General features: G+C 39.0%; 88 protein-coding genes, 2 tRNA genes and 1 other RNA gene (2 of these 91 running past the window's edge). 44 read left to right on the top strand and 47 right to left on the bottom strand.

Features of this window, described 5'->3' with window-relative positions:
- From ilvC to yedF, 3 genes are all read left to right on the top strand, one after another.
- Nucleotides 1–541 carry the 3' end of a ketol-acid reductoisomerase gene (gene ilvC / locus ACE1EF_RS12470; protein WP_375721000.1) on the top strand. 935 nt of this gene lie to the left of the window's left edge, so 541 of the gene's 1,476 nt are visible here — the last part of the coding sequence; its start codon lies beyond the left edge, outside the window; its stop codon occupies nt 539–541.
- 318 nt (nt 542–859) lie between these two features.
- Nucleotides 860–1,648, top strand: a complete 789-nt coding sequence (locus ACE1EF_RS12465) for a sugar-binding protein (protein WP_375720999.1) — start codon at nt 860–862, stop codon at nt 1,646–1,648.
- 164 nt (nt 1,649–1,812) lie between these two features.
- Nucleotides 1,813–2,160: a sulfurtransferase-like selenium metabolism protein YedF gene (gene yedF / locus ACE1EF_RS12460; RefSeq protein ID WP_375720998.1), complete on the top strand. Its 348-nt coding sequence runs from the start codon at nt 1,813–1,815 to the stop codon at nt 2,158–2,160.
- Between the two features lie 75 nt (nt 2,161–2,235).
- Here yedF and sucD read toward each other — a convergent pair whose 3' ends face one another.
- Nucleotides 2,236–3,111: a succinate--CoA ligase subunit alpha gene (gene sucD / locus ACE1EF_RS12455; protein WP_375720997.1), complete on the bottom strand. Its 876-nt coding sequence runs from the start codon at nt 3,109–3,111 to the stop codon at nt 2,236–2,238.
- 95 nt (nt 3,112–3,206) lie between these two features.
- Nucleotides 3,207–7,679, bottom strand: coding sequence for a translocation/assembly module TamB domain-containing protein (locus tag ACE1EF_RS12450; RefSeq protein WP_473774494.1), 4,473 nt, complete (start codon nt 7,677–7,679; stop codon nt 3,207–3,209).
- 42 nt (nt 7,680–7,721) lie between these two features.
- On the opposite strand from ACE1EF_RS12450, the gene tsaD reads away from it, so the two are divergent.
- Both tsaD and ACE1EF_RS12440 read left to right on the top strand, forming a co-directional pair.
- On the top strand, nt 7,722–8,744 hold the full coding sequence (gene tsaD, locus ACE1EF_RS12445) for a tRNA (adenosine(37)-N6)-threonylcarbamoyltransferase complex transferase subunit TsaD (RefSeq protein ID WP_375720995.1): 1,023 nt from the start codon (nt 7,722–7,724) through the stop codon (nt 8,742–8,744).
- Nucleotides 8,744–9,328: an exosortase/archaeosortase family protein gene (locus ACE1EF_RS12440; protein WP_375720994.1), complete on the top strand. Its 585-nt coding sequence runs from the start codon at nt 8,744–8,746 to the stop codon at nt 9,326–9,328. Before tsaD ends, ACE1EF_RS12440 begins: the two co-directional genes overlap by 1 nt.
- Nucleotides 9,329–9,411: 83 nt before the next feature.
- Here the strand turns inward: ACE1EF_RS12440 and upp are convergent, their stop codons facing one another.
- The 3 genes from upp to tdh form a co-directional block, all read right to left on the bottom strand.
- Complete coding sequence (upp, locus tag ACE1EF_RS12435) at nt 9,412–10,065, bottom strand: uracil phosphoribosyltransferase (RefSeq protein WP_375720993.1); 654 nt, start codon at nt 10,063–10,065, stop codon at nt 9,412–9,414.
- A 135-nt stretch (nt 10,066–10,200) separates the two neighbouring features.
- Entirely contained in the window at nt 10,201–11,391 is a 1,191-nt protein-coding gene (gene kbl, locus ACE1EF_RS12430; RefSeq protein WP_375720992.1) for a glycine C-acetyltransferase, read from the bottom strand.
- Nucleotides 11,392–11,402: 11 nt separating this feature from the next.
- Complete coding sequence (gene tdh, locus ACE1EF_RS12425) at nt 11,403–12,437, bottom strand: L-threonine 3-dehydrogenase (protein WP_473774493.1); 1,035 nt, start codon at nt 12,435–12,437, stop codon at nt 11,403–11,405.
- Nucleotides 12,438–12,665: 228 nt separating this feature from the next.
- Between tdh and ACE1EF_RS12420 the strand changes: the two genes are divergently transcribed.
- Nucleotides 12,666–13,127, top strand: a complete 462-nt coding sequence (locus ACE1EF_RS12420; RefSeq protein ID WP_375720991.1) for a tetratricopeptide repeat protein — start codon at nt 12,666–12,668, stop codon at nt 13,125–13,127.
- 97 nt (nt 13,128–13,224) lie between these two features.
- Here the strand turns inward: ACE1EF_RS12420 and ACE1EF_RS12415 are convergent, their stop codons facing one another.
- Nucleotides 13,225–13,452: a hypothetical protein gene (locus tag ACE1EF_RS12415; protein WP_375720990.1), complete on the bottom strand. Its 228-nt coding sequence runs from the start codon at nt 13,450–13,452 to the stop codon at nt 13,225–13,227.
- 278 nt (nt 13,453–13,730) lie between these two features.
- The gene (locus ACE1EF_RS12410) at nt 13,731–15,110 is read right to left on the bottom strand and encodes a lactate utilization protein B (RefSeq protein ID WP_375720989.1); all 1,380 of its coding nucleotides are present in this window, start codon (nt 15,108–15,110) and stop codon (nt 13,731–13,733) included.
- Nucleotides 15,111–15,240: 130 nt separating this feature from the next.
- Between ACE1EF_RS12410 and ACE1EF_RS12405 the strand changes: the two genes are divergently transcribed.
- The 3 genes from ACE1EF_RS12405 to ACE1EF_RS12395 all read left to right on the top strand — a co-directional run bounded on the left by ACE1EF_RS12405 (nt 15,241) and on the right by ACE1EF_RS12395 (nt 19,381).
- Nucleotides 15,241–16,767, top strand: coding sequence for an NAD(P)H-hydrate dehydratase (locus tag ACE1EF_RS12405; RefSeq protein WP_375720988.1), 1,527 nt, complete (start codon nt 15,241–15,243; stop codon nt 16,765–16,767).
- Between the two features lie 25 nt (nt 16,768–16,792).
- Nucleotides 16,793–17,869 carry a DUF4831 family protein gene (locus tag ACE1EF_RS12400; RefSeq protein ID WP_375720987.1) on the top strand — a complete coding sequence of 359 codons (1,077 nt, stop codon included), beginning with the start codon at nt 16,793–16,795 and terminating at the stop codon, nt 17,867–17,869.
- A gap of 63 nt (nt 17,870–17,932) precedes the next feature.
- On the top strand, nt 17,933–19,381 hold the full coding sequence (locus ACE1EF_RS12395) for an aminoacyl-histidine dipeptidase (RefSeq protein ID WP_375720986.1): 1,449 nt from the start codon (nt 17,933–17,935) through the stop codon (nt 19,379–19,381).
- On the opposite strand, the gene ACE1EF_RS12390 is transcribed toward ACE1EF_RS12395, so the two are convergent.
- From ACE1EF_RS12390 to ACE1EF_RS12325, 14 genes are all read right to left on the bottom strand, one after another.
- Entirely contained in the window at nt 19,378–19,965 is a 588-nt protein-coding gene (locus ACE1EF_RS12390) for a YqgE/AlgH family protein (RefSeq protein WP_375720985.1), read from the bottom strand. The genes ACE1EF_RS12395 and ACE1EF_RS12390 overlap by 4 nt on opposite strands.
- Nucleotides 19,966–20,143: 178 nt before the next feature.
- Nucleotides 20,144–23,194, bottom strand: coding sequence for a LamG-like jellyroll fold domain-containing protein (locus ACE1EF_RS12385; protein WP_375720984.1), 3,051 nt, complete (start codon nt 23,192–23,194; stop codon nt 20,144–20,146).
- 226 nt (nt 23,195–23,420) lie between these two features.
- Nucleotides 23,421–26,486, bottom strand: a complete 3,066-nt coding sequence (locus tag ACE1EF_RS12380; protein ID WP_375720983.1) for a LamG-like jellyroll fold domain-containing protein — start codon at nt 26,484–26,486, stop codon at nt 23,421–23,423.
- A gap of 159 nt (nt 26,487–26,645) precedes the next feature.
- Nucleotides 26,646–29,735: a LamG-like jellyroll fold domain-containing protein gene (locus ACE1EF_RS12375; protein ID WP_375720982.1), complete on the bottom strand. Its 3,090-nt coding sequence runs from the start codon at nt 29,733–29,735 to the stop codon at nt 26,646–26,648.
- Between the two features lie 343 nt (nt 29,736–30,078).
- Nucleotides 30,079–31,749: a RagB/SusD family nutrient uptake outer membrane protein gene (locus ACE1EF_RS12370; protein WP_375720981.1), complete on the bottom strand. Its 1,671-nt coding sequence runs from the start codon at nt 31,747–31,749 to the stop codon at nt 30,079–30,081.
- Nucleotides 31,750–31,786: 37 nt separating this feature from the next.
- Nucleotides 31,787–34,996 carry a SusC/RagA family TonB-linked outer membrane protein gene (locus ACE1EF_RS12365; protein WP_375720980.1) on the bottom strand — a complete coding sequence of 1,070 codons (3,210 nt, stop codon included), beginning with the start codon at nt 34,994–34,996 and terminating at the stop codon, nt 31,787–31,789.
- Between the two features lie 21 nt (nt 34,997–35,017).
- Nucleotides 35,018–36,577, bottom strand: a complete 1,560-nt coding sequence (locus ACE1EF_RS12360) for a fasciclin domain-containing protein (RefSeq protein ID WP_375720979.1) — start codon at nt 36,575–36,577, stop codon at nt 35,018–35,020.
- A 34-nt stretch (nt 36,578–36,611) separates the two neighbouring features.
- Nucleotides 36,612–38,498 carry a fasciclin domain-containing protein gene (locus ACE1EF_RS12355; RefSeq protein ID WP_375720978.1) on the bottom strand — a complete coding sequence of 629 codons (1,887 nt, stop codon included), beginning with the start codon at nt 38,496–38,498 and terminating at the stop codon, nt 36,612–36,614.
- Between the two features lie 37 nt (nt 38,499–38,535).
- Nucleotides 38,536–40,125: a RagB/SusD family nutrient uptake outer membrane protein gene (locus ACE1EF_RS12350; RefSeq protein ID WP_375720977.1), complete on the bottom strand. Its 1,590-nt coding sequence runs from the start codon at nt 40,123–40,125 to the stop codon at nt 38,536–38,538.
- A gap of 12 nt (nt 40,126–40,137) precedes the next feature.
- On the bottom strand, nt 40,138–43,404 hold the full coding sequence (locus tag ACE1EF_RS12345; RefSeq protein ID WP_375720976.1) for a SusC/RagA family TonB-linked outer membrane protein: 3,267 nt from the start codon (nt 43,402–43,404) through the stop codon (nt 40,138–40,140).
- A gap of 1 nt (nt 43,405) precedes the next feature.
- Nucleotides 43,406–46,030: a hypothetical protein gene (locus ACE1EF_RS12340; RefSeq protein ID WP_375720975.1), complete on the bottom strand. Its 2,625-nt coding sequence runs from the start codon at nt 46,028–46,030 to the stop codon at nt 43,406–43,408.
- Between the two features lie 560 nt (nt 46,031–46,590).
- The gene (locus ACE1EF_RS12335; RefSeq protein ID WP_375720974.1) at nt 46,591–47,346 is read right to left on the bottom strand and encodes a succinate dehydrogenase/fumarate reductase iron-sulfur subunit; all 756 of its coding nucleotides are present in this window, start codon (nt 47,344–47,346) and stop codon (nt 46,591–46,593) included.
- Nucleotides 47,347–47,362: 16 nt separating this feature from the next.
- On the bottom strand, nt 47,363–49,306 hold the full coding sequence (locus tag ACE1EF_RS12330; protein WP_375720973.1) for a fumarate reductase/succinate dehydrogenase flavoprotein subunit: 1,944 nt from the start codon (nt 49,304–49,306) through the stop codon (nt 47,363–47,365).
- A 21-nt stretch (nt 49,307–49,327) separates the two neighbouring features.
- Entirely contained in the window at nt 49,328–50,038 is a 711-nt protein-coding gene (locus ACE1EF_RS12325; RefSeq protein ID WP_375720972.1) for a succinate dehydrogenase cytochrome b subunit, read from the bottom strand.
- A 319-nt stretch (nt 50,039–50,357) separates the two neighbouring features.
- On the opposite strand from ACE1EF_RS12325, the gene ACE1EF_RS12320 reads away from it, so the two are divergent.
- On the top strand, nt 50,358–51,851 hold the full coding sequence (locus tag ACE1EF_RS12320; protein ID WP_375720971.1) for a sensor histidine kinase: 1,494 nt from the start codon (nt 50,358–50,360) through the stop codon (nt 51,849–51,851).
- Here the strand turns inward: ACE1EF_RS12320 and ACE1EF_RS12315 are convergent.
- Nucleotides 51,831–52,445 (bottom strand): acyl carrier protein phosphodiesterase, encoded by a 615-nt coding sequence (locus ACE1EF_RS12315; RefSeq protein ID WP_375720970.1) that lies wholly within the window; start codon nt 52,443–52,445, stop codon nt 51,831–51,833. The two genes, ACE1EF_RS12320 and ACE1EF_RS12315, sit on opposite strands and share 21 nt — an antisense overlap.
- 154 nt (nt 52,446–52,599) lie before the next feature.
- Nucleotides 52,600–52,920 (bottom strand): RNA recognition motif domain-containing protein, encoded by a 321-nt coding sequence (locus ACE1EF_RS12310; protein ID WP_375720969.1) that lies wholly within the window; start codon nt 52,918–52,920, stop codon nt 52,600–52,602.
- 475 nt (nt 52,921–53,395) lie between these two features.
- Between ACE1EF_RS12310 and ACE1EF_RS12305 the strand changes: the two genes are divergently transcribed.
- From ACE1EF_RS12305 to ACE1EF_RS12285, 5 genes are all read left to right on the top strand, one after another.
- Nucleotides 53,396–53,480: transfer RNA gene (locus tag ACE1EF_RS12305), tRNA-Ser, on the top strand.
- 226 nt (nt 53,481–53,706) lie between these two features.
- Nucleotides 53,707–54,396, top strand: coding sequence for a PKD domain-containing protein (locus ACE1EF_RS12300; RefSeq protein ID WP_375720968.1), 690 nt, complete (start codon nt 53,707–53,709; stop codon nt 54,394–54,396).
- 49 nt (nt 54,397–54,445) lie between these two features.
- Complete coding sequence (locus tag ACE1EF_RS12295) at nt 54,446–55,534, top strand: glycoside hydrolase family 53 protein (protein ID WP_375720967.1); 1,089 nt, start codon at nt 54,446–54,448, stop codon at nt 55,532–55,534.
- A gap of 108 nt (nt 55,535–55,642) precedes the next feature.
- Entirely contained in the window at nt 55,643–56,695 is a 1,053-nt protein-coding gene (locus ACE1EF_RS12290) for a hypothetical protein (RefSeq protein ID WP_375720966.1), read from the top strand.
- Nucleotides 56,692–59,346, top strand: coding sequence for a cytochrome ubiquinol oxidase subunit I (locus tag ACE1EF_RS12285; protein ID WP_375720965.1), 2,655 nt, complete (start codon nt 56,692–56,694; stop codon nt 59,344–59,346). Before ACE1EF_RS12290 ends, ACE1EF_RS12285 begins: the two co-directional genes overlap by 4 nt.
- Before the next feature lie 55 nt (nt 59,347–59,401).
- Here ACE1EF_RS12285 and mgrA read toward each other — a convergent pair whose 3' ends face one another.
- From mgrA to ACE1EF_RS12270, 3 genes are read right to left on the bottom strand one after another with little or no spacing between them, the layout of a single operon-like run.
- On the bottom strand, nt 59,402–60,418 hold the full coding sequence (gene mgrA, locus ACE1EF_RS12280; protein ID WP_375720964.1) for an L-glyceraldehyde 3-phosphate reductase: 1,017 nt from the start codon (nt 60,416–60,418) through the stop codon (nt 59,402–59,404).
- 4 nt (nt 60,419–60,422) lie between these two features.
- Nucleotides 60,423–61,232: a peptidoglycan editing factor PgeF gene (gene pgeF / locus ACE1EF_RS12275; RefSeq protein ID WP_375720963.1), complete on the bottom strand. Its 810-nt coding sequence runs from the start codon at nt 61,230–61,232 to the stop codon at nt 60,423–60,425.
- Complete coding sequence (locus ACE1EF_RS12270; protein WP_375720962.1) at nt 61,229–64,219, bottom strand: serine hydrolase domain-containing protein; 2,991 nt, start codon at nt 64,217–64,219, stop codon at nt 61,229–61,231. The genes pgeF and ACE1EF_RS12270 overlap by 4 nt, the downstream gene beginning before the upstream one ends.
- Nucleotides 64,220–64,278: 59 nt before the next feature.
- On the opposite strand from ACE1EF_RS12270, the gene prmA reads away from it, so the two are divergent.
- Genes prmA through ACE1EF_RS12235 form a run of 7 tightly spaced genes read left to right on the top strand, consistent with a single transcriptional unit; the run spans nt 64,279 to nt 69,496 of the window.
- On the top strand, nt 64,279–65,130 hold the full coding sequence (gene prmA / locus ACE1EF_RS12265; protein ID WP_375720961.1) for a 50S ribosomal protein L11 methyltransferase: 852 nt from the start codon (nt 64,279–64,281) through the stop codon (nt 65,128–65,130).
- Complete coding sequence (locus tag ACE1EF_RS12260) at nt 65,123–65,509, top strand: (deoxy)nucleoside triphosphate pyrophosphohydrolase (RefSeq protein ID WP_375720960.1); 387 nt, start codon at nt 65,123–65,125, stop codon at nt 65,507–65,509. The genes prmA and ACE1EF_RS12260 overlap by 8 nt, the downstream gene beginning before the upstream one ends.
- A gap of 53 nt (nt 65,510–65,562) precedes the next feature.
- Nucleotides 65,563–66,438 carry a YicC/YloC family endoribonuclease gene (locus ACE1EF_RS12255; RefSeq protein WP_375720959.1) on the top strand — a complete coding sequence of 292 codons (876 nt, stop codon included), beginning with the start codon at nt 65,563–65,565 and terminating at the stop codon, nt 66,436–66,438.
- Nucleotide 66,439: 1 nt separating this feature from the next.
- Nucleotides 66,440–67,006: a guanylate kinase gene (gmk, locus tag ACE1EF_RS12250; RefSeq protein WP_375720958.1), complete on the top strand. Its 567-nt coding sequence runs from the start codon at nt 66,440–66,442 to the stop codon at nt 67,004–67,006.
- Between the two features lie 11 nt (nt 67,007–67,017).
- Nucleotides 67,018–67,587, top strand: coding sequence for a nicotinate (nicotinamide) nucleotide adenylyltransferase (gene nadD / locus ACE1EF_RS12245; RefSeq protein ID WP_375720957.1), 570 nt, complete (start codon nt 67,018–67,020; stop codon nt 67,585–67,587).
- Nucleotides 67,584–68,450, top strand: coding sequence for a nucleoside phosphorylase (locus ACE1EF_RS12240; RefSeq protein WP_375720956.1), 867 nt, complete (start codon nt 67,584–67,586; stop codon nt 68,448–68,450). The genes nadD and ACE1EF_RS12240 overlap by 4 nt, the downstream gene beginning before the upstream one ends.
- Nucleotides 68,451–68,509: 59 nt before the next feature.
- Nucleotides 68,510–69,496 carry a hypothetical protein gene (locus ACE1EF_RS12235; RefSeq protein ID WP_375720955.1) on the top strand — a complete coding sequence of 329 codons (987 nt, stop codon included), beginning with the start codon at nt 68,510–68,512 and terminating at the stop codon, nt 69,494–69,496.
- Between the two features lie 6 nt (nt 69,497–69,502).
- On the opposite strand, the gene ACE1EF_RS12230 is transcribed toward ACE1EF_RS12235, so the two are convergent.
- Complete coding sequence (locus ACE1EF_RS12230; protein ID WP_375720954.1) at nt 69,503–70,009, bottom strand: DUF4494 domain-containing protein; 507 nt, start codon at nt 70,007–70,009, stop codon at nt 69,503–69,505.
- Between the two features lie 138 nt (nt 70,010–70,147).
- On the bottom strand, nt 70,148–70,597 hold the full coding sequence (locus ACE1EF_RS12225) for a hypothetical protein (protein WP_375720953.1): 450 nt from the start codon (nt 70,595–70,597) through the stop codon (nt 70,148–70,150).
- A 380-nt stretch (nt 70,598–70,977) separates the two neighbouring features.
- Between ACE1EF_RS12225 and pnp the strand changes: the two genes are divergently transcribed.
- Complete coding sequence (pnp, locus tag ACE1EF_RS12220) at nt 70,978–73,122, top strand: polyribonucleotide nucleotidyltransferase (RefSeq protein WP_375720952.1); 2,145 nt, start codon at nt 70,978–70,980, stop codon at nt 73,120–73,122.
- Nucleotides 73,123–73,197: 75 nt separating this feature from the next.
- Complete coding sequence (gene ung / locus ACE1EF_RS12215; RefSeq protein ID WP_375720951.1) at nt 73,198–73,866, top strand: uracil-DNA glycosylase; 669 nt, start codon at nt 73,198–73,200, stop codon at nt 73,864–73,866.
- Nucleotides 73,867–73,917: 51 nt separating this feature from the next.
- Here ung and ACE1EF_RS12210 read toward each other — a convergent pair whose 3' ends face one another.
- Together ACE1EF_RS12210 and surE are read right to left on the bottom strand one after the other, a co-directional pair.
- Nucleotides 73,918–74,211, bottom strand: a complete 294-nt coding sequence (locus tag ACE1EF_RS12210) for a hypothetical protein (RefSeq protein ID WP_375720950.1) — start codon at nt 74,209–74,211, stop codon at nt 73,918–73,920.
- Nucleotides 74,204–74,968, bottom strand: coding sequence for a 5'/3'-nucleotidase SurE (gene surE / locus ACE1EF_RS12205; protein WP_375720949.1), 765 nt, complete (start codon nt 74,966–74,968; stop codon nt 74,204–74,206). Before surE ends, ACE1EF_RS12210 begins: the two co-directional genes overlap by 8 nt.
- A gap of 98 nt (nt 74,969–75,066) precedes the next feature.
- Between surE and ACE1EF_RS12200 the strand changes: the two genes are divergently transcribed.
- A complete protein-coding gene (locus tag ACE1EF_RS12200) occupies nt 75,067–76,638 on the top strand; it encodes a hypothetical protein (protein WP_375720948.1) in 1,572 nt (523 codons plus the stop codon).
- 37 nt (nt 76,639–76,675) lie between these two features.
- Entirely contained in the window at nt 76,676–78,313 is a 1,638-nt protein-coding gene (locus tag ACE1EF_RS12195) for a hypothetical protein (RefSeq protein ID WP_375720947.1), read from the top strand.
- Here ACE1EF_RS12195 and dusB read toward each other — a convergent pair.
- Complete coding sequence (gene dusB, locus ACE1EF_RS12190) at nt 78,310–79,293, bottom strand: tRNA dihydrouridine synthase DusB (protein ID WP_375720946.1); 984 nt, start codon at nt 79,291–79,293, stop codon at nt 78,310–78,312. The genes ACE1EF_RS12195 and dusB overlap by 4 nt on opposite strands.
- An 84-nt stretch (nt 79,294–79,377) precedes the next feature.
- Here dusB and ACE1EF_RS12185 point away from each other — a divergent pair, with 84 nt between their 5' ends.
- The gene (locus ACE1EF_RS12185) at nt 79,378–83,922 is read left to right on the top strand and encodes a CheR family methyltransferase (RefSeq protein ID WP_375720945.1); all 4,545 of its coding nucleotides are present in this window, start codon (nt 79,378–79,380) and stop codon (nt 83,920–83,922) included.
- Nucleotides 83,923–83,943: 21 nt separating this feature from the next.
- On the opposite strand, the gene argF is transcribed toward ACE1EF_RS12185, so the two are convergent.
- Nucleotides 83,944–84,951, bottom strand: coding sequence for an ornithine carbamoyltransferase (gene argF / locus ACE1EF_RS12180; RefSeq protein ID WP_375720944.1), 1,008 nt, complete (start codon nt 84,949–84,951; stop codon nt 83,944–83,946).
- A gap of 81 nt (nt 84,952–85,032) precedes the next feature.
- Between argF and ACE1EF_RS12175 the strand changes: the two genes are divergently transcribed.
- Nucleotides 85,033–85,581 (top strand): nitroreductase family protein, encoded by a 549-nt coding sequence (locus ACE1EF_RS12175; RefSeq protein WP_375720943.1) that lies wholly within the window; start codon nt 85,033–85,035, stop codon nt 85,579–85,581.
- On the opposite strand, the gene ACE1EF_RS12170 is transcribed toward ACE1EF_RS12175, so the two are convergent.
- The 5 genes from ACE1EF_RS12170 to ACE1EF_RS12150 form a co-directional block, all read right to left on the bottom strand.
- Nucleotides 85,578–87,905, bottom strand: a complete 2,328-nt coding sequence (locus ACE1EF_RS12170; RefSeq protein ID WP_375720942.1) for a penicillin-binding protein 1A — start codon at nt 87,903–87,905, stop codon at nt 85,578–85,580. The genes ACE1EF_RS12175 and ACE1EF_RS12170 overlap by 4 nt on opposite strands.
- Nucleotides 87,906–87,987: 82 nt before the next feature.
- Nucleotides 87,988–88,518 carry a nitroreductase family protein gene (locus ACE1EF_RS12165; RefSeq protein ID WP_375720941.1) on the bottom strand — a complete coding sequence of 177 codons (531 nt, stop codon included), beginning with the start codon at nt 88,516–88,518 and terminating at the stop codon, nt 87,988–87,990.
- Nucleotides 88,519–88,520: 2 nt separating this feature from the next.
- Nucleotides 88,521–89,042, bottom strand: a complete 522-nt coding sequence (locus tag ACE1EF_RS12160) for a DUF7935 family protein (RefSeq protein WP_375720940.1) — start codon at nt 89,040–89,042, stop codon at nt 88,521–88,523.
- Between the two features lie 2 nt (nt 89,043–89,044).
- Entirely contained in the window at nt 89,045–90,001 is a 957-nt protein-coding gene (locus ACE1EF_RS12155) for a glycosyltransferase family 2 protein (protein WP_375720939.1), read from the bottom strand.
- A 10-nt stretch (nt 90,002–90,011) separates the two neighbouring features.
- Nucleotides 90,012–90,602 (bottom strand): DUF4199 domain-containing protein, encoded by a 591-nt coding sequence (locus tag ACE1EF_RS12150; RefSeq protein ID WP_375720938.1) that lies wholly within the window; start codon nt 90,600–90,602, stop codon nt 90,012–90,014.
- A gap of 170 nt (nt 90,603–90,772) precedes the next feature.
- Between ACE1EF_RS12150 and ffs the strand changes: the two genes are divergently transcribed.
- The 3 genes from ffs (at nt 90,773) to ACE1EF_RS12135 (ending at nt 91,932) form a co-directional block, all read left to right on the top strand.
- Nucleotides 90,773–90,872: signal recognition particle sRNA small type (gene ffs, locus ACE1EF_RS12145), an RNA gene on the top strand.
- 6 nt (nt 90,873–90,878) lie between these two features.
- A tRNA-Thr gene (locus tag ACE1EF_RS12140) sits at nt 90,879–90,952 on the top strand.
- A gap of 128 nt (nt 90,953–91,080) precedes the next feature.
- On the top strand, nt 91,081–91,932 hold the full coding sequence (locus ACE1EF_RS12135; RefSeq protein WP_375720937.1) for an SDR family oxidoreductase: 852 nt from the start codon (nt 91,081–91,083) through the stop codon (nt 91,930–91,932).
- Here the strand turns inward: ACE1EF_RS12135 and prmC are convergent.
- Entirely contained in the window at nt 91,922–92,770 is an 849-nt protein-coding gene (gene prmC / locus ACE1EF_RS12130) for a peptide chain release factor N(5)-glutamine methyltransferase (RefSeq protein WP_375720936.1), read from the bottom strand. The two genes, ACE1EF_RS12135 and prmC, sit on opposite strands and share 11 nt — an antisense overlap.
- A gap of 39 nt (nt 92,771–92,809) precedes the next feature.
- On the opposite strand from prmC, the gene ribD reads away from it, so the two are divergent.
- From ribD to ACE1EF_RS12100, 6 genes are all read left to right on the top strand, one after another.
- Complete coding sequence (gene ribD, locus ACE1EF_RS12125; RefSeq protein ID WP_375720935.1) at nt 92,810–93,865, top strand: bifunctional diaminohydroxyphosphoribosylaminopyrimidine deaminase/5-amino-6-(5-phosphoribosylamino)uracil reductase RibD; 1,056 nt, start codon at nt 92,810–92,812, stop codon at nt 93,863–93,865.
- Nucleotides 93,866–93,888: 23 nt separating this feature from the next.
- Nucleotides 93,889–95,358 carry a cardiolipin synthase gene (gene cls, locus ACE1EF_RS12120; protein ID WP_375720934.1) on the top strand — a complete coding sequence of 490 codons (1,470 nt, stop codon included), beginning with the start codon at nt 93,889–93,891 and terminating at the stop codon, nt 95,356–95,358.
- Nucleotides 95,359–96,440: 1,082 nt separating this feature from the next.
- A complete protein-coding gene (gene rpmH, locus ACE1EF_RS12115) occupies nt 96,441–96,599 on the top strand; it encodes a 50S ribosomal protein L34 (protein WP_375720933.1) in 159 nt (52 codons plus the stop codon).
- A gap of 126 nt (nt 96,600–96,725) precedes the next feature.
- Nucleotides 96,726–97,544: a PASTA domain-containing protein gene (locus tag ACE1EF_RS12110; RefSeq protein WP_375720932.1), complete on the top strand. Its 819-nt coding sequence runs from the start codon at nt 96,726–96,728 to the stop codon at nt 97,542–97,544.
- The gene (locus ACE1EF_RS12105) at nt 97,537–98,586 is read left to right on the top strand and encodes an RluA family pseudouridine synthase (protein ID WP_375720931.1); all 1,050 of its coding nucleotides are present in this window, start codon (nt 97,537–97,539) and stop codon (nt 98,584–98,586) included. Before ACE1EF_RS12110 ends, ACE1EF_RS12105 begins: the two co-directional genes overlap by 8 nt.
- A 5-nt stretch (nt 98,587–98,591) precedes the next feature.
- A complete protein-coding gene (locus tag ACE1EF_RS12100; RefSeq protein WP_375720930.1) occupies nt 98,592–99,584 on the top strand; it encodes a D-alanine--D-alanine ligase in 993 nt (330 codons plus the stop codon).
- Here ACE1EF_RS12100 and ACE1EF_RS12095 read toward each other — a convergent pair.
- Nucleotides 99,577–100,119 (bottom strand): hydrolase, encoded by a 543-nt coding sequence (locus tag ACE1EF_RS12095; RefSeq protein WP_375720929.1) that lies wholly within the window; start codon nt 100,117–100,119, stop codon nt 99,577–99,579. The genes ACE1EF_RS12100 and ACE1EF_RS12095 overlap by 8 nt on opposite strands.
- Nucleotides 100,120–100,253: 134 nt before the next feature.
- Here ACE1EF_RS12095 and ACE1EF_RS12090 point away from each other — a divergent pair, with 134 nt between their 5' ends.
- Entirely contained in the window at nt 100,254–100,886 is a 633-nt protein-coding gene (locus ACE1EF_RS12090; protein WP_375720928.1) for a redox-sensing transcriptional repressor Rex, read from the top strand.
- A 32-nt stretch (nt 100,887–100,918) separates the two neighbouring features.
- Here ACE1EF_RS12090 and ACE1EF_RS12085 read toward each other — a convergent pair whose 3' ends face one another.
- On the bottom strand, nt 100,919–102,055 hold the full coding sequence (locus ACE1EF_RS12085) for an alkaline phosphatase (RefSeq protein WP_375720927.1): 1,137 nt from the start codon (nt 102,053–102,055) through the stop codon (nt 100,919–100,921).
- 104 nt (nt 102,056–102,159) lie between these two features.
- Between ACE1EF_RS12085 and yaaA the strand changes: the two genes are divergently transcribed.
- Nucleotides 102,160–102,912 carry a peroxide stress protein YaaA gene (gene yaaA, locus ACE1EF_RS12080; protein ID WP_375720926.1) on the top strand — a complete coding sequence of 251 codons (753 nt, stop codon included), beginning with the start codon at nt 102,160–102,162 and terminating at the stop codon, nt 102,910–102,912.
- 1 nt (nt 102,913) lies between these two features.
- Here the strand turns inward: yaaA and folK are convergent, their stop codons facing one another.
- From folK to ACE1EF_RS12045, 7 genes are all read right to left on the bottom strand, one after another.
- The gene (gene folK, locus ACE1EF_RS12075) at nt 102,914–103,414 is read right to left on the bottom strand and encodes a 2-amino-4-hydroxy-6-hydroxymethyldihydropteridine diphosphokinase (RefSeq protein ID WP_375720925.1); all 501 of its coding nucleotides are present in this window, start codon (nt 103,412–103,414) and stop codon (nt 102,914–102,916) included.
- 3 nt (nt 103,415–103,417) lie between these two features.
- Nucleotides 103,418–104,026 (bottom strand): NUDIX hydrolase, encoded by a 609-nt coding sequence (locus tag ACE1EF_RS12070; RefSeq protein WP_375720924.1) that lies wholly within the window; start codon nt 104,024–104,026, stop codon nt 103,418–103,420.
- Between the two features lie 2 nt (nt 104,027–104,028).
- Nucleotides 104,029–104,622, bottom strand: a complete 594-nt coding sequence (gene purE / locus ACE1EF_RS12065) for a 5-(carboxyamino)imidazole ribonucleotide mutase (RefSeq protein ID WP_473774492.1) — start codon at nt 104,620–104,622, stop codon at nt 104,029–104,031.
- Nucleotides 104,582–105,214 (bottom strand): HAD family hydrolase, encoded by a 633-nt coding sequence (locus ACE1EF_RS12060; RefSeq protein ID WP_375720922.1) that lies wholly within the window; start codon nt 105,212–105,214, stop codon nt 104,582–104,584. Before ACE1EF_RS12060 ends, purE begins: the two co-directional genes overlap by 41 nt.
- Nucleotides 105,215–105,653: 439 nt before the next feature.
- Nucleotides 105,654–106,946 carry a hypothetical protein gene (locus ACE1EF_RS12055; RefSeq protein WP_375720921.1) on the bottom strand — a complete coding sequence of 431 codons (1,293 nt, stop codon included), beginning with the start codon at nt 106,944–106,946 and terminating at the stop codon, nt 105,654–105,656.
- Nucleotides 106,947–106,983: 37 nt separating this feature from the next.
- Nucleotides 106,984–107,973, bottom strand: a complete 990-nt coding sequence (locus ACE1EF_RS12050) for a FecR family protein (RefSeq protein ID WP_375720920.1) — start codon at nt 107,971–107,973, stop codon at nt 106,984–106,986.
- Nucleotides 107,974–108,009: 36 nt separating this feature from the next.
- Nucleotides 108,010–108,597 (bottom strand): RNA polymerase sigma factor, encoded by a 588-nt coding sequence (locus ACE1EF_RS12045; protein ID WP_375720919.1) that lies wholly within the window; start codon nt 108,595–108,597, stop codon nt 108,010–108,012.
- Nucleotides 108,598–108,750: 153 nt separating this feature from the next.
- On the opposite strand from ACE1EF_RS12045, the gene ACE1EF_RS12040 reads away from it, so the two are divergent.
- The 5 genes from ACE1EF_RS12040 to ACE1EF_RS12020 all read left to right on the top strand — a co-directional run.
- Entirely contained in the window at nt 108,751–111,252 is a 2,502-nt protein-coding gene (locus tag ACE1EF_RS12040; protein ID WP_375720918.1) for a PAS domain S-box protein, read from the top strand.
- A gap of 61 nt (nt 111,253–111,313) precedes the next feature.
- On the top strand, nt 111,314–112,123 hold the full coding sequence (locus ACE1EF_RS12035) for a hypothetical protein (protein WP_375720917.1): 810 nt from the start codon (nt 111,314–111,316) through the stop codon (nt 112,121–112,123).
- A gap of 164 nt (nt 112,124–112,287) precedes the next feature.
- Nucleotides 112,288–112,533: a TM1266 family iron-only hydrogenase system putative regulator gene (locus ACE1EF_RS12030; protein ID WP_375720916.1), complete on the top strand. Its 246-nt coding sequence runs from the start codon at nt 112,288–112,290 to the stop codon at nt 112,531–112,533.
- Nucleotides 112,534–112,543: 10 nt separating this feature from the next.
- On the top strand, nt 112,544–113,968 hold the full coding sequence (gene hydG, locus ACE1EF_RS12025; RefSeq protein WP_375720915.1) for a [FeFe] hydrogenase H-cluster radical SAM maturase HydG: 1,425 nt from the start codon (nt 112,544–112,546) through the stop codon (nt 113,966–113,968).
- A gap of 10 nt (nt 113,969–113,978) precedes the next feature.
- Nucleotides 113,979–115,343: the 5' portion of a lyase family protein gene (locus tag ACE1EF_RS12020; protein ID WP_375720914.1), read on the top strand. The gene runs 75 nt beyond the window's last position; only the first 1,365 of its 1,440 coding nucleotides appear in the window; the start codon lies at nt 113,979–113,981; its stop codon lies off the right edge, out of view.

Here is a 115,343-nt window from a genome sequence, read left to right as displayed (position 1 = left end):
CTCTGCCACCATGATGGAAGACTGGGCCAACAACGATAAAAACCTGTTGACCTGGAGAGCTGCCACAGCTGAAACAGCATTTGAAAAAACACCTGCTTCTGATGTAACCATACCGGAACAGGAGTATTTTGACAATGGAACCTTAATGGTTGCCTTTGTAAAAGCAGGTGTGGAACTGGCATTTGAATCCATGACAGAATCAGGCATCAAACCTGAATCCGCATATTACGAATCGCTGCACGAAACACCTCTTATTGCTAACACCATCGCCCGCAAAAAACTGTACGAGATGAACCGTATCATTTCTGATACTGCAGAGTACGGATGTTATTTGTTCGATCATGCCTGTCGTCCGCTTTTAGCTGATTTCATGTCATCAATTGACACTAAGGTTATCGGAAAGAATTTTAACGACGGTAAAGATGCACATGTGGATAACAGGGAACTGATCGAAATTAACGATGAGATCCGTTACCACGATGTTGAGATTGTTGGCGCTGAACTGCGTGATGCAATGGCCGCAATGAAGAAAATTGTATAAGAGATTATTCAGATTTATAAATACAAAACCCCGCTACTGGCGGGGTTTTGTATTTTACTCCCTTAATGTCATATAAGAATATCGCAGTAATCGATTCCAAAGATTAGTTCCGTTCAAATGAACGTAATGATATATCATCATTTAACCTATATTGGTATTTATACTTTTTTTTCTATTTTTATCTTGTAATAATGATGGATAACAAACCTTTAAGCACCAAGAATAATACCTGAATATAATTTATTTTATAATAATGATAAGTGGACTTTTAACACTCAACAATGTAAATTGTACCTGTTGAAATAAAAAGACAATACCATGAAAAAAATCTACCTGCTTCTCCCACTATTCCTAGCTTTACTCAGCTGTAACGAAGACAGTTGTAATTGTGAAAATGACGTAAATGAGACGAACAATACAGTTGGTTGGAATAAAACATATTTTCTAACCTCTGATGAATGGGAAAGTGTTCATGTAAATAAAAATTTCGAATTTATCTATAATACCAAACAGGTCAGCGCAAACCTAAAAATTGCCAATGACAATCAAAACATATATATTCTACTTTATATTTTTAATGACGATTATTACCTGGGTAAAAATGAAGAAGGTGAATGGGCCGATGACAGATTCGCTATAGTTTTTGATGAAAAAGGAGATCATATCTTTACAGAACTGGAAGAAGATATGCTAACGTTCCGCACCAGTGATTTCCATGTACAAAATACGAACTTTATATCTCCCTTTGCTGCAAATGGCGACTGGTATTATGAAAATTCTGAAAAAGACTGGGAATATTCTAAAGAGCTGGACTGGGAGATGAACAATATCTTAGATCAACGTTCCAAGGGTGGCCCGGATGCAAAGGAAATATACATGTCCCATTCTATGAATTTTATCAATGGGGAGGAACAGGACTTTCAGTTTGAAATAAAGATTCCTATCGCTTCATCTGACCCATACGATTTGCAATGTTCCATTAATGATTCTATTGGAATCTCCGTTACTATGTCGAATGGGGCAGATGGAATTGCATCTTTTCCACAGAACTCAAATTCCTATTCACCTGACAATTATCTCATTTACCACCTCAACAATTCACAGTAACCTGATGCATTATTTGTGATTAAAGGATAAACACATGTATTGATTTAACATAACTAAATTTAATATCGAATTGCAAATTGTATTTAGTCGTGTAATTTTTATTATTAACTTTTCAAGCAAATAAAAATTAAAGTTATTGTTCCCTTACTAATAAATTCACATCCATGAAAAACTTTAAAAACACATTGATTCAGATATCACACGATGGTATGGGATCAGGCGATGATGCCTTAGGCCTGCAGCTTATTACCAACTATTTTAAGTTGATGAATGAAGAAGATGAATTGCCCCGTTTTATTGTGTTTTATAATAGCGGCGTAAAATTAATTTGTAAAAGTTCTCCGGTTATAGACGTTGCCCAAGCATTGGAGCAAAAAGGCGTAAAATTAATGGCCTGCAAAACCTGCCTGAAGCATTATGACTTAATGGACAAAACTGAAGTTGGCATTGCCGGAACCATGATGGACATTATTGAGCTGCAAAAGATTGCAGATAAAGTCATTACACTTTAAAGAATATTCAGTATAATACAAAGCGAGGGTATCGTTTGAACGAAACCCTCGCTTTGTGTTATATCGGGAATAATTCTAATTCTTTCCTAATGCTTTCAGCATGGTACGACCAATATCCGATGGTGATTTTACGACATGAATGCCACATTCGGCCATAATTTTCATTTTGGCCTCTGCTGTATCGGCTTTACCACCCACAATAGCACCCGCATGTCCCATACGTTTTCCTTTCGGTGCAGTCTGACCGGCAATAAATCCAACCACCGGCTTGGTTCCGTTTTCCTTAATCCACTCTGCAGCTTCAACTTCCATGCTACCACCTATTTCACCAATAAGTATAATACCCTCAGTTTCCGGATCATTCATAAACATTTCCACTATATCTTTTGTGGAAGATCCTATAATTGGATCACCACCTATACCGATACACGATGACTGGCCTAAACCGACCTGCCCTGTCTGATAAACAGCTTCGTACGTTAATGTACCGGAACGTGACACGATACCAATCTTACCCGGTGTATGAATAAAACCCGGCATGATACCCACCTTTCCGGCTCCCGGCGTAATAATACCGGGACAGTTTGGCCCTACCAGTCTTGCATCCCTGTCTTTAAGATACTCCTGAACACTAACCATATCCTGTGTTGGTATACCTTCGGTAATGGCAACAATTGTTTTAATACCGGCCTCGGCAGCTTCCATAATGGCATCAGCTGCAAATGGAGGCGGCACAAATATGACTGATACATCAGCACCTGTCGATTTTACAGCTTCTGAAACAGTATTAAAAACCGGCAGGTCCATATGCAGGGTTCCTCCTTTACCCGGAGTAACACCACCTACCACATTCGTGCCGTATTCTATCATCTGGCCGGCATGAAAGGATCCCTCTTTTCCTGTGAATCCCTGAACAAGTACTTTTGATTCGTTAGTGAGAAGTATTGCCATCTTTTTATGAAATAAGGTTAAGTATTGTGTTTACGTTACAAACAAGTGCCCCAATAAAATGTTTATTCCGGCCATATAAATGTTGTAAAATGCACTTATTTACGACTGGTATCTTCATTTATATTCTGGTTATTCTCTTCTTTTTTCCTGAGAAGGTCCCTGTAATGCTGGACCAATTCACCAAAGCTATTGAATTCTTCCTTATAAACAAAACCAAATCCCTGCGTTGTAGGTGAGTTTTCGTAAATGATGTTATCATTGGTATGGGAATAAGCTTTTAACTTAAAGTTTCCCTTCTGGTTGAGGCGGTAATCCACATCAAAGTCACCTACAAAGTTAGATGCAGTGGTCTGTGTTTCACGGTATCCGAAGTTTCCGTTTATGGTCAGTTTATCATTAAACATTTTAGTACTGAACATCATTTCCACCTCCTGCCGTGTCAATGAGGAAGCATCGGCGGGTCTGTAGTTCACGCCAAGATCGAAGTCATCACTTAACTGTGACAACATGTTACTCAACTGGTTTGATGCAAATTCACTGGCTGTGACAACCGCCGCCTGATTGGAATTGGCATAATTCTGGGTATTGTTTCGCAGCCATTCCGGCGTGTAAAACCGGTTGAACATTAACAGGTATATTACCTGTCGTTGTACTTCATTTTCCGAGCTCAAAACATCACCGATTTGTTGTTGTGTTACCTGATCTGCAGTCGGCAGAACTACATCAAATTTAATGGTTGGATTCATCAGATTATCGGTCAGCATCATATGACAGTTTACAGGTACCCGTAATGTCTTATTCACATCGTCAACTGTTGCCGGTAAAAGATCATACAATGGTGCTTTTGTCCTGTAATAAGCGTCAAGGTTAAGCGTTGCATTATATGGATCGCCACTCCATTTAATTACACCTCCCGGTTCAATATCAAATCGCTTATTGATAACATTCTGAGCTGTAAACAGGTATTCTCCACTGCTTACGGTATAGTCGCCGTACATTTTAAAATCAGACTTGGTATCGTAATTAAACACAAGCGTACCGCTTCCCTGTCCTTTTATCACGTCTCCGATTCTTGAATCAAAAATAAGCTCCACCCTGGCATCAGGTGTGGCCTCCACCTCCATATTAAAAGAGAAACCGGATAACTCAATGTCCTCCTCTTCCTTCTCAACCTGTTTAGAACTTTCTTTTTGAGAGACGAACCTAACAAAGCCACTCTCAGATGCGACCTCTGTAGATGTCAGCGGCAGAAAAATCTCTGAGTTACTCTCGGTTCTTGCATTGATATCCATGTGAACCCTGGAACCCTCACCTTCAATGGCAAGCACGCCTGTACCATATACCGTTCCGTAATAGAGGTCGTTATCCTTGGCTGTTGTATTCAGAGCCAGCATATCATTAAAGTCAAGAAACATATTAAACTGCATGTCCTTGAATGTTTTATGACCAAGAACACCATTAAATGTCCCGCTATGGCCATTGATATCATACACCTTAATGTTGTTAAATTCAATGGCATCCTCTACCAGATGGATGGTATCTGATAAGAAATACCGTGTATTCAGATAACCAATATCAAAAGAACCATTATCCAGGTATATATCGCCAATTAACTTGAGGTGTTTAACATTTCCTTCAAGCACAATCTGACCGGAGCCAAGTCCCTGCATATTCTGCATGATGGTTTCGAGGTAGGGCTGAATATATTTCACTGGTAACCTTTCGAGTTTTCCCGCCAGGTAGAGTGAATCATCTGAAGGAAAATACGCACCCTGAATATCCAGTTGCTGGTCCTTACTGATAACATTCTCGCCATAAATATTCATTTTACGGTTATCCTTATCCCAGTCACTGTTCACATCCATATCACCGGCATAGATATTATTCAATACAAAATCTGTGATTCTGAAATCAGAATTAATGACAGGGTTTCCAAATCCTGCGCTAATAAATGACTGTCCCGTAATCCTTCCCTGGAGGGACAAATTCTGTACATTTAAGAATCTGGACAGGTAATCCAGTTCGAAACCTTCCACATCCAGATTGAATGTATCAGTAATTTGCTTCGAAAGTTTACCATCTGCCGCAAGAAACCGCTCATTGTTATTAACAAAAATGGATTCAAAATCCACACCTGTTGAATCGATCACAATTCTGGCCGGAGAAATATTCCACAATGAATCACTAATTGTCATTGAAGAGGGCCTGATGCTGAAAGTAGACTGCAAAAGATCATCAGCATTGCGCCTTACTGCGAATCCAGTATTCAGATTTCCTTCATATACTGTTTTGCTGTTATTTTTCCAGATTACAGCATTCTCTATGCTATCGCCTTTTGAAATCATGCTGTACCTGATATTCTCCAGAAACTTATTGTTCAGATCCAGTTTATTCATAGAAAGTGTTGCTTCAATATCCTGATCAGCCATCCGTTTCATATCGAACTTCAGGGTATCTATGGTCAGTTTTTTAAATCGTGCTTTATCAAAGGAAAGAGACAGCTTCATATCCTCATCGTTATCGTTAAGCGTTCCATTGATATTACCTGATGATGAAACAGAAAAGGGCAGTTCAAATACATGGGCAATATTATCGATTCCTGAGATCCTGAAGGAGAAATCGAACTGATTCTCTGATACCGTTTTTTTATCCCTGAAAGATGATGCCAGTGTGGGTAAGAAAGGCTGAATAATTTCTGCAAATGAATTTTTTAGCTCCCCGAACTTGTATTTTCCTGAAATCTGGCCGTTCAGCCAGTCTGTATTTACCTGAATGGATGAATGATCCGTCTCTTTATTGAAAAATATGGTAGCGTTTGGCGTGCTTACTTCACCGTTCTTATTGACGTACTTTAAATCGTATAAGCCAACATAACCTTCCAGGTTTTCCAGGGCATCTCCTTTTATTTTGGTTTTAAGCTGCGTATTCAATACGCCGTTTTTAAATTTCTGTGACAGCTTAAGCTGGTACGGGGCAATTTTCCTGATATCAGCCTCAAAATCGAAAATTGGTACTACATCTGAAAAATCAATCCTTCCGGTAAACAGCAAAGAAAGGTTTGGATCATTAATATTGACACCACCATTAAAATGCTTGTTACCAAATACGCCCCGCAGGAAAACATTGGTGTAATTGTAGCCATGAAATTCAAGCGAAGACACTTCACCATTCATAAATAACGACATATAATCGTCGTAGGGTTTATCGGCTTCAAGCTCAACATTTAAACTGGCATATCCCAGCTCATCTTCCCGGTCTAAAAGCTGGCCAACATTAAATCCCTCTGTATTAACATTTCCTGAGATCTCAATCTTTTCCTGCTTAACATTATCCTTCAGGGCCACATCTGCATGAATAGAGCCTAATTCGGAGTTCAGTTCTCCAAATGCGACAAAGTCGCCAGGAAAACCGGTAAGAGAACCGGTATACAACAAACGGCCGAATTTTTTCAGTTCGCTTTTAAAAGGCATCTGCCGTTTCATATGCTTTTCAAGTTCAGGAATCACATTTTTAGGCGAAATAAACATCCTGTTGAAATCTGCAAAAATGAATGAATTATGAAAATCCGGCAGACCTGTAATACTGATACTGAAGAGCAGATCAAACGCGCCGCCTGCGGATAACAACAGATCTTTCCCCCGAATATCGCCAACTTTACCGCTTATTTTACCGCTAAAATATACTTTCTCCGAAATGTCAGGGTAAACAGGAATAAAACGTCGCATGTCGGATGAAGCGATTCTGAGCTCATTGACATCAAACATTACTGCAGTTTGAGGTTCAATGATATGATGCAGTACACTATCACCACTGATTTCAGCCAGGTTTACATCAGCCTGAGACTGATCGGTCTGAAATTTTAAATTTGTAAGGCTTAACTTATCAGGAGTCAGTACAAAACCACTGGAAAAACGATTCAGAACGACTCCGGCCGTATCTACAAATTGTAAATTTTTTACCATCAGATTTAATGAATCTTTTGAAACATTCAACAGGCTAACCCGAAGCTTGGTATCCTTAACTCTGTAATCCTCTCTGCCATAAAAAGCCAGATCTCCATTATCGATATCCACACTCTTTAAACGAAAATCCCATTTCTCTTTCTTCACTGTATCCGCTGGAAAGAGAGAATCAATCAAAAAACTAAAGTTAAACGTATTGCGGTCGAACTGTTTGACCCGGCATTTTGTAGCATTCAGCTTTAATGCCGAAATATGAACTTTTTTTTCAAATACATCGAGTGAATCAAAGTTAGCCTGCAGAGAATGTGCAAAGAAGAGGGTATCTTTTTGCTGATCTGCAATGAACACATCCTCAAGTGACAGATCATGAAAGAAACTGAAGCGGACTTTTCCCACTTTAATTTCACTACCGGTTTGCTCGGAAATATCATTCAATACCCTGTGTACCAGCATCGTTTGCACACCATGCTGCTTAATCAAAAAATATGCTGCCAATGGGATCCCAATCAGCAGAACCATGACTATAACCGCTATTTTCCAGAGATTTTTAATACCTTTGAAGCCGTTTTTTGTTCGAATACAAAAATATAAAAAATTAATGCACATTAATGATAACAAAAAGCGTGCATTTCCTTAAATAACGTAAAAATGAGTACAATAATATTAGGCATTGAATCTTCATGCGATGACACATCAGCGGCGGTAATAAGGGACGGTGTTATCCTTTCTAATGAGATCGCCAATCAAAAAGTACACGAACAATATGGTGGTGTGGTTCCCGAACTGGCCAGCAGGGCACATCAGCAAAACATAATACCGGTGGTTGACGGAGCCATAAAAAAGGCAAACATCGACAAAAAGGACATTACCGCTATCGCATTCACCCGGGGTCCCGGACTTTTAGGCTCACTGCTGGTGGGAACCTCCTTTGCCAAGGGATTTGCACGCAGCCTGAATGTACCGATGATGGAAATAAACCACCTTCAGGCTCATGTTCTGGCTCACTTTATAAAAGAGGATGAGGAGGATAAAAACGCCCCTGAATTTCCGTTTATCTGTCTGCTGGTATCAGGTGGTAACTCACAGATCATTCTGGTTCACAGCCACTATAAAATGGAGATTATCGGACAGACCATTGATGATGCTGCCGGTGAAGCCTTTGATAAATGTGCAAAAGTTATGGGACTCCCCTATCCGGGTGGTCCGGTAATCGACAAGCTTGCCAAAGAAGGCAATCCTGATAAATTTGAGTTCAGCAAGCCAAAGCTTAAGGGTTACGATTACAGCTTTAGTGGACTTAAAACTTCTTTCCTTTACTTTTTACGGGATCAGATTAAAGAAGATCCGGAATTTATTGAGCATAACAAAGAAGATTTGTGTGCATCTCTACAGAAGACCATTATCGATATTCTGCTGGCAAAACTAAAAAAAGCAGCTAAAGACTATCAGGTCAGGGAAATAGCGGTTGCAGGTGGCGTTTCGGCAAATTCCGGTCTCAGATCAGCTCTGCAGGTGACCGCAAAGAAATCAGGATGGAACCTGTTTATTCCCAAATTCGCCTATACCACAGATAATGCAGCCATGGTTGCCATAACGGGGTACTACAAATATATGAATGGAGAATTCACTTCTTATGATGTTGCTCCATTTTCCAGGACCACCATTGATTAATGAAAATTAAACAACATACTGACCGCTTGAAACCGTTACTGAAACCCTACCGGGAAATCATACGTTTTATGTTGATTGTGCTGGTCATCCATGTCATCTGGAAACTGTCATTTACTGCTTCTGATGACGATAGTCTTATTACTTTTCTGACCCTGAATGTTTCCAAACCGTTTATTCTTATCTCCAATCACTTAACAGGAGTTACCTATTACATCATGAGCCATGTGTTTGGCATTGAGACTTTCAGATATAATCAGCAGTTGTATTTTGACAACTCACCCGGCATTTCCATAGTCTGGGCCTGTTCAGGTGTAAAACAATATCTGATGATGTTTTTTGTGATTCTTTTTGCACGCGGAAGCTGGGTAAAAAAAATATGGTACATTCCTCTTTCCGTTGCAGGAATGTACCTGATCAATATTTTAAGGCTGGTCATCCTTACCCTGGTCACACGATTTCACATGGAATGGTTTGACTTTACCCATAAAGTCATTTTCCGACTGGTGATCTATGGCGGATTATTCTTTTTCTGGTGGCTTTGGGTGGAAAGAATTACGAAAAATAAATTACGGATGAAGAATTAGAAAAAACCATCTCCTTCATATTATAAAACCTACAACCTCATTATATAGTCTTATGTCCTGATTCTTGTGTCTTGATTCTGATTTTACAATTTTGTACCGTATGCCAGATCACCCGCATCACCTAATCCCGGAACGATATACGATTTATCATTCAATTCAGGATCAATGGCAGCAATCCAAAGATGCACATTATCAAACGGCAGATGCTTCTGAATATAATCCACACCATCCTGACTTCCGATAATACATGCCAGATGCAATACTTTAGGTTCACCTTTTGTTTTTAAAGCATTATAAGCTAACTCGAGCGAAGAACCGGTTGCCAGCATCGGATCGGTAACAATTAATGTTTTACCGGTAATATCCGGTGACGATATATATTCTATAGCTATTTCAAAACTTAGTTTGTCTTTGTACTTACGGTATGCAGATACAAATGAATTTTCAGCATAATCAAAATAACTCAGAAAGCCCTGATGCAGAGGTAAACCGGCTCTTAAAATTGTTCCCAGTACAATCTGATCCTGAACCATTGGAATTTTAGCCACACCCAATGGAGTGTTCACATCTGTTTCTTCAAAATCCATGGTTTTACTAATTTCAAATGCCATGAGTTCACCGATCCGTTCAATATTTCTGCGAAATCTCAGTGGATCTTTCTGAACCTGAACATCCCTGATCTGAGCAATAAAATTATTTAAGATTGAATTCTGTTTTGATAAGTCGTGTAAGTGCATTTCTTTTTATTTAAAATCCCCCAAAGATGGCAAAAAAATCATTGAGTTGAAAATAGATTTTTTCTTATACTGTAACAAATAGCCACCGGGTGATTTTTCAAACAAGCTGATCCTCACCCGGCGAATAAAACTAATCTATGAAATTACTTTTAATGCTTTACCCGTTTTAATAAATGCCTTAATGGCTTTGTCCAGATGTTCTTTTTCATGCGCAGCAGACAACTGCACCCGAATCCGTGCCTGTCCCTTTGGGACAACCGGATAGGAGAAACCGATCACATATATTCCCTCATCAAGTAATTGATCGGCAAATTCAGATGATAACTTTGCATCGTATAACATAACGGCACAGATAGCTGATGCTGTCGGTTTGATATCAAAACCAGCCTGTGTCATTTGGCCCATAAAATAAGCCGTGTTGTCATGCAGTTTATCCTGAAGAATATTGGTCTCCTCCATCATATTGAACATTTCAATTCCAGCAGCAACAACCATTGGGGGCAATGAATTTGAAAAAAGATATGGTCTTGATTTTTGCCTCAGCATTTCAATGATCTCTTTTTTACCGGTTGTAAAGCCGCCGATTGCACCCCCAAAAGCTTTTCCAAGCGTACCGGTAATAATTTCAACTTTTCCCTTCAGATTATAAAGTTCTGTTACTCCCCGTCCTGTCTTTCCTACTACTCCAGCCGAATGTGATTCATCCACCATAACCATGGCATTATATTTTCCTGCCAGTTCAACTATTTTATCCAGTGGGCAAACATTTCCGTCCATACTGAATACACCATCTGTAACAATAATCCGGAACCTGTCCGACTGAGCCTCTTTCAACTGTTTTTCCAGATCAACCATATCCGCATTACTGTAGCGGTACCTGGCAGCCTTGCACAACCGTACACCATCAATGATTGAGGCATGATTCAGACTATCAGAAATTATGGCATCATCTTCGGTGAGTAAAGGTTCAAACACCCCTCCGTTGGCGTCAAAACATGCAGCATAAAGGATGGTATCTTCGGTACCAAAAAAACGTGCTATTCTCTGCTCCAGGTCCTTATGTAAATCTGTTGTTCCACAAATAAACCGAACGGATGACATACCATAGCCATGCGAATCAAATGTTGCCTTTGCCGCACTGATCAGCCTGTTATTATTTGACAGACCCAGGTAGTTATTGGCACAGAAATTTAACACCTCCTTTCCATCAGCAGTCTTTATCACTGCTCCCTGAGGGGACGTGATAATCCGTTCACTTTTATATAATCCGGCTTCCCTTATCTCATCAAGTTGTGTTAGTAAATGTGATTTGAAATTATCGTACATAAGCTTATTTTTTATTGTTCCCAATCCAGAATTATTTTCCCGCAATTTCCTTCATTCATGATCTCAAAGGCTTTTTCGAATTCATCGGCTCTCAACCGGTGTGTTATCATGGGTGACATATCAAGACCAGACATCAGCATCTGCTCCATGTGATACCAGGTTTCAAACATCTCCCTACCGTAAATGCCTTTAATTGTAATGCCCTTAAAAATAATTTTATCCCAGTCCACATAAGTATGTGATGGCGGAATGCCAAGCATGGAAATTTTACCACTGTTATACATATGTGCCACCATGTCGTTAAAGGCATCGGGTGATCCGGAGCATTCCAGGCCGATATCGAATCCCCTGATCTGAAATTCTTTAACCACATCATCCAGATTTTCGGTTAAAGGATTAATTACCTTATTGGCACCCATCTTTTTTGCCAGCTCAATCCGGTAGGGATTGGTTTCTGTAGCAACTACATAGCGGGCGCCGGCAAAGCGGGCAATGGCAATACACATGCTGCCGATTAAGCCGGCTCCGGTTACCAGTACATCTTCACCGATTATCGGAAAACTCAGGGTGGTATGCGTTGCATTGCCCAACGGGTCCATGATACTCACAATTTCATCGGGAATCACTTTATTGATCTTTAAAACATTGGAGGATGGTACAACCACATATTCAGCAAAAGCACCATTTGTATTCACTCCAATCCCGATTGTTTTCTCACAGATATGCTGACGTCCACGGCGGCAGTTTCTGCAAATTCCGCAGGCAATGTGTCCTTCACCAGTAACCCTGTCCCCGATTCTTAAACCGGTTACCTCTGATCCCATCGCTGCCACAGTTCCAACATACTCGTGACCAATAACCAAAGGTGGTTTAATCGTCTTTTGGGCCCATTCATCCCAACGGTATATATGCAGATCCGTACCACAGACCGCTGTTTTTTTAATTTTTATCAATACATCGTTATGCCCGACTTCAGGCAGCGGAACATCTTCCATCCACAGTCCTTTTTCGGGCTTTGCTTTAACGATAGTCTTCATTTTTGCCATAAAAATCTAATTTAAAACCGAACTTAAATTTCTACGAATTCACATAAAGAAACAATGGGTTTTGTCATAATTAAATTCAGAGGGTTGACCTTTTTAAGAAATTCTAACAAATTCATGTAAAAACCAGGGAGGACTATCACAAAAACATCAGTTATTGGCGAGGCAAATTCTTTTATCTACATTTGAACTAGAAAGTTTACATATCTAAATCAACACAAAGTCAATAATATGACCAAATCACTAATTTTTATAATCATTACTTTTGTCATTTTTTCGTGTAAACTGCAACCAGATAAAAATTCTGAGAAACGAGCTGATAAAGATAGAAGCTCACTTATAATAGAAGCTGATAATTATTATGAAGTTGATAACATTAAAAAAGCACTAACGCTATATAATGAATTAATAATGATCGATTCAACTCAAGCGATATATTATTATAGGAGGGGATATTGCTTTAATCAATTATCTGAATTTACAAAATCAACTCAAGATTTTCTTAAATCCGCGGAGATGGGTTACAGAGTTGATGATGCTTATTTTAATATCGGATGTAATTTTGCAGCTATTTACAATGATAGTATAGCAATCTACTATTTCAAGAAAACGTTACTAATTAATCCAGATTATAAAAAAGCGAAAAATGAAATTGAGTATCTAAAAAGTTCTAAAATTTATTCAGTTCATTAAGGTTTACTATGTCAATGGTTTATTACATTTTGTATGAATTTGTTTCATATTTATCAAAAAAAATATGGTTCAGTTTACGTAAAACCTAAAACTGATATTATTTTTTATTATCGGCTTTTGAATTACTAAATGTTTCCTCTTTTTGGCTTTTATTTTCGCTCCCAAAGTTATTTGGGAAATTAAGTATTGATGCGTTTATTGGATATTTAATTATACTATTACTCAATGGATTATATTTTGTTAGGAAAAAACGGTTTAATACCATTATAGAACGTTTTGATAATAATGGAAATGTGTATTTTAAAGCTTTAATTGTTACCATCATATATTGTACATTAAGTATTATCCTTTTTATGTATTTATATGCTTAACACGAGATTTTTGTGAAAAGGGTTACAATGAAGGACTAGCCCTAGTACTATTTGGTTCACCGAAGTGCTATTCTGTATCCGTCTATATTTTATGTATATTTTGCTTTCGCATGGTAATTAAAATGCTTAACAGGAAATTAAGAATTTGGCATTTTATGAGAGAATTAAACTGTGATACTTTTGTTCTAAAAGTAATACAAGTAAAATAATTTTAGAAGTTTTTTAATGCTAATCACTCCTTCTTCTTTTTCTTCCATTGTTTGGAGAACGATTGCTGTTTAAATTCAGGCATATCACGATGAGGTCCCCAAAGAGGTTTACCTACAAACTTACCTCCCAGGTTTTTCATTGATCCATTAAGCAAATCCATTTTTTTACGGTCGTTCAACACCATTTTCAAACCACTCATGGCAATTTTTTCACCGGTTTCAACAAACCCTCTTTCAACCCCATCCCGTCGGTTGGATAATAATAATTTGGGCAGTGGGATTTTTACCGGACAAACCTCGCCACACTTTTCACATAAAGAACAGGCATGGCTTAAATGTTTATCGCCTTCAAAACCATTCATAAATGGCGAGATAATGGCTCCGATGGGTCCGGTATATGTTGTATCATAGGTATAGCCGCCCACGAGTCGGTAAACCGGACAGGCATTAAGACAGGCACCACAGCGGATACAGGCCAGTGCTTCTTTCTGCTCATCAGATTCAAAAACAGCGGTTCTACCGTTATCCAGCAGAATAATGACCATCCGTTTTGGCCCAACACCTTCACCAGATCTGGCAGGCCCGGAAAATATGGAATTGTAAGCTGTCACCTTTTGTCCTGTCCCTTTATGAGCCAGTAAGGGCCACATGATATTTAAATGCTCCAGCTCAGGAATCACTTTTTCAATACCAGCCAGTACGATATGCGTATCCGGCATAGAGGCAGACAACAGTATATTTCCCTCATTTTCTGTCAGGCAAACGCTTCCGGTATCTGCCACCAGGAAATTAGCCCCTGTGATACCAATATCGGCCTGAACAAACTTCTTCCGCAGGACATCTCTTACGAATCCGGTCAGTTCCTCTGGTGTGGATTTCTCATCGGTATTAAATTTCTCATGAAACAGTTCTGCCACATCTTCTTTGGACTTATGCATGGCGGGAGTCAGAATATGATACGGCTTTTCCCCAGCAACCTGAACAATAAACTCTCCCAGATCTGTTTCAACAGCTTCAAATCCCCAGGTTTCAACAGTTTCATTAAAATGTAGCTCCTCGGTTATCATGGATTTTCCCTTTACAATGAGCTTTGCCTGCTCCTCTTCAAGCACCTGCTTTACAAGCCGCATTGCCTCCGTTTTATCCTTTGCCCATTTTACTTCAGCTCCGTTATCCTGCGCATTTTTTTCGAACTGAACCAGGTAATCTGCCCAGTTATTCAGCATATGCCGCTTTATCCAGGCCGCACGGGTTCTCGCCAGTTCCAGATCGGCATAATTATCCAGTCCACGCTTTACTGCACCATCATACCTGTTGATATTGAATGACAATGTTTTGCGGTGTTTTGCATCAAAACTTTTCGCATCCGCATCTTTCAGAAACTGTTTATATCGTTTACTCATATCATCAACCGTTGAAACAAAAGTAAGATTTTAAATACAATCGTCACACAATAGACGAGTACAGTCTTATTATTTATCCTTTGAAGGCTCACTTTTTTCGACTAATTTTGTTTATAGTAAAAAGTTCTGCATGAAATTATTCACAGCCGATCAAATACGTAGCTTAGACAAATACACGATAGATAACGAACCCATAAGCTCAATCGATCTTATGGAAAGGGCTTCGGGCAAATTATTCCGGGTCATAAAAAAACTTTACAGGCAGGATACTGAAATTGCCGTTTTTGCAGGGCCTGGAAATAATGGCGGTGACGGACTTGCCCTGGCCCGGCTGCTCACCAATGACGATTATACTGTATTGATTTATCTCTTTACAAAAGCTGATAAATTATCACCGGACTGTAAAATAAACTACGACAGACTGATCTCAATAGGATCACAACCGGAGATTATCAATACAACTAAACTCCCGGATCTCGAAAATAAGGTTGTTATTGATGCCATATTTGGCTCAGGATTGTCAAGAAAAGCTGAAGGAACGTTTGGAAAAGTTATTCAGCATATTAACCAACAAAACTGCACTGTAATTTCAGTTGATGTGCCTTCCGGGCTTTTCTGTGAAGCCAACTCCGATAATGATCCGGACTTGGTTATCAGGGCGCATTACACCATATCGTTCCAGGTTCCCAAAATGGCCTATCTATTTGCAGAAAATGAACAATATACCGGACATGTCATTATAGAAGATATTGGGTTGTTAAAAGAGGGAATGGACAAAACACCTTCGCCTTACAAGCTTATAGACAAAAAATTAGCCTCACAAATTCTAAAAAGAAGAAAGAAATTTTCACACAAGGGAACCTATGGTCATGCCTTGTTACTGGCCGGAAGTTACGGGAAAATGGGGGCTGCTGTTCTGGCCTCAAAGGCCTGCCTGAAAAGTGGCGTCGGTTTGCTGACCTCACATATTCCCAAATGCGGATACCATATTTTTCAGACAGCCGTTCCTGAAGCCATGGCCTGTGTTGATCTGTCAGAATACCTTATTACCGGTTTGCCTGACCTATCAGCATATAATGCCATTGGAATAGGTCCCGGAATCGGAACCAAACCAAATACGGTTTTGTTATTAAAGGAATTGCTGTCTAAGTTTGAGGGCTCACTGGTTATTGATGCTGATGGACTGAACATTCTGGCACAAAACAACGAATTGCTGGAAAAACTACCAGTCAATACCGTCCTGACACCCCATCCGGGAGAATTTGCAAGACTGTTTGGTTCCTTCAATGATGGATTTGAACGCATGCAGAAACAGATGGAACTGTCAAAAAAATATAATTGCATTATTGTGTTAAAGGGAGCTCATACTGCCATTACCAATCCGGATGGTGAGTGCTGTTTTAATACTACGGGTAATCCCGGCATGGCTACCGGAGGTAGTGGAGATGTACTGACAGGTATGATACTTTCATTTCTTGCCCAGGGTTACAATGCATACGAAGCAGCACAGATAGCTGTATGGCTGCACGGAAAATCGGCAGATACCTTTATTCAGAATCAGGGAATGGAAGCCTTAACAGCATCGGATATTATCAATGGAATCGGAACCGTTATTCATGAAAATGTAATCGGGTCCGCAAAAGAAAACTATTTTTAAAATGAGGAAATTTAAAATTTTAAGCTTGATTATAATCTTAATAAGCTTTATTACTGGTTGTGACACCAATAAAAACCTGCCGGTTGAACCAGAGAATACAGTTACGGTTTCACATCTGGGTCTTAGTGAGGTCAGCAGAGACAGTGCACTTATCTATGCTTTACCTCAAACGCTCCTCAGGTTTAAAATCACAGCTGAAAAAACCATCAGAAAAACGGGTCCGTTGTACAGGTACTCTGAACGTTTTATGGGAATAAAGGATGTGATTCTGAAAGATGAAATGACTTACAGAATAAAAGATATTGAACTGGTAACCGTCAGTGAACCTGATCCGGATCAGTATTTTCAGATTACCTATTCAGGCAAAGGATTTGTTCCTCCTTTGCGCCTGACTTCCAACGGTTGCATCGCAGGCTATAACACAGAACCTGTAACGATTGAAAGGGAAGAAGAAATTGTAATGAAAGAAAATGAACCCCTTGATACATCGTTTAAATACACGCCATATCTTGAGGATCAACTTGTGGTGAACTCTACGGCAAAAATGGCTGAAGAAGCGGCCAACTTCATTTACAGAATACGGGATAACAGAGCCTCACTGGTTTCAGGTGAACTTAACTACTTCCCTTCCGATGGTAACGCATTATCCATAAGCTTAAAAGAGATGGACCGGATGGAAAAGGAATTTCTGGCTCTGTTTTTAGGAAAGGAAGCAAAGGAAGAAGTAACATTTTCAGTTGACTATCTTCCTGAATCGGAAATCACAAAATCTTTGTTATTCAGGTTTTCACAGTTTAAAGGTCTGGTTGATAAAACTGATCTGAGTGGAAGTCCATATTACCTCACAGTACAGGTAAAGTCAGATCATATTTCAGTGAACGATACGATAGGCAAAAACACAAATCATGGTCTGTTCTACAGAGTTCCTGTTAATGCAACAGTAAAAATTTCAGATGGCACAAACGTTATATTCAGCACAGGGAAAGATATTGCACAATTAGGAACGGTACTTAGCTTGCCGGCATCCCTCTGTACAATACCCGGAGTTTCTGTAAGCTTTTACAATAACACAGGAGCCTTAAAGTCCATTGACAGAAAATAAAGCGACAGCTTCCTTGTTGTACCCTTTTAAAATGCAAAACACACGACTAAAAAACATACAAACATGAAAATTAACGAGTTGGACCCAAGGGTTCTATGGAAGCATTTTTATAACCTGACACAAATTCCACGACCTTCGCATCATGAAGAAAAAGCAAGGGAGTATGTTATTGAATTTGCGAAGTCTCTTCAACTGGATTATTCCGTGGATAAAACAGGAAATGTAATAATCAGAAAAGCAGCTTCTGAAGGATTTGAAAAGCATAAAACCCTTACCCTTCAAAGCCATCTGGATATTGTGCCCCAAAAGAACACACACATTAAACACGATTTCGTTACTGATCCCCTGGATGTGTTTATTGACGGCGACTGGGTCACCGCAAAGGATACAACCCTTGGTTCTGACAATGGCATCGGTGTCGCTGCCTCACTGGCAGTTCTTGAATCTGAAGATATTAAACATGGTCCCCTTGAAGCTTTATTTACCATAAATGAAGAAGCGGGCATGGAAGGCGCATTTGGTCTTGAGCCCGGAGTGTTACAGGGAGACATCTTACTTAATCTTGATTCAGAAGATGAAGGTGAGCTTTTTGTAGGCTGTGCGGGTGGTATAAATGTCACCGGTATTCTTCAACTGTTGACAGAAGAGGTTCCGGAAAACCATTCAACACATGATATTGCTGTAACCGGATTGAAAGGGGGACATTCAGGACTGGATATCAACCTTGAACGCGGGAATGCCAATAAAATTCTGTTCAGGCTATTAAAAAAACTGGTATCAGAATTTGGTGTCAGATTGGTTTCTGTCAATGGAGGAAGCCTTCGAAATGCCATTCCCAGAGAAGCTTTTGCGACCATCACAATTCCTGACGAACAGCTTGCAAAGATCAAAAAAGCCATAAGTACATTCGGATCAGTTATTCAGAAAGAATATTCAGCGACCGAACCGGATGTAAAGACAGAAATTAATGCATCTGCAGAATCAGCGGAATATGTGATGCACGCCATGGTTCAGGATGATTTAATTCATGCCATTACCGCTTGTCCAAACGGTGTGCATCATATGAGTGCTGATATGCCCGGCACGGTTGAAACATCGAATAACCTGGCCATTGTAAAATCGGATGCTGAAAAGATAGAAATATTGAATCTGGCACGGAGTTTCTCTGAATCCAGAAAGCAGGCTCTGGTATCAGAAATTGAAAGTGTTTTATTACTGGCTGGCTGCAAAATAATCAGGGACGGCAATTATCCGGGATGGAACCCGAATCCCACATCCGGTATTTTAGGTACGATGAAAAAGATATATGAAGACAACTGGGGCAAAACGCCAGCTGTTAAAGCTATTCATGCAGGTCTGGAATGCGGTATTATAGGATCAAAATATCCTGACATGGATATGATTTCCTTTGGTCCTACCATTCGTTTTCCTCACTCACCTGATGAGAAGGTAAACATTAAAACAGTAAATGAATTCTGGAAATGGTTAGTCCTGACGCTTGAAAAAGCCTAATTCATTTCAGGATTACTGGGGAAGTTTGTCCACCGGGCATAATCTTCCCCAAGTGATTCAACTGTACTTCTCCATAATCTATCAATCGGGGCATGTAATATGCGCTCCGCAGACAGTGCTGTAACAAGCCAGGATGATTCTTTTAATTCATCGGCCAACTGCCCGGGTGACCACCCTGCATAACCTATAAAGAAACGGATATCCTCAATAAGTAACGGGTTTATAGCAAGTAAATCCTTTATGTATTCAAAATTTCCTCCAAAGAAGAGTCCCTTAACCAATTCTGATGCTCCCGGAACATTTTTAAAACTATGGATATAAAACAGCTTATCAGGACTTACAGGACCGCCACAAATCAGTTTGGTATCAGAAAAAGAAACGTCTTTCAGTACCGATCCGATCTTTAAATCAAGGGGTTTATTCAAAACAAGCCCCATACTTCCCTCAGCGTCATGCTCAGTCAAAAGTACGATAGAACGTGAAAAATAATAGCCTTGCAAAAAGGGTTCCGAGATCAGTACTCTTCCCTTTTTAGGCTTTACATTATTCTGTTTAATTTTGAATATGTCTATGTCTAATTTCACAATCCTGAATCTTAATTACAAGATATAGAATTTATTGAATAAAACAAAACATATTTTTCCAGCCCGACTCCCGGCTTTTTTTACCGTCATTTTTACCAGTATCCAAACTTATAATACATAAAAAAGGCTGTTCCGCATGCGGAACAGCCTACTAACCTAATTCTATTATCTACGCATTTTATTTCACCAATACCTTCTTAACCGAGTCGTTCACTTTTACAATGTAAATTCCTCTGTCAACCGGTATATTCTGAACATTCTTAACAGTTACCTTACGACCAGTAAGGTTGTAAACCGATACACTTTCATCTCCTTTCAGATCATAAATCCGTATGCTTCCCGGAATGGATGTATCAACCCTGTAAGTTTCTTCCACTTTTACATCTTTTACGGGTAAAGAGATGAGATAAGCAGTATAAAGATCCTCTGTAACATTATTCATGGCATCAATATCTGCAGGAGTCAGCTTCTTATTGAACAACTGGAAGTCATACAACATGGCCTGAGCAAGGTATGAATCACCTTCAAAATTTGAACGGCCAAGGAAGTTAGCGGTAGTCCCGGTCATTCCGGCTTTTGGAATGGTTGTATTCGGGAACTGCTTTATTGTTGCTGTATCAATGGCAACACCATCCTGGTAAATATAGCCTAAGGTATCATCCTGTACATAGACATAATGATGCCATTCTGCGGATGTTACCAGGTCACCTCCTGCAGTGCCCACCTGTCCATTATCCCAGCGGTAAGGAGATATTGCATAGGTGTTATAACTTGCACGTCCGAACATATACCCATTCCTGTAAGCGGCTGATGAATCGCTGTTAGAAAATGTATACAGGAAATTGCCATTATCGCTTAAATTGGTTTTCGCTGTTTCTATAAGATAATACAGGCTGATTGAGAAACCATCTTTCAGTGCATAAATCACTTTACCAACCTCATCGCCCATATCAAAATAAGATGAATCACCCATAAGATTCAAAACACCATATCCGGTTGAACCATCGCTCAGAATGCGGTTATCAGCTCCATGCATCATGGTACCTTCAAAATGTTGTTCTGAAAGATCAGTAACGGTTGAACCATTTACATTTTCATCATCAAAATTAAAATGGATCAGAAGATCGGATGTGTATTTTGTTGCGGCATTTGCCGGAATTGTAGCGGTAAACTCTTTGGTAAGTTTATATCCCCGTTTCGATAATACAGCGGTTAGTTTAACATCTGTATCCAGATAATCAGGACGTGTCACAACACCTTCAGGACTAATTAATCCGGGGGCTGAAGACCAGGTGATGGAAATGGAATTATCCAGTTCTCCCTGAGAAGGAAGCGTGAGATCTGTTGTAAGATTACTCAGGTCACCCAGATCCAGGTTATCATACTCAGCATCAAGTTCCGCAGGATAGCTTGCATCTTTATTCTCAGCATAAGCTGCATTCAGTTCATCCAGAACACTGTAAACGTCCAGTCCTATTCCAAATGGTGATGACAACTGAATCTCACCTTCAGAAAGAGCTTTACCATACAATCTGAAATCATAAACCAGTGTATTTTTAAGATATACATCTGCAGTATAGCAGGAACGTCCGATCCAGTTAAATAAAGTACCTTCCATACCGGCTTTTTTAAGTGATGTTGATGGAAGATTTGTTACTGTACCGGTTGCAGCGACATCGCCATCGATATATACGGTACCAACTGAACCGTTCTGAACGTAAAGTACGTGATGCCAAACACCTTTCCAACCGTCTGTAGAGGCAGGATTAACACCGGGATTTACAGACTGCTGGTCACCACCGTAAATGGTTGGAGTAATAGAGAACCGGTGATCTGTTAAACGTTCAATCATCGCTCCGTTTCTATCAGCGTCAATATCATCAGTATTTGAAATACACCAGATAAAGTTACCGTTTGAACCAATATCGGTATTTTCTTCTTCAACCAGGTAGTATGCTGAAATTGTGTAGTCTCCAAGCTGGTAAATATCCTTTCCTATGTCTGTTCCCATATCAAAATAGCCGGTACCATTGCCAAGATCCAGCACATTATACTGATTTGTATTCCCAATGGTCCTGATCTTGGCATCATTGTATAGTGTTCCGGTAAAGCCGTTTTCAGAAACATCACTTACGGTTATGGCATCCGGGTTACTAAAGTCAATATCTTCTTCTGCAAAATCCCACTGAGCAACCAGATCTTCTGCCTGAGTAAGAGCCAGAACATAGGCATCAAATTTCCTGGTCATTGTATACGTTTTACCATTACTTTCCATAGTAAGGGTTGCAGTAAGGATTACAGTAATATCAAATTTTTCCGGACGGGTTACATTACCAACGCTATCAATGATTGTGGTATCAGAAGACGACCACTTAATTGAAACATTTCCATCGGTTTCCGGCAAAGTAAGGTTTGAAGTCACCTCATCCAGTCCTTCAGGACTCAGATTATCAAATGCAGTGGTCAACTCTTCAGGAAGTCCGGCAAGATTTAAGATCTCAGATTGAGATAAGGCCCTGTTGTAAATTCTGAAATCAGACAGTTCACCTTTTAAAAATGAATCGCCGTTTCCAACCCACTGCGATTTTCCGATCCATGCTGTAAAATTTGCTACATCGATTCCCATGGTTGAGGGGTTAACAGTCACACTCGTATTTTCTCCAACAGCAACACCGTTCATATAAATGGTACCTGTTGTACCCTGCAGGGTAAACACTACATGTGTCCATTCATTTACGGGAACTGCAGAATTCGCAGCGATCACGTCTGCATCAGGAATATCTTCATTTCTGATTTTCAACTGACAAACCTGGTTGCCATAAAACCATGGCGTAAATGCGGCATTGTTGTAACGACCTGTACCGATGTCAAGTAAGCGGGCGTTATAACCCTGCTCATCAAGATAAACCCAGGTAGCAACTGTAAAATCAGAATAGCTTGAAAAATCAGATCCGTAAGCCGGATCAATCTCTACATAACCTGAATCCTGGTTAAGGACCAGAACATTTCTTCCATCCTCTGACACTCCTACGGTGGCATCATTATTCAATATACCATCGTTGCTGTTACCAGAGGCATCGGGTACCACACCATCTGCGGCTGACTCGAAAGTATAGTGTACTTTCAGTCCATCCTCAAGCGTCTGAGCAAACATGTAATTACCCAACATGAATGCTACTGCTAAACTCAAACTTCGAAGAAATTTCAAAGTGTATACGTATTGTTTCATAAATAAAATGTTTTGATAAATAATTAATCGGAGAATTAAAACATCTCAAAAATAAAAGAATACAGAGCGCTTAAGTATTAATTTTTCAACAGATGCTAATCATAAATGAAAAATACAAATGACCGGATTTTTAAATATTACAGAATTGACCTGAAAGTGACAATTTTTCAAAAAAAAGAAAGGCTGCCCGAAACGGACAGCCTTTCATATAGCTAAATTACATCATCTATTTTACTAGAACTTTTTTGACCTGAGAATCTACTTTAACAATATATATACCAGGATCAACAGAAATACTTTCTGCATTTCTTACGGTCATCTGACGTCCAACCAGGTTATATACATGCACTGATTCATTACCCTTGAGATCAAGAATTCTGATCAAACCGGGAGTTGATGTATCAACTCTCAGGTCAGATTCCACACTTGTTTCTTTAACCGGCACTGATAACATATAGGCCAGGGCTATTCCATCAGGATTATCAATGTCTACCAGGGAAGCCATTGTTTCAATATCTGACGGGCTCAGTGTTTTATTATACAGCTGGAAGTCATACATCATTGCTTTTGCAAGATAGGCATCGCTCCAGAAGTTTGAACGTCCCAGGAAGTTATAGTTTGTTCCCAGTAATCCGGCCTTGGCCACATCGGTATTGGGCCACTTTTTAATTGTAGCTGTATCAATCGCCACACCGTCGAAATACACAATACCCAAAGTATCATCCTGTGTATAAGCATAATGATGCCATTCTCCCTGGGTTGACAATTCACCTCCTGCTGTTCCGATCTGATCACCTCCCCAGTAATCGGCAGCAATGTTATAGGTTTTATACGATGCACGACCGAAGATATATCCATTGCGTTTTTCCGATGAGGAGTCGCTGTTTGAAAATGCATAAAGGAAGTTTCCGTTATCTGCCAGGTTTGTTTTTGCCGCATCTACCATGAAATAGGTGCTTATTGAGAAGTGTCCTTTCAAAGCATAAATAACTTTACCCACTTCATCACCCATATCAAAATAGGATGAATCACCGGCCAGGTTTAATACACCAAAGCTTGTACCTGCTCCTTTAAGCGTTCTGTTACCGGCACCATTCATAAATGTTCCCTGGAAGTGCTGTTCTGAAAGATCTGTTACGGTTGAACCACTTATATTAGCATCATCAAAGTTATAATGGATTAACAGATCAGAAGTATATTTCGTTGCTTCCTTGGCCAACACAGTGGCTACAAAAGTTGTATCTGTCCTGAAACGTCCTTTAATCAGGGTAGCTGTTAAACGCACATCAGTATCCAGATAATCCGGCCTTGTTACAACACCTTCTTCTGAAATCAAAGCTGGTGCAGATGACCATCTTATTGTAATGGAGTTATCTAAACTTCCTTCAGTAGGCAAGGTAATATCAGATGTAACAGCACTTAAATCACCCAGTGACAATGCATCTTTTTCTGTGTTCAATTCTTCCGGGAAACCGGCATTCTTGTTCTCATCATATGCATTGTTCAGTTCATCCAGAACATTATACACATCAAGGCCGATGCCAAACGGTGAAGACAACTGTATTTCACCTTCGGATAATGCCTTACCGTACAACCTGAAATCATACACCAGTGTATTTTTCAGATATACGTCAGCCGTATAACAGGAACGGCCAATCCAGTTGAACCAGGTTCCTTCCCTACCTGCTTTTTTCAAAGATGTTGAAGGCAGGTTGGTTATTGAACCGGTCACTGCAACATTTCCGTCAATATATATGGTTCCAACTGAACCATTCTGAACATAAAGTACATGATGCCACTTTTCTTTCCATCCAGCGGTATTCGCCGGGCTTACACCAGGATTAATCTGCTGCTGATCACCACCGTAAATTGTAGGAGTGATAGAGAACCTGTGATCCAGAAGGCGTTCAATCATAGCCCCATTTCTGTCCACATCTATATCATCTGTATTCGAAATACACCAGATAAAGTTACCGTTTGAACTTATATCCGTATTTTCTTCCTGTACCAGATAATAAGCTGAGATGGTATAATCTCCCAGTAAATATATCTCTTTTCCGAAATCCAGTCCCATATCAAAGTAACCTGTTCCATTACCGAGATCCAGTACATTATACTGTGTTGTATTACCAATGGTTCTGATTTTTGCATCATTGTATAGGCGTCCCACAAAACCGTTATCAGAAACATCCGTCACTTTAATGGAATCAGGATTGCTAAAATCCAGATCTTCTTCTGCAAAATCCCACTGTGCTACTAAATCGGCAGCTTCTGTACTTGCAGGAACGAAGGCATCAAAGCGTTTTGTCATGGTATACACAATACCATCCTGCTCCATAGAAAGGGTGGCTGTTAGAATAACAGTTATATCATATTTTTCAGGAGGTGTTACATTCCCCAGGCTATCAATAATTGAAGTATCCGATGAAGCCCAGTCGATGGTTACATTTCCATCGGCAACAGGCAAAGTAAGATTACCGCTGACTTCTTCAATACCTTCCACTGTTAGATTCTGATAAGCAGTTGTAAGTTCTTCAGGCAGACGGCTCCAGGCAAGGCTCAATACCTCTTCATCAGTCAATGCCCTGTTATATACCCTGAAATCGGCCACACTTCCATCCAGGAATGGATCGGGCCACATGGATTTACCAATGTAGTTCTGTGTAAATGCTTCTGTGATTAAAGACGGATTCAATGTAAATGCATTACTCTGTCCATCCACGACACCGTTTACGTATATTTTTCCTACAGTGCCTTCAAGAGTTACAACCAGGTGAACCCATGTATCAAGAGGAAGCGGAGTGGCCGCATTAATCTGCTGTTCCTGCGTACCGGCACCATTTTTAAAAGAAAACCTTGGTGAACTTCCATTTGAAACAGTGAAGAACATGTAATAATCTGTACTTGAACCAAAATCAAAAATACGGGCCCATGTTGCTTTGGAGTTCAAATAAGCCCAACAGGAAATGGAAAAATCGGTATAAGAGTGAATTTTATCACCAACAGCCTGTTCAAAGCTGAAATAAGGTGAATTTGTATTGGCAGCCCCACCGGAAAGGGTCAGTACATTTAAACCGTCCTTTACGCCGATTACGGCACCATCTGTAAGCGTACCTCCCGCACCTGCAACTACATCTGTCACTACACCTGCGTCCTCTGACTCAAATGTAAAATGGTAATCCAGACCGGATGTCAGATCCTGGGCACTTAAGAAAGTACCCATTAATAATCCCACTGCAAGAAACAACATTCTAAACAGTGAATGATTCCTTTGTATTAAGTGTTTTTTCATAAATAAAATGTTTGAAAATAGTTAATCCGAATTCTAAAATAAAACCAAATTTAAATAATAATATCAATATAGTCTATTCCGAGTAAAAAATTACATGGTATCATATAAAATAAGGCTGTTGAGATTCAACAGCCTTATTAATTCATGTATTTGTACTATTTATTTTACAAGAACTTTCTTAACCTGAGAATTTACTTTAACAATGTAAATACCTGGATCAACAGAAATACTTTCTGCATTTCTAACAGTCATCTGACGACCTACAAGGTTGTACACATGAACGGATTCATTACCTTTCAGATCAAGAATTCTTATCAGACCCGGTGTTGATGTATCAACACGAAGATCAGCTTCAACACTAACTTCTTTAACCGGTACAGATAACATGTAGGCAATAGCAATACCATCAGGATTATCCACATCCACTAATTCAGCCATTGTAGCAACATCAGCTGCAGTCAGTGATTTATTGTATAACTGGAAGTCGTACATCATTGCTTTGGAAAGATAAACATCGCTCCAGAAATTCGAACGGCCCAGGAAGTTATAGCTTGTACCAAGTAACCCTGATTTAGGAACATTGGCGTTGGGATACTTATTAATTGTACTTGTATCCATTGCAACACCATCCAGATACATAATACCCAGTGTATCATCCTGAACATATGCATAATGATGCCATTCTCCCTGAGTTGACAAAGCACCTCCGGCAGTTCCAACCTGGTCACCTCCCCAGTAATCCGTGGCAATGTTATAAGTCATGTAAGATGCACGACCGAAGATATAGCCATTTCTTTTTTCAGACGAAGAATCGCTGTTGGAGAATGCATACAGGAAGTTTCCGTTATCGGCAAAATTAGTTTTTGTACCATCAACAAAGAAATAGGTACTGATTGAGAAGTGGTTTTTCAAAGCGTAAATAACTTTACCTACTTCATCACCCATATCAAAATATGATGAATCACCCCACAGATTTAATACGCCAAAGTTGTTATCTGTTCCTTTCAGTATTCTGTTTCCTGCTCCATTCATAAATGTACCCTGGAAATGTTGTTCTGAAAGATCAGTAACTGTTGAACCATCAACATTGGCATCGTCAAAGTTAAAATGTATCAATAAATCGGAAGTGTATTTAGTTGCATCATTTGCCAATACAGTAGCTGTGAATGTTGTGTCAGTCCGATACCCATCTTTAGACAGTGTTGCTGTAATACGTACATCGGTATCCAGGTAATCAGGTCTGGTAACCACACCGTCAGGACCCACTAAACCAGGAGCACTACTCCAGCTTATAGCGATAGTATTATCGATACTACCCTGAGCAGGTAAAGTAAGATCGGATGTTAATGCACTCAGGTCTCCTAAAGATAAGGCCTCTTTTTCTGTAGTTAACTCTTCAGGAAAACCAGCATTGTTATTTTCACTCCACGCTGCATTTAAGTCATCAACAGTTGTCAATACATCAAGACCAATACCGAACGGATTGCTCAGTCGTATTTCATCCTGAGAAAGAGGGATTGAATATAATCTGAAATCATACATGGATGTATTCCTTAGATAAACATCCGATGGATAAGGAGAACGACCCAGCCAGTTAAAAGGTGTACCCGTTAATGCAACACCATTTACACTGTCTTTCTTTATAGTACTGAAAGGATAGTAAGTTATAGGCTGCTGGGAAAGTATTTCACCATCCAGATATACAGTTCCTACAGTTCCTTCCTGTACATAGGCTAAATGATGCCATGCACCTTTAGGAGCATTACCTTTAGAACCAGTACTCTGCTGTGTGCTATAATCTGTTCTCATGATATCGGCTTCCATATCACGGCCAATAAAGTACATGGCACCTCCGCCGGCATAAATATCTTCTGTATTACAGAAAGACCAGAAGAAGTTACCATAATCACCAATACCGGTATATGCATCATCAATACGGAAGAACACACTGATGGTATACTCACCAAGGTGATAAATATAATCTCCAAGTTCCGCACTCATATCAAAATAGCCGGTTCCCTGTCCCATATCCAGAACATCGTACTGATCCGTTTCACCAATTGTACGAATCCATGCATCGTTTTGCAGTGTTCCTACTAGTCCATTTCCTGATATATCATCTATACTAACACCGTCATCCCCCATATTCTCTCTTGCAAAATCCCATTGTGCAATGAGTTCCGGACCAAGATCGCCGCTTGGTTGGATATACACGGCAAAACTTTTCGTTTTTGAACGGGTAATTGTACCTACTGTATGATAAAACGTAACAGTAAGTGAAACAGGTACAGGATACAATTCAGGTAAAACACCCTTTAAATGTCCTGTAGAATCGATATAGGTTGTATCGCCAATAGACCATTCAGCTGTTACATCGTTATCGAAAGTTTCAGGCAGTACAATATCCTGATCCAAAGCATTTACATCAATCCCTGCATTTTCAGGAATATCGGTTAATTCAAAGGTTTGAGCAAGACTAGCCAGTACAGGGTCACTACCGATTTGCTCAACTTCAGCAGCTGATAACGCACGATCATAAATTCTGAAATCAGAAACAGATGCATCAAGGTTACCATCCGCAGTATACTGAGAGCGACCAATATAACATTGTGTCAATGCAACTCCCATATTGGTAGGATTCAGTGTCATGCTTGTATTTTGATCACCAGACTGATATCCATCAATATAAATTGTTCCAACAGCACCGTCAACAGTTACTGCGATATGTGTCCATACGCCCTCGGTTAATGCTTGGTTCGCATTGATAACTTCTTCTGCTGCACCTCCACCGCCTACTGTTATTGCAAAACGGGCAGTCCCGGTCACTGAGTTACGGGGTGTAAGGAACATATTTACTGTTGTTCCGGTTCCAAAGTCAAACAATCTGGACCAGGTAACAAGGGTATTAATTTTCACCCACATAGAAACCGTAAAATTCGGATAGGTCTGGAAATTTTCAATAATTCCGGATTCAAATTCCATGTACGGACCAACATCATGTGCTCCACCTATCAATTCCAGTGCATTTAAACCATCCACAACACCTAGTGTCGCACTATTTTGTAAAATACCACCGGCATTTTTGATAGCATCAGAAGTAACGCCTCCTTCTTCATTATCGAATCTAAACTGATACTGGAGACCATCAGTTATATCCTGTGCAAACAGCACCGTCCCCATTAAAAAACTCACTGACAGAACCAACATTCTGTTCAGCCAACGTCTTGTTGCATAAAGATTTTTTTTCATAACAAAATTGTTTAAATCAATTAACATTAGGTACTAAATAAATTCACTTAAATGCTTGATAAGTTTCATATATACATTTGTAATGACAATCAGACTGAAGTTTTCAATTACTCATGTATTAAATAGTTTTTCACGTATATTATAATTTTTAAAGATAATTCAAATCACAGATTTCACCAAATTTTAATTGTCAATTTTACACTAATTCTTATTGTTATATAACATAAGCGGTATTGAGTTAGCTTTCTGATTACATGATAACCTAAGGCGACAGAATAAAATGTGGTCAGAACAGAAGGTGTAAGGAGCAAAAAAAAGGGAATCATGTGATTCCCTTTTTTATTTATTTTTTTGGCAGGTACCAGTTATCAGTATTCCGGAGTAAAGTTCGAATGGCTTCTTTATTTGTAGTATGTTTTTCAGCCACCCGGTCTGCAAGAAAATCAGGATCACTTCTTCGCAAGGCAAAACGCATCAGATCCTGAAAACGGTTACCTTCGAATGCAGTTTCCAGCGCCAGTTCTTTTATAAGAAGATCATCAACATAGCTTACTGAATCATCCAGTGTTGGCAGCGCCGGGATTACAAAGGTGGAATCTGTCAGCGGATCACGGGCATCAACCCACACACCATTTACTTCTTTTCTTACTCCCTGACCTCTCATTACGGTACCAATGTTACTATTAAACCGTATATCTCTAAAGTCCATATAAGCAGGCAAGGCTTCACCAATTTCACTGGCAGGAATAAGATCAGGATTGGTCAACGTTCTGTTGTTTAATCCATTCTTCAGCACGGCGAATGCCACATTGGGTTTGTAGAGCTGATTCACAGCTTCGGCATAACGCAGATAAACCAGTGCATTGCGATAAATCCTGGTTTCATATACATTTTCGTCAGTTTCACCTAATACCGGACTGTACTTGATTATTCGATCATAAGCATCTATATTGCCCTCATTATCAATGACCTGCATAGTACTGATTGATCCGAACTTACCTCGCAGGTCATGATCAATGTCGAAATCATCCTTGAAAAACAGGTCCTTGTTCCAGTTGTTTAAAGCTACCTGCGATGGAACTATCATCTGGTTGGATATATCAGAAGACATATTATCCAGTTCTGAAGCATGACCATAACGTGATGAAGTAGCGATATCGGTAATTCGCTCAGAGGTTGTACTGGATTGAAAAAGCATCCTCCAGTTAACATATATCCGATTTTCATTCAATACATCGTTTTCTACAATCCAGTAAGATTGATAATTTTCACTTACGGTATAACTGTTATTGTACAACAGATCATGATATTCGGTTGCAGCATTCAGATAGTCGCCGGTCCACAGATACAAATCCCCAAGTACCATCCGAACAGGGAAAAATGAATATCCAAGGTTGTAATCCATTACAGATCCCAGTCTGGGTTTTGTAACATTCTTCCAAGGTGAAAGGTCCTTAATTAAAACATCGGCCAGTTGATACAAATCATATTCAGGATAATCAGCCTTGGCTTCATCAATGGACAAAATCGGGTCCTCATAATATAATGCTGATCCGAAATTCAAAACAAGCTGCAGATAGGTCCATGCTCTGATTGTTTTAGCCTGAACAAACTGACTGACCAGAATTTTCTCGCCTTCACTTTCGTACGTTGTATCAATATACCTGATGATGTAGTTGCAATTATTGATAATACTGTAATAATCTGCCACGTTAACGTATGGATTATCGGAGGTAATATCGAAATTATTCAATTCTTTCAGACTAACATCTGCATTTTCTGTCACATCAAGCAAGTCACCGCGAAGTTCCCCCAATAAAACATAGCTGTCAGAAAGTTTTTGCAACTGTGTTAAAACACCAATCATAGAATACAGTGAATCTGAAGGTGAATTTACCCTGTAATTTTCATCTGTAACAAAACGATCAGAGTCTACATTTAACAGCGAGTCGCAACTCATCAATAACAGAGAAACTGCAAATAATGATACTATCAGTTGATTTATGCGCTTCATATTCTTTAATTTATTTCTTTAACGGATGATTATATTATTACAGGTTCAATCTTAAACCGACAAAATAACTCTTTGTTAACGGGATTAAACCGGCATCAATTCCCTGGGATAAAACTGAATTTTGCGGAGAAAATTCAGGATCCAGACCCAGATAATTTGTAAGTGTCCATAAGTTATCTGCAGATACCCAGATATTCAGCCCTTCAATAAAACCACCTTTAAGAGGTACATCATATGATAACTTAAGTGATTTTAATTTCAGGTACGATCCATCCTCAATCCATCTGTCAGAAAACCGTGCATTTCCCATAGGATCATTAAATACAGCTCTTGGCTGATCTGTAATCTGCCCCTCAGTTGTCCACCTGGTCAACATAATCGTGGTTTGATTGTAATAATCATTTCCGCTTTCCATCTTATGTCTCAGATAATTATAAACATCATTGCCATATGAATACGTAAATAATGCTTCCAACGTAACATTTTTAACTGCAAACCTGCTGGTAAATGAACCATAGAAATCCGGATTTGGATCACCGATAACCTGCATATCCTCACTACTGATGATACCATCGCCACTTTTATCAATGAACCTCATGTCACCTGCACCAAAATAGGTTAAAGTACCGTTCTCTTCCCGAATTTTCAGCCCGGAAGCATCCGCTTCGGCCTGCGTGGCAAATACACCGTTTGTTTTATATCCATAGAAGACACCGGCTGCCTGTCCCACTTTGGTTTGAATGTATGCGTCATATATCGGAGTAACGAATTCACCATCGGGTAATGCAGTGATTTCGTTTTTATAATGGCCCACACTTAAACCGAGCTCCCATCTGAAAGCCTTCAGATTTAACATTTTAATATTGGCATTCACTTCGTAACCCGTATTGGTTAATTCTCCGGCATTGGTAAGGAAACGAGCAAAACCTGCAACCTCAGGAGAAATCTGATATGTCAGCAAGTTACTGGTATGACTTGAAAATGCGTCGACAGACAAAGAAATTCTCTCATTAAAAAGACTCATATCCAGTCCACCATTCAGACGGGCTGTTGTTTCCCACTGTATCTGATTATTTGCCAGGTTAGCAAGATAGACCCCTGAAGTTCTCTGAATAAAACGCTCAGACATAAAATACGCCAGATTGACATAATCTTTTATATCATCATTCCCGGTATAACCATATCCGGCTCTTAATTTCAAGAAATTAATGGCATTTACATTCTTCATGAAATTCTCTGAAGAAATAAGCCAGGCACCGGAAAGTGACGGGAAAAAGCCCCAGCTATGACCGAATAACTGAATACCACCCTCTGTTTCTGAACCAAAACGTGAAGAACCGTCAAGAGCAGCAGACAAATTCAGGAAATATTTATTCTGGTTGTTATAAGCGACATTCAGATAATTAGATATGGATCGTAAATGATTATTAATACCTGTTACAGACTGAAAATCAAGATTCCCTGTAAAGTTTCTGGTATCATCAGTTCCTGTATTGTAACCAAGAACCTCATCAGATTCGAAGAAGTTATCCAGATATCTCCAGCCCAACACCGTGTTGATTGTATGGTTATCCTTAGTATAAATATACTTCAGCTGCGTATCATCATAAACCGCAATATTCCTCATCTGCTGGTTTGCCACACGGTTTTTAATAATACCGGTGTTGGTCAGGCTGGCATTATACACAAATGTACCCATCCCTAACATAGGAGTAAAATGCGACTCTTTTGTTTTATCAAGACTGTAGTCGAACTGAGAACTCAACGACAGATTTTTTGTAAAGTTAAATGTTGGAATTGCCCCGATATTGAACCTGTAATGTTTTGACGTATTCAAAGCCCTGTCAATAATCGCAGAAGGATTACCGACATTAAAGACATCTGCATCTTCATAATCCTTTGTTATCAGACCGCTGTTGGTATAGACAAAAGGACTTAAAAACGGAGATTTTATTTTTGCCAGATACGTTGGAGATGTTCTGAAATTAACACCATCATCCAGTAATCTTCTGTCAATGTTGGAGTAACCAACATTCAATCCCAGAGAGAACAGTTCCGACATTTTAAAATCGGCATTAAATCTGGTACTCAGACGTTCAAGATCCGTAGTTTTTATAATTCCCTTATTGTTGGTGTAACCCAGTGAAAAATAATACAATGCCCTGTCATCACCACCGTTTACATCAATACTGTAACTTTGAGTTCTTCCCAACTGATAAATCTGATCATTCCAGTTTGTAGAATTGTGGTACTTTTTATAATACGTTGTGGTAGGATCATCATCAAGAAATTCAAGGCTACCGACGTTTTTAGGACTAACACTAGGATCGGTACCCAACATTTCGCTGATGTAAATACGGTGATCATCTGCATTCATCGTCGGTATTGAACCGGGTTCAGAAGTTACACCGTAAGTTGCATTGGCATTAATTTTTGTTACAACGCCTTTTCCCCTCTTTGTATTAATGAGAATAACACCATTTGCCGCTTTACTGCCATATATCGAAGCACCATCTTTAAGCACAGTAATGCTTTCAATATCAATTACATTAATATTTGCCAACGGATTTGAAAAGAACCCCTGATGAATAGAGTTAACATCATTCATGTTGTTCCATATCACGCCATCAATAACATATAATGGTTGTGCATTAGCTGTTACTGAATTCAAACCTCTGATAAATATTGATGATCCCACAGCTGCTGTACCTGAACGGCTTATTGACCGGACATTACCACCCAGTTTTGTCTGAATAAGGTCATCAGCGGTCAGTGCAAAGTTATCCGAGACATTATCTATACTTTGAGCAGAATTTACCAGATAAGAGTTCTTAACCATACCGGTTTGGGTCTCTATCGTTTTATACTGATCAGTAAATGACTCCGGATACAAATTAATGATGACATCATTTTTCCCTCTTAACGGGAACTCTCTGACGTCGTAATCGAATGCAGTAACCCGCAGTACATCATTACCATCAGGCAGGTTTATGGTAAACTTACCTTCTGCATCAGAAGTTGCTGATGCAGGATAGTTCATTGACTGTATCTGTGCTGCTGCCAAAGGTTCTTTGGAATGTGCATCCCTGACAACCCCGGTTACTACAAAAGCTGCATCCTTATTATCTGACTTTTGGGCCGTAGCAATTTCAGTTGCAAAACATGCCGACACAAAAATGAGTGCAGAGAAATATTTAATTAGTCTGGATTTACTTCTCATTCTGAATATATGCTTTAAGTTTTTCATTCTCATTCAAATGTTTGTTACCTATTCTAGAACAGGCTCTAAGATTATACAGTCTATACACATTCTTCGTGTAAGTTTTGTCGTTTCCTTTGTATTCATATTTACGACCCATAAGGTAACGGTAGTATTATTTTCAACTGTTTCCTTGTCTTCCAGGTCAATGATATTCGAATATGGAAACTCGAAATCGGTAACATACATCTTAGTTACACCATGAGGATCGGTGACGAAATCAGGATCAGCAATATTAATGAATTTCTGTTCGCCCTTTGTTCCTGCTTTATTTATATCATTATAATACAATGCATAAGCCAGATTACTCACAGTTGTATCTGCACTACCTGTTACAGCCAAAGGTGCAAAAACCACATATATCTTATATTTTGCAGATAATGTATTGGGTATTTTAAATATTACACCGGTAATATTCCTTGCTGTAGAAGGATTAACAAGAATGTATTTATCTCCGGATAAATCAAAGCCTGTTCCAGCACTTGATCTTTGGGAAACAGTAGACTGGTATAAGGTACGGGTATCCGGATTTTCAGCTTCAACCCTTATTTCCTTAAGGAAAGTTTCAGTAGGCTTGTACTTTAATGAATCTGTAATATAGGCCCACCCATTGCTTAACTCTGTAAAGGAAGCACCTTCAAAAATTGCAGCTGGATCATGAAATACATTTCCTGTCGTTGTAATTAATGAATCATATTCAGAAGGAACGATAACTTTTTCCCTGAATACCATATTCTGAACAATATTGTTTCTGATATACTTTTTCTGCTGAGCTACTCCACCCTCATCAGGAAGAACCTTGTAAAAGCCCTCCATGTAATTATATGAAGAATTCCATGCCTGATTGTCCGGTAGTAATACAGTATATAAACTATCTTCATTGTCAAGCTCACCAATGACGTTAAGTACTTCATTGCTGTTAATAAATGCCGAGTCATAAATAGGTGATCCGTCATCGTTATAAGTAATCACAGTACTGGAAATCGGATCAAATACCAGCTTTGTTTTTGATTTCATATAGTTGCTTAACGAATCCAGCCCATCAGCAGAAGTGATATGTTCCCAGATGTTATTGATGTAAGGTACATATCCGTCTATAATGTGAATAATACCGTTATTCGCCAGAATATCAGCCCGTATAACAGTTTCATTGCCAAAAGTTAAACCTCCTGTAGATTTAGAAAAGTTTATGAACTTAGCATCGATCATAAAAACGCGTTTGCTCTCAATACCTGAAGAACTGATTGCGAAACGGGCAATATGATTTCGGACTATCTCTGTCACTTTATCCTTGTTACCCATATCAATACCTTCCAGAACAGAATTCAGGGGTGCCCAAACAGTAAAGGACTGGGATGCATTCAGTAAGGTATCATAACCGGATATCTGTAACATTTGATAGAACTTGCTCAGATCTTCCTGACTGTTAATAAAATCTGCTAATCTCAGATCTGTTCTTTCCTGTGCTGTTTGTTCATAATGATTAATCCATGTATCTGACTCGTTACATGAAAACAGCAGCGGTAGAAACATTAACAGATAAAACCATTTACAATTAAACTTTTTCATATTTAAAACTTTTATCTTCTTAACAATTTACCGGTTAATCAATCCCTTCGTATTCAAGCACTTCTACAGGAACAAATTCCAGAAAGTCCATCATAAACTGCCCCGCACGGGCTGCCTTAACATGGAATGTATGCTCAGAAGGTTCCGGAAATGTATAGATGCCTAATATCTTTCTTGCACTTTTTACACTAGCTCTTGCGTTTGCTGCCGGATACCATACATGATCAACAGCACTGTAACTGGCAGCTCCTTTCATGTATCCTCTGTTGCGCATTAATTTATCATTCTCATATCCGTAAGGATCACTGGGTACCGATCCGGGAACTTCATGACCGATTGCAGGGTCATTGGCATCCAGACTCAGATCCAATGGAATACCACAGGGAATACCGTCAAAATACAGTTGTGCTGCTCCCCTCCATGCAGTAGGCTGCCAGCTGAATCTCACTTCATATGTGCCGGCAGGAACAGAAGGTGTGGTTATTGTAAAATCGTATAAACACTCCCTTGAGAAGAGCTCATCACCCTGATAATCCTCGTAACGTCCGTCTGCATTAAGATAACTCAGGATTGTTCCTTCTGAGAATTCAAGACGGTCAAAATAATTATAAGGTATTATAAAGGGTATAATTTTACCCGGTGCACGCATATTGTTATTAGCAATTTCAGGGAAAAAGGAGGCCACATCCATTCTCAATCGTTTACTGGAAAGCATGGATGCCACATCGAAATTATACGTCAGAATTTTGTCAATTTCATGATATACACCATTCAGTGCATCATTATCATAGTTGGTTTCCACAATTCTGACAGCTGTTGCCGGGTCATCATTCAGAGTGTTAAGCAAAGTGTACTCATTGGTACTTACATTGGTCCTTGCTTCGAGTAATGTATGAGGAGCCATCATCTCGATGTATTCGTACATATCATAACTTTTAATCTGATGACCTGTATTGAAGTAATCTTCAACAAATTTCTTTTTTGACAGGTTTTTATTGATCAGGTGATATGCGATAAACCTGTTAAAGCTGTTTTTTGGATTGGTAATATCTGTTATACCTGCATCTTCAGGATAAACTTTATCGTAGACCTCTTTTGCATAAGCCTTTATGGCATCAAGACTGGTCAATCCATTCGCAATAAATGTTGAATCAGACTCCATTAAGGCTGTATAACCATACTTTCTGTGCGGTGGAAAAATTTCATCATTACCATTATTCTGCTGAAACTTGTATTCTCCAAGACTCGGATTATAAGTTTCATCTTCAACCAACATCAATTTCTCGAACAGTTTGGTATTAATCAACGCGTTATAGAACATTGTAAACTTCGGATCATCTGCAATGGCTTCTATAATTAATTTTTCTGATGGTCTTAACACCTCTCCTATCTTATGAATTACACCGTTATGTACTTCAATATTTGGTTCCAGAATTGGAGATGATGTATTAACCCTGATGGTTAAGTCGCCGGACGAAAAGCTGCCATAGGAGACAGAGAAATATCTGTCACTCATGGATTTCTGACTTAATCGTCCTTCAACAAAATCATCAGTTGTTACTACATATCCGTTTATAATATGATCATAAACAATTTTTACAATGGAGTCGTAAGGAAATTCCTCAATAGAATTCCTTCCCAGTGAATGGTAGAAATTGAACATGGCTTCATTTGAAGGGGCAAAGCATGTATATTCTCCGTAAGCATCCAATAAGCCCATAACCTTGGTTGTATCCAGAAGTTTTGAGAACTCTGAATATTCATCCGGGTTTTTAGCCAGGTATTCACCAAGCATATCCCCTGTGAATGTATAATAACTTTCCTGTGAAATTTTATCGCTGTTGCATGATGACAACCCAGCTGTAAAAAGAACAGCTAGCAGCATCATACAGGTGATAAAACTTATTCTTAATCTCTTCATGATCTAACTTTTTAGATTTGCTCCCTGGTATTATATCCTATTCAGTTGTTGAGCTACTCCCCGTTATTTCATAGAACGGATTCTGCTGTAAATTAGGATTCGCATTGATTTCGCTTTGCGAGATCGGAAAATAAAGTGCATCCATTACAGACATTTTACTGTACTGTAAAGCCTGGTCACCGGTAAATTTATAAACCACATAATTTAACAGGCGAACAGGGTCCCCATCGCGTCTTGCCAGACGCATTAAATCATACCATCTTTTGCCCTCGAACATCAGTTCACGCTGGCGCTCCCTGAGTACAAGCTTTTCCATTTCGTCCTGTGAATTATAATCAGCCAGTTGTAAAGAATCGCCACTCAACTCCGGGTTTGCTCTAAGGTATGTTTCATTAACCATATCCATTGCACCCTGCAGGTCAGCCTCACCTCTGTTTAGTTGAACAAGTGCTTCAGCTTTCATAAGGGTAATATCCGCTAAACGGTATACAATCCAGTTAGGCGATTTGGAAGCGTATGTATAGCTGCTGTTACCTTCATTTGTCTCACTACGCTGTAAACCGGCATATTTAAAGATGTAATTATAACCGTTAACAGCCTGATTCTGATTGATAAAGTCCTTATATCTTATATCTTCATCTTCATCACTTTCTATCAGTGAACTGGATACTTTATGATGGAAAATACTATGCTCTCCGTTTACATCTGTCAGAAACAAAGGCATGGAAAGCTGTCCGTAATTAACACCAAGGAAACCGTAATAAGACCTTACGATGTCATTTGATATTTCATCGTCATCAAAACTAAACTCAAATATGGATTCCTTCGATGTGCCCACATAAAATACGTTGTACAGAAAATCTTCGGCATCCACAAATTCCAGTGTAGGATCCTGAAGAATTTCATCACATTTCTGTACTACCTTGTCATACTGTTCATCCCATAAATAAACGTCAGCTAAAAGTGCCTTTACAGCATTTTTTGTAATTCTCACCTTAGACATTTCCTCTGTATCATAATTTTCCGGCGCAAATTTCTCTGCATATAAAAGATCTGATATAATACTGTCCAGAACTGCTCTTTCTGTGGTTTGATAAACGTTATAGTTTTGTGTATCATCAATACTGGGCTCGGTAATCCATGGAATATCTCTGAAAGCCCTGACCAGATAGAAATAAGCCAGTGATCTAAGCGTGAGTACCTCTGCTTCCATCGTTTTTAATTTACCTTCGGTAAAGGTCTGATCATAATCCAGAACCTGGGGCGCAAAATGCATAAATGTATTGCAGTAATTAATAACCGTGTACATGCTTCCCCACTGACAGAATTGATTAGATGATGTTATATCCACCTCAATGACCTTACTGAGAGGTCCGGATGTTCCGTTTCCCTGCGTTAAATTATCTGATCTCACCTCCCCCCAAACAATCATTTTTTCCATATTTGAAGGTTCAGTAAAATACCTGTAACATGACATCAGAACAGCCTCGGCCTGAGACTCGGTTTTCCAGTATTCTTCAAGAATTGTTTCACTTTCAGGTCTTACATCAAGCCAGTCTCTACAGCCTGAAAATGAGAATAATACCAGACCACTAAATACAATTGTTATAATTTTACTTTTCAACATCTTAATGAACTTTTAAAGTGAAATTGTAATACCCAGTGTCACATCCTTCGAACGCGGAGTTCTTGAATTATCCGTACTCACGTTAAATCCACCGTAACCAACTTCCGGATCCACTCCTGAATATTTTGTAAATACCAATACATTGTTAAAGGTCAGATAAAAGTTTAACTGTTTCAAATTATACTTCTTCAATGCTTTTGATGGTACCGCATAATTAAATGTCAAATACTTGAACCTGAGAAATGAACCATCTTCAACATAACGGTCACTTCCCAGCCAGTTAAATCCATACTGGTAAAGTGCGCGGGGCATGTTGGTAATATCACCGTCTTTTCTCCAGCGCCAGTTCACAGCAATGCTCTGATTGTCGTTTCCATACATGTTTTCAGCATTCATCCTGGCCGCATTTACAATTTTGTTTCCATATCTGAAGTTAAAGAACATATTGCAGGACAGATTCTTATACCTGATCAATGAACCAAAACCACCATTTACTTTAGGGTTTGAATTTCCAAGATAAACAATATCCAGTTCATCAATACTACCATCATGGTTTATGTCCTCATAAATGGCATCACCACCCTGAAATTCATATTCAGATGATTTTCCGTAAGCGAATACCATGGGTAAGGGATCCCCGTTTTCATCTACGATAACGTTTTTCTGCTCATCTCTTGCAACAGGAGCATTTTCCTGAGCTCCAGGCACATAATCACTGTACTGATATACACCTTTATATTTAAACCCGTAAATAGATCCAAAAGAGTTCCCTTCCTGTATACGGGTCAGATATGTTCCGTTCGTATAGTCATATTCACCATTAAAGGTGTTTAATACGGCAGGTATAAGGTGAACAATTTTATTCACATTATTAGCAAGGTTAAAATTAAAGTCAGCGCTGAAATCACCCTTTTTAATAACCCTGTTGGCATTAAAGTTAAACTCCCATCCGTTATTATCCATTGTACCAACATTCTGATACGAATAACTACCTGCTCCTGATGTAGAAGGGATCGACAGATTCTTAAATAACTGGTCATCGGTTCTTTTCTGATAGAAGTTGAAATCCATTATATACTTATCATTAAAGAATCCAAGATCGGCACCATAGTTAAACGAGGATGTTTTTTCCCACCTCAGATCCGAGAGCTGCAGGGATGTAGGACGGGTGGCCGGGATTCCGGCATAACTACCATAGTTTCCGTAACGGCTGAAATGCAGATATTCTTCATCCGGCGGGTTACCGGTAACACCCCAGCTGGGACGGATAGCCAGCATACTCAACCAGTTCTGGGTAGATCTCATGAAGGGTTCATCCGAAATAATCCACTTAAATGAAATACCCGGGAAATTACCGAATTTACGGTCATTACCGAATTTTGTGCTACCATCCCTTCTGATACTCGCACCCATGATGTATCTTCCCTTGTATGCATAATGCATCCTTGCAAGCATACCCATTGAACGCCAGGCAAAACGGCTTGTATTAATTCCATCCAGGTAAGCATCTACAGATGCATCACTGTAAAATGGTACACCAAAAATTGAATTCCCCTGGCTTTGTGAATTACCCGTTCTCAACTGAAACGAACCATATAATGTAAGTGTATGTTCAGGATTTGAAAATTTAGGCTGCCATGTAATGTTATTGTCAGTCTGAACAGTCATACTTTCAGAGTCCCCGCTTACAGAACGGTTTACATTGGAATTATCCCAATAAGCGTTGGTTGCTTCAGCTGGAAGGAAACTTGTTGTTTTGTTGTTGTTAATATCAAATGAAACATAAACGCTGTAGCGCAGATACTGAACATCGGGATCCAGTATATCATAATTTAAACGGAAGGTTGGTAAAATCCTGTAAGTCTTTAAATTATTCGTTGCAAGGTGCGCTAATGCAACAGGATTATAAAGATCCCGTTGTGCACCATTTAAGCGCGAATCTCTTCTGATATTATAGAACTCATCAGTGTTGTTTCCAAATATATCCTGCTTATAAACACTAACGTTAGGCATCTTTCTGTAGGCAATACCTAATAAATTATCATAATTTCTCTGGTTGTCGGAATAGGTAAAGGAAAATTCAGAAATGAACCTTAACCTGTCTGACACCATATAATCCAGGTAAGCACGGGATGAAACTCTGTTCAATACCTGTCCGATAATTGTACCACGTTGCTTATAAAAACCGCCTGATACCCTATAGAGTGCTCTTTCACCTCCACCTGATACAGTTAAATAGTGGTCCTGAGTAAAGCCTGTTTGTCTGACCTCGTCAATCCAGTCCGTGTTATTATTGAAATTTTCATATTCTGAAAATGTCGGATCATAATTAAATTCATCCACATCAGATGCAGCTTCATTCTGATAAGGATTAAAATAAGCCTGTTTCATTAACATGGTATAGTCGTCACCAGTTAACATTTTAATTCCTTTAGGCTGACGTGCTGCTGTTGTTCTGAGTGTATACTGAATACGTGTCGGACCAGATACGCCCTTTTTAGTTGTGATCAAAAGCACACCATTTGCACCTTTAGAACCCCATACTGCTGTAGAAGCGGCATCCTTAAGAACTGTAATCTCCTGAATATCATCAGGGTTAATACTCAACATATTAGCATACTGTTCTGTATTCGCATTTGCGAAGTCAAAGTTCGGGTCAATATTGACCTCGTATGGTATACCATTCAAAACGATTAAAGGCTCTGTGTTGGCATTAATGGACGATGTACCCCTGATACGCATGGATGATCCTGCCCCCGGGTCGCCTGAATTAGCCACGATATCCAAACCTGCGATACGTCCCTGTAATGCATCATCAATTGTTGTTACCTGGACACCTTCAAACTTCTTGGTGTCAATGGTTTGAACGGCTGTTGATATTTCCCTTTCGGGTATTTTAAAGTTCCCTTCACTGTGTGTACGTTCACCTTCTGCTACAAACTCACCAAGGACCTGAACATCCTCAACCATCTCAACATTGATCTCCCTGTTGCTGCCAATCTCAAACGACTGATCCTTGAAACCTATGAAACGAAAGTTCAGTTTATTGGAGGTATCTTTAACTTTAATAACATAATGACCATTGAAATCTGTAATAGCTGAATTGACGATCCTGTTGTTTTCGTCAACCTCTGTTACTGCAACGGCAATTAAGGTCTCTCCATCAGCTTTAGATGTTACAGTTCCCTGAATTATAACATCACCTGTTGATTGTCCAAATGAAAAAAACGGCAACAGAAGGAATAAAGCTAATACTAGTATTTCTAATTTAGATTTCATATTAATTTTCATTTGTTTCAAATCTCAATACGTTATCAATCTGATGAATTACAGCAGTTGCAGAAGTATAGATCTGCGATGTTGAAAAGGCGGCACCTGAAGCACCTGTACCATCAACTTCTTTTAATGTCTGCGGGTCTGCGTTAAAAATATAATCTCTTGCCAGTAGGTTATACAAACCAGGTTGTGTAATAACCGATGCACTTACTGTTCCCCTGGCAGCTTCACTTTCTGTTGTTAAATTCAAATAAGATCCGTCACCCACAACACCAATTTTATAGTACTTATTTTTATAGGTATTGTACAGTGAGTATCCTCCGTTCAGTTTAATGGTAGATGACTGATAAACCTGATCCACTGATTTTCCACCTATGAATACAGAGTTATCCTGGAAATGATACCTCAGGAAACGTTCCAGTTTTACAATTGCAGCATTTCTGTCTGTGGTTCCTTCGATAGAATTTATTCCCATAATGGTATCTCCGGGAGCTACAACGTAATCATCCCAGGGTTGAATAATGCTATCCTGAATTGCCTTGGCAATTGCATCATTTGTTGGAACGTAAATGGTATAATTAAATGTATTTAAGAATTTTACTGTGAAGTCGATACCGAAATAATTGGTTCTTCTTACAAAAAATACTGAGTTTGAAGACTCCGGAAAACCGGAAAGCAATTCAAAGAATGAACTGAACTCTGGTGTTTCACTTAACGTTTTATAGACCGAATTTGTAGGTGTTTGAATTGGTTTATCTATAAAATAGGTATAACCGTTTTCCACTTCAAAATTATCTACCATGTGTACTTCATCGTTCCGTTCAATATCACCACCTCCCTGAACAACCATGTTCAAACCGGAGCCGGCTCCTTCAACTTTAATTACATTGCCACCTTTTGTGAGGTAATATCCATCAGCATCCTCAACGCCGTTAACCACAATGTTGGTATTCAGCATGTCGAGTAACCGGTTCGAAATGAAATCAGGATCCTCTATTGATGCTATAGAATCACCTACCGTATTCGTTGCTGCATCATATGCATATACAGTAGCAAAAACCGTTTGTTCTTCTTCGTTATACCAGAACTGTAATGCGCCCTTTTTATCTTTTGCAAATGCTACCGGATCAATATAGTTTTTAAGATATTCATCAGTTGGTACAAAAAAGCTATACCGGCTAATCAAAGAGTTAAGGTATAATCTGAAGTCATTCTGGCGGATTGCCCAGTTGAAAACCTTTGTTTTTTCACTGAACAGAACCGGTGCATAAACAGAAATATAATCATCCGGCGGATAAACATTGTTCATGATATAAACTACGCCGTTAACTCCCACATAGGTATCTACAATATCATCTTTTCCAACATATATAACCGAGTTTTCAGTATCGGTCATCTTTTCGAAACGGCTTGGTGTTGAAGCAAGCAAAGAAGTTCTCAGATGCCTCTGAAGGAATAATACGGTTATATCATCCGGAACATTAGCCCAGCTTCCAAATCGATCTCTCAGAATTTTACCGGCCCCTACATTGAAGTAATGATCCATAGCATCATTGGTTGGCGCAAATATTGCCCCCATGTCAGCCTGCAATGATGTTCCGTTAATGTTATCACTATAACTGTTCCAACCCGGATTATAGGGTAAAAGCAAATCTGTATTAATCAACCGGCCATTAGGATAACGTTCTCTACCTCCTGTAATTGTTGAAGAAAAATATGCTTTGGTATAAATGGAATCGATATGAATGTTATTCTGTTCGTTATAGTCTATGTTATTAAAACGATCTGTATTTTCACTGTCGTAATATGGTGCAGAAAACCGCTCAAGCAGCGATGAGAACTCCGAAGTTCTTGTATCTTCCATCAGATACTCAGCCATATTAACCGGCGGAACAAGTACATCTTCCAGTACATTAATATATCCGTTCTTACAGGTAATATCACGCTCAATAACCTTTTTATCAAAAATAAAGGCATCATTGGTCTGGCGTTCCTTGCCTGTAATCAAAAAGAAGTCTTCATTCGTAATCGCTGCATAACTCAGCTGTTTCTCAAGGAAATGAACCAGAGGTGATGCTGTATTGTCTTTGAACAGGTGAATTCCACGTGTTTTATATGCTTCCCATTGTTTTGTATCCGGTAATTCATCACCCTTGTCAAAGTAAACAGTATCCACTGCTGTCAGTGCAGTCTCTCTTCTGATTGCCTGCCCCTTATTCAGTTCGCCATTATAATAATTAGATAAGGTCTCAATCAGATAAGCATTGTTTATCATACTGAAATTCAGCAAAAGCGTTTTCTGAGTATGACTCAAATCCTCATAACTTGAAACACCCCACTCGTTATTCTGATAAAAACGAGTAAAAGCATCATCATCAGCAACGAACAATGTTTTACTACCGGTTTTTCTTAAAACCTCTGTATACCCTACATCCTCGATAATTTTCACATAATTCGTGTAATTACCATTTTCCTTTAAATAATCATAAATACTTGCTCCAAGCCAATCCGGTTCCTTATTATCATATATGTATGGATCTTTGCACGACATGAAACCCAAAGACCCGGATACTAATACAGATATCAATATCAGGTACCGAAAAAGATGATTCTTAAAATTTCTTTTCATCGTATAATAAAATTTTAATTTAAGCCCTATTTAAAATCTGGAAACAATACCGCATAAGACATATGCGCCAGAAGAGTAAATTTGGGTTTTTTCATATTTTTCAATTAGTGTTGTGTTAAAAAGTTGCAATTTATTTTGTCAAATTCAATGAGTGTAAATAAAACACTAAAATTTGCAACGAACAAATATAGAACTAATATAGTTCATATGCAACAAACTTCCAAAGTATTGCCATTTGTTAAAAATGTTAATAAAAATACGGTAAAAAGCCTTTTTCAGGCGTGTGAATTGAATTTTTAAAATATTTTTTAACGTTTCTCCTCATAATTTCCCCTCCAAAATCCATCTCATTTTTTAAAAAATATATACTCTTTGCAGAAAAAGTACCATTATTTAACGAGATTATCTACGATAAAATTGTCTGAAAAAATGATGAATTATGTTAAAATTCCAATAATCGAGTTATACCCTTAGATATGCCAGAATAATACTTCCTGATAAGACAAAAAAGGTTGATCATGAAAATATGATCAACCTTTTTATTACCTTATGCTTACGGGTTAATCTCTGAATTTTGCTTTCAGGAATTCCCTGTTTAATCGTGCAATATTTGAGATAGAAATGTTTTTCGGACACTCTACTTCACAGGCGCCTGTATTGGTACAGTTTCCAAATCCCAGTTCATCCATTTTTGACACCATAGCTTTTGCCCTGCGTTTTGCCTCGACCCTTCCCTGTGGTAACAATGCAAACTGACTGACCTTGGCCGATACAAAAAGCATAGCTGAGCCATTCTTGCAGGCTGCAACACAAGCACCGCAACCGATGCATGAAGCTGAATCCATAGCTTCATCAGCGTCGATTTTTGAGATGGGTATCGCATTGGCATCCGGCACACCACCTGTACTGACAGACACATAACCCCCTGCTGCAATAATCTTATCAAAAGCGGTGCGATCGACAACCAGGTCTTTAATTACGGGAAAACCTGCTGATCGCCATGGTTCAACAGTTATTGTTTCTCCATCCCTGAATTTCCGCATATGCAACTGGCAGGTTGTGACATCATCATCCGGCCCATGCGGGCGACCGTTAATGTACAGAGAGCACATTCCGCAAATACCTTCGCGACAATCATGATCAAATGCTACCGGCTCACCACCTTCGTGTATAATTTGTTCGTTCAGAATATCCATCATTTCAAGGAATGAACTATCTGTTGAAATGCCGGATAACTGATATGTCTCAAACTTTCCTTTTGTTCCGGCGTTTTTCTGACGCCAAACTTTCAATGTTAAGTTAATTGTCTTTTCCATTACCTATCAACTTAAATTATTTATAGTTTCTTGTTTTTACTTCTACAGCCTCATAAACCAGGTCTTCTTTCAACAGCTCCGGTTCTTTGTCATCACCAGTGTAAAACCAACAAGAAACATATTTAAATTTATCATCCTGTCTTAAAGCTTCACCTTCTTCTGTCTGATACTCCTCTCTGAAATGTCCACCACAGGATTCTTCCCTGTTCAGAGCATCACGTGCCATTAGTTCACCAATTTCGATAAAGTCAGCAAGACGATTTGCTTTTTCAAGTTCTGTGTTAAAATCTTCAACTTCGCCGGGAATTCTGACATTGGTCCAGAATTCTTTCTTAATTTCCTGAATCTTACTGACAGCTTCCTGTAATCCCTCTTTATTCCTTGCCATACCAACAAAATCCCACATGACCAATCCAAGTTCCTTATGGATGGTATCTACAGATTTCTCACCTTTTATTTTCATCAGCTTTGCAATCCTGTCATTAATAGATTGCTCTGCTTTTTCAAATTCAGGCAGATCAGTTGACATGCGGGGCACATGAAGTTCATCAGCCAGATAATTCTGTATAGTATAAGGCAATACAAAATAACCGTCAGCCAATCCCTGCATTAAAGCAGAAGCACCCAGTCTGTTGGCGCCATGATCTGAAAAGTTTGCCTCACCTATAGAAAATAATCCGGGGATGGAAGTCATTAATTCATAATCGACCCAAATACCACCCATTGTGTAATGGATTGCCGGATAAATCATCATGGGAGTCTCATAGGGATTGTCGTCCACAATTTTTTCATACATCTGAAAGAGGTTTCCGTAGCGTGCTTTAATGGTATCCTCTCCCAGGCGTTCAATAGCTGATTTAAAATCAAGATAAACAGCCAAACCTGTAGATCCGACACCATACCCCGCATCGCAACGTTCCTTCGCAGCTCTGGAAGCCACATCGCGTGGCACAAGGTTTCCAAATGCAGGATATCTTCTTTCCAGATAATAATCCCTGTCTTCCTCTTTTATATCCACAGGTTTAAGTTTGCCTGCACGAATAGCCTCGGCATCCTCCTTTTTCTTTGGAACCCAAATCCGACCGTCATTACGTAACGATTCAGACATCAGGGTCAGCTTACTCTGAAATTTACCATGTACAGGAATACAGGTTGGATGGATCTGAGCAAAGCAAGGGTTGGCAAAATAAGCACCTTTTTTATAGCATATCCAGGCCGCTGATCCGTTGGATCCCATGGCATTTGTTGACAGAAAAAAGGTATTACCGTACCCACCAGTAGCAATAACCACTGCATGTGCAAAATGACGTTCTAATTTACCGGTTACAAGGTTACGTGTGATAATGCCACGTGCTTTTCCGTCTATAATTACAAGTTCAACCATCTCAGAACGCGTATGCATGGTTACTGATCCGGCATCAACCTGACGCATCAGGGCGGAATAGGCACCTAAGAGCAACTGTTGTCCGGTCTGCCCCTTGGCATAGAAGGTCCGGCTAACCTGTGCACCACCAAATGATCTGTTATCCAGATAACCTCCGTATTCCCTTGCAAACGGAACACCCTGAGCTACACACTGGTCGATAATGCTGTTACTAACTTCTGCAAGCCTGTAAACATTAGCCTCTCTTGCCCTGTAGTCACCACCTTTTACGGTATCATAAAACAATCGATAAACAGAATCGCCGTCGTTTGGATAGTTTTTAGCGGCATTGATACCTCCCTGGGCAGCAATTGAATGGGCGCGTCTCGGACTATCCTGAATACAGAAATTTTTCACCTGGAAACCCATTTCACCAAGCGATGCAGCAGCTGATGCACCTGCGAGCCCCGTACCAACGACTATTACATCAAGTTTGCGCTTATTGGCTGGATTTACCAGCTTTTGATGTGCTTTATAATTACTCCATTTCTGAGCCAACGGGCCCTGTGGAATTTTTGAATCTATCTTTTTTGCCATAGCAATAATTTTTTCTGATTACTAAAAGAATAAGTATTGTGCAACAGCAATTACACTAAACCCACCACCTATGATCCAGGCAATTACCAGACTGATTACGCGTAATCTTTTCAACCATAGTGTATTGTTCCAGCCGATTGTCTGAAATGCAGACCAAAAACCATGCGCCAGGTGAAACGCAAGTGCAACAGAACCAATCACGTACACAATAACTACCCAAAGATGACTAAATGTATCATTTACCAGAGTATAGGCATTTTCACCCGTTGCAGTAAGTCCGAAAAACGGAAACTCTACTTCCGCCGGATGCCAGGGTCTGTAACCCCGCATCTTTAAATAAAAATCATAGATGTGAATAGCCAGAAATGCAAAAATTGCAATCCCCAGAACGAGCATATTCTTTGATGCCCATTCAACGCCCTGCGTATTATTCCCTGACTGGTATTTCTGGTTTCCCCTTGCTCTCAGGTTTTGAAATGAGATTATGAGTGAATAAATAATATGAACCGCAAATCCAAGCGCCAAAACCGGCTCAACAACTTTAATCAATGGATTTGTTGCCATAAAATGTGAAGCCGCATTAAACATCTGACCTGTTTCTGTTCCAAATGCCCAGTCAAGAATCAGAAACGAGTTCGCTGTTAAATGCACAATCAGAAACAAAATAAGAAAAAGACCTGATATACTCATCAGAAATTTTCTTCCGATTGAAGAACTAAAAAGATTAGCCATACATATCAATTTTTAGAATTATTATCGTTTTTAAAGAACAGATCGCAAAATTACATGAAACATAATTACTGGCAATATATTAATGAAATTTTTCCTTATTTAAAACGGATATAAAAAGAAATACACGTTTTTTATCAAATGCCTACAAAAATAACAGATAGATTATTTTTTACCAGCTTTTTAACAAATAGTTTAAATAAATCTGTTACAGAACTAAAATCAGCCGGGAATTTATTGGATTAAATCCTATGCGGAGAACTGATTTACAAATTAATATCGATTAATTTTATTATATTTGATACAACTGTAACTTTAATTTATGCCTGGAATTACCGACCATAACAAAAACATTTTTTCAAAGTCTTTTTTTGAAAACAATGAGATGGAAATTCTGCTTGAGGATAATGGCTGCATTGTGTTCATCAGTGAGGTATTGTGCAGGCATCTGGGATATACATCTGCTGAATTAACCGGGCAACCTTTACTCTGTTTCATCCATCCGTCTCACAAAACGGAAATACAAAAATCCTACCGTTTAATACGATATATTAAAAAGGTTACATTTAACAGCTACCAAATCTGTCTGAGACATAAAAACAATTCCAAAATTTTCATGGAGGCATCCGGGACCATTTCGTACAAAAACAACAAAACTTCCGGTATTATATGCCTGGAAAAAATTAATGAGAACCGATGGAAACAGGCACAAAGAAATGAAAATGCAAAACGTCTGAGGCTGGCAGAACAGGCAGCAAATTTCGGAATATGGGAATGGAACATAAAAACAGGCGACATCTATATCTCAGATCATGTAACAGAGATTCTTCATATCGAAAAACAGAGTTTCAACGGAAGGTTCGATCAGTTTCTGAGCCTCTTTGACAAAGAAGGTATCCGTGAATTAAAAACAGAACTGGATAAGTGTTATAAAAGTGATAAAAAGTTGAACCAAACACTTCATATCAACTCTCAATCATCAAAAACAGGCTGGATAAAACTGGTTGCAGATCTTGAACGAGATGCTCATGGAAAACCGGATAAAATGTTTGGGATCATTGAAAACATCGATGAGATTGTACGGTATGAATCAAAACTACTGAAAAAAAACAAAGAACTTTCTGATATAAATGATGAAAAAAACCGTTTTTTCTCGATAATTGCACATGATATTCGCACGCCATTTACCGCCATTCTGGGATTTTCTGAATTGCTTTATGACGACTACTATGAGTTAAATGATGAAACCAGACGAAATTATATCAAAACCATAAAACGATCAGGAGAGCAAACCTATCAGTTTATTGAAAACCTGTTAATCTGGACCAGATCACAGATGAATAAAATTGTTTATAATCCGGTTAAAATAAGGGTATGCGACTTAATCTCTCTTATGGAAGAGATTTTCAGACCGGTTTATGAGAAAAAAGACATCAAATTTATCAGCAGATGCAAAGAGGATATTTTCATTCAGGCGGATGAAGACATGCTAAAAACATCGTTGCGGAACCTGATTTCCAATGCAATTAAATACACCTTCTCCGGTGGCAAGGTAGAAGTCTATTCTGTATTGAACGGCAATAAGGCAGAGATTGTTGTCAAAGACAACGGGGTAGGAATGACAGAGAAAAAAACATCAACACTCTTTTCGCTTAACAAGGGATTCAGTACTCCCGGTACAGAAAATGAATCCGGGACAGGATTAGGCATGATCATTTGCAAAGAATTTGTGTCTAAAAACAAAGGTACAATCAACGTTGTAAGTAAAAAAGGTAAAGGAACGACCTTTACCATCTCATTCCCGGTTTTTACCTGATTTATGCAACTGAAGTTCCTGCCGTTTTTGTTTGACCCGTAAAATCAGTTCCGGATAAAATTCTTCAAAGGTTTTTGTTATAAATGCACTTTGTTTTTCCATAAAAATCATCAGTTCACGTGTATGATCCGGAAGCGATGTCCTGTCTGACATGATCTGAACTGAATTTTTTATTCCCTCAAGCGAAGCATACATCTCTAATCTTCTTGATTCTCTTATCCGGTCAAGAATAAAAGATACCCTCTCAGGCAGGATATCCCGACGATCTGCCAGTGCTTTATAGCTGTATCGGGCAAAACTGTCAATATCAGTACCTGACCAGTTTTTAAAATCACGCGCCAGGATGTGATCAAAAACGATATCAGAAACCACGCCCGCATATCTTTTATATACGGGTCTCAGTGCCACCACCAGTCTTCTGGCAATCCGGTTCTGATCAGTAAAGTCATCAATAGCCCGATGAATGAGTATACCATTCCGTATTGGGACAGGATAGTTTAAATAGCTCTTCCCTTTAACAAAATCCCCCATAAAATTACCGGTCATTTCATCTTCATCAGGATAAGAAAGTAATAAGTGCGCCAGGAAGTTCATGTATAAATTTACTAATTCTGATTTAAAAACGGTTTGATGATATGATGTTAAAAAATACTGGGGTAAGGACATACTAAAAATCCACAAAAAACAAACAGGGTTGTTTTACAGAAACGTAACTGCATAAAAAAAGCGGGCAACACCCGCTAATTTTTTAACTTCTGCTATGAGGTCTGAAAGGTCTTTTCTGATCTCTTCTCTGACCTCCTCCTCTCCGATCATTTCTCTCTTCTCTTGGTTTAGCTTTCTTAACCACAATTTCGTTTCCGTTCAGAGTAGCTTCATTTAACTGATCAATGGCTGTTGTAGCTTCATCATCATTAGCCATTTCTACAAAACCATAACATTTGGAATTTCCGGTTTCGCGGTCCATAACAACTTTAGCAGAGATTACTTCACCATACTCGCTAAAAACTTCATTTAAATCCTCTCCTGTAGTTTGAGGATTTAATTTTGCAATAAAAATATTCATCATAAAAAATAAAAAATAAAATAATTGAAAAAACTAATAGACAGGATAGTACGGGTTTTCAATCTGTTAAATAGAGGAAATCGGACTAAGAACTTCTATTAAATAACTGACACGAAGATACGGTAATTTTTTAACAAAAAACAAAAAAGTATATCATAAAAATACCATTATTAATCTACTGATAATCAACATTAAAAAACTTTTACACTGGCATAACAAATCAATTACTTATTCATAATTATGACACAGAGGAAAAAATTTAGAATTTTAGTTTTGCGCATACTAAATTTTCTTCTATTTTTGCACCGCTATTTAAGAGAGATAGCTTTAAAATTCAATAAGTGAAGGTAAGCAGATATCCGTTGACTACCGGAATAAGCACTAAAAAAACCCGATCTTAGTATTTTGGAGATGGCAGAGTGGTTGTACCGATAGCTATCGGGTGCGGCGTTCTGAAAACCAGATCTGATTTTATCAGGGAGAGATGGCAGAGTGGTCGAATGCGGCGGTCTTGAAAACCGTTGTACCGCAAGGTACCGGGGGTTCGAATCCCTCTCTCTCCGCACCAAAAAAGCCCCGGCGAAAGTACCGGGGCTTTTTTATTCCCAGATATCACCGGATGTGTTTGATGAGAAGTTGTATCTTAAAAACATTTATTCTTTGACTTTACAGGCACTTCCGTCAGATGATTTAACGAAGGAGCACTAACCATAGGGAGCAGGAACGAATTGTTAATATTTAAATTTTCACTAATTTCACTTCCTGAATAATATTTCAAAAACCCTTTTTATGAAAAAGACTAACATCCTGCTCTACCTATCAGCATATTTTGTACTGCTAAGTTGCGAAAAAACACCTGAACCAACAGGCGACTTTACCTATACATTAGCCACAGTCTTTTCTCCTGTGGAAGTAACTTTTACAGCAGATTACTCTGACGCTGATACCTACACATGGGATTTCGGCAATGACGAGATACGGCAAGGGCAGATCGTTACATATAAATTTACAGAGGGACTCCATACCGTTACTCTTAAAGCAAGCGGCCCCGGAGGCGAAACAAAAACAACTAAAACCCTTAATATACCGGGGAAAGCTACAAAAATGAATATTACCGGTATAGATGTCAATCGCTTCCCATCAACAAAACCCGACGGTAGTTCCTGGGATATTGATCCCGGATCAAATCCGGACATTTATATTACGGCCGGGACGGAAAACAAGACAGATTATGCACAAAGCGTAAATATTCAGGAAGATGCAGTAAGCGGTAAATCATACCCATTTGAAATTACCTATAGCTTTACTGAATTCGACAAACGCTTTTATGTTAATATTTATGACCTGGATCCTGCTAGCAGTGAATTCGTTGGAGGTCTCATCGGCTATATGGAGTATTACCGGCTTAACGGTTATCCTGAATCGTTTGATATGGTTCTGGATGAATACAGTTTTACAGTTTACGTGAAGTGGGAATAAAATAAAGACTGTTTAAGTGGCAGAATAAGGAATGATTTAATTGAAGCTCATGAAAGAAGGACACATACATACAATTCTTTTAACGGTAAGTATACTTTTAACCCTATCGTGTAATAAAGCGCATCAAACCGAAAATGAAGCTTTTATATACGGAGGTGATTTTTCCATTATGAAAAAGATGGAAGATCTTGGTGGAGTATATAAATATAAAGGTATTCCAACAGATGCCCTTACGCTTTTTAAACAAAACGGATACAACTATGGTCGAGTCAGGTTATTTCATACCCCGGACATGGAAGGTCCCGTATGCAATTCTCTTGACTATACGATAGCGCTTTCCCGAAAGATTAAAGCAGCAGGCATGAAACTGCTGCTGGATTTTCATTATTCAGATACATGGGCTGACCCACAGAAACAATACAAACCAAAAGCATGGGAAGGATTATCTTTCGACGTTCTGGCCGACAGTGTTTATACGTACAGTAAAAATGTAATTCTTACCATGAAGAAGGCCGGTGTGTTACCCGATATGGTTCAACCCGGAAATGAAATTACAGCTGGAATGCTCTGGCCTGAAGGTAAAATCTATCAGGACTCTATGGAAAACTGGACAAGTTTCTGTGCACTTCTTGATGCAGCAATACGAGGCATAAATGATGCATCTGAAGATACTGAAATTCCAGTTATGATTCACATTGACCGCGGTGGAGATCAGGCCGGCACAAAGTACTTCTTCAATCACCTGGAAGCAGAAGAAATTAAATTTGACCTTATTGGATTGAGCTATTACCCATGGTGGCATGGCACTTTTGAAGATCTGGAAGATAATCTGTCCTGGTTATCAGGGAATGATACACATGATATTATCATTACCGAGACGGCGTATTATGCCAACGGATATTATCCGGAACCACAAAAATGGGTGCTTGACGTTCAACCCTTTAAACCAACAGAACAGGGGCAGTATAACTTCCTGGTGGCGCTGGATAGCATTGCACATCTCTATCCAAAGGTTAAGGGAATTTTTTACTGGAAACCGGACGGCTTGTACATTCCTGAATCTAAGGTCTGGTTCACAGGAAGAAGTTTATTCGATAATGAGGGCAACGCATTAAAAGGCCTTACAGCGTTCAAATAAGTACCTATTATAAAGAATTCACACCTATCAGTCTCAAAATGAGATAAATTTGTTTGGTTCAAAAGTTTTAATTCACTAATTTTAATCCAATCAATTAGATCTCTCACTATGTTAAATGATGTTATCCCAACCCCGGATACCCTACCTGTACATTGGGTATGGTTTCAGATTTTACTAACGTTTACTTTTGTACTTCATCTATTATTAATGAACCTGGTATTGGGCGGCAGCCTATTAGCCGTAGGTGATTTGGTAAGAGGGAAGAGTATTGACAAAGAATCCCGGCATATTCCAACGCTGATTGCCTTAACAATCAACCTGGGCGTACCTCCGCTTTTATTTGTACAGGTACTGTTCGGAAACTTCTTTTATTCAAGTTCGGTCATGATGTCAGTTTACTGGATCCTGATTATTCCGGTTTTGATCCTGGCTTACTACGGCGCATATATTTTCTCGAAGCGAATTGATATGAATTCAACCTTCGGAAAAGCGATGCTTATCCTGTCCACTTTACTCATTCTGTACATTGGATTTATGTTTGTCAACAACTCCACATTTTCCATTCAACCTGACAAATGGAGTGCGTACAATGACAATCCCGGAGGAACCCTGTTAAATCTTCGTGATCCATCATTCTGGCCCCGATATCTGCACTTTATAACTGCAGCAGTAGCCATAGCCGGATTGGGGAAAGCCATCTGGATCAGATTTTTTAAGAAGGCTGACCCGGCTGAAAAAGAAACAGGAATAAAAAAGAATCTTCGCATATTCGGTTTTGCCACCATGATACAGTTTATTTTCGGATTATGGTTCTGGCTTGCAATGCCAAAGCATGTTACCATGGCATTTATGGGTCAGAATATTCCGGCTACCATTCTCATGGTTCTGGTATTAATATCGGCACTGCTGATCATCATCTTCGCCATGCGTGGGAAACTGATTCCTGCTTTAATCCAGGGATTATTTCAGGTGATCCTGATGGCCGTTGTCCGCGAGATAGCCAGGTACACCTATCTGGAGGGAATATTCAAACCATCTGAACTTGAAAATGTGCATCAAAGCACCCCACTCCTTGCCTTTCTGCTGATTTTTATTTTAGGCTTGTTCCTTTTATTTTATATGTACAAGCTTGCCGTTGAACCTAAAACAGAAAAATCATGAATTATCCAATCTGGTATCTCCCGAATACAGGTGGTGGTTTACTTATTGCCATCATCGCAATTCTTCATGTTGTTGTCGCCCATCTTGCAGTTGGCGGTGGTTTATTTCTGGTTCTCACGGAGCGCAAGGCAGTAAAATCGGATGACACCGGTATGCTGCAATATGTAAAAAAGCATACAGCATTTTTCATGCTGTTAACCATGGTTTTCGGTGGTGTTTCCGGTGTAGGCATCTGGTTTATTATAGCCCTGGTTAATCCCGGAGCCACATCTGCTCTGATCCACAATTTTGTTTTTGGCTGGGCCATCGAATGGGTCTTTTTTATCGGAGAAATTGTGGCACTGCTCATCTACCATTACAGGTTTAACAAGATGAGCCCGAAGAACCATATGATTATCGGATGGCTATATTTTATTTTTGCATGGTTAAGTCTGTTCATCATTAACGGAATTCTGGGCTTTATGCTCACCCCCGGAAGATGGCTAGAGACTGGTAATTTCTGGCTTGGATTCTTCAATCCGAGTTTCTTGCCGGGCCTGCTTTTCCGGACGGCTATCGCCATTACCTTTGCCGGTGTATTTGCCCTTGTTACCGGTTCATTTCTAAAAGATAAGGCCTTAAGAACACGTGTTTTCAGATACAGCGCCAAATGGATGTACATCCCTTTGATTATTCTTGTTTTAACGGGATTTTATTACTCAACGGTCATCAGTGAAGATGCATTCCGAAATGTATTTCATGTTAATCCTGAGAGCCGAATCTTCATCAGCATCCTGATATATGCTTCCATTGCCTTATTCGGACTGGGATTGTTTACTATTATAAAAATGAATGGCTTTCTGCAGAAAATACTGGCATTTGCGCTGGTTTTAATTAGCCTGGGATGGATGTCCGGATTTGAATATATGCGCGAAATAGCCCGTAAACCATTTGTTTTATACGATTTTATGTATTCAAATGGTATTCTGCCCGAAGAAATTCCACATATTAATGAAACCGGATTTCTGGCTTCTGCAAAATGGTCAAATATTAAAGAAGTGACAGAGGCCAATAAGCTTGACGCAGGATCAGAAATATTCCGTATTCAATGTATGTCCTGTCATACCATTGATAACTATAACGGAATAAAATCCAGGACAGACCGCTTAACTGAGCGAGGACTAGAAGCACAACTCACAGGCATGGGGAAAGTAAATACGTATATGCCACCGTTTGTAGGGAACCAAAATGAAAAAGAAGCATTAGCAGCCTATATCTTTGAGGTCATACAAGGCAAAACAACAGAAGTCGCAAAACCATATTCACCAACACCACTAAGCACAGATGTACCACCCTTTGACCCCAAAAAGGATGAATATGTGTTGTTAGTCTGGAACGACCTTGGTATGCATTGCATTTCAGACGATGAGAAATACTTTTCGTTTCTTCCTCCTGCCAATACTTTAAATGCACAACTGTTTAAGCGTGGTGCAGTACCACAGGTAATTACCAAAGGTGTGGAACTTTTGTATGAAGCCGAACCCATGCATGCCCATCCTGAGACAGCCCATCCGTCGTTCTGGGAATATTCAAAAGAAATATTCGGTGTGGAACTTCCACCGGGGAAAGGCCTTGCCGGAAAATCCGTAAAAGATAAAATGGATGCACACGGCAACCATTTTGCCGCAGATTTTATTCCTGTTGTTCCTTATCGTGAAGACGATGTTTACAGTCCATATCCCATGTTTACGATTAAAGCCTACGATAAAGAAACAGGCAAACTCCTGGCAACAACCAAAGCTGTTACACCTACGTCAACCGAAATGGGATGTAAAAACTGTCATGGCGGTGAATTTGCATGGAATGGCATCTCTGGTGTGTCAGATGAAACATCGCGGAATATTCTGGCTGCTCACGACAGATATAACGGCACCACCCTGCTCGCCGGTGCTGAAAACGGACATCCCAAACTTTGTCAGTCCTGCCATGCCGATCCCGCTGTCGGAGCAAAAGGACAGGCCGGCATCTTAAACTTTTCTTCTGCGGTGCATGGTTTTCATGCCAATTATTTAAGCAACATGGATAATGCTTCATGCAATATGTGTCATCCTTCAGCTACAACAGGAAATACAAACTGCTACCGGGGAAGACATACCGAAACAGGCATAAATTGCACCAATTGTCATGGAAGAATTGAAGGTCACGCTTTAAGCCTTCTGGCAGCCCAGAAAAACATTAAACAGGCAAACGTGCTGGCTAAAAACCTGGAACCTGTTTTTATTGCAGACAAAGCAAATATTAATCCCAGAACACCATGGTTAAATGAACCGGACTGTAAAGGATGCCATACAAACTTTAATATTAACGGTGATGGTTATTCCGGCACAGCATTTAATCAATGGGTTGGCGGATTTAATGACCTGTACCGAAACCGGACAGATAATCATGGAGTGATGTGTATTGCCTGTCACGGCTCAACACATGCCGTTTATGGTGCGCGTAATATTTATGAAAAACAGCGTGATAACATGCAGCCTTTGCAATATCAGCAGATGGCCGGAACAATTGGCACACATAATAATTGCGCTGTATGTCATACGAAATCCATGGACACAAACGGCCATCACCGAAATATGGTAAACAGAAAAGACAATGTAGCTATTGTTGAATAATCGCTAATACAATCATAGCTGAACAGGGTGTGGCGTAAGTTGCACCCTGTTTATTTTAAAGATTCTTTAAATATTCAGTTTTATTATCCAGAACCGATTCAATCAGCTCAAGTTCATCTGCCGTAAAATTTCTGCGGTGCAATGCTGAAAGGTTGTCCTTCAGCTGACCAACTGAACTGGCTCCGATCAGAACGGATGTAACCCTGTGATCTTTCAGCAACCACGCCAGGGACATCTGAGCCAGGGTTTGCCCCCTGCTTTCGGCCAGTCCGTTAAGCTTTCTGACTTTTTTAATTCTATCTTCTGTAATCCATTCTTTCTGAAGGTGACCATAACTTTTTGATGCCCGTGATCCCTCAGGAATACCATTAATATACTTATTAGTCAGCAAACCTTCGGCTAACGGTGAAAACACAATACACCCCACACCGTTTGTTTCTACAGTATCCAGTAAATTTTCCTCCACCCAGCGAACAAACATGTTATATTTAGCCTGATGCAAAAGACAGGGTGTTTTCCTTTCCTTTAATAAGTCAAAAGCCTTTATTGCCAGTTCTGCCGGATAATTGGAAATAGCCGCATAAAGCGCCTTCCCTGATCGGACAATGTCTGTCAATGCCTGCATGGTTTCTTCCAACGGTGTTTCAGGATCAGGCCGGTGATGGTAAAATACATCCACATAATCCAGGCCCATTCTTTTCAGGCTCTGATCCAGACTTGCCACCAGGTATTTACGGGATCCCCAGTTACCATAAGGCCCCTCCCACATATCAAATCCGGCTTTAGATGATATAAACAGTTCATCCCGGTGGTGATGAAAATCTTCTTTCAGAATTCTACCAAATGTTTCTTCGGCTGATCCGTATGGCGGTCCGTAATTATTAGCCAGATCAAAATGTGTTATCCCGTTATCAAATGCCGACCTGATAATCTGCCGGGCATTACTGTAATCATTTACGCCGCCAAAGTTATGCCATAAACCAAGTGACACTGCAGGTAGCAAAACACCGCTTTTTCCACACCGGTTATAGGTCATTTGTTTGTATCGGGCGTCTTCCGGTTTATAATCCATGCTGTTATACTTTAGTTTTTATCATCATTCCGGTTAAAAACCGGCCTGTATTTCCCTTTTCTTTTCTGTACGAAAAAAATGCATCATTGTTCTTCCATGTACAAAAAGAACTGGTTTCAATATTTGCCGAAGGAATACCTGCACCTTCCAACTGATAAAATGCAGCCTTTTTCAAATCAAGAAAAAAAGCATTGTTCTTTCTGAAATATACAGGTTTCTTTCTCAAAACATTTTTAATCTTATCTACAACCTCTTTTCCCACTTCATAAACATCAGCCTCTATGCATGGTCCAATGCCACAAAACAACGCTGTCATATCCTGAATCTGCATATTACGGAGTGTCTTTTCAATGATACCATTTTCTATACCACGCCAGCCTGCGTGAATTACAGCTACAGATTTTGAATGCTTATCATATACAGTAACAGGGACACAATCCGCCGTTCTGATACCTATAAAAGTATTGGGTAGTTTGGTTATCATGGCATCACAGGAAGACAATAGTTCTGTTTGTCTTTGTTTATTCATAACAGAAAAAGCCTTGTCAATAATCAAAACACTGTCTCCATGAACCTGAACCGGTAGTATAAACTGATTAATATAAGACACAGCTGAAATCTCAGATCTAAGCAAATTAAGATTTTGTACTACAGCATGCGGATCATCTGCGGTATTTTCTCCCAGATTAAAACGATCATACGGCGGTAAGCTTACGCCCCCCTTTCGCGATGTTGTCAGTTGCAGAATCTCCGGAAAGTTTTCAAAAACCGAATGCTGATACACTGTAATATGGCTCAACTCTTTCAGGATCATGGCAACATGGCATTATATATTTTCTGCTGAATATTTGTGCGCACATTTTCCTCAATAAGTTTGATATTATACGCGTCAGGATTTACCCTGTTGGATAAAAACACATATACGATCTGGTACTTAGGATCAATCCATAGATAGGTTCCCGTAAAACCGGAATGCCCAAAACTTTCCAGTGAAGCAGAAAGGCATGCCGGACTTATTTTAGATGTATCCGGCTCAGGCTTATCAAACCCGAGTCCACGCCGGTTCACCTGGTTTCCTGTTTGCGTATAGTATTCTATGGTTGCATTTTTAAAATACCTTCGATTTCCATACCACCCGTCATTCAGCAACATCTGACCATATTTTGCCAGATCTGTTGCATTGGAAAAAAGTCCCGCATGGCCAGATACCCCGCCTACCATTGCCGCTGCCTGATCGTGTACATAACCCCGCAGCAAGCGTTTTCTAAAAAAATGATCATCTTCCGTTGGTACTATACGTTGCAATTCAACTTTAGAAACAGGTTTGTACATGGTATTATTCATGCCCAGCGAACGATAAAACAAAGAATCAGCCAGAGTATCCAGGGTAGTATGCGTGACAAAGTCCACAACTTTTTCCAGGTAATAGAAATTCAAATCGCTGTACCTGTAACTGCGTGTTGAATCGACATCACTGGTATCAATCCAGGTATATATAGAATCTTTTATGGCATTAAACATATACATTCCCGGAACGACCTCAACAGAATGATCCGCATCCTTCTTTTTGGACACAAAACCATCTTTAAATTTAGCATACCTGTTTACGTATACGCCTTCACCAACCTGTATATTAAATATTGAGGTTTTACGTCTGCTAAACAGGCCATCTTTAAGTTTGTCCGTATCAATAATCATGTAATGAAACGGAATATAAGGCTTCAATCCTGACTGATGGAGTAACAATTCACGAATGGAAATATCACTTTTAAAGGTATCGGTACAAAGATGATCAAACTCCCTTAACTTCATATCCAGGTTCAGTTTGCCGACTTCGTTCAGGTGCATCACCACCGGCAACGTTGCTGTTATTTTAGTGACCGATGCCAAATCATAAAGATCATCCCAAACTATAGTATCCCGTTCTTTATATGTCTGGTATCCGTAAGCCTTATCAAAAATAACCTCCCCGTTTTTTGCAATAAGAACCTGACAACCGGGCATGGCCTTATCTGCAATAGCGCTGTAAACCAGAGAATCGATCAGGTTTAAAGTATCGGTCTGTAATCTTTCATTTTCAGGATAGCCATAATTCAGCCGGATTTTCGATGTGTACAACCCTGTTCCGGCAGGAAACAGTGGTCCGGCAGATACGGGCAACATCCCCATTGCAGGCAGACCTCCCATAACAATCTGCGCAGCAACCTTCTCAATTTCAGGTTTGTCCTCATATGCTACAAGTACCGAACTGAACCGTTTAAGCAGGGTATTTTTAATTCCTTTAAGCAAATAAGGATTGGAGAACAGGACCAGAGAAATATTTTTCTGTGACGGTAATTTCAACAGGATATCCTGAACTTTTTCATAAAACCCATAGTTTGTAGACACTGAAAAAATATTGCCTGTAAAGGCGACAATAATATCATCGTAACCGGATGCTTTTAACAGCGTTCGGTTTATCTGATCCGTATTGTTAACATCCAGTATAACCTGATCAAACTTCCTGTAATGTTTTAGCATATCACCAAATGCATCAAATTTTCCTCCGACTGAAATAATCAGAGAAGATCTTTCACTATCTGTTGAAAGAGGCAGCATCTGATGCTCATTCCTGACCAGTGTCACAGCATGTCTTATAGCTTTATCCACAGTATTTCTAAACTGCTGATTATCTTTTTCAAAGGCATACCGGGCCGGTACGGTTTCAGGAATGTATTTACGTTTTGCCTGAAGAATTCTTCTTAACCTGTCATCAATTTCCTGTTCAGATATGACCTTTTCAGAAACCGCGTTTTTTATTTCATTTACAGCCTTCCCGAGATCTGCCGGAAACAACAATACATCATTTCCCGCCAGAAATGCTTTTACGTAATGCTGACGAAACCGCTTATCAACTGCCCGCATATTCAATGCATCAGAAAAAATTAAACCTCTAAACTGAAGGTCATTTCTCAAATAATCCAGTGCCTGCTTTGAAAGCGAAACTGGTAAATCAGTTGAATCCAGTGCAGAAACCAGAAGATGCCCTGCCATGATTCCCTCAATTCCCAGATTTATTGCCTTTCTGAAAGGGATAAGTTCATTTTCTGATAGATCGTTTAAAGACTTATGAATGATGGGTAAATCATGATGTGAATCAAGGTTGGTATCACCATGACCGGGAAAATGCTTTCCTACTGCAACTACTCCGGCACTCTGCATCCCGGAGAAATAAGCATAGCCTTTATCTGCGACACGATTAGGGTTTTCACCAAATGAACGCATATTGATCACGGGATTCTCTGCATTGCTGTTAACATCAAGTACCGGAGCAAAATTAATATTGATCCCAACATTCCTGCATTGCATTCCAACGGCATAACCAACTTCTTTTACAATCCGGTTATCACGTATGGCTCCCAGCATCATATGCTTTGGAAACCAGGTCACTGAATCCAGACGCATGGAAACGCCCCATTCACCATCGATCGAATAAAACAAGGGAATTTCAGAAATGCCGTTTAAACGATGAATAAGATTCAACTGACGTGATGGCGTTCCCTGCATAAATAAAATGCCACCGGGCTCATATGTTTCAATCTTAAGTTTAAGTTGTTGATAATCGTTTTCTGACATTGCACTCTGCACATCAATAAAAAACAACTGACCGATCTTCTGATCCAGTGTAAGTGATGCAATCACTGAATCTATAGGATCGGACTTCTCCACAGGATCAACCGGAAAATTTTGCTGTGCGTTATTTTTTTGAAATGAAAAAAGAAATAAAAATAGTATGGTTAACTCACGAATTTGTCTCAACATCTGCCAGAAAACAATTGTATTGTCTAATTTTGCAACGAAATTAAGATATACTTTGCAGCATGGGAAATTTTGATGTAAAAATTAACATACCTGTTACTAACAATGCATTAACAGAAGTTTTGATAGCCTTTTTATCTGACTACGGATTTGAAGGATTTATTGAAGAGGAAAAACAGCTCAGAGCATTTATTCCAGACTCAGCAATTACCGAAACTGAATTAAATGATTATTTAAACAGCCTCCCTGTACAGGAAAAACTGACATATGAAATTTCGAAGCTGGAAGAAAAAAACTGGAACGAGGAATGGGAAAAAAACTTTTTCCAGCCTATCAGAATTGGTGATAAATGTTTAATTAGAAGCAGTTTTCATCCGGTTCAGTCCAAAACAGAATATGAAATTCTGGTTGATCCAAAAATGTCGTTTGGAACCGGCCATCATGCCACAACCTATTTAATGATAGAGGAATTGCTGGAAACGGAATTGCAGAACAAAACCGTTCTGGATATGGGGTGCGGAACAGGAATTCTGGCGATACTGGCTGCCATGCGGGGCAGTAAAAACATTACTGCAATTGATATTGATGAATGGGCATATAACAATACCCTTGAAAACATTGCCATAAATAAAGTTCATGGAATAGAAGTTGAACTTGGCGGAGCGGAGAAACTTGGACAAAAACAGTTTGATGTGATCATAGCCAATATAAACCGTAACATCCTTGTGGAGGATATGAAATACTACGCACCTGTCCTTAAGGCAGGAGGCAATATACTATTCAGTGGTTTTTACTTTAGTGATCTTTCCATTATTAAGGTGGCTGCAGAAAATAACAATCTCACATATCATCACCATAAGACCCGGTCTGACTGGACAATGGCAGTATTTACAAAAGCCTTACCCGATGCTTAAAGTCACCTGTGCTATTATCATAAAAGATCAAAAGATACTGATCTGTAAAAGAAGTTCAAAAATGCACAATGGGAGCAAATGGGAATTTCCGGGAGGTAAGGTCAAGGATGGAGAAGATCTGGAGACCTGCATTGTCAGGGAGATCCGGGAGGAACTTAATATCAGAGTTACTCCCAAACAACAATTGCCTTCATTTACTTCCGGTTCAACCATAGAACTTGTCCCTTTTATTTGCCCGGGATACGACGGACAAATTGCTTTAAGGGAACATGCTGCTTTTACATTCTGCGCACTCGTGGATTTGAACAATTATGACTTAACAGCACCAGATAAGTTGCTTTACAATTATATGATGAAAAACCCTGAATTATTAGGTTAATCGACGGGCAAACATTATTTTAGTACCTTTGCACATCACGTAAACAGAGATATATGATTCAATCGATGACCGGTTACGGAAAGGCCGTTTGTGAATTAAAAGACAAAAACATTACCATAGAGATTAAATCGCTCAACAGCAAACAGATGGACATTAACACCCGGATCCCGGGCATCTATAAAGACAAGGACGTTGAAATAAGATCCATTATATCCAAAACGCTACAAAGAGGCAAAGTTGATATGTTCCTTTATGTTGAAAACCTGGGAAATGAAACGTCAACTGTGATAAATGCCAACATTTTTGAAAACTATAAAAACCAGATTCTCGATATTTCCAAAGAATGTGATATTCCGGTTCCTGAAGATCTCTTTTCAACCATATTAAGGCTTCCTGATGCATTAAAAACTGAGATTGAAGAAATTAATGATGAAGAATGGAAGACCATACAAAACACTCTTGAGGAAGCTTTGCAACAAATGGTCAATTTCAGAATACAGGAAGGCAAATCGCTGGAAGAACATCTTATTGAGAAAATTGAAAATATCCGGCAGCTTCATAAAGATGTTCCGCAGTATGAAAAAGAACGAATTGAAAGGGTTAGAACAAGGATTATGGACAACCTGAATGATCTCAAATCCTCCATGGATTTTGATCAGAACCGGTTTGAGCAGGAAATGATTTATTATATTGAAAAACTGGATATCAGTGAGGAAAAAGTTAGACTTGAAAACCATTTGAATTATTTCATTGAAACACTGCATCTCAAGGATTCTTCAGGCAAAAAACTTGGCTTTATCGCTCAGGAAATTGGAAGAGAAATCAATACGATGGGATCCAAGGCTAATCATCATGAGATTCAGAAACTTGTGGTGCAGATGAAAGATGAACTGGAACAGATTAAAGAACAGGTCCTAAATGCTCTCTGAAATGAAAAGTGGAAAACTGATCATTTTTTCTGCCCCTTCTGGATCAGGTAAAACAACCCTTGTAAAACATGTGTTAAGCAAAGGCTTTAACCTGGAATTTTCAATATCTGCAACCAGCAGAAATCCCCGTGGCACTGAAGAGAATGGGAAAGACTATTATTTTTTAAGTCCGGAGGAATTCCGAAAAAAAATTGATGAAGGTGCTTTTCTTGAATGGGAAGAGGTATACAGCAACACCTTCTACGGCACGCTAAAGTCTGAAGTTGATCGGATCACAGCCAATGGTAACAATGTGGTTTTTGATGTGGATGTTGTGGGAGGTCTGAATATTAAATCATTTTATGGAGAAAGAGCTTTAGCTGTTTTCGTTCAGCCGCCATCAGTTGAGGAACTCGAAAAAAGGCTTGAATCCAGAGGAACAGACGATGCTGAGACCATCAAAAAACGTATTGATAAAGCAGAACAGGAACTCTCTTATGCCGGAAAATTTGATGTCATAATAATAAATGACAACCTTGATGAAGCCACAAAAGAAACAGAAAAAATACTCAGAAATTTTTTGAACTAAACTGACTTGATTTGAAAACCGGTTTATTTTTCGGCTCTTTTAATCCCGTTCATAACGGGCACATTGAGATTGCGACCTTTATTTTAAAAAACAGCGATCTGGATGAAATCTGGTTTGTGGTTTCACCTGAAAATCCATGGAAATCAGGTCAAAAAAAACCCACTTCTGAAATAAGACTGAAAATGGTAGAACTCGCGATCCACAACCGACCCGGATTGAAAGCAACAAACTTTGAAGAAAAACTGCCAAAACCATCGTATACCTATAAGTCGTTGCTTTATTTGAAGAAGAAGCATCCTGCGAATAAATTTGTTTTATTGATAGGAGGTGATAATCTTGAAGATTTTACCAAATGGAAAAACTACGATAAAATATTAGCGGACTTCGAGGTTTGGGCATACCCAAGAAATAAAAAAAATGATGCCGATACCACACTGAATATAAAACAAATAGAAGCTCCATTACTTGATTTTTCAAGCACTGAGATCAGGAACGAAATAATACACAATAATTTAAAGGATAATAGAGTTGATAATAAAGTCCTTAATTTTATAATTCAAAATAAACTATACCAGTCATGAGAATACCGGAATCTGAATTAATCATAAATCCTGACGGATCTGTCTTTCATTTACACATCAAACCCGGGGAACTTGCAGATAAAATCATTTTAGTAGGAGACCCGGGAAGGGTAGCAACCATTGCAAATGAATTTGACAGGATTGAGTCTGAAGCTGAAAACCGTGAATTCGTATCAAAAACAGGTTATTTTAACGGTAAGCATATCACTGTTTTGTCTACAGGGATTGGCACAGATAACATTGACATTGTTTTGAATGAACTGGATGCACTTGTAAATATAGATTTTGAGACACGCGAAATAAATGAGAAACTAAAATCTCTGGATATTGTTCGTATCGGAACATCCGGAGGACTGCACAAAGATATACCTGTTGATAGTATTGTAATGTCGGAACGTTCAATTGGTTTCGATGGTCTACTCAATTTTTATGAAGGAAGAAATGATGTTTCTGATTTAGATTTTGAGAATTACTTAAAGGACCAGCTTAAATGGATTCCCGAGCTGGCCTCACCTTATGTAGTTCATGCTTCAGACAAACTGATAAAAAGATTAGATGGTTCAAACATAATCAAAGGCGCTACGATTTCTGCACCCGGTTTTTACGGTCCGCAGGGAAGGGAACTAAGGTTGAAAACTTCCAACAGAGAGATCAACAGCATTATTGAAACATTCAGTTATAAAGGGACTATAATTGCAAACTATGAAATGGAAAGTTCCGCCATTGCCGGATTATCCGGATTACTGGGTCATAATGCTGTAACCTTATGTGCGATAATTGCAAACAGGGTGACAAAAGATTACAGTAAAGATTACAAAATTATTATTAAAGAACTTATTCAACATGTTTTAGAATTGATTTAAGTTTTCAGAATTAAGATTTTAATATATTTTTGCTTACATAAATTCTTATCTCAGCACAAATGAAAGAGGACAAAACCAAAGAGATTGATTTGCTTGATTTACTTCAGTCAATTGGCAGATCCATTGCAAAGTTTTTTATTTTCCTGTATGATACCCTTTGGTGGTTCATCGTTTTCGGAATTAAAAACTATATTTTAATGCTTGTTTTTGTTGTGATTGGATTAGGTTGGGGTATTTATTCCTCAATGACTTCAAAAGATGTATATCAGTCGTTTATGAAGATCCGGTCAAATGCAATGACAACCAGAGACTTAAAGCCTTATATTTCAGAAATTAATAAATATTTCACCAATAAAAACCAGTATACTTATCCTATTCTTGAACGGGATTTTAATCTTGATTCATCAGACGTCAGTAAAATTAACGCTGTGAAACCACATTTTTATATTGATTACTGGGATGATGGAATCATTGATGAACTGGATATAAATGACAAACATTCAACAAAAGATACACTGAATGTGATCGATTCGGCATACATGTGTATAGAAGCCCGTGTTCAGGATCCGCTCCTTTTTAATAAACTGGGGGAAAAAATTGTAGATTACCTAAACAGTAATCCGAATATTCAGAAGATTAACATAAATAGGTTGAGTGAAGTACAAAACAAAGTAAGTTCACTGAGCAGTGAGATTGATCTTTTAGATAGCCTGCAGCATTTTAGTTACTTCAACGGATCCAGAGATTTACAACAACTTCAGTTTAATAACAGACAGGGTCTGATTCTTGGAGAAAGCAGACAGCAATTGTATCACTGGGAAAAAATAAGACTTGATAATATAAGAAAGCCTTTTGTGACAGAACTGAACCTTTACAATAATCCCGTAACAATTATTGATGATTTCCCGATTGAAACCAATAAAATGCAATCAAGCATTATGGATATTGTGAAATCCATAATAATCGTCGCTTTTATTGGTTACCTGGTTTTGCTTCTGATTTACTTCTTTAAAAAGAATTATTCGAAATATGCTGATAAAGTTTGATTCTGATTAAACTTCAGAATCAAACTCTTCATTGGCTTCAATTTCACTTACGGGAGTTAATCCGGCTATGTCTTCGTTTTCATTTTCATCTTTAAAGTAAGGGAATACATCCATGATTGGTGTTTCCTGAATGGACTGAACCGTATAATCAACCGTTAAATCTTTCATTGATTCAGTCAGATTAGCCAGGGCTTCATCAATTTCTGTAGCCTGAACCAGCATATAATTGGATGTTTTTTTCTCTACACCTTTTTCTTCATCAAGGGTAATAAAAACCACTTTACATTTAAACCACCGGTCTCCGGAATCAAAAAAGAACAAGTCTGAGTAATTTGCGCGTTTAATATTCAGAATATTAAACTCTTCTCCCAGATATGCCTTTAGTTCTTCATATGTTCTTGCCTCAGCTTCTGTAAATGAAACTGCATCGACCAGGTAAGGTTCTGAAACTTTCTTCTCCTTTCCCTGCTCATCTATTTTCTGATATTTTACTTTTACTTCAAACCAATTCATAATATTTTCTAATTAAGGATGCAAAAATAAAGGTTTTTCCCGGCGGGAAAAACCTTTATAAAAATATCTGAATTTTAATTGATTTAAATACTCTTTATCAAGAGGTTAGGTGATAGGTACTGATAAGGTTCAACTCTCTTACTGATTAATTACAAATGACTTTCTGATCAAATCCTTGTCCGTTCTCAGAACTGCAACGTACTCACCTGCAGGCAATTTATTCATCAATACGCGACTATGCACCATTGGCTCATCCCTGAAATATTTAGAATAAAGCATGTTGCCATCTTCGTCGTTAACTGAAAAGAAAACCTTTGCTCTGTCCTGGTTAACGTAACTCAACGTGAGAACATCCTCAGAATAGTACATTACCATTTTTCCCGGTTCCTCTATTAACCTCACGGCCGATTCTTCCTCATCAGCATCAATTGGCACGGATTTGGATTCACTTGCCAAAACGGGTTGATTTTCAATATTAGACGCCAGGTAAAAATCGTTGTCATTACCAGCAAACTGTGCTTCCATACTTCCAAACGGTAAACCTGCTAACAGCAGACTTAAACCTACAAATAAACTTCTCTTTTTCATAATGTTATCGTTTAAATTATAAACTTACTTAAAAACAACTTACTCGAATTTCTACTTCTTCCACCTATTGTGCTATTTCGAGATTCTCATAACATTATTTTTGACAGTTCAAAGATATGATAAATATGTTTTACAACATAATTATATAACATAATTTTACAACATGTTTTTACAAAATACTCTAAGGCTGTTATTTAGATCAAATTAAAATATGTTAAAATAATTGGTGCAATGAATAAAAGACCTGAAATCAGTGTTCTTTAACTGTGAGTTGACATCCATAAAATGGTATAAAAAAGTTAACTTGCCGCATTAAATTGTATATTTGCCACAATTTAAAGGAGATATATTAAAAACGTAACGCGTAATTAGAAAAAGAAATGTTACAAGTAAAAACGAAAACAATTGAATTAAGTGATGGAAGAACCATCACGATTGAAACAGGGAAGTTAGCCAAACAGGCTGATGGCTCTGTTGTTGTCAGAATGGGAAACACAATGCTTTTGGCCACTGCAGTTGCTGCACAGGAAGCTGGTGAAGATGTTGACTTTATGCCACTATCAGTGGACTATAAGGAAAAATATGCTTCATTCGGGAGATTTCCTGGTGGATTTCTGAAAAGAGAGGGCCGGGCATCAGATGCTGAAATTCTGACAAGTCGTCTGGTTGACCGAGCATTACGACCGCTCTTCCCGGATGATTTTCATGCTGAAACCTTTGTTACTGTAAACCTAATCTCTGCCGACGGCACCGACATGCCGGATGCACTTGCAGGTCTGGCAGCTTCAGCAGCTCTTGCAGTTTCAGACATCCCGTTTAACGGACCAATTTCAGAGGTTCGCGTAGCAAAAATTGACGGACAACTTAAAATTAACCCTACATTCGAAGAACTTGATAAAGCGGATCTTGACATTATGGTTGGTGCCACCATCGACAACATCATGATGGTTGAGGGAGAGATGAACGAAGTTTCTGAAAAAGAACTCCTCGAAGCGATGATGTTCGCGCACGAAGCAATCAAGGTACAATGTCAGGCACAGATTGAACTGGCTGAAATGGTTGGTAAAGGAAAGCGAGAATACGACCATGAGAAAAAGGATGAAGAACTTAAAAAAGATATCTGGGATAAAACTTACGATAAGGTATATGCCATAGCACTTGAAGGAAATGCGGACAAACATGCCCGCCAGGATGCTTTTAAGGCTGTTAAAGAAGAATACATTGCCGGTTTATCAGAAGAAGAAGCTGAGGAGAAAGCTTTCCTTATTGGTAAATTCTATCACGATGTTGAAAAGGAAGCAGTTAGAAGAGCTATATTGGACGAGGGCATTCGTCTTGATGGCAGAAAAACAAATGAGATACGCCCTATATGGTCAGAAATTGATTATTTACCAGGTGCCCATGGTTCTGCAGTTTTCACCCGTGGTGAAACGCAATCACTTACAACCGTTACCCTTGGGACCAAACTGGATGAAAAAATTATTGATGATGTACTGAACCAGGGGAGAGAAAAATTTCTTTTACATTATAACTTCCCTCCTTTTTCAACAGGAGAAGCTCGTCCGCAGAGAGGAGTTGGACGTAGAGAAGTAGGTCATGGAAATCTGGCATTCAGAGCATTAAAAAGAATGCTCCCCAGTAATACACCGTATGCCATTCGCGTGGTTTCAGATATTCTAGAATCCAACGGTTCATCATCTATGGCCACTGTATGTGCCGGAACACTGGCACTGATGGATTCAGGTTTAAAAATCAAAAAGCCGGTATCCGGCATCGCCATGGGATTAATTACCGATAAAGGAAATGAAAAGTTTGCCGTTCTGTCGGATATTCTGGGTGATGAAGACCATTTGGGTGACATGGACTTTAAGGTCACAGGAACCCGCGATGGTATTACTGCAACGCAGATGGACATCAAAGTTGATGGTTTATCGTATGAAATCCTCGAAAAAGCATTGGATCAGGCAAGAGACGGAAGAATGCATATCCTTGATAAAATTGCCGAGACCATCGAAGAACCACGTGCTGATCTGAAACCGAATGCACCGCGCATCGAAGCCTTCTCAATTCCAAAAGAGATGATTGGTGCAGTAATCGGCCCCGGTGGAAAAATTATTCAGGAAATTCAGGAAGTATCCGGCGCAGTTATTACCATTGAAGAAGCCGATGGTAAAGGCCAGGTTCAGGTTGCAGCAGCTAATCTTGACAGCATTAGCAAAGCACTTGCAAGAATAAAAGCTATAATTGCTGTACCTGAAATAGGTGAAGTATATGACTCAACAGTTAAAGCACTGGCACCATTTGGAGCTTTTGTTGAAATACTTCCGGGAAAAGAAGGTCTTCTGCACATTTCTGAGATTGACTGGAAACGTTTTAAAGATATGGAAGAAACAGGCCTTAAGGAAGGTGATAAAATTCAGGTTAAACTCATCTCAATTGATGAAAAAACCGGTAAATTCAAATTATCACACAAGGTTCTTATTCCAAGACCTCCCAGAGAAGATAAACAAAAAGAAAATAACTAATTTAAGAGAAGCCCCGTTTAAAACCGGGGCTTTTTTCTTCCCGTCCAAATTACTATTTTAGCAAAAACATTAGAAATGGATGTTAAAATAGATGCTTCCTGGAAAGAAGTACTCCATGCTGAATTTGAAAAAACATATTTTCAAAATCTTGCTGATTTTGTAAAACAGGAATACAGGAACAAAACAGTTTATCCACCTGGAAATCTCATATTCAACGCATTTAATCTTTGCCCTTTCCATAAGGTTAAAGTTGTGATTATCGGACAGGACCCTTACCACGGTCCGGGACAGGCACATGGACTGTGTTTTTCAGTCCAGCCGGGAATTCCATTCCCTCCTTCCCTGAAAAATATCTTCAAAGAGATTCATAATGACTTAGGTTTTCCGGTTCCTGAAAACGGGGACCTCACGAAATGGGCAGAACAGGGAGTTCTGTTACTCAATGCAACACTGACGGTTCAGGCCCATAATGCAGGATCACATCAAAAAAAAGGATGGGAAACATTTACAGACGAAGCCATTCGTCTATTGGCTGAAAAACGGAAAAATATCGTGTTTCTTCTTTGGGGCTCCTATGCACAGAAAAAATCGGAGATGATTAATCCTGAAAAACATCTCATCCTGCAATCCGTTCATCCTTCTCCTCTTTCAGCATCCAGGGGATTTTTTGGAAATCATCATTTCAGTAAAACCAATGCATTTTTAACATCGAAAGGAATAGAAATAATAGACTGGAAACTATAAGATTTGAAAAACAAACCCTGTGTGGCATTAAAGTTCAGGCGTTTTTTAGTATTAAAAGAACTTAAATGCCATCATGATAAGCGCATATAACATGGTTGCAAGAATTACGCCCCGACCGGCATTCCATTTTTCCTTCTGCATAAAATAATAGAAGATGATCAGGTTTACAATTGAACTTACCGCTACCAGAGCAGGAAATATCCTCATTTTAACCATTTCCTTAAAAAACGGGAGATATGCATCGGACGAAACATTTACGAAGAAATAAACAGCCATTATAACAGGTGGCAATACAATTCCGGGCAGAAAGCCCCACCAGAATTTACTATAATCCGGTTCAGCCATTTAACCTTTTATTTAAGCGATCCATAACATCGTATGCTGTAAGATCTATCGTGCAGGGAACTACTGACACATAACCGCTTTTAAGCGCCCATTCGTCCGTTTCATCCGAGTCCGGTTCATGATCTTTAAAATAGCCTGTCAGCCAGTAGTATGAACCTCCGTGTGGATCAACTCTTTTCTCAAACTCTTCAGACCAGACACCGCTTGCCTGACGGCAAATTTTCATACCCTTTACATCTTCATCATCCGGAACATTTACATTCAGACAAATGCCATTGGGTAACCCATTCTTTAAAACGTCACTGACGACTATCCGGGCATACTTTTCTGCCTGTGCGAAATCCGCATCCGGATCAAAAGACTTCAGTGATATTCCGACGGATGGAATGCCATTAAAACATCCTTCTATTGCTGCCCCCATAGTGCCTGAATAATGCACACTGATTGAGGTATTTGAACCATGATTAATACCTGATACCACAACATCAGGTCTGCGCGGCAACAACTGATTTATAGCAATTTTTACACTGTCAACTGGAGTGCCACTGCAGCGATAAATTTTAATACCGTTTTCTTCCCAAACCCTGGCAACACGTATCGGTTCCTTAACTGTTATAGCACCTGACATACCCGACCGGGAACTGTTTGGAGCTACTACATAAATTTCACCCAGTGGCTTCAGAGCTTCTATGAGACTATTTATCCCCTTAGAACGAAATCCATCATCGTTTGTTATGAGTATTAACGGTTTAGACATGAACTAAATTTTTACAAAATTAATCAATTGAAGATGAGAAAAAAACTTGCAGGAATGATGTTCCTAAAAATTATTACTTTTGTTTCTATATCACAAACTTGAAGTTTAAATCTACCATATTATTCCTGTTCATAAGCATTTCCGGTTTTGCACAGTACATTCCTGTATCTCCGGATCAGCACTTATACTCTTTTCTGAACGAACTGGAATCAGAACATATAATTGATAACTTCAATCAAAGTTCATTCGGCTGGTCGGAAAAATATGTTTATGATCTGTTTCGACAGGCAGAATATAATTCGAGAAGCCTCAACCAAAGACAAAAACAGGAACTTGGCTTTTATATGCGTTTTTTCAGGTTATTTAATGAAACCAACAGATGGTATGAACACGATGTTGACATTGCACGATACGGGACCTTTTCCATGGGCATTAATCCTCCGGGACTATTTATCCGTGACGGGAATTCAGGTATTTCTATTATCCCACTGGCCGGAACACAGATAGTATTAAACAGCGCTGATAAAAGCCTTAAATATCATTATGGTATTAAAGCATCAGGAAACTTTGGTCCCGCCGGATATTACTTTTCATACCTCAGAACATCAAACAACACTTTCACATATGAGCCTTACGTACAGGAACATATCCCGGCTCACGGCTTCAGCTATCCTTCTGAAAATGAGTTCAAAGCCGGACTATCGTTTTCAAATCAGTTTGTTACCGCCGCCTTCAGCTTTGATAATCCGGAGTTAATGCCGGTATCAAAACAAATCAGCGCTCTGGATATATATACACCTTCCTTTCCTAATGCCTTAATTATGGCTCAACCACTATCGTGGCTGAGATATCAGTTCAGAACCGGGTACATAAATGTAAGTTATGACAACAGTAACATATCAAATTACATCAATGGCACAAACCTCATCACATCCTTTGCAACGAATCAACTCATATTTAACCCATACAAATCGATTGAAATAACTCTGGGACAGTCAGCATTTGTAAGAGATAACTCGTTTAAATCAACCTTTCTGCTTCCGGTTAATTTCTATATTTCTGATAATCCTTTACATAATTCATTCCTGTACTATCGCATCAATATTGCATCTGTTCAGCACCTGAATATTTCATTCAGTCAGATCATAGATGCCTTTAGTATGGAACGCATGCAATCGGATTATGACAGAAATGTTCAGGCTCTTTATTTTGACTTTTCACTCTTTAACTGGCCGGTTCCTGACCTTAATATTCATGGATTTTATAATATACAGTCACCTTTATTTCTGGATCATAAAGCTTCTCCGGTTTATAATTTATGGTTGAGCACTAACCGTTTCCCAACAGATAACCGAAGGTATTACGGATTGGAGCTGACTATGAATCCAACATTTAACCTGATGATCAGGGCCGGATATCAAAGGGAAGCCTTCGGTGAAAGCTACAGCTATTTGCGTACATATCCCTATGATTTTACAACCCTTGATCCTGTGAAACGAAAATCGGACATTTTCAGTTTTGAATTTACCATCAAGCCTGCATATAATACATCAATTTTTGCCGGTATTCATTTTATAAATCATAAAGGAGAAGATCCGGCGTTCAGAGTAGTGGATTATAATGAAAATGTGGATTTCTTTTTTAGAACCGGATTCATCATTGGACTGTAACAATAATTACTATTTTTGATTTCATAATTAGAGGCAAATGAAATTCCGAATCACCATAATACTGTTCCTTATCTTTCAGGTTGGTAAAGCTCAATACCTTCCTGTTAGTCTTCATGAAAAAGACATTTATGCTTTTCTGGATGAAATGGCAAATGCAAAACTGATTGTGGTTAACGGTGCTGTAAAACCATGGTCCCGGAAAACAGTTGCAAAACTACTTCTACAGGTTGAAGCACAAAAACAGAACCTAAGTCCAAGACAAACCAAAGAATTGAACTGGTATTTGAGAGAATATCAAAATGACATCTCATCAAATACCAGACAAAAAGGCGATATTGATTTATACAGACCTCAGAAAAACACATCTTTTTCACTTCATCCTATTGGTTTTTATTATGGCGATTCTGTTTCTCAACTTGCTGTAAAGCCTGTTTGGGGTATAAACTATTTTTTCAACGATAACGGTTCCATCTACCACCGCTGGGGAGGTGCTGAAGCATATGGTTCCAGGGGCAGCTGGGGATTCTATGCCAGCCTGCGGGATAACCATGAATCACAGGCCATATCTAAACCCGTCTATCTTACCAGAAGAACAGGAGGAAACTACAAAGCTCTGGATTACAGCGAGATGCTGGGAGGCATTACCTATCAAAAAGACTGGCTTACGATAGGATTGGTAAAAGATTTCTATACTGTAGGAACCAATTACGCCGGATCGAACATTATTTCTGACAGAGCACCATCATTTGCTCATATCAAACTCCGTTTAACACCCTGGGACTGGTTTGAGTTTAACTACATGCATGGCTGGCTTATCTCAAATGTTATTGACAGCGCCCATTCATATATCCTGAATGATGGTATCAGACGTGATGTAATGCACAAAAAATACATAGCAACAAACATGTTTACTTTCAGACCGTGGAAAACATTAAACCTGTCTCTCGGTAATTCTGTCGTGTACAGCGATTACCAGGTTAATCCGGGTTATTTAATTCCGTTTTTGTTTTATAAATCGGTCGATCATTCCAACAACTCAACAGATGGAGTGGGTAAAAATGTAGGACAGAACTCCTCCATGTTTTTTGATATTGGTTACAGGGGTATTGAACATGTGCATCTCTATCATGTGCAGTTTATTGATGAACTTAAGATCGCCCGCTGGACATCGCAGGAAGAACATAATTTTTATAGCACTAAAACCGGAGTCATGGTCAGCAACTGGCCATTTGAAGATCTGTTTTTCACGGTTGAATATACAAAAACTGTTCCGGTAACTTACCAACATGATATTGCTACTACAACCTATGAAAGCAATGGTTATAATTTTGGCTCATACATGCGGGATAATGCGGATGTTTTATTTCTGGAATTGCGGTTACATCCGGCCAGAAACCTTAATATAACAGCTAATTATACCGTTGAACGCAAGGGTCCAGAATACGGCTATAATCGTTCTTCACCCGACCTCACGAGACACCCCTACATGGAAGACGTAAAATATAAACGCTCGTTATTAAATATGGGCATAAATTACGAACCAACATATGGCCTGCATCTTTTTATAAATGCGACCTTCAGTAACACTGAGGGAGAAATGGCAAATGTTTATGTTCCCGATTTTTTCAGAGGCAGTTTATTTACCCTTTCTACCGGATTTAATATTGGATTTTAGGTAAAATACAATTCATTGATCTGATCCATAATTGAGAAAATCTCAACCATCGATTCAGAACGCAGCATCTTAATCCGTAAAGTTCTGAAATTGTCAAGTCCTTTAAACAATGGAGATGTAGCAAGATGTCTTCTGGTATGGAGAATGCCGCGAACCTCACCTGACTGTTCACAATTTTGTCTGAGCATGCTTTTCAGTATGCCGATTTTATCAGAGTCTGTAAACCAGACTTTTGCTTCGCCCGATTTCAGATATTCTGTCATCTCTTTGAATATCCAGGGTGCGCCAATAGATGCCCTGCCAACCATGACAGCATCAACCTTATAATTTTCAAATGCATCGATCACGTTTCCGGGTGTACAGATATCGCCATTACCGATAACCGGAAAGGTTATCTCAGGCATCTGTTTCACCTCTTTAATCAGACTCCAGTCAGCAGTTCCTTTATACATCTGTTCTCTTGTACGTCCATGAATTGTCAGGCCTTTTATGCCTGTATCTGCCAGCTGCAGTGCAATATCTTTAATCTGTCTGGAATTATCATCCCAACCTAACCTTGTTTTTACAGTCACCGGAGTTTTTACAGCACCGACGACCCTTCTGGTAATTTCGAGCATTAAAGGGATATTTTTAAGCAGTCCCGCTCCGGCACCTTTGACAGCTATTTTTCGTGCTGGACATCCGAAGTTAATATCAATTATTTCAGGTGAAGCCTCTTCTGCTATACGGGCTGCTTCGGCCATTGCAACAGGATCTTTACCATATATCTGAATAGCAACAGGACGTTCTTCAGGATCAATCTGAATCTTATTCATTGTACGGTTTACCTTACGGATCAATGCGTCAGCTGATACAAACTCTGTAAAAACGAGATCTGCACCGAAACTGCGGCACATTTTTCTAAAAACACCATCCGTCACGTCCTCCATGGGAGCCAGAATAACAGCTCTGTCTCTTATTTCAACTTCACCAATTTTCATATCTTGTTACAAGCCATCACTAATTCTGCAAATATCACATATATCTGTAAAAAAAATGTATATTTATAGTTACAATTTACCTGTGTGAAGAAACATAAAGATATACCGGATCAAATTCTGACCCATTTGAAACAACAGACGGGACTTGATTTTAATACGTATAAACCAAATACACTCATTCGCCGGATAAACAAACGATTTTCTATCTCCGGAACGGCAAACCTGGAGGAATATTTTGAGGTCCTAAAACAGTCTCCTCAGGAAACAGAAGCATTAAAGAATGATATTCTGATCGGGGTAACATCATTTTATAGAGATACGGACATCTTTGATTTCCTGTACAACCGTGTGATACCTAAATTAACTGAAGCAGAGCATAAACTACGGATTTGGGTTGCAGGATGCAGTACCGGTGAGGAAGCTTATACGTTTGCCATGATTCTGGAGAATTATATTCAGCGCAATAATCTAAACACTGATTTCAAGATTTTTGCAACAGATGTATCTGCCATTTCAATCAGCTATGCCGGCAAGGGTTGTTATTCTGAAATAGCAATGGATAACGTGAGTGAGCAGGACCGAAAAAACTTCTTTGAACTGACTGCTGAAGGGTACTGTATAAAAAAATTCCTGCGTGAAAAAATAGTGTTTGCCCAACATAACCTTCTGGCCGATCCACCGTTTATAAAAATGGATCTGATTTCATGCAGAAACCTTCTGATTTATCTTCAGGGTACAACGCAGGAAAAGGTTCTGGAGAATTTTATTTTCTCGTTGAAACCCAACAGTTATTTACTGCTTGGCAACAGTGAAAATCTGGGCTCATTAAAGCCCTATTTCAAAGTCATCGATTCCAAATGGAAACTTTTTCAGCTGATTAAAAAGAAAAAACGAGTAAATACCTATAAAAATATAAATGTAAAAGCACCGCTTACATTCAATAAAAACACTCAATCTAACTTAAATCAAATCATTAAATCGACCTCTATGAATGAATTTTCTGTTCATAAGATTCTTGAAAATCTTTTACCGCCATTGATATTACTGGATCATTCCGATAATATCAAATTTATAAAAGGAGACCTTTCAAAATACCTTAAAGTCGATCAGGGGGTTTTTCAACCCAACCTGATTAAGATGATTGAAAAAGAAACGGCAATTATACTTAAAAAAGCGATAAGCCAGGTCAAAACATCAGGCGAACCTGTCACCATTAAAAAGCTTAAGATGAACAGCTCGCAAGGTGCCAGAGAAGTAAAGTTGAAAATATTTCTAATAGAAAATGAAGAGCAGAGCAACAGTGTAGCAATCCTCTTTATGAATGAAAATCCGCTAAAAAAGGATTCAAAGGTACTCGAACTGCCAAAACTGGATAAAATATCAGAACAACGGATTAAAGACCTGGAAAAAGAGCAGGCTGAGTTAGAAAATGATAATCTTAAGCTACAGCAGGAACTTGATTACATTAAAGAAAAGATGCAGACTTCCAATGAAGAGTTACTGGCATCGAATGAAGAACTTCAGGCTACAAATGAGGAATTGCAATCTGTAAATGAAGAATTAAATTCGCTTAATACCGAATATTCAGAAAAAAACACCATGCTCATCAAGCTGAATGATGACATGAATAATCTTCTGGACAGTACAGAAATAGCTACTATTTTTCTGGACAGAGATCTGAAAATTAAAAATTTTACCCCGGTAACCCAGCAGCTGTTCAATATTCAGCAGAATGATATTGGAAGACCTTTTAACAGCTTTTCATCAAGGTTTAACAATAACGAAATTGATGAAATCATTAAACATGCCTACCTGGTACTGAAAAATTCCGAAACCATTGAGAAGGAAGTATCAGATTTAACCGGCTATACTTACATAAGACGAATAGGGCCATATAAAACAAACAATAATCTCATTGAAGGTGTTGTTATCACCTTTATCGACATCACCGGTGTTAAAGAATCGCAGCGCAAAATACGTGAGAGTGAGGCGAAATATAAAAAGCTAATCAGTACAATGCCAAGTAGTTTTGCTTTGTACAAGGTCATTACAGACTCTGATGGCAACCCGGCTGACGCTATTATTATTGAAGTCAATCATGAATATGAAAATATATCAGGCATTAAGGCGGATAAACTTATTGGAAAACCCATCACCAGGATATGGCCGGACCGATATGCCTCATGGCTGGATTTATTTGCCAAAATTTTAAAGGATCAGAAACCACTGAAGACCATTGTCTTCTCCGAAAAAAAGGACAGGTACTTTGAAGTTACAGGCTACATTGCACATGAAGGATATATTGTAATGATCACAAACGATGTTACAGAAAAGTACTTAAGTGATCAGGCTTTAAAGGAAAGTGAAGAAAAATACAGAAACCTTGTAGATAATTCTCTGGTTGGGGTTTACCTTATTTCGCAGGATGGAAATATACTCTATGCCAATGAAGCACTTATTGGTATGCTGGAGTTCAAGAATCAGGAGGAGCTGGCCCAATCTGATGTTTTTAGTTTATCCTCCGATCCTGATGAAAGCAGGAAAGTACTTCATGAATTAATCAATAAAGGCTCCATCAGTAACTATGAGACGAAACTCAAGAGCCGGACAAACCGCGAAATAACCGTACTTTTATCTGCCAAATTATCCGGCAATCTAATCCGGGGTATGGTCATTGATATTACTGAAAGAATAAAGTATCAGCACGATTTAAATATTTTCAGGGAGCGATTCAGTCTCGCAACCAAGGCATCAAACATAGGAATCTGGGACTGGAATCTGGCAGATGAAAGTGTGTATTATTCTCCTATATGGAAATCTCAGCTGGGCTATAGTCCTGACGAACTACCAGATAAATTTGAGACGTGGAATAACCTGTTACATCCTGAAGACAGGGAAAGAGCAAATCAACGCCTTCTGGATTACATAAAAAATCCTATCGAATATTTCGAAATCGAATTCAGGTTAAAACATAAAAACGGGGATTATATCTGGATTTTTAACAAAGCGGCATCAATCCTTGATGAAAAAGGCAAGGTCATCAGAATGTTTGGTGCGCACACTGATATTACAGACCGGAAAGCAGCCGAAGAAGAATTAAAGATTACATCACAGAGATTGCAGCTTGCTACCCGCTCTGCATTTATCGGAATATGGGAACTTGATTTTAAGACTAATTCACTGATGTGGGATGATCAGATGTTTAAAATCTATGGTCTTGAAAGAAAAAAATTCAGCAATTATTTCGAAGGATGGAAAAAATCGTTACACCCCAATGACAGGGATAAAGCCATGCAGGAATTTGACCTTGCCGTTCAGGGAATAAAAGACTACAAAACGGAATTCCATATCATCCATCCTGACAATTCGGTTCGTTGTATACATGCACAAGCAGTAATTACTAAAAACACGGATGGCTCACCGGCAAAAATGATCGGTGTAAACTGGGATATTACAGATGAGGAAGAAATCAAGTCTGAACTTATAAAAGCGAAAGAAAAAGCTGAAATTGCCAATGTGCACAAAAACAATTTCCTTGCTAACATGAGTCATGAGATCAGAACACCGATGAATGGCATCATTGGATTTGCCGAACTTCTGAAAGAAGACCATACCACGGCAAAGCAAAAAGATTTATACCTTGAAATTATTAATAATAACTCACAATCGCTCTTATCACTGATTGACGACATCATTGATATTTCAAAAATTGAAGCCAATGAAATAAAAATTTTTAAAGAACCGGTAGAAATCAGTGAACTTATCCATCAGCTTAAAACGGAATACGATCAGTTAAAGGCAACAAGGAACAAGAAGCATATTGAGATTGTTACCGACACTGATCCGGAACTGGATAACCGGTTTATCAGAACCGATAAACTGCGGTTAAGACAAATATTGGTTAACTTAATCAACAATGCACTTAAATTCACCGAGGAAGGAAAAATTACGATTGGCTACAAAACCAAAAATAAAAAAATTGAATTCTTTGTTTACGATGAAGGAGTAGGAATTCCGGAAGCCAAGGCCACTGAGATTTTTGAACGTTTTTATCGTCTGGATACCAAAACACACCGTAAATACAGGGGAACAGGCCTTGGCTTAGCCATATCGAAAGGGTTAACAGACCTTCTTGGCGGCACAATATGGGTTGATACTTCATATACAAACGGAGCCTCCATTCATTTCACCATCCCATACAAAGAAAGTGTTGTAAAAAATGAAAAACCTGAAATTTCTGCTACAGACGATTCATCAGGAAACCTGAATGGTGTTAATATTCTTCTTGTAGAAGATGAAGAAAATATTGTAACCTTTTTTAAAGAAGCTTTAAAAGATACAGGTGTTGAAGTCATGTGGGTCGATAGTGGTGAAAAAGCCGTTAAAGAGTATAAGAAACATGCAAAGTATATCAATGCTGTTTTAATGGACATAAACCTTCCGGGGATGGACGGTACTGAAGCTACCGAAAAAATACTTAAAATTGATCCTTCAGCAACGGTGATAGCCCAGACCGCTTATGCCATGCCTGAAGAAATAGAAAAATGCTTGAAGGCGGGATGTGTTGACTACCTTACAAAACCAATTAAACCACAAATGCTTATAGGAAAACTCAAAAAGTACTGCTGAAAGGTTTTATAAAGAGTCTTATCAGAAATGTTCACAAAGTGATGCTACCATTACGGCTTTTATGGTATGCATTCTGTTTTCAGCTTCATCAAAAACCAGTGACGCGTCCGATTCAAAAACGTCTTCTGTAACCTCAAGGGCAGTGAGGCCGAATTTTTGAAATACCTCCTCTCCTGTCTTTGTCTCCCTGTTGTGAAATGCCGGCAGGCAATGCAGAAACTTCACATCAGGGTTTCCGGTTTTCTCCAGCATCTGCCTGTTGACCTGGTATGGCTTCAGCTGTTCAATTCTTTCCGACCATACTTCCGCAGATTCACCCATACTCACCCAGACATCAGTATAGATATAATCACACCCCTTAACTCCCTCTTCAACATCTTCTGACAAGGTAATTACGGCACCGGATTCTTCAGCTATTTTCTTACAAATTGCTACCAGCTTTTCATCAGGCCAGTATGCTTTTGGTGCTACAGCTCTGAAATCCATTCCCAGTTTTGCTGCCCCTACCATCAATGAATTTCCCATATTATACCGCGCATCGCCACAATAAGCAAAACGGATTTCATTCAGTGGCTTATCAGAATGCTCACTGATTGTGAGAAAGTCAGCCAGAATCTGGGTTGGATGATATTCATTGGTCAAGCCATTCCAGACCGGAACACCGGCATACGCTGCCAGTTCCTCAACAACTGTCTGGCCGAAACCACGATATTCTATCCCATCGTACATACGCCCCAGTACACGTGCAGTATCTTTAATCGACTCCTTGTGACCTATCTGACTCCCTGATGGTCCCAAATATGTTGTATGAGCTCCCATATCTTTTGCTGCCACTTCGAAAGCACAACGTGTCCGGGTAGATGATTTTTCAAAAATCAGTGCAATCTGCTTATTTTCAAGCCGCGGTACTAACACACCCTTTTTCTTCTCTGCTTTCAGTTTTGCAGAAAGATTAAGGAGCATATGAATCTCTTCGCTGCTGAGATCCAGCAATTTAAGAAAATGACGATTAAATAATGGGTTCACCATAACAATTGCTTTTTTTGCGTTGTATATTTGCACTAAAATAATAAATCTGACGTATAGTAAATCTGACAACCCTCATACTTTATGGAATCATTTTTCGAACTTATAAGATCAAGGCGAAGCTGCAGAAAATTTAAGAATCTAATGCCGGAAAAAAGCAAGATTGACACCATTCTTCAGGCAGCTCTGATGTCTCCTTCTTCAAAAAGCAGGAATCCATGGCATTTTGTTTTGGTTGATGATAAAATGGTGCTTGAGCGTTTATCGGAATGTAAACCACACGGATCAAAACTTATTGGCGAAGCTCCGCTTGCTATAGTAGTATTGGCCGATCCTGCAACCAGTGATGTATGGATTGAGGATACGTCCATCGCTTCAATAAACCTACAGATGGCAGCCGAAGATGAGGGCCTTGGCAGTTGTTGGGTGCAAATCAGAAACAGGGAATTTAATGAAAATATTTCCGCCGAAGTGTTTATTCGTAATTTACTGGAAATCCCGTCAGGCTGGAGGGTTGAATCCGTTATTGCTGTAGGGTATAAAGAAGAATTTAAGGAACCGCATAGCCTGCAAAAACTTAAAAAAGACAGAATATCACATAACCGGTTTACTACGAAATACCATATTGATTAGCGATTCTTCTTTTTTCTGAAAAGATTTCCCAGTTTTTCCAGAAATGTCTCCTCTTCTACTTCGGTGGAATCTTTTTTAACGCCATTCTTTTTATTACCGGCAAATATATCGCCGACAATATCAATAATTTGTTCGATTCGGTCTATCGGTTCTGCATGATCCCGGTATAAGGCAACATCGAAACGCCGTGCCATCCTGTTATTCATCATTTTAAATGAACCATCAAAATAGCGGGTATATTCACCATCCTTCTTTGTATTTTCGAGCATATTGGCAAAAATGGGTAAGGCCATATATGCACCCTGGCCATAGGTGATGGTACGAAAGTGTATAGCCGGATTTTCTGCTCCAACCCAAACGCCTGTCACCAGATCCGGGGTTACTCCAATGAACCATCCATCAGCATTTTGCTGTGTCGTTCCTGTTTTTCCTCCCATATCCGTTTTTATACCATAGGTTGTACGCAAGGATTTTGCCGTACCGCTGTCCACCACCATCTTTAACATATAGGCCATCGTAAGTGCCACTTCACTATCCAGTACCTTCACCGGTTTTTCTGGCTTAAATTCCTCCAGCACCTTTCCATTCCGGTCTTCGATACGGGTTAAGAAGTAGGGTTCAACCCGATAACCTCCATTAACGAATGCCGCGTAAGCAGGAACCATCTCTATCAGTGGAATCTCGGCTGTTCCTAGAGCTATAGAAGGTACATCTGGTAATTTGGTTTTGATCCCGAGATCATAAGCCGTCTGTTTAACATTATCCAGTCCGCATTGCATTGCAACCTGCACCGTAACAGTATTCACAGAGTTCACAAGAGCACCAAGCACCGAATACTCTCCGCCATAAGCATTATCAGAATTAGAGGGGGTCCAGTTTTCATAATCGGTATAAACAATGCTATCGTTCTTAAAAAAATCATCCGGTTCAATACCATATTCCAGTCCGGTTGTATATACAAAAGGTTTGAAGGTTGATCCGACCTGCCTCCTGGCAAGAACATGATCATACTGATAATATTTATGGTTGATACCGCCTACCCAGGCTTTTACAGCGCCGCTGTCCGGATTAATAGCCAATACTCCGGTATGAAGAAACTGAAGACTGTATTTAATCGAATCCATAGGCGTAAGTGTCATATCCTTTTCGCCATCCCATGAGAACATTTTACGTTTAACAGGTGTATTAAAAGCGGAATCAATCGCTTTTTCCGATTTATTCTGCTTTACCATTTTTTTGTAACGATCCGAATTCCTAAACGCATTTTCAAGAATTGCCGGATGACTGCTCCATGGTTTTGAGTTTTTCCAGTGCTTGTCAAAATCTTTCTGTAGCCGGCTCATATGGTATTGCATGGCTTCTTCAGCATCCTGCTGTAATTCTGCATCAATGGTTGTGTATATCTTCAGACCATCCCTGTAAAGATCGTATGGTTCACCATCTTCCTTTACATGTTCCGCACACCACTTTTGTAAATCCTGCCTCAAATACTCCCTGAAATAAGGTGCAAGACCACTATGATGTGACAAAAGTTTATAATTGATTTTAAGTGGTATATCTTCCAGTGAATCGGCGACACTTTGTTCCAGGTAATCATACTTAGCCATCTGGTTCAACACCACATTTCTCCTGGGAAGTGCATTTTCGGGATGGTAATAGGGATTATACAGATTTGTTCCCTTCAGCATTCCGATTAAAACAGCAGCCTCTTCTACTGTAAGTTCTCTGAGGTCCTTACTGAAATAATGATCGGCAGCACTCTTAATACCAAAGGTATTATCACCAAAAGGAACGGTATTCAGATACAGGGTAAGTATTTCATCTTTCGTGTAAATATCCTCCAGCCTTCGTGCCGCAATCATTTCCTTAACCTTACTGAACGAAAGGCTTAAAAACGAATCTCCTATTCTGGGGTAAAGATTTTTAATCAGCTGCTGACTGATCGTACTCCCGCCACCAGCACTACGGTCTCCCAGGAGAATTGATTTGACCATCACCCTTAAAACACTGCGCCGGTCAATACCGCCATGCTCAAAAAAACGGGCATCTTCAGTGGCTACAAGGGCCTGAATGATAAAAGGCGGAATCTCTTCAAACGAAGCATTAGAACGATTCTCAAAAAAATACTTCCCAAGCAACTCATTATTATCACTGTAAACTTCTGAAGCCAGGTAGTTTCTTACATCTTTCAGCTCATCCTTCGTTGGAATATTTCCCCACCTGCCGGAAAAAAAGATTGCCAGCCCTGTACCTAAGATCAATACAGCAGACAGAAAAAAATAGAACAGAATTCTGAAAAGACGTTTTTTAAATCTCAATGCCATAACACAGATTTCGTTTTACCAATAAACGACAAATTACAGATAAATTGCACGTAGAAATAAAACGAATCTGTAAAATATCACATCAACCTTTATAACAATCCCAATGGACGATCTGATTAAGCGGTTTACGTTTTTTTACTTTTGTTGATAAATCATCATCTTCCCGGGGAATACCAAGGGGCAACATTGCAACCGGTTCCAGATTTTGAGGCAGTTCAAGAATTTCACGGGCCAACAGAGGATTAAAATTACAGACCCAACATGTTCCAAGTCCCATTTCGGTAGCCATAAGTGTCATATGATCTACTGCAATAGCCACATCAATATCGGTATGATCCTTACCATCAGCTGCACGGTGCCAGCCTTCAGCATGATCGCCACAAACAACAATAACAACAGGAGCTGATTTAAACCATTCACGTGAATAACAGGAATGGATCTTTTCCAGCATCTCAGGTTCCCGGATAACGATGAATTCCCAGGGTTGATAATTCACGGCAGATGGAGCCATACGGCCGGCTTCCAACACTTTTTCAATCTTCTCTCTGTCAATGGATGTACTTTTATACTGTCTTACGGAATAACGTTTCTGGATCAGATCTTTAAAATCCATAATTAAAAATATTGACTTACCTCTTTTTGTAACTGTTGTTTTGCAAGATCAACAGGGGTTTTTCCTGCATTATGATATTCCTCTATAAACTCTTTGGATAATTCTATTGACGGAGCCTGCGGATTAATACCTGAAACTGTTGAATTTAAGAGTTTTACTACACTTTCCTTCGCTGTAATTATTAAAACCCAGGCTTCGGGAGACACATACAGCTGTTGTGATAAATTGTGCTCATATTCCATTCGAATCGTCTTAAGAAGTTCGCTGTGCAACTGCATGGAATTCATGTCATACCGTTGTACCCTGAGGACAAGATTTTCGGGTGTGATTCTTTCAAGAAAGAGAATCATGCGTTCGTACGCACGAAACTTCAGGGGCGTCGTGACCTTCTGATTATTATTTTTCAACTCAAAATACCGATTTTTTTCAGACTGTTTAAAAAACCGGTTCTGCGTTACATACACGGCCCACCAAACCAATAAAGCCGGAATAATAAATTTAATCACCTCCCATAGTTCATTCATAATCAGATTTTTTCTGCGATAATATACTTATTGCGTTCTGCTCCGTTACGGGAAACCAGTTCTGCGATAAAACCGGAAAGAAACAGCTGGGCACCAATAATCATCGATGTTAAAGCAATATAAAAGAAGGCGTTATCTGTTACCAGTGGTGCTTTAAGATGATGCGCCATTGCAAGCAGTTTTTGCGTGCCTACCCAAACCGCAGCTACAGCACCAATCAAAAACATGATTACACCCCAAACCCCGAAGAAATGCATGGGCCGTTTTCCAAATCTTGAAATAAAAATGACGGAAAGGAGATCGAGAGGGCCACGAATGAAACGTTCCAATCCAAATTTCGTTTCTCCGAATTTACGTTCCTGATGCTGCACTACTTTTTCTCCAATTCTCTTGAATCCGGCCCATTTAGCCAGAACCGGTATGTAACGGTGCATATCACCATACACCTCAATACTCTTTACCACTTTATTCTTGTAGGCCTTCAAACCACAATTAAAGTCATGTAGCTTTATACCACTCATCCTACGGGCAGTCCAGTTAAAGAATTTACTGGGCAGATTTTTTGAAAAAACCGGATCATAGCGTTTCTTCTTCCAACCTGAGACCATATCATAGCCTTCCTTCATAATCATATCATACATAGGCGGTATCTCTTCAGGATTATCCTGAAGGTCGGCATCCATGGTAAAAACAACATCTCCTGCTGCTGCATCAAATCCGCAGTATAATGCCGCCGATTTTCCGTAATTGCGTCTGAAACTGATCCCGTTTATTTTTAATGTGGAATAACTCTTCTTAAGTTCTGTTATTACCTCCCAGGAATTATCACTACTACCGTCGTCAACAAAAATAATCTCTGTTTTAAAATTGTGTTTTGTGACTACAGTATTTATCCACTTCGTTAGCTCCGGTAACGATTCTTCCTCATTATATAAAGGGATTACAATAGATATATCCATTAAAGTTTTTCTATAATTCTGTTGTATCTTCTACTCCTGCAAAAGGATCTTTATTCTCTTTTTTAACGAAAATTGAAGTAATAAGGCTAATAACTGTTCCTATGATTATTCCATTGGTGACAGCACCAAATGCAAAATCCTGCGGTGATGAAATCCCGCTTTCTTCAAGTTTTGCCATAGCCTGATCGACAGCATCTGCCGGAGCATTGAACCGATCAAGCATATCCATAGTAAGTTGTTTTGACATTTCATACAGTTCTTTACCATAATCAGGGTTTATCCACTGTGCATAAACAAAACTGTAGACTGCTACCAGTAAAGATGCAAAAACCGTTACAAGAAGGCCAAATGTAAATGCCTTACCATAAGTAATATAACCACCTAACTTTTTATTCCGGTAGTGTTGCTGAGATATAGTCACACCACCAAAATATAAAATAAGTGACAGCACCATTGACATAATGGACATTGTAATACCACCGGACATCATCGCCTTGCTCATTCCGGTTGCAGTAAGAATAATGTTGTAAATTACCAGTACGATTCCAAATAACAAACCGTAAAACATTGAATTACTAATAATTGATTGATCCTTTTCCATAGTATTTTAAATTAATAGGGCAAATATATTAGTTTTTAATCAAAGAGTGCTTAAAGAAATTCCTTAATCTTAAATATTCAGAAAGCGCCATATATCCATAAACCGAAATATACCCTCAAAAAAAGTTTAAAAAGTTTGTGATGAATGGTAAAATTTCTACTTTTGCGCCCGGGCAAGTCCCGTACGACCAGCTCCTGCTGAATTCCCCCAGGGCTTGACGGCAGCAAGGGTAGGCGGTTGTAGCGGTGCGATACGGGCAGCTTGCCCTCTTTTTATGCCGGATTAGCTCAGTTGGCCAGAGCACGTGATTTGTAATCTCGGGGTCCTCAGTTCGAATCTGAGATCCGGCTCAAAAGGGGTAAATCAACATGGTTTACCCTTTTTTTATGCTTATAAATGGCATGCGTTAAAATAGGTTATAGAATTCCGTTGATTAAAAGAAAATGACGTAATTGTAACATTGTTAAAACTCACTTACATGTCAAAAGCAGTACTGATAACCGGTTGCTCGTCCGGAATAGGCAGAGCCACGGCTGAATTATTACTTCGAAAAGGCTATATAGTTTATGCCACTGCGCGTAAACCAGAGACTATAAATGACCTGAAAAACAAGGGTGCAGTTACCATGCATCTGGATGTTACCGATCTTTCTTCCGTCATCAAAGCAATAAACCGTATTGAAGCAGATGGTGTACAACTTTTTGGATTGGTAAATAATGCCGGTTACGGACAGATGGGACCAATAGAGGAAACAACAGAAGAAATGGCCTTTAATCAAATAAATACCAATGTACTGGGCCTGGCCTCCGTGACCCGACATGCTTTACCACTGATCAGAAAACACGCAGAAGGATTTGTCGTTAACGTGAGTTCCATTGCCGGAAAAGTATCCATGCCATTAAGTGGTTGGTACTGCGCATCAAAATTTGCAGTGGAAGCCTTATCTGACGCATTAAGACTTGAGGTTGGTCAGTTCGGTATTAAGGTTATCACAATAGAGCCGGGTCCTATTCGCACAATGTTCGGGGAAACAGCCTATTCCTCAGCAGATCATGTACCGGATTCCAGCGTGTATAAATCCATGATTATTCGTTTAACAGGTTGGTCGAAAAACACATTGAGCGATCGCGTTGCCGGAAAACCACATGATGTGGCTAATATAATATACAAGGCTATTCAAAAAAGAAATCCACGGGCAAGATACAGAGTAACCTTAATTGCCAGGTTCTTACATATTCTGAGAAAATATGCATCTGACCGTTTAATGGATTTTATGTTCAGAAAACAAATGGGAATAAAAAAATATAGTAAAAACGGTTCTACTTTCTGAAAACACCGTTAACAAAGCGGTATTTACCAAAAATATCCTTCAGAACAACAACATTATGAAATGAATTCTTAACCAGAAGCTCCTTTACCTCTTCGCCCCTGGATTCATTAATCTCAAACCAGATTTCTCCGCCGTCGGTAAGATTAATCCGGGCAAAATCTGTTATGCGCTGATAGTAAACAAGGGCATTATCATCCGGCACAAAAAGAGCGCTGTGCGGCTCATACTTCAACACATTATCTTCCATCAGCGCCTTTTCACTTTCCAGTACATAAGGCGGATTGCTGACAATCATATTAAACTCTTCAACGGGTAAAGCTCCAGTCTGGGAAAGAATATCATAGTAAAAAAAAGTGGCTTCCAGCTTGTTAAGTTTTGCATTTTCCCGGGCAAGGTCCAATGCTGCCTGTACAATATCACAGCCATATACCTCCACACCCGGCATATACTTTTTTAAACCTAAGGCTATGCAACCCGACCCTGTCCCTATATCAAGAATCCGGGTTGTTTTTCCCGAAATCTTATTCGAAATACGCGAAACCAGTTCTTCTGTTTCCGGTCTTGGAACCAATACGCCCGGCTTAACATTAAGACTTAAACCCGCAAATTCTGTATCCCCGGTTATATACTGTATCGGCTCATACTTTGTCAATCTGTCAACGATAGACATAATACGTGCAGACACATCCTTGGGCAGTATTTTATCATTATTCAACAGGATACGTGTTCTGTCGTACCCTAAAACATGCCCGAGTATCCAGACAACAAAACTGTCCACCTCACGATCAGGATACAGACCGCTAAGTTTTTGTTTTATGTAGTTGATATTTTTTTGCATAGCTTTGCAAAGGTAAGAAAAGGATAGAGCATTAAAAACATGAAAATAATTAACTCACCGGAGTTATATATGCAACGTTGTTTAACATTGGCTAAATGTGGATCCGGTCATGTATCACCAAATCCATTGGTTGGATGTGTTATTGTACATAAAGAAAAAATTATCGGAGAAGGCTATCATAAAGAATTTGGCGGTCCGCATGCCGAGGTAAATGCTATAAACAGTGTAAAAGACAAATCCCATCTATCGGATTCAACGTTATATGTCAATCTTGAACCTTGTGCACATTTCGGAAAAACACCTCCCTGCAGTGACCTGATTGTTTCGAGCAAAATCCCTCATGTGGTTATTGGCACAACAGACCCTTTTTCAAAAGTTTCAGGGAAAGGCATTGAAAAAATGGAAGAAGCAGGCGTAAAGGTTGATGTTGGACTAATGGAAGAAGAAAGCCGTGAAATCAATAAAAGGTTTTTCACATTTCATAACAGGAAAAGACCCTACATCATACTTAAATGGGCTGAGACTGTTGATGGCTTTATTGACAGAGACCGCTCAAAAGTAATCAGTAAACCCACATGGATAACCTCTGACGCCTGTAAAATTGCAGTTCATAAGCAAAGAGCTGACGAAGATGCTGTTATGGTAGGTACAAATACTGCAGAAAGGGATAATCCATCCTTAAGTGTTCGCTACTGGACCGGACATAATCCGTTAAGGCTGGTCCTTGATCGTCAACACAGGTTACCTTCAGAACTCCATTTGTTTGATTATGTGCATCCGACACTTGTGTTTACCAAAGATGCCAAAAAGAATGTAAAGAATCTGGAATACTTTGAAGTTGACTTTGAAGACTATCTGCATGAAGATATTTTAGATGAATTGTACGAGCGGAATATCATGTCCGTGATCATAGAAGGTGGCACCCGGCTTTTAAAGGGATTTATATCAAAAGGACTCTGGGATGAAGCCTGGCGTTTTATCGGCAACAAATCTTTCACTTCAGGTATTGATGCACCAAGGTTAACCGGTGAACTTGTGGGCAGAGAAAAAATGTCTGACTCTATACTACTTGTATTTAAAAACAAAAAACAGTAATTTTAAAACTATAATTACTGTGTATGTTTAACAGCTTCGCATTTCCTGAAGTGGTTCTTCAGCTTTTAAATCATATCTATATCGTAACGGTATGGAGTATTGCTGTACTAATTGTTCTGGAAAACCGCAATCCTGTTAAAACAATGTCGTGGGTACTGGTACTTATCCTGCTTCCTTATGCCGGGCTTATTCTTTATATCTTTTTCGGTCAAAACTACCGAAGACAGAAGATTATTACGCGAAAAAGTATAAAACAAATTGAGCTGATAAACGGGTATTATGATATTCTGAAAAATAAATTCAGCATAAAAAAAATTTTATTGCCACCGGACCTTGAAAAACACAGGAAACTTATATCGCTGTTATTCAGCAATAATCACACCTTGTTTACGGACAACAATACCATCAGAATCCTCAATAACGGCACCGAAAAATTCCCGGAATTACTGAATGACATCCAGAAAGCTAAATCTTTTATTCACCTCGAGTACTATATTTTTGATGATGATAATATTGGCAATACCATCATCCAGGCACTTTTTGAAAAGATAAAAGAAGGCGTGGAAGTCCGGATGATTGTGGACGATGTTGGCAGCTGGCACCTTAAACGCAGATTCTTTAAAAAACTCCGGGCAGGCGGTATCGAGGTCTACCCTTTTCTTAAAGTCCGTTTTCCGTTTTTTACCAGTAAAATAAATTACAGAAATCACCGGAAAATAGTGGTTATCGACGGACATACCGGATATACAGGCGGTCTGAATGTAGCCGATCGCTATGTTCATGGCGTAAAAAAACTCGGCTCATGGCGTGATATTCATGTAAAGATTGAGGGAGATGCGGTTTCCAGCCTGCAAAGTATATTTATCCTTGACTGGTATTTTGTGAGCAGACAGCGCATAAGAGACAGCAAGTACTTTCCTGAAAATACACATGAAAAACAGGACAACCTCCGGATGCAAATCGCCTGGAGTAGTCCTGACAGTGACTGGAAGACAATTGAACAGGCCTTCTTTACCGCAATTACAGGTGCAGAAAAATACCTCTACATTGAATCACCCTATTTTTTGCCGACCGAAAGTATATTGATGGGACTTAAAACTGCAGCCCTGAGTGGAACTGATGTCCGCTTAATCGTTCCTGGTAAATCAGATGCCTTTATTACCGAAGCATCATCTCATTCCTATCTGAGGGAAATTATGGAAGCCGGTGTCAGGGTCTTCTTTTACCAAAATGGATTTCTGCACAGCAAACTTTTAATCACTGATGACACATTGACTTCAGTTGGTTCAGCCAATATGGATTTCAGAAGCTTTGAAGATAATTTTGAGGTTACCGCTTTTATTTATGACCCTGAAACAACAGCTGTAGCAAAGCAGAATTTCATGAATGACCTTGCCTCATCGCATGAGATTACCCTTGAAGAATGGAAGAAAAGAAATCGTTTTCGTAAGTTCATAGAATCACTGGCAAGACTCTTCAGCCCTCTGTTGTAAAAGCACAAAACACCATAAAGGAAAGGGGAGCAAAGATAGGCATCTTTGCTCCCCTAAAATTACCCTAAACCTAAACCTATGAAAAAATACGTAGAAGTAATACAAATGTATAGTATATAATTAATATCGGCAAATTTTTAGTTAAAATTTGTTGTGAAAACGTTTACACCTATCACTCACCCAACATATATTAAGCTGATTATTAATTTCTTAAGCAATACAAACAAATTAACATTTTTTCATATATACATGTTTATATTTCTAAGAGGTATATAAAAAAATTAAGGATGAGCGGGCGCCCATCCTTAACCTAAATTACCCTAAACCTAAACCTATGAAAAAAATTACCTGTTTGTTGTTGAATAGTACAAAGTAAAGGCATTTTTATCTTTTTGCCAAATAATAGTATTGTTTTTAAGCTTTTTTATTTTAACGGGAGGCATAAAAAAATTAAGGATGAGCGGGCGCTCATCCTTAACCTAAATTACCCTAAACCTAAACCTATGAAAAAAATTACCTGTTTGTTGAATGGTTCAAAGAAAAGACAATTTTCATTAACTACCAAATATTTTTTGAACTGTTTTGCTATTTTTTTTGTAGGATAAATCCAACTAAAAATCTTTCATGCTCTATTTCAGAAAATTAATTGTTTTGAGTAAACATATTATACTGGACAAGCAACGAAAGCCGGACCGTTCCTGATCAAAAGCTTAAAATAAAAAAGGGAGTTGAATATTCAACTCCCCCCGGTTTTTCAGCAGATATAATCTGCAAAAAACTGTTTGTTGGCGAGCCAAATATATCATTAATTTATTAGATGATATCCTTTTTTTGTAATAATTAGTAACAAATTATCATCACAACATTAATTTCATAGACACATTCGTACTTTTAACATTTTAATAATCTCAGTTCATGACAAATAGGATATTATTGTAACTCAAAAATCCGGTAAAACCAATGATCCGCATTATTTTACGCCGAAAGGGTATAAAAAGGCATAAAATATTTTTGGGACTTAATAAAAAAGTCTATTTTTGCATCCCGATTTATGGAGTAGAAACAGAGTAAATTAAAATAAAATGAAACGTACATTTCAACCTTCAAACAGAAAGAGAAAAAACAAACACGGTTTTCGTGAAAGAATGTCAACCAAAAACGGCCGTCGTGTTTTAAGTGCTCGCAGGGCTAAAGGAAGAAAAAAACTCACCGTTTCTGATGAGCCTGCGCTAAGAAAATAATATACAAGAGAAGTAAAGAGAAATCTTTACTTTTTTTGTTTTAAGACACATCAATTACTTTATTCCTTCATTTTTTTCCATTCGTTTTATTCATTACTTTTACGCGTAAATTTTTTCATACGCAAGATGAGTATTATTCGTTTTTTAACCTCAAAGGTCTTTTTTAAAAACCTGCTGATCAGCATTATCTTATTGGTATTCATATTAGCCGGCGTTTTTATAGGACTATACTTTTATACCAATCATGGCAAATCTGAAATTGTTCCTGATCTGAGAGGTCTGAATGAGCCTCAGATTAAACGCATCCTGGACAAACAGGAACTTCGCTATGAGATTATTGACTCCGTTTTCACGGATTCAGTTCCAAACGGAACCCTTTGGGAGCAGGTGCCTGGTGCAGGATCAAAGGTTAAAAAACACCGCAAATTATTCTTAATTTTCAATGCGCAAACAAAAAAGAGTATTGCGATGCCAGATATTCGAGACTTATCGCTCCGACAGGCTAAAACAGTTCTTGAAAGCGCAGGACTAAAAATTGGCGATACAATATATGTCCCGTCTGAGTTTAAAAATCTGGTCATCGGACAACATTACGAAGGCATGGAAATCGATCCGGGCAAACCGGTAACAGAGGGTAGCAGAATCGATGTATTGGTTGCCAATGGACTGAGCAGTGAAACAACCTTACTTCCCGATTTGAAAAATATGTATCTGGTTGATGCGGAAAAAATATTAACAGCAAAGGGATTAAACATCGGGGCTTCTATTATAACTGACGATGAACAGGATGAAAACATAACCAGGGATTCTCTTTATGTATTAAATCAGAAACCCCTTTCCCGATCAAAGGTCAATATCGGATCATCTGTCACACTATGGCTCACTGCAGATAGCTTAAAACTCAAAACTGATTCACTGAATACAGATTCTTTGCTATATGAATGATCCGATTATTAATACTGATGACAGCCAGGATCAGGAACTGTTTGAACATTACAGGTTTGAATGTGATCCTGGACAGACCTTGTTAAGGGTTGATAAATTCCTGGTGGACAGAATAAAAAATGCGTCAAGATCTAAAATACAATCCGCGGCAAATGCCGGAAATATATTAGTCAATAATAAAAGTGTAAAACCCAATTATAAGGTAAAGCCATACGATATTGTTTCGATCGTACTTGAATATCCTCCATATGAATTTAAAATAATACCTGAGGATATACCACTGGATATTGTATACGAAGATGAGCACCTTCTTGTAGTTAACAAACCTGCAGGACTGGTCGTTCATCCGGGTATAGCCAACTATACCGGTACATTGGTAAATGCGCTGGCCTTTCATTTGAGCGACCTGCCAATGTTTAATGGTGATGATCCGCGGCCCGGATTGGTTCACCGGATTGATAAAGACACAACCGGATTAATGGTTGTAGCTAAAAATGAGCTGGCTAAAAACAAACTTGCCAAACAATTTTTTGATAAAACAACCGAACGCACTTACAATGCCATTGTGTGGGGAGATTTTGAAGAAGCAAACGGTACTATCACAGGAAAAATCGGCAGGAATCTGAAAGACAGAATCGGAATGGATGTTTTCGACAATGAAGGGGATTATGGCAAAGAAGCAGTCACACATTACGAGGTTCTGGAACGGTTTGGTTATGTATCGCTTGTAAAATGCAACCTCGAAACCGGACGGACTCATCAGATCAGGGTACATATGAAACATATAGGGCACCCTCTTTTCAATGACAAAACATATGGGGGTGACAAAATACTTAAAGGCACCACATTTACAAAATATAAGCAGTTTATAGACAACTGTTTCAGTATTTGCGACAGGCAGGCACTACATGCCAGATCCCTTGGATTTGTACATCCGGCAACGAATAAATTTATGCAGTTTAACTCTGAATTACCGGAAGATATGAGCCGGCTGATTGAAAAGTGGCGGAATTATGTTGCCAACCGAAATCTTGAAGAATAAAATTTATGAAGAAGAATATTGCAATCGTTGCAGGTGGCGATCAGTCTGAAGTAGTGGTTTCACTTAAAAGTGCCGAAGGCCTGAAAACATTTATTGACAGCTCAGAATACAATCTGTTCATTGTAATTCTGGAGAAGAACAATTGGAGGATAAGGCTTGAAAATGGCGAGGAATATCCGCTTGACAGGAACGACTTCAGCACAGAAATAAACGGAAAGAAATTAACGTTCGATTGTGTATATAACACCATTCACGGTATACCGGGTGAAGATGGCAGATTACAGGGGTATCTTGATATGATCCGACTGCCATATACATCTTCCGGGGTCCTGGCATCTTCGGTTACATTCAATAAATTCTTTTGTAATACCTACCTTAAGGCATTCGGTATAAAATCGGCAGAATCCATGATGCTGCGTAAGGGAATGTCGGTCAGACCAGAGGAAGTAATTGAGCGCGTAGGACTTCCCTGTTTTATAAAACCCAATGCAGGGGGTTCAAGTTTTGGCGTCACCAAAGCAGTTCAGTCTTCGGATATTGCACCTGCCATTGAGAAAGCTTTTCAGGAAAGCGATGAAATAATTATTGAAGCATTCATAAAAGGTACCGAGGTTACAAACGGCATATATAAAACACTGGAACGGGAAGTGATCATGCCTGTAACTGAGGTTGTTCCTAAAAACGAGTATTTTGATTTCGAGGCTAAATATACGCCCGGAATGGCTGAAGAAATAACGCCTGCCCGTATTTCAGATGAACTGACCCGGAAAATTCAAAAACTTACATCAGCAATTTACAGCATACTGGGCTGCAAAGGCATCGTACGTGTGGATTATATAATTTCAGATAAAACCATTTACTTACTGGAAGTTAATACCACACCCGGCATGACGCTTACTAGCTTTATTCCTCAACAGATAAGGGCGATGGAAGTACCAATAGCCGATGTATTTACTGAAATTATTGAAGATAGTATTGCCAGAAATCAGGCTATTTAACCAGTTTTGAAATTGCTTTAAACGCATCAGCTTTAGCATCCTGAGTAAGTTCAAAAAGTACCGATTCATAGGTTGATATTATGGCCCCCTCCTGCCTCATTCGATGTATTGCAGAATCCTTATCTTCATCAAAACGGCTAGAGACACAATTCTCAATGACAACCGGCTGATAACCAAAATTAATCAGATCTATGACGGTCTGAAGAACACAAACATGCGTTTCAATTCCTGCAATAATCACAAAATGTTTACCTGTTGATTTTAAACGGACATTAAATTCCGGTTCATCACAGCAACTGAACGATGTTTTTTCAATATAGTCAAAGGGCTCAAACACCTCCCTGATGTGCTCAACAGTCTCCCCCAGCCCCCTGGTATACTGTTGTGTTGCAAGGACCGGCACTTCCAGTAAATTTAGTCCGGTAATTAGCTTCACACAGTTCTCCAGCACTGTAGGCTGTTTTTTCATATGAGGAAGCAGTTTTTCCTGCATATCTATAATCACTCCCGCTGTATCTGTCTTTACAATTCTCATCTTTGAGTTTTTTTACAAAAATAAGCATGATTACGGGCAATAAAAAGGTTTTTAGCGTTATAAATAATGATTTATTTCTTTATTGAAAATTTTTCTATTTTTGTATTTAGATTTATACATATCAAAATATTGACATGATTGGTAAAGTACCGGAGCCAACAATTCGAAGACTACCGTTTTACTTGGCACATATTAAATTATTAAGTAACAGTGGACAGCAGTTTATCTCATCCACGCAGTTAGCCAAAGATATTGGTGTGGACTCTTCACAGGTGGCCAAGGATCTTTCATTCATTGATATTACCGGAAAAACACGTGTTGGCTATGAGATAAAGCCTTTAATTGAAGTGCTCGAAAATTTCCTTGGGTTCAGCTTAAAACACAAAGCTTATCTTTTTGGTGCCGGAAGTCTGGGTTCAGCATTGTTACAGGATACGGGGTTAAGGCAATTTGGACTTTATCTCACTGCTGCCTTCGACGTAAATCCTGACATTGTCGGGACAACTGTAAACGGTGTTCCCATCAGGCATGTTGATGAGTACTTTGAAGTGCGTAAAAAAACCGGTGTTGAAATTGGAATCCTTACCGTACCGGCTGAAAAAGCCCAGGAAGTTGCTGATTTTATGATTGAAGGTGGTATACGTGGAATATGGAATTTCACACCTGTAAAAATCAAGGTTCCTAAAAAGGCTGTCGTGCAGAATACATCACTTTATGCGCACCTTGCACTGATATTTAACAAGCTGATACATGGAGATAACTACTAATCGCAATACCGCCTGAGCCTAAAACAGAGCCGTCATTTGTTGGTTAATAGTTTTTGCATCTTTTTAAATACATCGGTATTATCCATTATCCCTCTGAATTCCTCTGAACCGGGTCCCCATGCAAACACCGGAACCATAATTCCTGTATGAGATTTAGTTGTGTATGATGCTTTAACTTCACCCGAATCATAGTCTCCACCAGAGAGAGCCATTCCGCCGGTTTCATGATCGGCAGTAACAATCACAAGTGTGTTTTTATTTTTAGCTGCAAATTTCAGGGCTTCACCAATAGTGTAATCAAAATCGAGCATTTCGCCAACAATATAATCTGTATTATTGGCATGACCACCCCAGTCAATTTGCGACCCTTCAATCATAAGAAAAAAACCCTTACGATTAGTATTCAGAATATGTATTGCAGTTTCTGCTGCCTTAGGTAACATATCTCCCCGTTCATCAAATGGAGGATTATGTTCCCCGGCCGTCAATCCTACCAGCTTACCTGCTTTCACATCTTCTATCTGCTTCATGTCGGTTAAAACCTGATACCCCTTATCCTTAAATGTATCCAGTAGATTCCTGTTGTCTTTGCGTTTTGCGAAGTTATCATAACCTCCACCAATAATAACTTCAAAATCTGTTTTGAGAAAATCAGCCGCAATATCTTCGTACATGTTTCGAGACGGCTGATGTGCAATAAAGCTGGCTGGCGTTGCATGGGTAATAGAAGAAGTGGATACAAGCCCCGTACTCTTGCCTAGTTTTTCTGCAATCTCAAGAATGGTTTCTACAGGCAATGAATCCGGCGACATCGCAATCATTCCGTTTCTGGTTTTTTCTCCGCTTGACAATGCCGTTCCACCTGCTGCAGAATCCGTAATGTAATTATCTGCTGAATACGTCTTGGAAAAACCTGTATTTTTAAAATAACCAAGGTACAACATTCCCCTGTTCACTGTCATTCCTGCCTGAATCTGCGCAATTCCCATACCGTCACCGATCAGTAAAATAATGTTTTCCGGCTTCTTACCCTCCTTAATCTTTGGAAGATCCAGGTTATCAACTTTATATACAGGAAATTTATGGGTTTTTATTTCCTCATTATAATGAAACTGTGCGCTTACATTAATTGCGATCAGGACCAGTAAAACAGAAAGTGTATATTTCATTTTCTTAAATTTTAACATTCGAAGGAAGTTATTATCTGTTATATTCACAAATTATACCATAAACAATTTTATAGATATGTTAGTTTTATTAAAAAACGATTACAATGATCATCATAATCTCTCCGGCCAAAACCATTGTTAACGATCTGCCATGCAGTACAGATCATTCAACCGACCCCGTTTTTGAACATGAGGCCAACAAGCTGGCTTCATATATGAAACAATATACAACCAGTGATCTTATCGAACTCATGGGTATAAGTCAGAAACTGGCCATCCTCAATTATGAGCGGTTTCAGTCATGGGACAGATCAGATACCGAAAAACTCAAAGCCATTTGCGCATTTAAGGGCGAGGTTTTCAATGGATTAAAGGGGTGGGAATTTACTGAAAAAGAGCTGGAATATGCACAGAATCATCTTCGGATTTTATCCGGATTATTTGGCATCCTTAAACCACTGGATACTATTAAGCCCTACCGGCTGGAAATGGGTACAGAAATGGATTTTGGCTCTCTGTATGAGTTCTGGGGGGATAAGATTACGAATGAAATCAACGCACAGATTGCAGCAACAGGAGGACCTGTGATCAACCTTGCCAGCAAAGAATATTACAGAGCCTTAAATCCACAGAAATTAAATGCACCTGTTATTACACCGGACTTTAAAGATCTGAAAAACGGATCGTATAAAATTATTGCCATTTATGCCAAGAAAGCAAGAGGATTAATGAGCAGATTTATTTTAAAAAACAAACTGACTGATCCTGAAGACCTGAAAGCATTTAATGAAGAAGGCTACTATTTTAACGGCCATTTAAGCACAGCTGAAAATCCCGTCTTTACAAGGGAAAACTAGATCAGATACTCCGTGCTGAATAAACTTTATTCGTATCAATGCAGGCATGTAGTAATGCCTCCACTGAAATCCGCTTAGTTGGATGAACCAGTTTGGAAGCAATTTCATTCAAAGGTTCAAGAACAAACCGTCGCTTATGCATATGTGGATGAGGGATAATCAGTTCAGGATCATCGAACATTACAAGATTGTCGTAAAAGATGATATCAATATCCACGATGCGGTCCGTATAAACACCATTGGACGACTTACTTGTTCTTCCCACGGCTATTTCTATACGTTTAATTTCTTCAAGAACCTCATACGGCGATAGTTTGGTTGAAACAATCAGTGCCTGGTTTATAAACGGCAAATCTGAATCAAATCCCCAGGGTTCCGACTCATAATATGAACTGGAAACCAAAACATCACCTATCCTCTCCTCTACAGCTCTTTGCGCTTCCGACAGGGAATCATACCTGTTTCCTATATTTCCGCCGGTAACCAATGTAACAATTGCCATTCTTTAAATCCTCTCAATAACATCCTTCACTGACTGATAAGTATTGTGCCATACCTTATCCAAATCAGACCTGTTTAACCATTCCGTTTTTGTTATACCTTCTTCAGTTTGTGGTTTTATTCGTAAATCTCCGGTCTTCATTTTATACCAGTAGGTTTTTTTTAAAACCGTTTTTTGCTTTATATGATAGGTATGATAAGTTGCTGTTATGAAATCAGTGATCACACAGTCGTTCAGCCCGCACTCTTCCTTAACTTCCCTCACCGCCGTATCTTCTATCTGTTCACCTTTGTTTTTCTTCCCTTTTGGTAAATCCCACTTACCTCTTCTGAATATAAACAGAATTTCGCCTTTTTTATTGTAAACGATTCCCCCGGCAGCATCAATATACCTGAAACAGGGCTTAATAAGTTCCAGTAATTTTTCTGTTGATCCGGAACTGTAAAGAATGCCATTGGCCAGATGCTGGTTTGAATCAAACTTATCAATAAATAACTTTAAATCGTTAAATGAGGAGTATTCATGTATTGCATCAAATCCAGAAGCCATGGTCTCCTCAAGATTATCGGTAAGTTTTAAAATGCGATCATCAAAATAAACGGGAATAATCAAAATCAGTTGGTTTTGAACTTAAACTTAACCTCTTTTAGTTCTTTATTGGCTTTAACTATTTTTTCCTTTAATTCTTCTTTAAACTGCAGCAGCCTGTTCTGAATTTTTTCATCACCTACAGCAATCATCTGTGCAGCTAAAATACCTGCATTCATCGCTCCGTTAATACCAACTGTTGCTACCGGAATACCGGGAGGCATCTGTACGATTGCCAGCAGCGAATCCATACCATCCAAACTGGCCTTTACAGGCACTCCAATAACCGGCAAAGTTGTCATAGCTGCGATAACACCTGGCAGGTGTGCTGCCATACCAGCTGCTGCAATTATAACTTTTATGCCTCGATCTTTAGCCCCTTTGGCAAATTTTTCCACCTCTTCCGGTGTTCTGTGCGCCGAAAGCGCATTTATCTCGAATGGAATTTCAAAATCGTCCAGTACTTTTGCAGCTTTCTCCATTACCGGCAAATCGCTGGTACTTCCCATTATTATGCTAACCTGTGGTTTCATTTTACGAAATTTACAATACTTAAAATAAAGCGCAAAATTATGAAAACTATACCAGCTTGTCAATATAAATAACCTCAAGCTTTTCACCCTCAGGAATCAAAACAGTCTTAAAGCCCATTTCTGAAGCTGCCTTTACATTGGCTTCACTGTCATCAAAAAACAGCGTTTCTTCCGGAACGATGCCTGTTCGGGTAATAACGTTTTCAAATGCCTTTCGGTCTGGTTTTGCAACCTGCGACATATACGAACAATAAATACCATCAAAAAAATAATTAGCTCCCTGTCGTTGACTGTCATAACTAAACATGGGATGCCAGTAATCATGATGAATTTTACTCGTGTTACTCAACAGGAACATATTATAGTTTTGCTTAAGAATTTTAAGAAATTCAAGCCTTCCTGCCGGAATCCCAATCAAAAAGCTGTTCCATGCCCGTTTTATTGATGCATTATCTGCATTTGTACCATATTCTTCTCTGAACCGCTCATAAAAATCCGCTTCATCTATCAATCCCAGCTCCAGTTCTCCAAGCAGCCCTTTCTGTCCGTAAAAACCCAGTCCATGACCGTTCAGGTCAACCCCAAGTTCGGTAAAAGAATCAAAACATTTCTGTTTATCCAGATCCAGAATTACTCCCCCAAGGTCAAATAATAGATTCTTTATTCCACCATTTTTCATGAGTGCAAATATAGAAATGAAAACGAATTAATTTAAGTCTTTCAGGATTGTATGTTGAGCTGTGCTGTTAATACCATTGCATTTTCTTATCTTTACATCAACAAAAAAAGGCATCTCCCGCCGGAGCATGCCTTTCTTGACCAAGAAGAGATGGTGGTTTTCTGTAGTGTATATGGATACCACCATTTCGACTTTAAGACTGACGAAGATAAAAATTGAAGTTAACCCACTTAATTTGACCAAAATCTCTCAAAGCATGAATCTCTTCGTCATCTCATGAGTGTTTCGTATTAATCAGTATATCTTTTTTATTCCGTAATAACTTTTATAACGTATGCTCCTGGCAGGTCATGAAACAGAAATAAGTCATAATACACCTTAATGACAATATTAAAAATAAAAACACGTACAATTAACTTAAATTTCACAGAAATTTGTGTCAGAATTTGACACCAAGAGAAAATCCGAGCCCCTGCCGCCTTTGATGCACCGGATATATTTTAGCAAAATCAGAGTTCATTTGCCAATCGTAATTTAACTTCACAAACCAATTCATCTTTTCAGATAAAGGACTTTCAAAGCCAACACCCAACGAGAAAAAAGCACTGATCGGGCTTAGAGGCAGATCCGCCAATGGGACTAATTCGCCATAAGGTGACTCAGACAAAGCCATTCCCTTAGCCGATAATAAAAAATCCATGATTAATCCGGCTTCTCCAAAAAACTTACTCTTTTTAAAAACGGGAACTTCCCATCCCAGGTAGATCGGTACAGACAGGAACACAAATTCGTTTTTTCCGGAATAGGAATAATCTGAGGTATCTCTTTTATACTCAGGATTTGTGCTGTAATGATAAGTTGTATCATAATCATAGAACCATAAGGTGTCAGATCCGGGGAAATATATAAAGATAGAATCTGTCTTAAAAATTTCTGTTTCCATGCTTACATGGTAATCCACCACGTGTGATGAATCCGTTGTTATTGTCCTGAAACTATAATCGCTGTTCCAGCTGCTTTTTCCAAAACCAACACCGGTTTTAAAATAGAATTTTTCGTTCAGATTAACCTGCGCGAGTACCCCAAGCCTGTATGTTCCGGGATTACCTTCAGAATTCTGATACAACGAATCTGTATATTCCATATTCCGTGGAACACCGGTTCGCTTAACCTGGTAAAAATTATAGTTATAAAAACCCAGCAACTGTATTCGGGGCTTATCCATGTATAGTGTATCGTAAACCGGATATGGATCTTTAACAAAGATTGTATCAAACAGCGTATCTGTTTTGAAAACGATGACCGTATCACGTTTAAGAACTTTCACATGTACGGTATCCTTACGCAGGACATTCTGGACCAGGGTATCCCGCACTACAATATTGCGGGGTCGCAAGGTCGATGGTTTATAGATTACAACATTTCTTCCGAGTGGATAATACGAGAGTGAATCAGACTGTAAAAGCGAATCCAGCGCATTATAAAGCGGTAAATCCTTAACAATAAAAGTTCTTCTGGTCTGATCATCAAATAAACCATCTTTGTATGAGAAGACGATGTTATTATTTCGTTCAATCAGGCTCAATATTTCCCTTATTTGGGTATTCTGTGCATTTACAGTTATCTTGGTGGTATATAACAACAGGTTATCCTGTCCTGATAAACTGATAGAATTCAGAACAAAAAAGAAGAAAAACAAGAATGGTAAGAGATATAATTTTCTACTCTTCACCCGCATATTAAAGGTTTTGTCAAATATAGTGATTTAATTACTGAACGCAACCGTCACCAATAATTATATACATTTCGCCGTTATCAATCACTTCAACATTCAGTGATTTTTCCAGCATGGTTAAAACCTCTTTTTGCGGGGTATTATCAATTTTCGTGGTAAGCATACAGTTTCTCAGATTCTGATCAGCAATAACAATCTTTTTATCATAAACCTGATTGAGATCTTTAATGACTTTAGACAAGGGTGAAGATTCAAATACCAGAACCTTAGTAAGCCAAGCTTTATAATTTGCATCATTAACTTTACTTTCCCGGGTGGATTTATTTCCCCAGTTTACAGAACACTGATCACCGGGTTCCAGGTAAGCAATAAAATTGTTATCGGGGTAGCTGACTTTAACTTTACCGGTTTCAACGGTTACTGTCGTAACCTGAAGCAATGTATCGTTGTGCACATCAAAAGAAGTCCCTAGCACTTCTACTTCAACCGGTCCGGCTTTAACTACAAACGGATGCTTTTCATTGTGATGCACATTAAAAAATGCCTGACCGTTCAGTTTAACCTTACGCTTTTCTTCCGTAAAACGGGACGGGTAAGTCAATTCACTTTCTTTATTTAAGGTGACTTCAGTCTTATCCGGCAAATCCTGATCAAGAATCTCAACATTGGTTGCAACAACAACCTGATTCACACTTCTTGTGCTTAAGAACAGTGCCGTTAAACCGATACTTAATACTATAAGAACTGAAGCAGCTATTCTCAAAAAGGGAGTAAGTTTAAAAATATTTCCGGCAACAGCGGTTTCTTTCAGGAAATTCTCATACGCCTTTTCACTGTCAAAGTTTACGTGCGCATTATTTAGTCTATCGCAGAGTGCAACGGTTTCCTGATAGTATTTCCTGTTTGATCCGGATTCCTTAATCCAATTCAGGAGGGCCAACTGTTCATCTTTTGAAGCATCGTTATTCTTATAACGTACAATCAGTCGGTCAATTTCATCAATATGTTTAGATTCAATCATCATCTTTCGAGAAATAGACAATTACCTGTTAACTACTACTTACTCATCCGCAAAAAATTTTTTATCACCCAAAGTTTCGCGGAGCTTCTGTAAGCCTTTTACAATATGCGTCTCAACCGTTCTATATGATATTCCCAACTGCTCAGCAATTTCTTTATGCTTCATCCCTTTAAAATATTTAAGCTTAAAAATCTCGCTCTTTTTAGGAGGAAGATCATTAATTGCATCCATTAATGTTTTATTCAACCGGTCCTCATATTCCTCATCCGGACTTTCGTAGGCAGCAGCATCAAGTTCCGATTTGATGTTGTCAGCATGTTTATCGATGACCTGTCTGTGCTTTAATTCATTAATGCTGTTGTTATGAACGGTTCTGTACAAAAAAGACGAGATAGAGTTTATCTCGGTAATTTTTCGTCTCTGCTCCCAAAGTTTAACCATTGTTTTCTGGACAATATCTTCAGCGGTAATGTCATCCTGAAAGAATTTATAGGCATAATAGCACAATGGCTTATAATATTCATTATAAACAATCGCAAACGCCTGTTTATCACCTTTTGCTATCCTTTCCAGTATTTCCTTATCCTGCAAAATAAAAACCAGATTTAATACTGCAAGTATACACATTTAGAAACAGAGATAAAAATTATTCCAATTGAGGAAAAACCTTTATCTTCAAGTCTTCAAAACATATTACAACGACAAATATACTAAAAGTCGTTAGGAATTAACAATTATTTAATATAAATTTGAAACCAATTTATTCTTAGGTAACATTTAATGAAAATATCTGAGCAAGCAGTTGATATCAGAACATCGGATTTAAAGCAAATTCTAACTGATTTTTCCGGAGGAAAAACCAGCATGGAAGATTGTATCAAACTTATCCAGAACATATCGCAACATCAGATTACAGAAACAAATGAGGCATTGCAGATCAGCGATGGAAAATATAATCTGATTGCTGAAAATTCTGAAGATGTGGTCTGGACAATGAATCTGAAAGGAGAATTTACCTATATCAGTCCTTCCATTGTAAAACTCAGAGGATGTACCGTAGAAGAGGCAATGAAGGAGACCATCTTTGATACCCTTAGTCCTGAGTTTATTCCTGAAGTTTCTGAAATGATTAAACAAGGGTTCTACTACCTGGAACAGAATAAAGTTTATCCCAAAGTAAATGTTCAGCTTAAACAACTGCACAAGGACGGCACCTCATTTTGGGTCGAACTAAATATAAAAGGTATTTATAACAATTCGGGCGAGTGCATCGGTATTCTGGGTGTTACAAAAAACATAGATCAGAAAAAGCTTACCCAGGAAAAACTAAGGGAAAGCATTGATAATTTTACGGGCTTATTCAACACAATAAAAGAGGCGATCTACATTCAGAGTTTAACCGGAGAGTTTATTGAGGTTAATAAAGGGGCTGTTGAAATGTATGGTTACCCGAGAGAATACTTTTTAGGTAAAAAACCGGAACATCTGGCAGCGGAAGGGATGAATGATCTCAATATGCTTGCCCGGTCACTGTCTAAAGTGATTGATGGTGAAGAACAGGAATTTGAATTCTGGGGCCAACGCAGTAACGGAGAAGTATTTCCGAAGCTTGTAAATTTATATCCCGGATATTATATGGGGGAATCCGTCATAATTGCCCTGGCAAAAGACATAACCGAAATTAAGCGATACGAGGAAGAGATAAAAGCCGATCGAAACCTATTGCAAACCATTATCAACAGTGCGCCGTTTGAAATTTATGTAAAAGATCTGAAGCGGAAAAAAATCATGTCCAATAATCGTGGTATTCCTGAACTGGGTCTAAAATCCGGCGATTTAAAAAACAAAACTGACGAAGAGATATTTCCTGAAAAACTTTCTGATATTTTTAGAACAGATGATCTTGATGTTATACATCATGGAAAATCAATTATCAACAAGGAAGAATGCATTAATCTTTCAAAGCAGGATAAGATATGGTACCTGACCTCCAAAGTCCCATGGAAAGACAGCAATAATAATGTAAAAGGAATAGTTGGTTTTGGAATGGACATTACAGAACAGAAAAAGTCTTCCAGGATACAGCGCATGCTTTATAATATTTCTGTTTCGGCCATTAAATCCACCTCGCTGCACGAACTGATTAAAGTTATTCATAATGAACTGGAAGAAGTGATTGACACTTCCAATTTCCTTTGTGCTCTTTATAATGAAGAGCGAGATATGCTGTATGCACCTTATTTTACTGATGAGAAGGATAAAATTGAGGAATGGTCTGCTAAAAAATCAATCACAGGTTACACCATTGAGCAGAAAAAACCTTTGGTTCTGAAAGAAGATGATATCCGAAAAATGACGGAAGAAGGTACAATAAACCTTGTTGGATCGATGCCGAAATGCTGGATAAGTGTTCCCTTGATTTCAGAGAGTGATCCAATAGGAGCACTGGTCATGCAGAACTATCATTCGGAAGATGCACTCAACGACACCCATCTGGAGATCCTTGAACTTGTTGCGCACGAAATGAGCATCTTTATTTATAAAAAACGTACAGAAGCAGAATTAATCAGGGCTAAAGAAAAGGCTGAAGAGAGTGACAAGCTCAAGTCAACATTTCTGGCCAACATGAGCCATGAAATCAGAACGCCGATGAATGCCATTGTTGGATTTTCTGAACTCATTAATGAATATGATCTTGATAAGGAAGAAAGACAACACTATACCGAAATCATTCAGCAACGTTCGGTGGATTTATTAACGCTGATTGATGATATCCTGGATATTTCAAAAATTGAGGTCGGTCAAATAAAAATTATTAAATCCGACGAAAATATTTCGGATATCCTTCAAAAGCTTTATGAAAGTTTTAATATGCTTTGGATCAAGTCAGGTAAATCGGCAGTAGACTTTAAACTTAATATTGAAACGGATGAAAATACGGTTCTGAATACGGATCCTGCCCGCGTCAGACAAATTATAACAAACCTTCTGAATAACGCGTTTAAGTTTACTGAAAGCGGTGAAATTATACTGGGATGCAAGCGGACTGAAAATAATTTTGTTAAAATCTACGTTTCAGATACTGGTGTTGGAATTGAAAAGAACAAACAGGCCATGATTTTTGAGCGGTTCAGACAAGCCGATGAGAAAGCAAGTCAGAAAGGAGGCGCAGGTATTGGTTTATCAATTTCAAAAGGCCTGGTGGAAATACTGGGTGGTGAAATCAGCTTAAATTCTGTTTCAGGCAAGGGTTCCACATTCAGTTTTACACTACCTTTGTAATTATTAATCAAACAATTAAACACAACCACGTTTGATTACGTTATACTTAAAATTGATAATTATGAAAAAACTTAAGCTTATTGCAGCACTGTTTGCAGTGTTTGTCTCATTTTCATTTATAAATGCACAAAACGGCCCGTATTCTGTAATCGGAAATACAAAAGTTTTTACAACTACACTGGAATATGACGGAAATCCCAATCCCGCTTTTCAGGTTATATTTGAAGGAGATAGAAAAGAACTGGAAGATGCGTGGCAAGACTTTTTAAAGGACAACTATGATGTCAGGCTTAAAAGATCGGGAAGTTTACGTATTGCTCCTGATATTCATCTGCCGGATATTACCAATAAGCAGGTAACATTATATTCCATGGTGAATGAAAAAGCTCCTGAAGCAGGATTAACAGTTGCAATTTCCGTAAACCGCTATGAATACCTTTCAAAAAAAGAATATCCGGAAGAGAGCGAAAAAATTGAGACATTTATAAAACGCTTTGTTAAATTTTATCAGCTGCGACTTGTAGCAAACGAAATGGAAAAAATACAGGATGTTCACGATGATGTTGAATCAGATCTTGAAAAAGCGATGAAGGATAAAGCAGATGTGGATAAAGATATCGTCAAACTTCAGGGCGATATATTAAAGGACAAGTCTGATGTCAGCAAAAATGAAAAGAAAATTCTGGAATTAGAAGCTGAAAACAAAGAGTTGCAAAGTGAAATTACCGAAATGGAAAATAATATTGAGCAGCTTAAACTAAACCTTGAAAACAAGGTAAAAGACGTACAGGTAAAACGCGATCTTTTAAAGGTTCAGCAGGAAAAACTCGATAAAATAAATGAAAAGAAACAATTGATTCTTTCAGAATAAAAGACATAATAACCCGGACAAAGCACCGGGTTATTTTTTCTTTTTAATTAAAGAAATATTTCTCTAATTAAAAGTTTTTTATACCTTTGTTCCGTAATCTGAAAAGCTGATTTATCGGCCCGAAGATCTCAATTAATATTTAACTGACCCAAAGGATTTTTCTAATGGAGAAGCGATTAGGAGCCCTGCTCATACTTATAAAAAACAAGGACCACGTTCAGCAACTGAACATGATCCTGTCAGAACAATCACCCGTAATCATTGCCAGACAAGGCCTTCCTCTAAAAGAAAAATCAGTAAGTGTTATATCGCTCGTCGTTGAAGGAACAACTGATGAGATTAGTACATTAAGCGGTAAGCTTGGGAGATTAAAAGGAATTACCGTAAAATCGGTATTAGCGAAAGAATAAAGAGGAAACCATGAAATTTACACCACAGAAGTATGCTGTTGAGGATAAGCCTCATGAACCGTTTATAGATGTAAACGAGATAGAATATTACCTGAAACGTCCAAAACCATCAAAAGAACGCATCAGTGAGATCATCACTAAATCTGTATCGAAGCAACGGTTGGCTCTTGACGAAGTAGCAGATTTATTAAATGCCAGCGATGCAGATTCCATAGAGCAGATAAAAGCCGGTGCCCGAAAACTGAAAGAAGCGGTATACGGCAATCGCATTGTGCTTTTCGCACCATTGTACGTAGGAAATAAATGCACAAACAACTGCCAGTATTGCGGATTCAGGGTCACCAATAAAGAGGCTGAACGTCATACCCTGGATCAGGATGAACTGATTCGCGAAGTTATGGCACTGGAGGATAATGGTCAGAAGCGATTGATCCTGGTTTATGGTGAACATCCAAAGTACAATGCTGATTTTATTGCAGATTCCGTAAGAACAGTGTATAAGGTAAAAAAAGGAAACGGTGAAATACGACGGGTCAATATCAATGCAGCTCCGTTGGACACCGAAGGATTCAGAAAAGTTAAGGAAGCCGGCATTGGCACTTACCAGATCTTTCAGGAAACCTACCATCCGGAGATTTACAAAAAATTTCATCCTTCAGGTAAAAAAGCAGATTACAACTACCGGCTCACTTCGCTAGACAGGGCACAGGATGTGGGACTGGATGATGTAGGTATTGGTGCCCTGTTCGGACTTTATGACTGGAAATTTGAGGTGATGGCACTTGTCCGGCACACCAACCACCTGGAAGCCTGCTACAACATTGGTCCGCATACCATATCATTCCCCAGGTTGCAGGAAGCACACGATGTAAAACTGGATAAAGACTATACCGTATCAGATGAGGATTTTTCTAGGTTGGTTGCCATATTGAGACTGGCCGTTCCGTATACCGGACTCATACTAACAGCACGCGAAAATGCAGCATTGCGTAAAGAGGTAATGCGTTTTGGTGTTTCACAGATTGACGGCGGAACCAAAATAGAAATTGGAGCCTATGCGGCCGCAAAAGCCGATCAGCATATCGATAAGGAGCAGTTCAGAATTAACGATGAGCGGTCATTGAACGAAATTATAGACGAACTGCTTGACAATGATTATCTTCCGTCCTTCTGTACGGCCTGCTACCGTTTAGGCCGAACCGGCGAACACTTCATGGAGTTTTCGGTTCCCGGATTTATCAAGCGGTTCTGCTCCCCAAATGCCATTCTGACCCTGGCAGAATACCTGGTGGATTATGCCCCGGCAAAAACAGCAGAAAAGGGATGGGAAGTGATAGAAAAGAACATTAAAGAGCTCAACGGCCATGCCAACGTGCCGGAGCTTCGTAATCGAATTGATAAAATTAAAGCCGGAAATCGCGATCTTTACTTTTAACTTATCTGATATGACGAGAACAGAAACCGATTTCATTGGACCCGTTGAAATTCCAGAAGAGGCACTTTTTGGCATAAACGCTGTAAGAGCCAGAGAAAACTTTCCGGACCATACACCATTTCATAAGGAATGGTATAAAGCGGTGGGCATCGTAAAACAATCCTGCTATATCACTGCACGACACTTTTTCAGCGCCGCATCAAAACAGTTCGACCTTCATACATCAAACATCAGGGTAATTCCTGAAGCACAACTTCATATTCTGGAATCCGTTGCAGCAAAAGTGGCTCAGGGGGACTGGTACGATCAGTTTATTGTTCCTGCAGTACAGGGCGGTGCCGGAACAAGCATCAACATGAATATCAATGAAATCATTGCCAATGCGGCTTTGGTTCACACAGGTAAAAAACCTGGCACCTACTCTGTTATTGATCCGGTGGAGCATGCCAACATTTTCCAGTCCACAAACGACGTCATCCCCACAGCGCTTAAAGTAGCGGTGATGCATTTGCTTAATGCGCTGGAAGAAGAGATCAACAGGCTGCGTCATGCCGTAGAACTGAAAGAGCAGGATGGTCGCAATAAACTCAGGGTTGGCTATACACAAATGCAGGAAGCTGTTCCAACATCCTTCGACAGACTGTTCAGCACCTATAGTGATGCGCTTTCACGTGACTGGTGGCGGGTATCCAAATGTTTTGAACGCATAAAGACCGTCAATCTCGGTGGCAGTGCCATCGGTTCAGGCCTTACAGTTCCGCGTTATGTCGTAATGGAAGTGGTTCAGGTTTTGAAGGAACTGACAGGCTTACCGGTAACCCGGAGCGAAAACATGCATGACGCAACCGGGAATCTGGATAGTTTTGTGGAGATTCATGCCATTTTAAAGGCACATGCTGTAAATCTTGAAAAAATGGTGAACGACCTGCGGTTGTTGGCTTCAGATACGCATGTTATAAAAGAACTGGAGATTCCAAAACAACAGGTTGGCAGTTCCATAATGCCAGCCAAAGTAAACCCTGTCATCCCGGAATTTGTAATCAGTGCCAGCCACACCGTTTACAGCAACGACATACTCATCAGCAATCTTTGCGCACAGGGCTGTCTGGAACTCAATGCCTATCTGCCGGTCATCGGTCATAAACTTCTGGACTCCTTAAAACTGCTGATCGCTTCTTGCCAGACCTTAAAGAAAAATATGATCGAGGGCATCCGGATCAACAGTGACACTGCATACAACAAGTTGATCCACAGTCCGGCCATAGCGACAGCCCTGCTCCCGGTTCTGGGCTATCACAAATCCGCAGAACTGGCAAAAGCTATGACGGCTAATCAACAATCCATATTCGAGGCAAATGCCAGTCTCCAGTTGATT

The sequence above is a fragment of the Quyinboa sediminis genome (assembly GCF_042219855.1).
Classification (GTDB): Bacteria; Bacteroidota; Bacteroidia; order Bacteroidales; family UBA5342; genus JBHJHP01.
The sequence above is the reverse complement of the archived record's forward strand: the minus strand, read 5'-3'. Positions and strand labels throughout refer to the sequence as shown.

Excerpts from the sequence above, each read along its gene's own strand:
- ACE1EF_RS12155 (WP_375720939.1), bottom strand. The coding sequence starts at position 90,001 with ATGGATATATCTATTGTAATCCCTTTATATAATGAGGAAGAATCGTTA.
- ACE1EF_RS12210 (WP_375720950.1), bottom strand. The coding sequence starts at position 74,211 with ATGGCTGAACCGGATTATAGTAAATTCTGGTGGGGCTTTCTGCCCGGA.
- surE (WP_375720949.1), bottom strand. The coding sequence starts at position 74,968 with ATGTCTAAACCGTTAATACTCATAACAAACGATGATGGATTTCGTTCT.
- mgrA (WP_375720964.1), bottom strand. The coding sequence starts at position 60,418 with ATGGATTATAAACCGGAAGACGCCCGATACAAACAAATGACCTATAAC.
- ACE1EF_RS12095 (WP_375720929.1), bottom strand. The coding sequence starts at position 100,119 with ATGAGAATTGTAAAGACAGATACAGCGGGAGTGATTATAGATATGCAG.
- ACE1EF_RS12375 (WP_375720982.1), bottom strand. The coding sequence starts at position 29,735 with ATGAAAAAAAATCTTTATGCAACAAGACGTTGGCTGAACAGAATGTTG.
- ACE1EF_RS12230 (WP_375720954.1), bottom strand. The coding sequence starts at position 70,009 with ATGAATTGGTTTGAAGTAAAAGTAAAATATCAGAAAATAGATGAGCAG.
- ACE1EF_RS12370 (WP_375720981.1), bottom strand. The coding sequence starts at position 31,749 with ATGAAGCGCATAAATCAACTGATAGTATCATTATTTGCAGTTTCTCTG.
- ACE1EF_RS12165 (WP_375720941.1), bottom strand. The coding sequence starts at position 88,518 with ATGGATTTTAAAGATCTGATCCAGAAACGTTATTCCGTAAGACAGTAT.
- ACE1EF_RS12035 (WP_375720917.1), top strand. The coding sequence starts at position 111,314 with ATGAAAAAACTTAAGCTTATTGCAGCACTGTTTGCAGTGTTTGTCTCA.
- rpmH (WP_375720933.1), top strand. The coding sequence starts at position 96,441 with ATGAAACGTACATTTCAACCTTCAAACAGAAAGAGAAAAAACAAACAC.
- pnp (WP_375720952.1), top strand. The coding sequence starts at position 70,978 with ATGTTACAAGTAAAAACGAAAACAATTGAATTAAGTGATGGAAGAACC.
- ACE1EF_RS12290 (WP_375720966.1), top strand. The coding sequence starts at position 55,643 with ATGTTAAATGATGTTATCCCAACCCCGGATACCCTACCTGTACATTGG.
- ACE1EF_RS12255 (WP_375720959.1), top strand. The coding sequence starts at position 65,563 with ATGATTCAATCGATGACCGGTTACGGAAAGGCCGTTTGTGAATTAAAA.
- ACE1EF_RS12175 (WP_375720943.1), top strand. The coding sequence starts at position 85,033 with ATGGAATCATTTTTCGAACTTATAAGATCAAGGCGAAGCTGCAGAAAA.
- ACE1EF_RS12050 (WP_375720920.1), bottom strand. The coding sequence starts at position 107,973 with ATGATGATTGAATCTAAACATATTGATGAAATTGACCGACTGATTGTA.
- ACE1EF_RS12415 (WP_375720990.1), bottom strand. The coding sequence starts at position 13,452 with ATGATGGTAACAATTAAAGCTTTAAAATACACATTTCCATTATTATCA.
- ACE1EF_RS12405 (WP_375720988.1), top strand. The coding sequence starts at position 15,241 with ATGAAATTATTCACAGCCGATCAAATACGTAGCTTAGACAAATACACG.
- ACE1EF_RS12310 (WP_375720969.1), bottom strand. The coding sequence starts at position 52,920 with ATGATGAATATTTTTATTGCAAAATTAAATCCTCAAACTACAGGAGAG.
- ACE1EF_RS12085 (WP_375720927.1), bottom strand. The coding sequence starts at position 102,055 with ATGAAATATACACTTTCTGTTTTACTGGTCCTGATCGCAATTAATGTA.
- folK (WP_375720925.1), bottom strand. The coding sequence starts at position 103,414 with ATGGCAATTGTTACATTGGTTACCGGCGGAAATATAGGAAACAGGTAT.
- ACE1EF_RS12420 (WP_375720991.1), top strand. The coding sequence starts at position 12,666 with ATGACCAAATCACTAATTTTTATAATCATTACTTTTGTCATTTTTTCG.
- ACE1EF_RS12195 (WP_375720947.1), top strand. The coding sequence starts at position 76,676 with ATGAAATTCCGAATCACCATAATACTGTTCCTTATCTTTCAGGTTGGT.
- ACE1EF_RS12045 (WP_375720919.1), bottom strand. The coding sequence starts at position 108,597 with ATGTGTATACTTGCAGTATTAAATCTGGTTTTTATTTTGCAGGATAAG.
- argF (WP_375720944.1), bottom strand. The coding sequence starts at position 84,951 with ATGGTGAACCCATTATTTAATCGTCATTTTCTTAAATTGCTGGATCTC.
- pgeF (WP_375720963.1), bottom strand. The coding sequence starts at position 61,232 with ATGATCCTGAAAGAGTTGAGCCATATTACAGTGTATCAGCATTCGGTT.
- hydG (WP_375720915.1), top strand. The coding sequence starts at position 112,544 with ATGAAATTTACACCACAGAAGTATGCTGTTGAGGATAAGCCTCATGAA.
- ACE1EF_RS12330 (WP_375720973.1), bottom strand. The coding sequence starts at position 49,306 with ATGGCAAAAAAGATAGATTCAAAAATTCCACAGGGCCCGTTGGCTCAG.
- ACE1EF_RS12380 (WP_375720983.1), bottom strand. The coding sequence starts at position 26,486 with ATGAAAAAACACTTAATACAAAGGAATCATTCACTGTTTAGAATGTTG.
- ACE1EF_RS12385 (WP_375720984.1), bottom strand. The coding sequence starts at position 23,194 with ATGAAACAATACGTATACACTTTGAAATTTCTTCGAAGTTTGAGTTTA.
- ACE1EF_RS12285 (WP_375720965.1), top strand. The coding sequence starts at position 56,692 with ATGAATTATCCAATCTGGTATCTCCCGAATACAGGTGGTGGTTTACTT.
- ACE1EF_RS12335 (WP_375720974.1), bottom strand. The coding sequence starts at position 47,346 with ATGGAAAAGACAATTAACTTAACATTGAAAGTTTGGCGTCAGAAAAAC.
- ACE1EF_RS12090 (WP_375720928.1), top strand. The coding sequence starts at position 100,254 with ATGATTGGTAAAGTACCGGAGCCAACAATTCGAAGACTACCGTTTTAC.
- ACE1EF_RS12135 (WP_375720937.1), top strand. The coding sequence starts at position 91,081 with ATGTCAAAAGCAGTACTGATAACCGGTTGCTCGTCCGGAATAGGCAGA.
- ACE1EF_RS12345 (WP_375720976.1), bottom strand. The coding sequence starts at position 43,404 with ATGAAATCTAAATTAGAAATACTAGTATTAGCTTTATTCCTTCTGTTG.
- ACE1EF_RS12320 (WP_375720971.1), top strand. The coding sequence starts at position 50,358 with ATGCCTGGAATTACCGACCATAACAAAAACATTTTTTCAAAGTCTTTT.
- ribD (WP_375720935.1), top strand. The coding sequence starts at position 92,810 with ATGAAAATAATTAACTCACCGGAGTTATATATGCAACGTTGTTTAACA.
- tdh (WP_473774493.1), bottom strand. The coding sequence starts at position 12,437 with ATGGCAAAAATGAAGACTATCGTTAAAGCAAAGCCCGAAAAAGGACTG.
- ACE1EF_RS12450 (WP_473774494.1), bottom strand. The coding sequence starts at position 7,679 with ATGTGCATTAATTTTTTATATTTTTGTATTCGAACAAAAAACGGCTTC.
- ACE1EF_RS12260 (WP_375720960.1), top strand. The coding sequence starts at position 65,123 with ATGCTTAAAGTCACCTGTGCTATTATCATAAAAGATCAAAAGATACTG.
- ACE1EF_RS12360 (WP_375720979.1), bottom strand. The coding sequence starts at position 36,577 with ATGAAAAAGTTTAATTGTAAATGGTTTTATCTGTTAATGTTTCTACCG.
- ACE1EF_RS12350 (WP_375720977.1), bottom strand. The coding sequence starts at position 40,125 with ATGTTGAAAAGTAAAATTATAACAATTGTATTTAGTGGTCTGGTATTA.
- ACE1EF_RS12295 (WP_375720967.1), top strand. The coding sequence starts at position 54,446 with ATGAAAGAAGGACACATACATACAATTCTTTTAACGGTAAGTATACTT.
- ACE1EF_RS12365 (WP_375720980.1), bottom strand. The coding sequence starts at position 34,996 with ATGAAAAACTTAAAGCATATATTCAGAATGAGAAGTAAATCCAGACTA.
- ACE1EF_RS12105 (WP_375720931.1), top strand. The coding sequence starts at position 97,537 with ATGAATGATCCGATTATTAATACTGATGACAGCCAGGATCAGGAACTG.
- ACE1EF_RS12395 (WP_375720986.1), top strand. The coding sequence starts at position 17,933 with ATGAAAATTAACGAGTTGGACCCAAGGGTTCTATGGAAGCATTTTTAT.
- ACE1EF_RS12465 (WP_375720999.1), top strand. The coding sequence starts at position 860 with ATGAAAAAAATCTACCTGCTTCTCCCACTATTCCTAGCTTTACTCAGC.
- dusB (WP_375720946.1), bottom strand. The coding sequence starts at position 79,293 with ATGAAAATTGGTGAAGTTGAAATAAGAGACAGAGCTGTTATTCTGGCT.
- gmk (WP_375720958.1), top strand. The coding sequence starts at position 66,440 with ATGAAAAGTGGAAAACTGATCATTTTTTCTGCCCCTTCTGGATCAGGT.
- ACE1EF_RS12355 (WP_375720978.1), bottom strand. The coding sequence starts at position 38,498 with ATGAAGAGATTAAGAATAAGTTTTATCACCTGTATGATGCTGCTAGCT.
- ACE1EF_RS12060 (WP_375720922.1), bottom strand. The coding sequence starts at position 105,214 with ATGAAAAATGGTGGAATAAAGAATCTATTATTTGACCTTGGGGGAGTA.
- ACE1EF_RS12340 (WP_375720975.1), bottom strand. The coding sequence starts at position 46,030 with ATGAAAAGAAATTTTAAGAATCATCTTTTTCGGTACCTGATATTGATA.
- ACE1EF_RS12040 (WP_375720918.1), top strand. The coding sequence starts at position 108,751 with ATGAAAATATCTGAGCAAGCAGTTGATATCAGAACATCGGATTTAAAG.
- tsaD (WP_375720995.1), top strand. The coding sequence starts at position 7,722 with ATGAGTACAATAATATTAGGCATTGAATCTTCATGCGATGACACATCA.
- sucD (WP_375720997.1), bottom strand. The coding sequence starts at position 3,111 with ATGGCAATACTTCTCACTAACGAATCAAAAGTACTTGTTCAGGGATTC.
- ACE1EF_RS12225 (WP_375720953.1), bottom strand. The coding sequence starts at position 70,597 with ATGAAAAAGAGAAGTTTATTTGTAGGTTTAAGTCTGCTGTTAGCAGGT.
- ACE1EF_RS12235 (WP_375720955.1), top strand. The coding sequence starts at position 68,510 with ATGAAAGAGGACAAAACCAAAGAGATTGATTTGCTTGATTTACTTCAG.
- cls (WP_375720934.1), top strand. The coding sequence starts at position 93,889 with ATGTTTAACAGCTTCGCATTTCCTGAAGTGGTTCTTCAGCTTTTAAAT.
- ACE1EF_RS12030 (WP_375720916.1), top strand. The coding sequence starts at position 112,288 with ATGGAGAAGCGATTAGGAGCCCTGCTCATACTTATAAAAAACAAGGAC.
- upp (WP_375720993.1), bottom strand. The coding sequence starts at position 10,065 with ATGCACTTACACGACTTATCAAAACAGAATTCAATCTTAAATAATTTT.
- ACE1EF_RS12170 (WP_375720942.1), bottom strand. The coding sequence starts at position 87,905 with ATGGCATTGAGATTTAAAAAACGTCTTTTCAGAATTCTGTTCTATTTT.
- ACE1EF_RS12440 (WP_375720994.1), top strand. The coding sequence starts at position 8,744 with ATGAAAATTAAACAACATACTGACCGCTTGAAACCGTTACTGAAACCC.
- yedF (WP_375720998.1), top strand. The coding sequence starts at position 1,813 with ATGAAAAACTTTAAAAACACATTGATTCAGATATCACACGATGGTATG.
- ACE1EF_RS12410 (WP_375720989.1), bottom strand. The coding sequence starts at position 15,110 with ATGAGTAAACGATATAAACAGTTTCTGAAAGATGCGGATGCGAAAAGT.
- ACE1EF_RS12100 (WP_375720930.1), top strand. The coding sequence starts at position 98,592 with ATGAAGAAGAATATTGCAATCGTTGCAGGTGGCGATCAGTCTGAAGTA.
- ACE1EF_RS12315 (WP_375720970.1), bottom strand. The coding sequence starts at position 52,445 with ATGAACTTCCTGGCGCACTTATTACTTTCTTATCCTGATGAAGATGAA.
- kbl (WP_375720992.1), bottom strand. The coding sequence starts at position 11,391 with ATGTACGATAATTTCAAATCACATTTACTAACACAACTTGATGAGATA.
- ACE1EF_RS12325 (WP_375720972.1), bottom strand. The coding sequence starts at position 50,038 with ATGGCTAATCTTTTTAGTTCTTCAATCGGAAGAAAATTTCTGATGAGT.
- yaaA (WP_375720926.1), top strand. The coding sequence starts at position 102,160 with ATGATCATCATAATCTCTCCGGCCAAAACCATTGTTAACGATCTGCCA.
- ung (WP_375720951.1), top strand. The coding sequence starts at position 73,198 with ATGGATGTTAAAATAGATGCTTCCTGGAAAGAAGTACTCCATGCTGAA.
- prmA (WP_375720961.1), top strand. The coding sequence starts at position 64,279 with ATGGGAAATTTTGATGTAAAAATTAACATACCTGTTACTAACAATGCA.
- ACE1EF_RS12270 (WP_375720962.1), bottom strand. The coding sequence starts at position 64,219 with ATGTTGAGACAAATTCGTGAGTTAACCATACTATTTTTATTTCTTTTT.
- ACE1EF_RS12150 (WP_375720938.1), bottom strand. The coding sequence starts at position 90,602 with ATGGAAAAGGATCAATCAATTATTAGTAATTCAATGTTTTACGGTTTG.
- ACE1EF_RS12110 (WP_375720932.1), top strand. The coding sequence starts at position 96,726 with ATGAGTATTATTCGTTTTTTAACCTCAAAGGTCTTTTTTAAAAACCTG.
- ACE1EF_RS12160 (WP_375720940.1), bottom strand. The coding sequence starts at position 89,042 with ATGAATGAACTATGGGAGGTGATTAAATTTATTATTCCGGCTTTATTG.
- prmC (WP_375720936.1), bottom strand. The coding sequence starts at position 92,770 with ATGCAAAAAAATATCAACTACATAAAACAAAAACTTAGCGGTCTGTAT.
- ACE1EF_RS12240 (WP_375720956.1), top strand. The coding sequence starts at position 67,584 with ATGAGAATACCGGAATCTGAATTAATCATAAATCCTGACGGATCTGTC.
- ACE1EF_RS12300 (WP_375720968.1), top strand. The coding sequence starts at position 53,707 with ATGAAAAAGACTAACATCCTGCTCTACCTATCAGCATATTTTGTACTG.